Origin of the sequence: Klebsiella oxytoca (assembly GCF_009707385.1) — a bacterium.
Taxonomy (GTDB): domain Bacteria; phylum Pseudomonadota; class Gammaproteobacteria; order Enterobacterales; family Enterobacteriaceae; genus Klebsiella; species Klebsiella oxytoca_C.
The window spans coordinates 805248-920590 of record NZ_CP046115.1 but is presented as its reverse complement, the minus strand read 5'-3'; the positions used below and the strand labels follow the sequence as shown (position 1 = coordinate 920590).

At 54.2% G+C, this 115343-nt stretch carries 101 protein-coding genes, 1 pseudogene, 1 riboswitch and 1 other annotated feature (2 of these 104 cut by a window edge); of the genes and pseudogenes, 45 read left to right on the top strand and 57 right to left on the bottom strand.

Going from position 1 to position 115343, the window contains the following annotated elements; all coding sequences use genetic code 11:
• The 3 genes from ilvN to leuO form a co-directional block, all read right to left on the bottom strand.
• Nucleotides 1–478: the 5' portion of an acetolactate synthase small subunit gene (gene ilvN, locus GJ746_RS04325; protein ID WP_154679089.1), read on the bottom strand. The gene continues 14 nt to the left of window position 1, outside the view; the window shows 478 of its 492 coding nt (coding positions 1–478); its start codon is at nucleotides 476–478; the stop codon falls past the left edge of the window.
• Between the two features lie 2 nt (nucleotides 479–480).
• Complete coding sequence (gene ilvI, locus GJ746_RS04320) at nucleotides 481–2205, bottom strand: acetolactate synthase 3 large subunit (protein WP_154679088.1); 1725 nt, start codon at nucleotides 2203–2205, stop codon at nucleotides 481–483.
• 390 nt (nucleotides 2206–2595) lie between these two features.
• Nucleotides 2596–3564 carry a transcriptional regulator LeuO gene (gene leuO / locus GJ746_RS04315; protein WP_154679087.1) on the bottom strand — a complete coding sequence of 323 codons (969 nt, stop codon included), beginning with the start codon at nucleotides 3562–3564 and terminating at the stop codon, nucleotides 2596–2598.
• Between the two features lie 605 nt (nucleotides 3565–4169).
• On the opposite strand from leuO, the gene leuL reads away from it, so the two are divergent.
• The 9 genes from leuL to aroD all read left to right on the top strand — a co-directional run bounded on the left by leuL (nucleotide 4170) and on the right by aroD (nucleotide 14362).
• Complete coding sequence (gene leuL, locus GJ746_RS25600) at nucleotides 4170–4256, top strand: leu operon leader peptide (RefSeq protein WP_009654551.1); 87 nt, start codon at nucleotides 4170–4172, stop codon at nucleotides 4254–4256.
• 95 nt (nucleotides 4257–4351) lie between these two features.
• Complete coding sequence (gene leuA, locus GJ746_RS04305) at nucleotides 4352–5923, top strand: 2-isopropylmalate synthase (protein WP_154679086.1); 1572 nt, start codon at nucleotides 4352–4354, stop codon at nucleotides 5921–5923.
• Nucleotides 5923–7014 carry a 3-isopropylmalate dehydrogenase gene (leuB, locus tag GJ746_RS04300; RefSeq protein ID WP_154679085.1) on the top strand — a complete coding sequence of 364 codons (1092 nt, stop codon included), beginning with the start codon at nucleotides 5923–5925 and terminating at the stop codon, nucleotides 7012–7014. The genes leuA and leuB overlap by 1 nt, the downstream gene beginning before the upstream one ends.
• Before the next feature lie 2 nt (nucleotides 7015–7016).
• Entirely contained in the window at nucleotides 7017–8417 is a 1401-nt protein-coding gene (leuC, locus tag GJ746_RS04295) for a 3-isopropylmalate dehydratase large subunit (RefSeq protein WP_154679084.1), read from the top strand.
• A gap of 10 nt (nucleotides 8418–8427) precedes the next feature.
• Nucleotides 8428–9033, top strand: coding sequence for a 3-isopropylmalate dehydratase small subunit (gene leuD / locus GJ746_RS04290; RefSeq protein ID WP_154679083.1), 606 nt, complete (start codon nucleotides 8428–8430; stop codon nucleotides 9031–9033).
• Nucleotides 9034–9439: 406 nt separating this feature from the next.
• Nucleotides 9440–11473: an FAD-dependent oxidoreductase gene (locus GJ746_RS04285; protein ID WP_154679082.1), complete on the top strand. Its 2034-nt coding sequence runs from the start codon at nucleotides 9440–9442 to the stop codon at nucleotides 11471–11473.
• Between the two features lie 10 nt (nucleotides 11474–11483).
• Nucleotides 11484–12347: a shikimate dehydrogenase gene (locus tag GJ746_RS04280; RefSeq protein ID WP_154679081.1), complete on the top strand. Its 864-nt coding sequence runs from the start codon at nucleotides 11484–11486 to the stop codon at nucleotides 12345–12347.
• Nucleotides 12348–12358: 11 nt separating this feature from the next.
• Nucleotides 12359–13573: an MFS transporter gene (locus GJ746_RS04275; protein WP_154679080.1), complete on the top strand. Its 1215-nt coding sequence runs from the start codon at nucleotides 12359–12361 to the stop codon at nucleotides 13571–13573.
• 33 nt (nucleotides 13574–13606) lie between these two features.
• Nucleotides 13607–14362, top strand: coding sequence for a type I 3-dehydroquinate dehydratase (aroD, locus tag GJ746_RS04270; RefSeq protein ID WP_154679079.1), 756 nt, complete (start codon nucleotides 13607–13609; stop codon nucleotides 14360–14362).
• 38 nt (nucleotides 14363–14400) lie between these two features.
• On the opposite strand, the gene GJ746_RS04265 is transcribed toward aroD, so the two are convergent.
• Entirely contained in the window at nucleotides 14401–15297 is an 897-nt protein-coding gene (locus tag GJ746_RS04265) for a LysR family transcriptional regulator (protein ID WP_154679078.1), read from the bottom strand.
• Between the two features lie 232 nt (nucleotides 15298–15529).
• On the opposite strand from GJ746_RS04265, the gene GJ746_RS04260 reads away from it, so the two are divergent.
• A complete protein-coding gene (locus GJ746_RS04260; protein WP_154679077.1) occupies nucleotides 15530–16840 on the top strand; it encodes an MFS transporter in 1311 nt (436 codons plus the stop codon).
• Between the two features lie 47 nt (nucleotides 16841–16887).
• Here the strand turns inward: GJ746_RS04260 and GJ746_RS04255 are convergent, their stop codons facing one another.
• Together GJ746_RS04255 and sgrT are read right to left on the bottom strand one after the other, a co-directional pair.
• On the bottom strand, nucleotides 16888–18072 hold the full coding sequence (locus GJ746_RS04255; RefSeq protein ID WP_154679076.1) for a sugar efflux transporter: 1185 nt from the start codon (nucleotides 18070–18072) through the stop codon (nucleotides 16888–16890).
• Nucleotides 18073–18300: 228 nt separating this feature from the next.
• Nucleotides 18301–18453: a glucose uptake inhibitor SgrT gene (gene sgrT / locus GJ746_RS04250; protein WP_154679075.1), complete on the bottom strand. Its 153-nt coding sequence runs from the start codon at nucleotides 18451–18453 to the stop codon at nucleotides 18301–18303.
• An 87-nt stretch (nucleotides 18454–18540) separates the two neighbouring features.
• Here sgrT and sgrR point away from each other — a divergent pair, with 87 nt between their 5' ends.
• From sgrR to thiQ, 4 genes are all read left to right on the top strand, one after another.
• Nucleotides 18541–20196, top strand: a complete 1656-nt coding sequence (sgrR, locus tag GJ746_RS04245; RefSeq protein ID WP_154679074.1) for an HTH-type transcriptional regulator SgrR — start codon at nucleotides 18541–18543, stop codon at nucleotides 20194–20196.
• Between the two features lie 37 nt (nucleotides 20197–20233).
• A riboswitch (TPP riboswitch) is annotated at nucleotides 20234–20403 on the top strand.
• A 32-nt stretch (nucleotides 20404–20435) separates the two neighbouring features.
• Complete coding sequence (thiB, locus tag GJ746_RS04240) at nucleotides 20436–21419, top strand: thiamine ABC transporter substrate binding subunit (protein WP_154679073.1); 984 nt, start codon at nucleotides 20436–20438, stop codon at nucleotides 21417–21419.
• Nucleotides 21395–23005 carry a thiamine/thiamine pyrophosphate ABC transporter permease ThiP gene (gene thiP / locus GJ746_RS04235; protein ID WP_154679072.1) on the top strand — a complete coding sequence of 537 codons (1611 nt, stop codon included), beginning with the start codon at nucleotides 21395–21397 and terminating at the stop codon, nucleotides 23003–23005. The genes thiB and thiP overlap by 25 nt, the downstream gene beginning before the upstream one ends.
• On the top strand, nucleotides 22989–23690 hold the full coding sequence (thiQ, locus tag GJ746_RS04230; protein ID WP_154679071.1) for a thiamine ABC transporter ATP-binding protein ThiQ: 702 nt from the start codon (nucleotides 22989–22991) through the stop codon (nucleotides 23688–23690). The genes thiP and thiQ overlap by 17 nt, the downstream gene beginning before the upstream one ends.
• Here the strand turns inward: thiQ and GJ746_RS04225 are convergent.
• A complete protein-coding gene (locus GJ746_RS04225; RefSeq protein WP_154679070.1) occupies nucleotides 23677–24444 on the bottom strand; it encodes a DedA family protein in 768 nt (255 codons plus the stop codon). The genes thiQ and GJ746_RS04225 overlap by 14 nt on opposite strands.
• 250 nt (nucleotides 24445–24694) lie before the next feature.
• Nucleotides 24695–25540: an arabinose operon transcriptional regulator AraC gene (gene araC, locus GJ746_RS04220; protein ID WP_154679069.1), complete on the bottom strand. Its 846-nt coding sequence runs from the start codon at nucleotides 25538–25540 to the stop codon at nucleotides 24695–24697.
• 337 nt (nucleotides 25541–25877) lie between these two features.
• Here araC and araB point away from each other — a divergent pair, with 337 nt between their 5' ends.
• From araB to rluA, 6 genes are all read left to right on the top strand, one after another.
• The gene (gene araB, locus GJ746_RS04215) at nucleotides 25878–27587 is read left to right on the top strand and encodes a ribulokinase (protein ID WP_154679068.1); all 1710 of its coding nucleotides are present in this window, start codon (nucleotides 25878–25880) and stop codon (nucleotides 27585–27587) included.
• Between the two features lie 10 nt (nucleotides 27588–27597).
• A complete protein-coding gene (araA, locus tag GJ746_RS04210; RefSeq protein ID WP_154679067.1) occupies nucleotides 27598–29100 on the top strand; it encodes an L-arabinose isomerase in 1503 nt (500 codons plus the stop codon).
• A gap of 73 nt (nucleotides 29101–29173) precedes the next feature.
• Complete coding sequence (gene araD, locus GJ746_RS04205) at nucleotides 29174–29869, top strand: L-ribulose-5-phosphate 4-epimerase (RefSeq protein WP_154679066.1); 696 nt, start codon at nucleotides 29174–29176, stop codon at nucleotides 29867–29869.
• Between the two features lie 152 nt (nucleotides 29870–30021).
• Nucleotides 30022–32379, top strand: coding sequence for a DNA polymerase II (polB, locus tag GJ746_RS04200; protein WP_154679065.1), 2358 nt, complete (start codon nucleotides 30022–30024; stop codon nucleotides 32377–32379).
• Nucleotides 32380–32566: 187 nt separating this feature from the next.
• A complete protein-coding gene (gene rapA / locus GJ746_RS04195) occupies nucleotides 32567–35473 on the top strand; it encodes an RNA polymerase-associated protein RapA (RefSeq protein ID WP_154679064.1) in 2907 nt (968 codons plus the stop codon).
• Nucleotides 35474–35485: 12 nt separating this feature from the next.
• Nucleotides 35486–36145, top strand: coding sequence for a bifunctional tRNA pseudouridine(32) synthase/23S rRNA pseudouridine(746) synthase RluA (gene rluA / locus GJ746_RS04190; protein ID WP_154679063.1), 660 nt, complete (start codon nucleotides 35486–35488; stop codon nucleotides 36143–36145).
• Nucleotides 36146–36230: 85 nt separating this feature from the next.
• Here rluA and citX read toward each other — a convergent pair whose 3' ends face one another.
• Both citX and GJ746_RS04180 read right to left on the bottom strand, forming a co-directional pair.
• A complete protein-coding gene (gene citX / locus GJ746_RS04185; RefSeq protein ID WP_154679062.1) occupies nucleotides 36231–36770 on the bottom strand; it encodes a citrate lyase holo-[acyl-carrier protein] synthase in 540 nt (179 codons plus the stop codon).
• Between the two features lie 168 nt (nucleotides 36771–36938).
• Entirely contained in the window at nucleotides 36939–38294 is a 1356-nt protein-coding gene (locus GJ746_RS04180) for a 2-hydroxycarboxylate transporter family protein (protein ID WP_154679061.1), read from the bottom strand.
• Nucleotides 38295–38618: 324 nt separating this feature from the next.
• Here GJ746_RS04180 and GJ746_RS04175 point away from each other — a divergent pair, with 324 nt between their 5' ends.
• Both GJ746_RS04175 and GJ746_RS04170 read left to right on the top strand, forming a co-directional pair.
• Nucleotides 38619–40244 carry a sensor histidine kinase gene (locus GJ746_RS04175; RefSeq protein ID WP_154679060.1) on the top strand — a complete coding sequence of 542 codons (1626 nt, stop codon included), beginning with the start codon at nucleotides 38619–38621 and terminating at the stop codon, nucleotides 40242–40244.
• Nucleotides 40234–40971, top strand: coding sequence for a response regulator (locus GJ746_RS04170; RefSeq protein WP_227852749.1), 738 nt, complete (start codon nucleotides 40234–40236; stop codon nucleotides 40969–40971). The genes GJ746_RS04175 and GJ746_RS04170 overlap by 11 nt, the downstream gene beginning before the upstream one ends.
• Here the strand turns inward: GJ746_RS04170 and djlA are convergent.
• Nucleotides 40949–41776, bottom strand: a complete 828-nt coding sequence (gene djlA / locus GJ746_RS04165; RefSeq protein ID WP_154679059.1) for a co-chaperone DjlA — start codon at nucleotides 41774–41776, stop codon at nucleotides 40949–40951. The two genes, GJ746_RS04170 and djlA, sit on opposite strands and share 23 nt — an antisense overlap.
• Nucleotides 41777–42020: 244 nt before the next feature.
• On the opposite strand from djlA, the gene lptD reads away from it, so the two are divergent.
• From lptD to apaH, 6 genes are all read left to right on the top strand, one after another.
• A complete protein-coding gene (gene lptD, locus GJ746_RS04160) occupies nucleotides 42021–44363 on the top strand; it encodes an LPS assembly protein LptD (RefSeq protein WP_154679058.1) in 2343 nt (780 codons plus the stop codon).
• Nucleotides 44364–44417: 54 nt separating this feature from the next.
• Nucleotides 44418–45704, top strand: coding sequence for a peptidylprolyl isomerase SurA (gene surA / locus GJ746_RS04155; RefSeq protein WP_154679057.1), 1287 nt, complete (start codon nucleotides 44418–44420; stop codon nucleotides 45702–45704).
• A gap of 112 nt (nucleotides 45705–45816) precedes the next feature.
• Complete coding sequence (gene pdxA / locus GJ746_RS04150; RefSeq protein ID WP_195908796.1) at nucleotides 45817–46806, top strand: 4-hydroxythreonine-4-phosphate dehydrogenase PdxA; 990 nt, start codon at nucleotides 45817–45819, stop codon at nucleotides 46804–46806.
• Entirely contained in the window at nucleotides 46803–47624 is an 822-nt protein-coding gene (gene rsmA / locus GJ746_RS04145; protein ID WP_154679055.1) for a 16S rRNA (adenine(1518)-N(6)/adenine(1519)-N(6))-dimethyltransferase RsmA, read from the top strand. The genes pdxA and rsmA overlap by 4 nt, the downstream gene beginning before the upstream one ends.
• A gap of 2 nt (nucleotides 47625–47626) precedes the next feature.
• Complete coding sequence (gene apaG / locus GJ746_RS04140) at nucleotides 47627–48004, top strand: Co2+/Mg2+ efflux protein ApaG (RefSeq protein WP_154679054.1); 378 nt, start codon at nucleotides 47627–47629, stop codon at nucleotides 48002–48004.
• 4 nt (nucleotides 48005–48008) lie between these two features.
• Entirely contained in the window at nucleotides 48009–48857 is an 849-nt protein-coding gene (gene apaH / locus GJ746_RS04135) for a bis(5'-nucleosyl)-tetraphosphatase (symmetrical) ApaH (protein WP_154679053.1), read from the top strand.
• Between the two features lie 40 nt (nucleotides 48858–48897).
• Here apaH and folA read toward each other — a convergent pair whose 3' ends face one another.
• The 13 genes from folA to citC form a co-directional block, all read right to left on the bottom strand.
• Nucleotides 48898–49377 (bottom strand): type 3 dihydrofolate reductase, encoded by a 480-nt coding sequence (gene folA, locus GJ746_RS04130; RefSeq protein ID WP_154679052.1) that lies wholly within the window; start codon nucleotides 49375–49377, stop codon nucleotides 48898–48900.
• 196 nt (nucleotides 49378–49573) lie between these two features.
• Nucleotides 49574–51439 (bottom strand): glutathione-regulated potassium-efflux system protein KefC, encoded by a 1866-nt coding sequence (gene kefC / locus GJ746_RS04125; protein WP_154679051.1) that lies wholly within the window; start codon nucleotides 51437–51439, stop codon nucleotides 49574–49576.
• On the bottom strand, nucleotides 51432–51965 hold the full coding sequence (gene kefF, locus GJ746_RS04120; RefSeq protein ID WP_154679050.1) for a glutathione-regulated potassium-efflux system oxidoreductase KefF: 534 nt from the start codon (nucleotides 51963–51965) through the stop codon (nucleotides 51432–51434). Before kefF ends, kefC begins: the two co-directional genes overlap by 8 nt.
• A gap of 149 nt (nucleotides 51966–52114) precedes the next feature.
• Nucleotides 52115–52348 (bottom strand): YgdI/YgdR family lipoprotein, encoded by a 234-nt coding sequence (locus tag GJ746_RS04115; RefSeq protein WP_154679049.1) that lies wholly within the window; start codon nucleotides 52346–52348, stop codon nucleotides 52115–52117.
• A 103-nt stretch (nucleotides 52349–52451) separates the two neighbouring features.
• Nucleotides 52452–53336, bottom strand: coding sequence for an ROK family protein (locus GJ746_RS04110; RefSeq protein ID WP_154679048.1), 885 nt, complete (start codon nucleotides 53334–53336; stop codon nucleotides 52452–52454).
• Between the two features lie 142 nt (nucleotides 53337–53478).
• The gene (gene carB, locus GJ746_RS04105) at nucleotides 53479–56703 is read right to left on the bottom strand and encodes a carbamoyl-phosphate synthase large subunit (protein ID WP_154679047.1); all 3225 of its coding nucleotides are present in this window, start codon (nucleotides 56701–56703) and stop codon (nucleotides 53479–53481) included.
• A gap of 17 nt (nucleotides 56704–56720) precedes the next feature.
• On the bottom strand, nucleotides 56721–57869 hold the full coding sequence (carA, locus tag GJ746_RS04100; RefSeq protein ID WP_154679046.1) for a glutamine-hydrolyzing carbamoyl-phosphate synthase small subunit: 1149 nt from the start codon (nucleotides 57867–57869) through the stop codon (nucleotides 56721–56723).
• Between the two features lie 457 nt (nucleotides 57870–58326).
• Nucleotides 58327–59148 carry a 4-hydroxy-tetrahydrodipicolinate reductase gene (dapB, locus tag GJ746_RS04095; RefSeq protein WP_154679045.1) on the bottom strand — a complete coding sequence of 274 codons (822 nt, stop codon included), beginning with the start codon at nucleotides 59146–59148 and terminating at the stop codon, nucleotides 58327–58329.
• Between the two features lie 235 nt (nucleotides 59149–59383).
• A complete protein-coding gene (citG, locus tag GJ746_RS04090) occupies nucleotides 59384–60292 on the bottom strand; it encodes a triphosphoribosyl-dephospho-CoA synthase CitG (RefSeq protein WP_154679044.1) in 909 nt (302 codons plus the stop codon).
• A 19-nt stretch (nucleotides 60293–60311) separates the two neighbouring features.
• The gene (citF, locus tag GJ746_RS04085) at nucleotides 60312–61838 is read right to left on the bottom strand and encodes a citrate lyase subunit alpha (RefSeq protein ID WP_154679043.1); all 1527 of its coding nucleotides are present in this window, start codon (nucleotides 61836–61838) and stop codon (nucleotides 60312–60314) included.
• Between the two features lie 10 nt (nucleotides 61839–61848).
• Entirely contained in the window at nucleotides 61849–62718 is an 870-nt protein-coding gene (gene citE / locus GJ746_RS04080) for a citrate (pro-3S)-lyase subunit beta (RefSeq protein ID WP_154679042.1), read from the bottom strand.
• On the bottom strand, nucleotides 62715–63008 hold the full coding sequence (gene citD, locus GJ746_RS04075; protein WP_154679041.1) for a citrate lyase acyl carrier protein: 294 nt from the start codon (nucleotides 63006–63008) through the stop codon (nucleotides 62715–62717). Before citD ends, citE begins: the two co-directional genes overlap by 4 nt.
• Before the next feature lie 30 nt (nucleotides 63009–63038).
• Entirely contained in the window at nucleotides 63039–64067 is a 1029-nt protein-coding gene (citC, locus tag GJ746_RS04070) for a [citrate (pro-3S)-lyase] ligase (RefSeq protein ID WP_154679040.1), read from the bottom strand.
• Between the two features lie 459 nt (nucleotides 64068–64526).
• Here citC and citS point away from each other — a divergent pair, with 459 nt between their 5' ends.
• The 6 genes from citS (at nucleotide 64527) to GJ746_RS04040 (ending at nucleotide 72014) form a co-directional block, all read left to right on the top strand.
• Entirely contained in the window at nucleotides 64527–65867 is a 1341-nt protein-coding gene (gene citS, locus GJ746_RS04065; RefSeq protein ID WP_154679039.1) for a citrate/sodium symporter CitS, read from the top strand.
• Between the two features lie 160 nt (nucleotides 65868–66027).
• Nucleotides 66028–66276, top strand: a complete 249-nt coding sequence (locus tag GJ746_RS04060) for an oxaloacetate decarboxylase subunit gamma (protein WP_154679038.1) — start codon at nucleotides 66028–66030, stop codon at nucleotides 66274–66276.
• Nucleotides 66277–66291: 15 nt separating this feature from the next.
• Nucleotides 66292–68061: a sodium-extruding oxaloacetate decarboxylase subunit alpha gene (gene oadA, locus GJ746_RS04055; RefSeq protein ID WP_154679037.1), complete on the top strand. Its 1770-nt coding sequence runs from the start codon at nucleotides 66292–66294 to the stop codon at nucleotides 68059–68061.
• Nucleotides 68062–68076: 15 nt separating this feature from the next.
• Nucleotides 68077–69378 carry an oxalacetate decarboxylase subunit beta gene (locus GJ746_RS04050; RefSeq protein ID WP_154679036.1) on the top strand — a complete coding sequence of 434 codons (1302 nt, stop codon included), beginning with the start codon at nucleotides 68077–68079 and terminating at the stop codon, nucleotides 69376–69378.
• A 316-nt stretch (nucleotides 69379–69694) separates the two neighbouring features.
• Nucleotides 69695–71323 (top strand): sensor histidine kinase, encoded by a 1629-nt coding sequence (locus GJ746_RS04045; RefSeq protein WP_154682638.1) that lies wholly within the window; start codon nucleotides 69695–69697, stop codon nucleotides 71321–71323.
• Nucleotides 71316–72014: a response regulator gene (locus GJ746_RS04040; protein ID WP_154679035.1), complete on the top strand. Its 699-nt coding sequence runs from the start codon at nucleotides 71316–71318 to the stop codon at nucleotides 72012–72014. Before GJ746_RS04045 ends, GJ746_RS04040 begins: the two co-directional genes overlap by 8 nt.
• A gap of 45 nt (nucleotides 72015–72059) precedes the next feature.
• Here GJ746_RS04040 and GJ746_RS04035 read toward each other — a convergent pair whose 3' ends face one another.
• A complete protein-coding gene (locus GJ746_RS04035; protein ID WP_154679034.1) occupies nucleotides 72060–72689 on the bottom strand; it encodes an alanyl-tRNA editing protein in 630 nt (209 codons plus the stop codon).
• Nucleotides 72690–72781: 92 nt separating this feature from the next.
• Between GJ746_RS04035 and GJ746_RS04030 the strand changes: the two genes are divergently transcribed.
• Nucleotides 72782–73726 carry a LysR family transcriptional regulator gene (locus GJ746_RS04030; protein ID WP_154679033.1) on the top strand — a complete coding sequence of 315 codons (945 nt, stop codon included), beginning with the start codon at nucleotides 72782–72784 and terminating at the stop codon, nucleotides 73724–73726.
• On the opposite strand, the gene GJ746_RS04025 is transcribed toward GJ746_RS04030, so the two are convergent.
• The 7 genes from GJ746_RS04025 to ribF all read right to left on the bottom strand — a co-directional run bounded on the left by GJ746_RS04025 (nucleotide 73659) and on the right by ribF (nucleotide 80788).
• The gene (locus tag GJ746_RS04025; protein ID WP_154679032.1) at nucleotides 73659–74021 is read right to left on the bottom strand and encodes a DUF805 domain-containing protein; all 363 of its coding nucleotides are present in this window, start codon (nucleotides 74019–74021) and stop codon (nucleotides 73659–73661) included. The genes GJ746_RS04030 and GJ746_RS04025 overlap by 68 nt on opposite strands.
• 31 nt (nucleotides 74022–74052) lie before the next feature.
• Nucleotides 74053–74967 carry a ribonucleoside hydrolase RihC gene (rihC, locus tag GJ746_RS04020; protein WP_154679031.1) on the bottom strand — a complete coding sequence of 305 codons (915 nt, stop codon included), beginning with the start codon at nucleotides 74965–74967 and terminating at the stop codon, nucleotides 74053–74055.
• 65 nt (nucleotides 74968–75032) lie between these two features.
• The gene (gene ispH / locus GJ746_RS04015) at nucleotides 75033–75983 is read right to left on the bottom strand and encodes a 4-hydroxy-3-methylbut-2-enyl diphosphate reductase (RefSeq protein WP_154679030.1); all 951 of its coding nucleotides are present in this window, start codon (nucleotides 75981–75983) and stop codon (nucleotides 75033–75035) included.
• Nucleotide 75984: 1 nt separating this feature from the next.
• Nucleotides 75985–76434, bottom strand: a complete 450-nt coding sequence (gene fkpB / locus GJ746_RS04010) for an FKBP-type peptidyl-prolyl cis-trans isomerase (RefSeq protein ID WP_154679029.1) — start codon at nucleotides 76432–76434, stop codon at nucleotides 75985–75987.
• 54 nt (nucleotides 76435–76488) lie between these two features.
• On the bottom strand, nucleotides 76489–76989 hold the full coding sequence (gene lspA, locus GJ746_RS04005; RefSeq protein ID WP_024360376.1) for a signal peptidase II: 501 nt from the start codon (nucleotides 76987–76989) through the stop codon (nucleotides 76489–76491).
• Complete coding sequence (gene ileS / locus GJ746_RS04000; RefSeq protein ID WP_154679028.1) at nucleotides 76989–79805, bottom strand: isoleucine--tRNA ligase; 2817 nt, start codon at nucleotides 79803–79805, stop codon at nucleotides 76989–76991. Before ileS ends, lspA begins: the two co-directional genes overlap by 1 nt.
• 44 nt (nucleotides 79806–79849) lie before the next feature.
• Nucleotides 79850–80788, bottom strand: coding sequence for a bifunctional riboflavin kinase/FAD synthetase (gene ribF / locus GJ746_RS03995; protein WP_154679027.1), 939 nt, complete (start codon nucleotides 80786–80788; stop codon nucleotides 79850–79852).
• 330 nt (nucleotides 80789–81118) lie between these two features.
• Here ribF and rpsT point away from each other — a divergent pair, with 330 nt between their 5' ends.
• Nucleotides 81119–81382: a 30S ribosomal protein S20 gene (gene rpsT, locus GJ746_RS03985; RefSeq protein WP_003018940.1), complete on the top strand. Its 264-nt coding sequence runs from the start codon at nucleotides 81119–81121 to the stop codon at nucleotides 81380–81382.
• A 108-nt stretch (nucleotides 81383–81490) separates the two neighbouring features.
• Here rpsT and nhaR read toward each other — a convergent pair whose 3' ends face one another.
• From nhaR to GJ746_RS03965, 5 genes and pseudogenes are all read right to left on the bottom strand, one after another.
• Nucleotides 81491–82390 (bottom strand): transcriptional activator NhaR, encoded by a 900-nt coding sequence (gene nhaR / locus GJ746_RS03980; RefSeq protein WP_154679026.1) that lies wholly within the window; start codon nucleotides 82388–82390, stop codon nucleotides 81491–81493.
• A gap of 52 nt (nucleotides 82391–82442) precedes the next feature.
• A complete protein-coding gene (gene nhaA, locus GJ746_RS03975) occupies nucleotides 82443–83618 on the bottom strand; it encodes a Na+/H+ antiporter NhaA (RefSeq protein WP_154679025.1) in 1176 nt (391 codons plus the stop codon).
• A gap of 501 nt (nucleotides 83619–84119) precedes the next feature.
• On the bottom strand, nucleotides 84120–84812 hold the full coding sequence (locus GJ746_RS03970) for a winged helix-turn-helix transcriptional regulator (RefSeq protein WP_195908795.1): 693 nt from the start codon (nucleotides 84810–84812) through the stop codon (nucleotides 84120–84122).
• Nucleotides 84813–85171: 359 nt separating this feature from the next.
• Nucleotides 85172–85284: pseudogene (locus GJ746_RS25595) on the bottom strand (hypothetical protein); the annotation flags it as partial.
• 359 nt (nucleotides 85285–85643) lie between these two features.
• Nucleotides 85644–87746, bottom strand: coding sequence for a glycosyl hydrolase family 18 protein (locus tag GJ746_RS03965; RefSeq protein ID WP_154679023.1), 2103 nt, complete (start codon nucleotides 87744–87746; stop codon nucleotides 85644–85646).
• A 369-nt stretch (nucleotides 87747–88115) separates the two neighbouring features.
• Between GJ746_RS03965 and GJ746_RS03960 the strand changes: the two genes are divergently transcribed.
• Both GJ746_RS03960 and GJ746_RS03955 read left to right on the top strand, forming a co-directional pair.
• Nucleotides 88116–88559, top strand: a complete 444-nt coding sequence (locus GJ746_RS03960) for a winged helix-turn-helix domain-containing protein (protein WP_154679022.1) — start codon at nucleotides 88116–88118, stop codon at nucleotides 88557–88559.
• Nucleotides 88560–88575: 16 nt separating this feature from the next.
• Nucleotides 88576–89109 carry a glycoside hydrolase family 108 protein gene (locus GJ746_RS03955; protein WP_154679021.1) on the top strand — a complete coding sequence of 178 codons (534 nt, stop codon included), beginning with the start codon at nucleotides 88576–88578 and terminating at the stop codon, nucleotides 89107–89109.
• Between the two features lie 76 nt (nucleotides 89110–89185).
• Here GJ746_RS03955 and GJ746_RS03950 read toward each other — a convergent pair whose 3' ends face one another.
• The 4 genes from GJ746_RS03950 to dnaK all read right to left on the bottom strand — a co-directional run bounded on the left by GJ746_RS03950 (nucleotide 89186) and on the right by dnaK (nucleotide 93911).
• A complete protein-coding gene (locus GJ746_RS03950; protein WP_154679020.1) occupies nucleotides 89186–89533 on the bottom strand; it encodes a phage holin family protein in 348 nt (115 codons plus the stop codon).
• Nucleotides 89534–89657: 124 nt separating this feature from the next.
• Nucleotides 89658–90605: a LysR family transcriptional regulator gene (locus GJ746_RS03945; RefSeq protein ID WP_154679019.1), complete on the bottom strand. Its 948-nt coding sequence runs from the start codon at nucleotides 90603–90605 to the stop codon at nucleotides 89658–89660.
• 168 nt (nucleotides 90606–90773) lie between these two features.
• Complete coding sequence (gene dnaJ / locus GJ746_RS03940) at nucleotides 90774–91907, bottom strand: molecular chaperone DnaJ (protein ID WP_154679018.1); 1134 nt, start codon at nucleotides 91905–91907, stop codon at nucleotides 90774–90776.
• A gap of 87 nt (nucleotides 91908–91994) precedes the next feature.
• Nucleotides 91995–93911: a molecular chaperone DnaK gene (dnaK, locus tag GJ746_RS03935; protein ID WP_154679017.1), complete on the bottom strand. Its 1917-nt coding sequence runs from the start codon at nucleotides 93909–93911 to the stop codon at nucleotides 91995–91997.
• A 576-nt stretch (nucleotides 93912–94487) separates the two neighbouring features.
• Between dnaK and GJ746_RS25590 the strand changes: the two genes are divergently transcribed.
• Nucleotides 94488–94622 carry a DUF2541 family protein gene (locus GJ746_RS25590; RefSeq protein ID WP_227852788.1) on the top strand — a complete coding sequence of 45 codons (135 nt, stop codon included), beginning with the start codon at nucleotides 94488–94490 and terminating at the stop codon, nucleotides 94620–94622.
• A gap of 420 nt (nucleotides 94623–95042) precedes the next feature.
• Entirely contained in the window at nucleotides 95043–95609 is a 567-nt protein-coding gene (gene satP, locus GJ746_RS03925) for an acetate uptake transporter (protein WP_154679016.1), read from the top strand.
• A gap of 46 nt (nucleotides 95610–95655) precedes the next feature.
• On the opposite strand, the gene GJ746_RS03920 is transcribed toward satP, so the two are convergent.
• From GJ746_RS03920 to tal, 3 genes are all read right to left on the bottom strand, one after another.
• The gene (locus tag GJ746_RS03920; RefSeq protein WP_154679015.1) at nucleotides 95656–96966 is read right to left on the bottom strand and encodes an MFS transporter; all 1311 of its coding nucleotides are present in this window, start codon (nucleotides 96964–96966) and stop codon (nucleotides 95656–95658) included.
• A 120-nt stretch (nucleotides 96967–97086) separates the two neighbouring features.
• Entirely contained in the window at nucleotides 97087–97674 is a 588-nt protein-coding gene (gene mog / locus GJ746_RS03915; RefSeq protein ID WP_154679014.1) for a molybdopterin adenylyltransferase, read from the bottom strand.
• A gap of 99 nt (nucleotides 97675–97773) precedes the next feature.
• Nucleotides 97774–98727 carry a transaldolase gene (tal, locus tag GJ746_RS03910; protein WP_154679013.1) on the bottom strand — a complete coding sequence of 318 codons (954 nt, stop codon included), beginning with the start codon at nucleotides 98725–98727 and terminating at the stop codon, nucleotides 97774–97776.
• Nucleotides 98728–98930: 203 nt separating this feature from the next.
• Here tal and GJ746_RS03905 point away from each other — a divergent pair, with 203 nt between their 5' ends.
• On the top strand, nucleotides 98931–100361 hold the full coding sequence (locus GJ746_RS03905; RefSeq protein ID WP_154679012.1) for an alanine/glycine:cation symporter family protein: 1431 nt from the start codon (nucleotides 98931–98933) through the stop codon (nucleotides 100359–100361).
• Between the two features lie 77 nt (nucleotides 100362–100438).
• On the top strand, nucleotides 100439–101212 hold the full coding sequence (gene yaaA, locus GJ746_RS03900; protein ID WP_154679011.1) for a peroxide stress protein YaaA: 774 nt from the start codon (nucleotides 100439–100441) through the stop codon (nucleotides 101210–101212).
• A 52-nt stretch (nucleotides 101213–101264) separates the two neighbouring features.
• Here yaaA and thrC read toward each other — a convergent pair whose 3' ends face one another.
• The 6 genes from thrC to yjjY form a co-directional block, all read right to left on the bottom strand.
• Nucleotides 101265–102545, bottom strand: coding sequence for a threonine synthase (gene thrC / locus GJ746_RS03895; protein WP_154679010.1), 1281 nt, complete (start codon nucleotides 102543–102545; stop codon nucleotides 101265–101267).
• Between the two features lie 3 nt (nucleotides 102546–102548).
• The gene (gene thrB / locus GJ746_RS03890) at nucleotides 102549–103478 is read right to left on the bottom strand and encodes a homoserine kinase (protein ID WP_154679009.1); all 930 of its coding nucleotides are present in this window, start codon (nucleotides 103476–103478) and stop codon (nucleotides 102549–102551) included.
• 1 nt (nucleotide 103479) lies between these two features.
• Nucleotides 103480–105942, bottom strand: coding sequence for a bifunctional aspartate kinase/homoserine dehydrogenase I (gene thrA, locus GJ746_RS03885; protein ID WP_154679008.1), 2463 nt, complete (start codon nucleotides 105940–105942; stop codon nucleotides 103480–103482).
• Between the two features lie 25 nt (nucleotides 105943–105967).
• Nucleotides 105968–106088 (bottom strand) — a sequence feature (Thr leader region).
• A complete protein-coding gene (gene thrL, locus GJ746_RS03880; RefSeq protein WP_154682637.1) occupies nucleotides 106024–106095 on the bottom strand; it encodes a thr operon leader peptide in 72 nt (23 codons plus the stop codon). Its footprint overlaps the feature before it by 65 nt.
• Before the next feature lie 212 nt (nucleotides 106096–106307).
• On the bottom strand, nucleotides 106308–106994 hold the full coding sequence (locus tag GJ746_RS03875) for a tRNA/rRNA methyltransferase (protein ID WP_154679007.1): 687 nt from the start codon (nucleotides 106992–106994) through the stop codon (nucleotides 106308–106310).
• Between the two features lie 397 nt (nucleotides 106995–107391).
• Nucleotides 107392–107532 (bottom strand): protein YjjY, encoded by a 141-nt coding sequence (gene yjjY / locus GJ746_RS03870; protein WP_001622273.1) that lies wholly within the window; start codon nucleotides 107530–107532, stop codon nucleotides 107392–107394.
• A 95-nt stretch (nucleotides 107533–107627) separates the two neighbouring features.
• Here yjjY and arcA point away from each other — a divergent pair, with 95 nt between their 5' ends.
• A complete protein-coding gene (arcA, locus tag GJ746_RS03865) occupies nucleotides 107628–108344 on the top strand; it encodes a two-component system response regulator ArcA (protein ID WP_004132265.1) in 717 nt (238 codons plus the stop codon).
• A 53-nt stretch (nucleotides 108345–108397) separates the two neighbouring features.
• Here the strand turns inward: arcA and creD are convergent, their stop codons facing one another.
• From creD to creA, 4 genes are read right to left on the bottom strand one after another with little or no spacing between them, the layout of a single operon-like run.
• Nucleotides 108398–109756, bottom strand: coding sequence for a cell envelope integrity protein CreD (gene creD / locus GJ746_RS03860; protein ID WP_195908794.1), 1359 nt, complete (start codon nucleotides 109754–109756; stop codon nucleotides 108398–108400).
• A gap of 57 nt (nucleotides 109757–109813) precedes the next feature.
• Nucleotides 109814–111238: a two-component system sensor histidine kinase CreC gene (gene creC, locus GJ746_RS03855; protein ID WP_154679006.1), complete on the bottom strand. Its 1425-nt coding sequence runs from the start codon at nucleotides 111236–111238 to the stop codon at nucleotides 109814–109816.
• Nucleotides 111238–111927, bottom strand: coding sequence for a two-component system response regulator CreB (gene creB, locus GJ746_RS03850; RefSeq protein ID WP_154679005.1), 690 nt, complete (start codon nucleotides 111925–111927; stop codon nucleotides 111238–111240). Before creB ends, creC begins: the two co-directional genes overlap by 1 nt.
• 12 nt (nucleotides 111928–111939) lie before the next feature.
• Complete coding sequence (gene creA / locus GJ746_RS03845) at nucleotides 111940–112413, bottom strand: protein CreA (protein ID WP_154679004.1); 474 nt, start codon at nucleotides 112411–112413, stop codon at nucleotides 111940–111942.
• 210 nt (nucleotides 112414–112623) lie between these two features.
• Here creA and robA point away from each other — a divergent pair, with 210 nt between their 5' ends.
• Nucleotides 112624–113493, top strand: a complete 870-nt coding sequence (robA, locus tag GJ746_RS03840; protein WP_154679003.1) for an MDR efflux pump AcrAB transcriptional activator RobA — start codon at nucleotides 112624–112626, stop codon at nucleotides 113491–113493.
• Here robA and gpmB read toward each other — a convergent pair.
• Nucleotides 113490–114137: a 2,3-diphosphoglycerate-dependent phosphoglycerate mutase GpmB gene (gene gpmB, locus GJ746_RS03835; protein ID WP_154679002.1), complete on the bottom strand. Its 648-nt coding sequence runs from the start codon at nucleotides 114135–114137 to the stop codon at nucleotides 113490–113492. The genes robA and gpmB overlap by 4 nt on opposite strands.
• A 114-nt stretch (nucleotides 114138–114251) precedes the next feature.
• Here gpmB and yjjX point away from each other — a divergent pair, with 114 nt between their 5' ends.
• The gene (gene yjjX / locus GJ746_RS03830; RefSeq protein ID WP_154679001.1) at nucleotides 114252–114773 is read left to right on the top strand and encodes an inosine/xanthosine triphosphatase; all 522 of its coding nucleotides are present in this window, start codon (nucleotides 114252–114254) and stop codon (nucleotides 114771–114773) included.
• Here yjjX and trpR read toward each other — a convergent pair.
• A complete protein-coding gene (gene trpR / locus GJ746_RS03825) occupies nucleotides 114754–115086 on the bottom strand; it encodes a trp operon repressor (protein ID WP_154679000.1) in 333 nt (110 codons plus the stop codon). The two genes, yjjX and trpR, sit on opposite strands and share 20 nt — an antisense overlap.
• 117 nt (nucleotides 115087–115203) lie before the next feature.
• Nucleotides 115204–115343, bottom strand: the end of a protein-coding gene (sltY, locus tag GJ746_RS03820) for a murein transglycosylase (protein WP_154678999.1). 1798 nt of this gene lie beyond the right edge of the window; only the last 140 of its 1938 coding nucleotides appear in the window; the start codon falls outside the window, past its right edge; the stop codon is at nucleotides 115204–115206.

The following is a 115343-nucleotide window of genomic DNA, read 5'->3' as shown; positions in this document are numbered from 1 at the left end:
TGTCGCCACGCGACAATCCGACAACGCCTGAACGAGCGACTTCAACAATTCGTGCAACATCGCGCAGCGAAGCTAAAAACGCATCCAGCTTGTCGCTGGTACCCGCCAGCTGGACGGTATAGATAGACGGCGTGACATCGATAATCTGTCCGCGGAAAATCTCCGTATTGCGCTTTACCTCTTCGCGTCCATAGCCGCTGGCCTGAACTTTCACCAGCATAATTTCACGCTCCACGTGCGCGCCTTGCCCAAGCTCGTTAACGCGCAGGACGTCTACCAGCTTGTGCAGCTGCTTCTCTATCTGCTCAATCGCTTTTTCATCACCAACGGTTTGAATCGTCATTCTGGATAGCGTCGGATCGTCCGTCGGCGCTACCGTCAGGCTTTCAATATTATAACCACGCTGCGAAAAGAGGCCGATCACGCGGGATAATGCACCCGACTCGTTCTCCAGTAATACAGATAATATCCGGCGCATAATCAGGTCCTCTCCGTTTTGCTCAGCCACATCTCGTCCATACCGCCGCCGCGAATCTGCATGGGGTATACATGCTCACTGCCGTCGACCGTTACGTCGACAAATACCAGCCGATTATTACGCACCTGTTCCAGCGCCTCGGCCAGCTTCGCTTCCAGCTCCTGCGGGTCGCTGATACGAATTCCGACATGGCCGTAGGCTTCCGCTACGCGGGCAAAATCGGGTAATGACTCCATATAGGATTGCGAATGACGACCGGAATAGAGCATATCCTGCCACTGCTTAACCATCCCCAGATAGCGGTTATTCAGGTTAAGCACCAGCACCGGCAGCTCATATTGCAGCGCGGTGGAGAGCTCCTGAATATTCATCTGGATGCTGCCATCGCCGGTCACGCAAATGACCGTTTCTTCCGGCAGCGCCATCTTCACGCCAAGCGCTGCGGGAAGGCCGAATCCCATGGTTCCCAGACCACCGGAGTTAATCCAGCGCCGAGGTTTATTAAAAGGATAATAAAGCGCGGCAAACATCTGATGCTGACCAACATCGGACGTCACGTACGCATCGCCGTTAGTTAACCGCCAGATAGTCTCAATCACCGCCTGCGGTTTAATCTTGCCGCTTTGCGTATCGTATTGCAGGCAATGCCGCGCGCGCCACTGCTCAATCTGCTGCCACCAGTCGCGGATGTCATCGAGCGGCTGCTGAGCCTCCTCGTGTTCGAGCAGCTCCAGCATCTGTTCCAGCACCAGACGGGCATCGCCAACGATAGGCACGTCAGCAGCAACGGTTTTAGATATAGAAGTAGGATCGATATCGATATGCAGCACAGTCGCGTCAGGGCAGTACTTGGCCAGATTGTTCGTGGTACGATCGTCAAAACGCACGCCGACGGCGAAAATTACGTCGGAATTATGCATGGTCATGTTAGCTTCATAAGTCCCATGCATGCCCAGCATCCCTAATGCCTGCTGGTGCGAAGCCGGAAAAGCCCCCAGCCCCATCAGTGAAGAAACCACCGGCAGCTTCAGTTTCTCTACCAGCGCGTACAGCTGTCCTTCACATTTTGCGTTAATCGCCCCGCCGCCGACATAAACCACCGGCTTTTTAGCGGTCAGTAACGTTTGTAGAGCACGTTTAATCTGCCCTTTATGGCCCGTCGTAGTTGGGTTATATGAGCGCATGCTCACCGTATCCGGCCAAACGTATGGCAGCTTTTTCGCCGGATTCAAAATATCTTTTGGTAAATCCACTACTACCGGACCGGGACGTCCGCTGGACGCCAGCCAAAACGCTTTTTTCAGCACGCCGGGAATATCTTCAGTTTGCTTGACCAGAAAGCTGTGTTTCACCACCGGTCGGGAGATCCCAACCATGTCGCATTCCTGAAACGCATCATAACCGATTAAGGACGTTGCGACCTGGCCGGAAAGAATCACCAGCGGAATAGAATCCATATAAGCCGTCGCAATACCGGTAATCGCGTTGGTGGCTCCCGGCCCCGAAGTTACCAGCACCACCCCGACTTCGCCGGTTGCGCGAGCAAGACCGTCCGCCATGTGCACGGCAGCCTGCTCATGACGGACCAGAACGTGATCGATCCCGCCAAGAGTATGTAACGCATCATAGATATCGAGGACTGCGCCCCCTGGATAACCGAACACTTGCTTGACGCCCTGATCGACCAGCGACTGGACGACCATTTCGGCTCCTGACAACATCTCCATGGTTTGCCTCCCGGCTTATTGTTTTTAACGACAGCGGAATCCGATTTCCGCGCGCTCGCACAAGACAAAGCGCAATAGCTTCGCATTGAGGTGAATAGACTGCATGTTGTTACCATAACTGCTCGCTAACGGGCAGGCAATTAGCGACCGTCAGCGCCTGAACGGCATTAAAAGAATAAAAAAGAGATTCGATGATGAAATGCGGTGAATAACTTCAGAGATAAGAAAATAAGATTGGCAATATTCGGTGAAAACTAGAAACCGCAGTAAATCATCCATTTTTTATCTGCCTGCACGGGTAACCGATAAACCCAAACAGAATAAAATTCTGCATTTGGTGATTTTTGTCACACAAGCAGGAGCCGAAGCTCCTGTTTGTATTGCGGCAGTTTAACGTTGGCAAATACTCGCCAGTAATTCCTCCATCCACTGATGGCCTTTATCGCGGCCCGCAGCTTCATGCCAGGAAAGATAACAGGTACGACTATTTACCTTCAGAGGCAAAGGTAATATTTGCAGATCCAGTTTATCGGCAAACTCACTGGCTAACCAACGCGGTGCGATAGCAACCATGTTGGTCTGGGAAACGACATTTAATACGCTAATCATCGCGTTCCCTTGATAGGCAATCCGCGATTGTTTATCCGCGCTGTCATACCATGGCTGGCTAAATGATGCATAACGGTCGAGTGCGACAACGGCGTGCTCTTCCTGATAAATATCATTTTCCATCAGCGGCCCGGAAATACGCGGGTGTTTTCGGCTAGTGACCAGAACCATTTCATCTTTGAATAACGGTACGCAGGCAAACTCCGGACGACGGAACTCTTCATAACCGATCACGAACTCAATTTCCTGATAACGTAATTGATGTTCAGTATTTTTATTCAGCGCCGATTTAAAGACTAAATGAATGTTCGGCGCAATCTCACTCACTTTATTAAAAATGACCGAAGTTAAAGCGTTATCCAGCGGGCTGCAAACGCATAAATTAAAGATTCGCTCGCTGCTGAGCGGCTCAAATCCCGAGCCCGGCAGTTCGTTCTGTACTAATTGCAATGCCTGGCGTACAGAACCAAATAGCTGATAAGCGCGCGCAGTTGGCTGGATACCGCGGCCATAACGAACAAACAACTCATCATTGAACATCACCTTCAGGCGCGATACGGCATTGCTGACCGCTGGCTGCGACATTCCCAGGGAGTGGGCCGCGCGGGTGATATTTTGCTCCTGCATTACCGCATCAAATACGGTTAACAGATTGAGATCGACCATCCGTAGCTGAGGTTTAGTATTTTCGACCTCAGTGGTCGACTTATATTCAATACCTTCATTTAACATATTTAACTCCACTGTCACGCTAAATTCCCTTTGCCAAAGTGCAGTAATTAATTCTGGGAATATCATTTATCATGCATATGACATTTACAGAAGAGCAAAGATGAATTTTAGGAATATATCAAGGTTATGAGTGATGACGAAAATCTGCTGGTCTTAAACCACTCGTATTCACTTAAACCATATCGTTTACTTGATAGAATTAAGTGTACCCATAAATATTAAAAATAAACAATAACAGCAGCAGTTAACTATCATTTAAGCATCATTACATCATTAGATTAAGCCTCACTTAAAATTCACAATTCATTATCATTGATAATTTACTTTTATAATTGTGAATATATTCACTAGAAAAATAATACTATATTTTTCATTTAGATATCATGTTGACCGGGGGCGGCATCAATAAATACGGAACTGAAAAGAAAAATGATCAAATGGTGAAAATACCTCAACATGCAGCGATGTCCTAAAAAGGATCATCGGTAAAAAAGCGCGATCGTCAGCACAATTAGCTAATTCCCCCCTTAGATAAAAAGACGTTTTCCCCCCCCAGGGGTTGACATCAAAACCCATATCCAGTAACTCTAAGTGCATAACGAATTCATCTGGAGCATGACGTAATGATTCGCAGCATTCGCTTTCTCAGCCTACTACTACTAAACGCATCCATTTTGCGCGGTAGGCTGTTGGGCGACGTTCATCGTTAAGTCATCTTCCAGCAAGACTATAAAACCCGCGCCAATGCGCGGGTTTTTTTATGCTCGCTAGCAAGGCGCCAGGACACAGACGAAGGATCTAAACCATGAGCCAGCAAGTCATTATTTTCGATACAACCTTACGCGACGGTGAACAAGCGTTACAAGCCAGCCTGAGTGTGAAAGAGAAACTGCAGATTGCCATGGCCCTGGAAAGAATGGGCGTTGACGTAATGGAAGTGGGCTTTCCAGTCTCATCGCCGGGCGACTTTGAGTCAGTTCAAACCATTGCGCGCACTATCAAAAACAGCCGCGTTTGCGCACTGGCTCGCTGCGTAGAAAAAGATATCGACGTGGCGGCAGAGTCACTGAAGGTCGCTGAAGCGTTCCGTATCCACACCTTTATCGCCACCTCGCCGATGCATATCGCCACCAAACTGCGCAGTAACCTGGATGAAGTTATTGAACGTGCCATCTATATGGTGAAACGCGCACGTAATTATACTGACGATGTCGAGTTTTCCTGTGAAGACGCTGGCCGTACGCCGATTGCCGATCTGGCTCGCGTCGTTGAAGCTGCGATTAATGCTGGCGCCAGAACCATCAATATTCCGGATACCGTCGGCTACACCATGCCGTTCGAGTTCGCCAACATTATCACCGGCCTCTACGAACACGTACCTAATATCGACAAAGCCATTATCTCCGTCCATACCCATGACGATTTGGGTATCGCGGTGGGTAACGCCCTTGCCGCGGTCCACGCCGGCGCTCGCCAGGTTGAAGGCGCAATGAACGGCATCGGCGAGCGCGCGGGCAACTGCTCGCTGGAAGAAGTCATTATGGCGATTAAAGTGCGCAAAGACATTATGAATGTGCACACCCGCATTAATCACCAGGAAATCTGGCGCACCAGCCAGACCGTCAGCCAGATCTGTAATATGCCGATTCCTGCCAACAAAGCGATCGTCGGTACCGGCGCCTTCGCCCACTCTTCCGGTATTCACCAGGACGGCGTGCTGAAGAATCGCGAAAACTACGAAATCATGACGCCAGAATCTATCGGGCTGAACCAGGTACAGCTGAACCTGACTTCCCGCTCCGGCCGCGCAGCGGTGAAACACCGTATGGAAGAGATGGGCTATAAAGACACCGACTACAACATGGATCATCTGTATGAAGCGTTCCTGAAGCTGGCGGATAAAAAAGGCCAGGTATTCGACTATGACCTGGAAGCTTTAGCCTTTATTAACAAACAGCAGGAAGAGCCGGAGCATTTCCGTCTGGATTACTTCAGCGTGCAGTCTGGTTCCAGCGATATCGCTACCGCCTCGGTAAAACTGGCCTGCGGTGAAGAAACAAAAGCAGAAGCCGCCAACGGCAACGGCCCGGTTGACGCAGTTTATCAGGCCATTAACCGTATCACTGGCTATGACATCGAGCTGGTTAAATATGACCTGAACGCGAAAGGCCAGGGTAAAGATGCGCTGGGTCAGGTTGACATCGTGGTTAACTATAACGGTCGCCGCTTCCACGGCGTTGGTCTGGCGACAGATATCGTGGAATCTTCCGCAAAAGCTATGGTTCACGTCCTGAACAATATCTGGCGCGCCGCTGAAGTCGAAAAAGAATTGCAACGCAAAGCTCAGAATAAAGAGAACAATAAGGAAACCGTGTAATGTCGAAGAATTACCATATTGCTGTTTTACCAGGTGATGGTATTGGCCCGGAAGTCATGAACCAGGCGCTGAAAGTACTGGAAGCCGTTCGCAACCGTTTTGATATGCGTATTACCACCAGCCAGCATGACGTAGGCGGCATCGCCATTGACCGTCAGGGCACTCCGCTGCCTCAGAGCACCGTTGAAGGCTGTGAGCAGGCCGACGCAATCCTCTTCGGCTCCGTCGGTGGACCGAAATGGGAGCATCTGCCTCCTGCGGAACAGCCAGAACGCGGAGCGCTGCTTCCTCTGCGTAAACACTTCAAATTATTCAGCAACCTGCGTCCGGCTAAGCTGTACCAGGGGCTGGAAGAGTTTTGTCCGCTGCGTGCAGATATCGCCGCCAACGGTTTCGACATTTTATGCGTACGTGAGCTGACCGGCGGCATTTATTTCGGCCAGCCGAAGGGGCGTGAAGGCAGCGGTCAGCACGAGAAAGCCTTTGATACCGAGGTGTATCACCGCTTCGAAATCGAGCGTATCGCTCATATCGCTTTCGAGTCCGCCCGTAAGCGTCGCCACAAAGTGACCTCGATTGATAAAGCCAACGTGCTGCAGTCTTCAATTTTGTGGCGTGAAATCGTGGGCGAAATCAGCAAACAGTATCCTGACGTTGAGCTGTCGCACATGTACATCGACAACGCGACCATGCAGCTGATTAAAGATCCGTCCCAGTTCGACGTTCTGCTGTGTTCCAACCTTTTCGGCGACATTCTGTCTGACGAATGCGCCATGATTACTGGTTCAATGGGCATGCTGCCGTCCGCCAGTCTCAACGAGCAGGGCTTTGGTTTATATGAACCTGCAGGCGGCTCCGCACCGGATATCGCCGGTAAAAACATCGCTAACCCGATCGCGCAGATCCTCTCCCTGGCGCTGCTGCTGCGCTACAGCCTGGATGCCGATAACGCGGCAACAGCGATTGAGAATGCGATCAACCGCGCTTTAGAAGAAGGCGTTCGTACCGGCGATTTAGCGCGCGGTGCGGCGGCGGTGAGTACCGATGAAATGGGCGACATCATTGCCCGCTATGTCGCTGAAGGGGTGTAATCATGGCGAAGACGTTATACGAAAAATTGTTTGATGCTCACGTGGTATATGAAGCGCAAAACGAAACCCCGCTGCTGTATATCGATCGTCATCTGGTTCATGAGGTGACCTCGCCGCAGGCGTTTGACGGCCTGCGCGCTCATAAACGCCCGGTACGCCAGCCGGGTAAAACCTTCGCCACGATGGATCACAACGTTTCAACGCAGACGAAAGACATTAACGCGTCCGGCGAAATGGCGCGTATCCAGATGCAGGAATTGATTAAAAACTGCAAAGAGTTCGGCGTCGAACTGTATGACCTGAACCACCCTTATCAGGGCATCGTCCACGTCATGGGGCCGGAACAGGGAGTGACCTTACCGGGCATGACCATCGTCTGCGGCGATTCCCATACGGCAACCCATGGCGCATTCGGCGCGCTGGCTTTTGGTATCGGTACTTCCGAGGTTGAGCACGTTCTGGCAACGCAGACGCTGAAGCAGGGTCGGGCCAAAACCATGAAGATCGAAGTCAAAGGTAAAGCTGCCCCGGGCATCACCGCCAAAGACATTGTTCTGGCTATCATCGGCAAAACCGGCAGCGCTGGCGGTACCGGTCACGTAGTAGAATTCTGCGGCGAAGCCATCCGTGATTTAAGCATGGAAGGACGTATGACTCTGTGCAATATGGCTATCGAAATGGGCGCAAAAGCGGGCCTGGTGGCCCCAGACCAAACCACATTTGATTACGTTAAGGGCCGCCTGCACGCGCCGAAAGGCCAGGATTTTGACGATGCAGTTGCCTGGTGGAAGACGCTGACCACCGACGAGGGTGCGACTTTTGACAGCGTTGTCACCCTGCAGGCAGAAGATATTGCCCCGCAGGTCACCTGGGGTACTAATCCAGGTCAGGTGATTTCCGTTACCGATATCATCCCGGACCCGGCATCATTCGCTGACCCGGTAGAACGCGCAAGCGCGGAAAAAGCGCTGGCCTATATGGGCCTCAAATCCGGCGTGCCGTTAACCGAAGTGGCGATTGATAAAGTCTTTATCGGTTCCTGTACCAACTCACGTATCGAAGACTTACGCGCGGCGGCAGAGATCGCTAAAGGCCGCAAAGTGGCGCCCGGCGTTCAGGCGCTGGTGGTGCCCGGCTCAGGTCCGGTGAAAGCGCAGGCCGAAGCGGAAGGCCTGGATAAAATCTTTATTGAAGCCGGCTTTGAGTGGCGTTTACCCGGCTGCTCTATGTGCCTGGCGATGAACAATGACCGCCTGAATCCGGGCGAGCGCTGCGCTTCCACCAGCAACCGTAACTTTGAAGGCCGTCAGGGCCGCGGCGGGCGCACTCATCTGGTCAGCCCGGCAATGGCAGCAGCGGCGGCCGTTACCGGTCATTTCGCCGATATCCGTAGCTTGAAATAAGGAAACCATCATGGCAGAGAAATTTACCCAACATACCGGCCTGGTGGTTCCGCTGGACGCCGCGAACGTCGATACCGATGCAATCATTCCAAAGCAGTTTCTGCAGAAAGTCACGCGTACCGGTTTCGGCGCGCATCTGTTTAATGACTGGCGCTTTCTGGACGACAAAGGCGAACAGCCTAACCCGGAATTCGTGCTGAACTTCCCGGAATATAAAGGCGCCTCTATCCTGCTGGCGCGGGAAAACTTCGGCTGCGGCTCCTCTCGCGAGCACGCGCCGTGGGCGCTGACCGATTACGGTTTTAAAGTTGTTATCGCACCCAGCTTCGCCGATATCTTCTATGGCAACAGCTTTAACAATCAGCTGCTGCCGGTCACGCTGAGCGAAGAGCAGGTTGATGAGCTGTTTAAGCTGGTCCAGTCTCAGCCTGGCATTAAGTTTGAAGTCGATCTGGAAGCCGAAGTCGTTAAAGCTGGCGATAAATCCTATCGATTTAAAATTGACGCTTTCCGCCGTCACTGCATGCTTAACGGCCTGGACAGCATCGGCCTGACTCTGCAGCACGAAGATGCAATCTCGGCCTACGAGAAAAAACAGCCGGCATTTATGCATTAAGTCGGCAAGTAGTTTATATCTCAGCCCGGACCGCGTTCCGGGCTTTTTTTCCTCGCGACAAAATGAGATCCAGCGCACAAATTATTAATATTGGTCGATTCAATAGATAGAATTTTTGGCAGTTAAAAAAATAAATCTTTCCCGATTGGGCATCTATTCAATCATTCCCACGCTTATTTTGTGTCATTCCACAAGTACAAGTAAAAAATCGATTGAAATATTTAAGATAAAAACATGAACATGTAAAACGATTGTTAATCCCATAGAATCCCGCTATAGCTCCACGCAAAAAAAAGCATTATTTTTCTATTTGACGCCTCGTTATCTTTCCCCACAGAGAAATATTAACTTTGGACAGGCTAGGATCGCCGTATCGCGGCCATCGGGCATCCAGTGGAGAGAGCATATGAGCCACTACCCCCATCTTTTTTCCCCGTTGACCATTAACGGAATGACCCTAAAAAACCGCATCATCATGCCGCCAATGGGGACTAACCTGGCGAGTCTGAACGGTGAGGTCACGCAGGAACAGATTGACTACTATGAGCTACGCGCGCGGGGCGGCACAGGTCTCATCACCATCGAGAATATTTGTATCGATTTTCCTTTCGCTTCTAACGGCACAACGCAGCTGCGGATCGATAACGATCAATATATTCCACGCCTGTTCAAATTAACCGAAACCTTACATAAACACGGTGCCTGCGTCGGTATTCAATTAAACCACGCCGGGGCTTCAGCTTATGCATATCGCCTGAATGGTGAAATGCCGCTTTCTTCTTCAAGCACGCCATCGAAAAAGAACGGTAATATTCCGCGCCCGATGACGCACGACGAAATTTATCATGCCGTCGATAAATTTGGTGATGCTGCGGAACGCGTGCGCCGCGCAGGATTCGACTGCGTGGAAATTCATGCTGGCCACTCTTATTTAATTAGCCAGTTTTTATCACCGCTGTTTAATAAACGTACCGATGAATTTGGCGGCTGCGTTGAGAATCGCGCCAGAATATTAACCTTAATTGTCGATAAGGTTCGCGCCTGCGTAGGCCCGCGTTTCCCGGTCAGCCTGCGTATCAGTGCCGATGATTTTCTGGAGGGCGGTAACACCCTGGAAGACTCGCTGCGGATCCTCGAACTGTGCCAGGAGAAAGTGGATATTATCAACGTCTCCGCCGCACAGAACGACAACCTGAATTTCCAGATTGACCAGATGTCTCTGGAAGATGGCTGGAAGCGCTACCTCTCCCGCGCAGTGCGCGATAAATTCCACAAGCCAACGGTTATCGCCGGCAACATTCGTTCGCCAAAAGTCGCTGAAGACATCATCGCCAGCGGCGATGCCGACCTGATCGCTATTGGTCGTGGTCTCATCGCCGAGCCTGAGTGGGTACATAAAGTCCAGAGCGGTAACGAACGTATGATGCGTAAATGCATCTCCTGCAATATTGGCTGTGCGGATCACCGTATTGCCCGCTCCCGCCCTCTGCGCTGCTCGATCAACCCGGATATCATCCACGGCGATGCTTACAAACAGCAGCGCGTTATCCGTGATACCAACGTCGTGGTTATCGGCGCGGGTACGGCGGGAATGGAAGCGGCCTGCACCGCGGCTGAAGTCGGCTGCCATACCTGGCTACTGGAAGAGAAACACAGCCTCGGCGGACTGGCCAGCGAGATCTCGCTGCTGCCGGAGAAAAAGCGTATCGCCGATTTCCCTCTGTTTATGAAAAATCGTATCGCCTCGCTCGATAATCTGATGCTGCAGGTGGGTAAGCGTGCCACCGTCGACGCCGTTTCCGCTCTGCGCCCGGATTTAATCGTCAACGCCACCGGCTCAGTTCCCCTGTTGCCGCCCATTGAAGGGCTACGCGAGAATATTGATGTCGAAGGCGGCAACGTCTTCTCAATTACCAATATGATTCATCATCTGGATCGGTTTGCCGACGCAACGGGTAAACGCATCGCCGTCGTCGGCGCGGGCGCCGTGGGTCTGGACGTCATTGAATACTTCTCCGCGCGCGGTGCCAGCGCCGTACTTATCGAGATGCAGGACGCGCCGGGACGCGACCTCGACATCATTACCAAAAACGCCATGTTGACCATGCTTGATGAACATCACGTGGAGCAGCACATGCGCACACAGCTGGTTGCCGTCACCCCAACGCATTTCACCGTTAAAAACGCCGACGGCACCTTCGACATTCCTTTCGATTACGGCTTCGTCTGCCTGGGAATGCGCGCCAACACCGCCGGTCTCAATGAGATTGAACAATGGGCCAGAGCCAATAACGTAAAAATAATGAACATCGGCGACAGCCTGATGGCCCGGCGAATCATTGATGGCGTGCGCGAAGGGCGCAACGTGCTGGACACCCTCGAAGATATGGGCGCTCTCGGCAACCGCGAATCGACAAAAATTCCATTTCTAACATATTGAGGACTTTATCATGGCAGAACGTATTACCGGACACACCGAGCTGATCGGCCTGATTGCGACGCCGATTCGTCACAGCATGTCGCCGACCATGCACAACGAAGCTTTTGCCCACCTTGGCCTGGACTATGTTTATCTGGCGTTCGAAGTCGGTAATGAAGAGCTGAAAGATGTCGTACAGGGCTTTCGTGCGTTAAAGCTGCGCGGCTGCAACGTCTCCATGCCGAACAAAACGGAGATTTGCCAGTACCTTGACAAACTCTCTCCGGCTGCAGAGCTGGTTGGCGCGGTGAATACCGTGGTAAACGACAATGGCGTACTGACCGGCCACATTACTGACGGCACTGGATATATGCGCGCGCTCAAAGAAGCGGGCATCGACATCATCGGTAAAAAAATGACCGTTCTGGGCGCCGGCGGCGCGGCTACCGCAATCTGCGTACAGGCCGCTCTGGATGGCGTCAAAGAGATCTCTATCTTCAACCAGAAAGATAAGTTCTTCCCTAACGCCGAGCAGACCGTCGCCAAGATCCGCAACAATACCAACTGCGAAATCCACCTGTTCGACATTGCCGATCACGATAAGCTGCGTGCCGAGATCGACAGCAGCGTCATTCTCACTAACGCTACCGGCGTTGGCATGAAACCGTTTGAAGGCCAGATGCTGCTGCCTGACGACAGCTTCCTGCGTGCGGATCTTATCGTGTCCGACGTGGTCTATAACCCGCGTAAAACCTATCTGCTGGAAGTGGCCGAGAAAAAAGGCTGCCGCACCATCAACGGTCTGGGAATGATGCTCTGGCAGGGAGCGCGCGCTTTTGAAATCTGGACAGGCAAAGAAATGCCGGTTGAACACGTCAAAAGTATCCTGTTCTAAGGATGGGCGCGATGAAAAATCAATATGTCCCAACGGCAGCTGGGCTATATCTTAACTATCTGATCCACGGCATGGGGGTATTGCTGATTACCCTCAACATGGCGAATTTACAGGAACAATGGGGAACCGACGCTGCCGGCGTCTCCATCGTTATTTCGTCGCTCGGGATTGGTAAGCTTGCCACGCTGGTGACGGGGTTCCTGTCCGATCGCTTTGGCCGTAAGCCTTTTATCTATCTCGGGATTGCCAGCTATATCGTGTTCTTCCTCGGCATTTTGCTGACGAAAAACATCTACCTGGCTTACTGCTGCGGCATTATGGCGGGCCTGGCGAACAGCTTCCTCGACTCCGGTACCTATCCGGCGCTGATGGAATCTTTCCCTAACTCAGCCAGCCGCGCAAACGTGCTGATCAAAGCGTTTGTCTCAGCCGGTCAGTTCCTGCTGCCGTTCATCATCGGTGCGCTGATCTGGGCGAATATGTGGTACGGCTGGTCGTTTATCATCGCCGCTGTCTTGATGATCCTGAGCTCCATCTATCTGATAAAAATGCCTTTCCCGGACCATCGGGCGAAAAAGGAAAGCGCAGAAAAATCAGCGACTGCCGCCGCCGCTCCGCAAGCGGACTCCGGCAAACTGGATATGGTCATCTTCACCCTGTACGGCTACATCGGTATGGCGACCTTTTATCTGGTCAGCCAGTGGTTAGCGCAGTACGGCGAATTCACTGCCGGGCTCCCTCATGAGTCGGCGATTAAGCTGTTAAGCGTCTATACTGCGGGTTCCCTGACATGCGTATTCGTCACTGCGGCCTTTGTGAAAGAGGTATTTAGTTCAGCCGTCGCCATGATCGTTTACACCTTTCTGTCGATGATCTCCCTGCTGATCGTTTGCCTGTTCCCGACGCCAATGGTGGTTACCGGCTTCGCCTTTATCATTGGCTTCTCCGCCGCGGGCGGCGTGCTGCAGATAGGCGCGACGATTATGGCAATGAGCTTCCCGAACGGCAAAGGTAAAGCCACCGGGATCTTTTATACCGCAGGGAGTCTGGCCAGCTTTACGATCCCGCTAATCACGGCAAAGCTGTCGAAAATTAGCATCGCCAGCATAATGTGGTTCGATCTTCTGATCGCTATCGTCGGCTTTGTGATCGCCCTGTACATCGGTTATCGTCAGCTTCAGGTTCGCGCCGCTGCTAAAACATCTCATGTTGCAGCAACCGCCTGATGGTCAATGACAAAAAGAATAATGGATACCAACATGACTAAAGCAGTAACAGTAAAAAACATCACCTTCCAGGAAGGGGAAACGTTGATTTGCGTGCCGCTGATCGGCAAAACGCTTGCCGAGCTACAGACTAACGCGCGTGCGCTGGCCACCGCCGGAGCTGATATTATCGAATGGCGCGTGGATCACTTCACCCAGGTCAGAGAGATCGAGCAGGTTCTGCTGGCGCTGGCTGAAATTCGTCAGCTGCTGAAAGATATCCCGCTGCTGTTCACCTTCCGCAGCAAAAAAGAGGGTGGCGAAACGGAAATCAGCGATGAAGCTTACTTTGAGCTGAATCGCCAGGCGGCCGTTAGCGGTCTCGCGGATGTGATTGATATCGAGCTGTTCAACGATGAAGCGCAGATCCGTTCGCTGGTGAACGATGCCCACGCTGCGGGCGTCAAAGTTATCATGAGCAATCACGATTTCCATAAAACCCCGGCTCAGGAAGATATCATCTACCGTCTGCGCCGCATGCAGGATCTTGGCGCTGACTTGCCGAAGATCGCGGTTATGCCGCAGTCGCCGCAGGATGTACTGACTCTGCTCTCGGCAACCCTGACCATGAAAGAGAAGTACGCCACTCGCCCATTAATTACCATGTCGATGGGTAAATCCGGCGGAGTTAGCCGGGTCACCGGCCGTTTGTTCGGTTCAGCAATGACCTTCGGTACCGTGGGACAGGCTTCAGCGCCAGGACAAATTGCTATTACCCAACTGCGTGAGCTAATGGATATTCTTTCCTGATGAAACCGACGCCCGGAGGTCACCCTCCGGGCATCTTGTTACCTGATTTTTTGGCTGTCATTAATAATGACATCTTTAAACGACTGAATAGCTGGAGAAAGCACCCGCTCTTTCATTGTTGCCAGATAGATATAACGCGGAGGAATTGCATTTTTTATCGTCATAATATGCACGTTGTAATACGAGAGTGCGGAAATTCGCGGCATGATCGCAATCCCATAATCAATACTGACCAGCCCCGCCATCGCCGTATCCTCATCAACGTAGCAGGCTATATCCGGCACCAGCTTTTGCTGCATAAATACGTTATCAATAAAAGGGCGAAGTCCGCTATTTTCTGAAAAATAGATATAGGGGTAGTGAATAGTCTCCACCAGGTCGACTTCATTTTCATAAAGCCGGGCCAGGGGATGATCTTTCGCCGTCACTACTACCAGTTCTTGCTGAATAATAGGAATGAAGTCGATATCTGATTCATCTGCAATGTAGGAACAAATAGCCAGATCGCTTTTCCCGGCCTTCAGCTCCTGCAAAAGCGTTAACGATGTTCCCTGAGTAAAAGAGAATGTCACATTGTGACGAGAAGGTGAAAGCGAATATTTATTAATTAACTGCGGTACAACATACTCGCCCATAGTATAAATAAACGCAATGCGAATATTCTCCTTATTCTCTGCGCTATTCTTTTGCAACGTCATGCGGCCGTTTTCTAATGAGGCCAGCGCATCTTCCACATAGGGCAGGAAGCGCTTACCGTTCTGCGTAATCTTAACGTTGCGACCTTTCCTGGCAAACAGTGCCACGCCGAGCTCTTTCTCCAGCTCAGATATAGCATGGCTCAGGGAGGGCTGGGTGATAAAAAGGCTGGAGGCTGCTTCAGTGTAATGCTCAGTTTCTGCCAGTCGCTTAAAATAATAAAGTTGCTTTAGGTTCATTATTTTTGCTCGTATAATATAAGAATAAAACTAATGAAGCTAATATACCATACAAGCTATCTATGATGAGCCGGAAAGGAGAAATATTCGAGTCAAATCAAATATTGTTTTTACCCGTTTATACCGTACGTAAAAAAGCATTACTAATCATCAATAGAGTCAATACCTGGATAGAGTATTTCTGCATGCATAAATACATGCAAAAATATTTTAAACTTTAAAGGAAATCATTATGAGGACGATTGATGCTCAGGAAAGGACGATTTTGCCGTCGGCCACGCAAAAACGGACCAGAACGCGAATTGTAATTTTAATGTTACTATCGATAGGTACGATGATAAATTATCTCGATCGTACCATTTTAGGCGTTGTGGCTCCCAAATTAACGAGTGAAATACATATTGACCCTGCCATGATGGGGATCGTGTTTTCTGCTTTTGCCTGGACCTATGCGCTGGCACAAATTCCCGGAGGGATGTTTTTAGATCGCTTCGGTAATAAAATCACCTACGCTCTATCTATTTTCTTCTGGTCAACCTTTACATTATTACAAAGCTTTTCCGTGGGCTTAAAATCTTTGCTGCTTCTTCGATTAGGCTTAGGGATCAGCGAAGCCCCCTGCTTCCCGGTGAATAGCCGGGTAGTCAGTAAATGGTTTCCCCAGCATGAACGAGCCAGAGCCACGGCAACTTATACCGTTGGCGAATATATCGGGCTGGCCGCTTTTTCTCCTCTTCTTTTTTTAATCCTGGAGCATCATGGCTGGAGAACGCTATTTTTCCTCACCGGAGGATTAGGTATTGCGTTTACTTTTGTGTGGTGGAAGTTTTATCATGAACCACACGAATCAAAAACAGCAAATAAAGCAGAGCTGGAATATATCGGCGTAGAAAATACGGCTAAAGCAGATGAAAACATCCCATTTAACTGGCCCGATGCAAAACGTTTATTGTGCTGCAGACAAATTATTGGCGCCAGTCTTGGGCAGTTTGCCGGTAATACAACGCTGGTTTTCTTTCTGACATGGTTCCCTACTTACCTGGCCAACGAGCGCCATTTACCGTGGCTACACGTGGGATTCTTCGCATCCTGGCCCTTCCTGGCCGCGGCTATCGGTATTTTTTTCGGCGGCTGGGCTTCTGATAAAATATTAAAGAAAACCAGTTCCGTTAATATCAGCAGAAAGCTCCCGATTATTTCCGGGTTACTGCTTTCAAGCTGCATCATTATTGCTAACTGGGTGGATAGCAACACTGCGGTGATTATTATCATGTCGATTGCATTTTTTGGCCAGGGTATGGTTGGTCTCGGCTGGACGCTTATTTCAGACATTGCACCTAAAAACATGGGCGGACTCACCGGGGGGATTTTCAACTTCTGCGCCAATATGGCGTCAATCATTACCCCGTTAATTATTGGGGTCATCATATCCATGACCGGTAATTTTTTCTACGCGCTGATTTATATCGGTTTAACCGCTCTGATTGGCGTCATCGCCTACATCTTTATTATCGGCGATATTAAAAGGATTGAATTGAAATAACCCGCAACTAACGCTGCCCCAACGAAACGTCGGGGCAGTAAAAACATTTAGATATCTTTAACTCTGCTGGTCATAAACAGCGTCACCAGGGAAATCCCGGCAATTGTCCAGTAGACGCTGGCATGCCCATAGCTTTGCGACAGCGCGCCCTGAATAACCCCAGCCAGAATCACCCCAGTGGAAATACTATTGGTAAACAGCGTGGTTGCGGCTCCCGCTCGCCCGGGCATCAGATCCTGAAACCACAGCATACCTATGCCGGCAACAATCCCGATAAATACGGCGTTAAACAGCTGTAACACCAGCAGCGCGATACGGTCGTGAAACAGAATCAGGCCAATATAAAACAGCACGCCAGCCGCCACTGCCGTCACCATCATATTACGCTTACCCCAGCGCTTAACGTAGTAGCCAGCCAGAATCATGGCCGGAATCTCCAGCCCGGCAGCGGTGCCCATTAATATCCCCGCGAGGCTATCGGGCAGACCAAGATCGCTACTGATCCACAAAGGCATATCAATAATATACATAGTGTTACAGGTCCACATCAGGGTGGAGGCGATAAACAGCGTCCGTACGTTTTTATCGTGCCATCCCCCGGCCTGTACCAGAACGTCATCTCCTTCCGAAGGCTGCTCCACGCGGGCGACAGAAGGTAGCTTAAAAGCGATCAGCACCAGACTAATCACAAAGATCCCGGCAGCAATCGAAAACATCGTGGTGAAGCCGTAGTTCAGCGCCAGCATAAAAGCCAGCGGCGGGCCAATCACCCACGCCAGAGAAAGCTGCGCACGCATTATCGAACTGAACATCACTACTTCACGCGCCGAGCTATCGGCATATTCCCGCGCCAGGGCAAATAGCTGCGGCATCGCGGCATTCGCTACGGAAGCCAGCATCACTCCGCAGGTAATCAGCGTCAGGTAGTGACGATTAAAAGCAAACAGCAGCGCATTTCCCACCGCCATCAGGCAGCAAAACATAATCAGCCGACGACGATCGCCCCGGCTATCGGAGCGTTTAGCCAGCGCCAGGCTGACCAGGATACCGGCAATCGCGTTAACCGTATAAAACAGGCCCACCCAGAACGGCTGCGCCCCTACTTCGCGGCTGAGAAATAAGCTGAGCGTTGGCGCCTGCAGCGCGCCAGCGATTCCCATCATGAAAGCGACCAGCATAAAAGCGGCGTAAACGCCGTTGAGACGACGCCCCATCGTCATTAACCACAGCATGAAATATCCTTAAGCACGCGAAGCAAACGAAAAAAGCCAGCAGAAGTATTCTGCTGGCGGGTGATTCTATACTCAATAGGTTTCGAGTTGCGGGCAGGCGGCCAGGACGTAGGTCCCTGGGAACATAGATAGCTATGTGACCTGGGCGAGCGGGCGCAGCCAACGCACCTGCAGCTTGAAAGACGACGAGTATAACACCAATACTCAGTCACACATGATGTCTGCAAGTCAATGATCAGAGGTCTGCGACGTAACTCCCCACTGCATCAGCTCTCCGAGAATTTCCTGCCGTCTTCCTGCCATCAGGCGGGCCAGCCAGGACGCATCCTGCGTCGCAGAAAAGTAGCCTTGATAGAACTGTTTAATGGTTGACCTCATCATATTCACCTCCTCGCTTCATCGACGTTGATTATTGACTTAATATAGGGAGTAATAAATTGCTGAGTTTTTATCAGGAGTTCCCCTTTTATGCCTTCCGGTCGTTTACAACAGCAGTTCATTCGCCTGTGGCAGTGCTGCGACGGCAAGTCTCAGGAGACAACGCTTAACGAGCTGGCACATATGCTGAGCTGTTCGCGCCGCCATATGCGTACCTTATTGAACATGATGGAAGAACGCGGCTGGCTCACCTGGGAGGCGGAGGCGGGACGTGGCAAACGCTCACGCCTCTCTTTTCTCTATACCGGTCTCGCGCTGCAACAGCAGCGAGCGGAAGATTTGCTGGAACAGGACCGAATCGATCAGCTGGTACAGCTGGTTGGCGATAAAGCCGCCGTCAGGCAAATGCTGGTTTCCCATTTAGGCCGCAGCTTTCGTCAGGGGCGGCATATCCTGCGCGTGCTCTACTATCGGCCAATGAAAAATCTGCTGCCCGGCAGCGCGCTTCGCCGCTCGGAAACGCATATCGCCCGACAGATTTTTAGCGCGTTGACGCGGGTAAATGAGGAAAATGGGGAACTGGAAGCCGATATTGCTCACCATTGGCAGCAGATCACCCCAACCCACTGGCGTTTTTTTCTGCGTCCAGGTATTCATTTTCATCATGGCCGGGAGCTGGAAATGGCGGATGTCATCAGCTCCCTGCAGCGCAGCAACGCGCTGCCGCTGTTTTCCCATATTGAGCGTATCGACTCCCCTACCGCGTGGACCCTCGATATCCATCTCAGTCAACCCGACCGCTGGCTGCCCTGGCTATTAAGCCAGGTCCCGGCCATGATCCTGCCGCACGAATGGCGGTCGATGGAGAACTACTCCAGTATCCCCGTTGGCACGGGCCCCTATTCGGTTGTGCGCAATAACCAGAATCAGCTCAAAATTCGTGCTTTCGACGACTATTTCGGCTATCGGGCGCTGATCGATGAAGTAAACGTCTGGGTGCTGCCGGAAATCAGCGAAGAACCTAACGGCGGCTTAACGTTACAGGGCACCACGCAAAGCGAGAAAGCGGTGGAAAGCCGCCTGGAAGAGGGTTGTTATTATCTGCTGTTCGACGCCCGCAGCCCGCTCGGCGCGAACGCGGCGGTACGCCAGTGGTTAAGCTATCTGTTCCAGCCCGCCAGACTGCTCTATCACGCAGGCGATCACTATCAGGACAACTGGTTCCCGGCCTATGGCCTGCTACCCCGCTGGCACCATGCACGCAGCCACGCTTGTGAAAAACCGCCGGGTCTGGAGACGGTCACGCTGACCTACTATCAGGACCACGTTGAGCACCGCGTGCTCGGCGGGATCATGGCGAAGCTGCTTGCCGAGCATCAGGTCAAACTGGAAATACAGGAGCTGGAGTATCAGGAGTGGCACCGCGGCGAAGCGGTCAGCGACGTCTGGCTCAACAGCGCTAACTTTACGCTGCCGATCGATTTCTCCCTGTTTGCCTGGCTATATGAAGTCCCGCTGGTTCGCAACTGTATTCCCATCGACTGGGAACAGGATGCCAGCCGGTGGCGTGCGGGAGAGCTTAATCCAGCGACATGGAGCCAACAGCTGCTGACCAATCAAACGATTGTTCCACTGATTCACCACTGGCTAATGATCCAGGGACAGCGCAGCATGCGCGGCGTACGCATGAACACTCTTGGCTGGTTTGACTTTAAATCCGCGTGGTTCGCGCCGCCAGAGCCGTAATGCTTTCAGTCAGCTGACAAAATCATTACACTAACTGCCGTTCTCAACGGGGTGCTAATAAACATACGTACCATCATTCAAGAAGCATCACAAAACGCTATGGCGTTTTGAAGATGCGGCTTGAAGGATGAAACGTATGGGCTGAGAAAATACCCGTCGAACCTGATCCGGATAACGCCGGCGAAGGGATTTGGGGCCCACTCAAAATCCTTTGCCACCCCTTTTTTCTGAGGTGCAAAGTGTTGAAAAAATTACTCCCGCTGCTGGCGCTGGCCGCCGCGCCCGTTTTTGCCAAACCGCTGCTCACCGTTTATACCTACGACTCGTTCTCCGCCGACTGGGGCCCTGGTCCCGCGGTTAAAAAAGCCTTTGAAGCTGACTGCGGCTGCGAACTGAAGTTCGTGGCGCTCGAAGATGGCGTCTCGCTGCTCAACCGGCTGCGGATGGAGGGCAAAAACAGCAAAGCGGATGTGGTGCTTGGCCTGGATAACAACCTGCTGGAAGCCGCCTCGCAAAGCAAACTGTTCGCCAAAAGCGGCGTTCCGGCCAGCGCGGTCAGCGTGCCCGGCGGCTGGGACAACGATACCTTCGTCCCGTTTGATTACGGCTATTTCGCTTTCGTTTACGATAAAAACAAGCTGAAGAATCCGCCGAAAAGCCTGAAAGAGCTGGTTGAAAGCGAGGAAAAATGGCGGGTGATCTATGAAGATCCGCGCACCAGCACGCCGGGTCTGGGCCTGCTGCTATGGATGCAAAAGGTGTACGGCGATAAGGCGCCGGATGCCTGGCAGAAGCTGGCGGCAAAAACCGTCACCGTCACCAAAGGCTGGAGCGAAGCCTATGGCCTGTTCCTGAAAGGCGAAAGCGATCTGGTGCTGAGCTATACCACTTCTCCGGCTTACCACATCATTGAAGAGAAGAAAGATAACTACGCTGCGGCAAACTTCGCTGAAGGCCACTATCTACAGGTTGAAGTTGCCGCCCGTACCGCAGCCAGCAAACAGCCGGAGCTGGCGGAAAAATTCCTCAAATTTATGGTTTCTCCAGGCTTCCAGAACGCGATCCCGACCGGCAACTGGATGTATCCGGTTACCCAGGTTGCGCTTCCGGCGGGCTTTGATGCGCTTGTGAAACCGCAAACGACGCTCGAATTTACCCCGCAGCAGGTCGCGACCGACCGCCAGAATTGGATTAGCGCATGGCAACGCGCCGTCAGCCGCTAACTTTCGGCTGGCTCCTTCCGGGACTGACGGCGGCCATCGTCCTGGTCGCCGTAGCGCTGGCCGCTTTCCTGGCGCTGTGGTTTAGCGCCCCGCAAGCGGCCTGGGGCGTGCTGGTCAGCGACAGCTATCTCTGGCACGTCGTGCGCTTCTCTTTCTGGCAGGCCTTCCTTTCCGCGCTTTTTTCGGTGATCCCGGCAATCTTCCTCGCCCGCGCCCTTTACCGGCGCCGATTCCCCGGGCGCACGCTGCTGTTGCGTCTTTGCGCGATGACCTTAATTCTGCCGGTACTGGTGGCGGTGTTCGGTATTCTGAGCGTCTACGGTCGTCAGGGATGGTTGGCTGAATTATGCAACGCGTTCGGCTGGCAGTGGGAATTCTCACCCTACGGGCTACAGGGGATCCTGCTGGCGCACGTGTTCTTTAATATGCCGATGGCTACGCGCCTGCTGCTGCAGACGCTGGAGAATATCCCCGGCGAGCAGCGGCAAATCGCCGCCCAGCTTGGGATGCGCGGCTACGTCTTTTTCCGGCTGGTTGAGTGGCCGTGGCTGCGGCGGCAAATTCTCCCGGTTGCGGCGCTGATCTTTATGCTCTGTTTCGCCAGCTTTGCGACCGTGCTGTCGCTGGGCGGCGGCCCGCGGGCAACGACGATCGAACTGGCAATTTACCAGGCGCTTAATTTCGACTACGACCCGGCGCGCGCGGCGATGCTGGCGCTTATCCAGATGATCTGCTGTCTCGGGCTGGTGTTGCTTAGCCAACGCCTGAGTAAAGCTCTCGCCATCGGCGCCAGCCATATCCGCGGCTGGCGCGATCCCGACGACCGGCTATCGAGCCGGCTGTGTGACATAACGTTGATTGGCGTGGCGCTTTTACTGCTGTTACCGCCGCTGCTGGCGGTGATAGTCGATGGTCTGAACAGCAATCTGTTTCACGTGCTGCATCAGCCTGCGCTGTGGCAGGCGCTGTGGACATCGCTGCGTATCGCTCTTGCCGCCGGGCTCTTAAGCGTCATTCTGACCATGATGCTGCTGTGGAGCAGCCGTGAACTGCGCGCTCGCAACCGCCCGCTGGCCGGACAGGCCCTTGAGCTGAGCGGCATGCTGATCCTCGCCATGCCGGGCATCGTGCTGGCCACCGGTTTCTTCCTGCTGCTCAATAATAGCGTGGGCCTGCCGGAGTCCGCCGACGGTATCGTCATTTTTACTAATGCGCTGATGGCAATTCCCTACGCGCTCAAGGTGCTGGAAAACCCGATGCGCGATATCGCCGCCCGCTACGGCCCCCTCTGCCAGTCGCTGGGGATGCAGGGCTTTACGCGCCTTCGGGTGGTTGAGCTTCGCGCTTTAAAACGCCCGCTTGCCCAGGCGCTGGCCTTTGCCTGTGTACTATCGATTGGCGATTTCGGCGTCGTGGCGCTATTCGGTAACGAAGATTTTCGTACTCTGCCGTTTTACCTGTATCAGCAAATTGGCTCTTATCGAAGCCAGGACGGGGCCGTGACCGCCCTTTTGCTCCTGCTGCTGTGCTTTTTACTCTTTAGCGTTATTGAAAAACTTCCGGGGCGCGATGCTAAAACTGAATGATGTAACCTGGCTTTATCAGCATCTGCCCATGCGTTTTACGCTTGCCGCCGAACGCGGGGAGCGCATTGCGGTTCTTGGCCCCAGCGGGGCCGGGAAAAGCACGCTGTTGAACCTGATTGCCGGTTTTTTACCGCCCGCCAGCGGTAGCATTGAGATCGACGGCCAGCGTCATACCCACACGCCTCCGTCGCGCCGTCCGGTATCGATGCTGTTTCAGGAAAATAACCTGTTTAACCATCTCACCATCCGCCAGAACATTGCCCTGGGCATGCATCCCGGGCTGCGGCTGAACGCGGAACAGAGCGCCCGATTGCAAACCATTGCCGGACAAATGGGAATTGACGCGATGTTAGAGCGTCTGCCGGAAGAGCTTTCCGGCGGGCAGCGTCAGCGTGCGGCGCTGGCGCGCTGTCTGGTACGCAAACAGCCGGTGCTGCTGCTGGACGAGCCCTTCTCGGCGCTCGATCCCGCGCTGCGTCAGGAGATGCTGACGCTGGTTGCCGATGTCTGCCAGCAGCAGCGCCTGACGCTCTTGATGGTCTCGCATAGCGTCGAAGATGCGGCGCGCATCGCGCCGCGGTCGGTGGTGGTAGCCGAGGGGCGAATTGCCTGGGACGGCGAGACCACCGCGCTGCTCAGCGGCAACAGCAGCGCCTCAGCGCTACTGGGAATTAGCGCAAAATAACCTTATGCAGGATGTCGAGATAGATAGGCATCAGAGGATGGCGGAAGGCGAAAACCAGCGCAACCCCGGCGGCGCAGACCATTAGCGGTGCCAGCCACAAGAGGCGCGAGCGCGGCAGGAAGCGGGTTAGACGATCGCCGGAACTTTTAGCGCTGCGCCATAGTCGCCAGCACAGCCACGCCGCCAGCCACGCCAGCAGCGCCGCCCCCAGCAGCAGCCACTTAAAGCTGGCGCTATTGTCATCTGCCGGAATATCAATTGCCGCCCCGGCAAGGATCCCCGGTAAGAAGTAGAGCGGCGGCCATAGCAGGCAGCCTATGATATTGGGCGGAATAAATTTCGCGACCGGCAGGTCAAGCATTCCCGCGACCATCGGCACCAGCGGGCGCGTAGGCCCGACAAATCGGCCAACCAAAATGGTAAACATGCTGTGCTGATGCAGAGCATGTTCGGTTTTATCCAGCAGCGCTTTGTTTTTCTTCAAAAAAGACCAACGATGCAGCGGTTTTTTAAACCGCCAGCCAAGCCAGAATGAAATCCAGTCGCCGAGCAAACAGCCGATAATTCCCGCCAGCCACGCTTGCCAGAAGCTAACCTCGCCGCTGCCGATCAGCGCGCCCAATCCGGCCATCATCACCGTTCCCGGTAAGATAAGCCCCACCAGCGCCAGCGATTCAAGGAAGGCAACCAGCAGAACGGCTATCAGGGAATAGACCGTCGATTGAGTAATAAAGTGTTCCAGCAATGCTTGCATAATGTACCCGGATTAAAAACGAAGCACGGATTCTCTGGAGCCGCGAGTACTTCGTCAAGCCATCAATTGTTTCTACCCGTCATACTTCGGGCTGCAGATGCGTTGGCTGCGGATGACTCGCCCTGGCGGGTAGCCGCAAGCGCGATGCACAACGACCAACCGCTTTGCTCTGCAACTCGAGTTAATTAGGGTATATCTAGTTTACTGGCTGTGTTAACAATCTGGGCCATCATTTCACTTTCTTTACTTTTTATTCACACCCAGCGCGAAACTCGCTCGGACTGGCGCCGGTGCATTTCTTAAACACGCGCGAAAAGTAGAGCTGATCTTCAAAACCGACGTTACGGCCCACGCTGGCGATCGGCATTCGCGTGGTGCTCAGCAGCAGTTTGGCCTGGCTAATTCGCTGATCCTCCCGCCATCCCAGCACACTGATCCCCAGCTGTTGGCGGAACAGATGCGACAGGCGCGACGGCGACAGGCATACGTGCTGAGCAACGCTGGCAATATCGAAATGGCTGTCCGCCAGATGATCGCTGATGTACTGGCAGGCATCGCGCACCCGGTTATCCAGCGGCGGATGCAGCGATTCATTGATGGCTTCCATACGCCTAAGCAGCAGCTGCTCCATCAGGTTTATTGCCAGCAGCTCGGAATAACGCCCCGCGCCCTGTCCGGCCTCCACAATCTGCCCGAACAGTTCGCCAAAGCGCGCCTGCCACTGCTCATCCGGACGGAAAAAACCGGTCTGGGCGAAAATGGTCGGCCAGTTCAGCCACTCATGCCAGTAGGCGCGCGGACGGAAATAGACCCACTGGTGATACCATTCGCGAGCATCGGGGTGGCGGCCATAATGGTGAATCTCTCCCGGCGGGAACAGCAGCATGTCGCCGGGGCGGCAGATAAACTGCTCTCCGTGATTGTTGATCACCCCTTCGCCGCGAATCGTCAGGTTAAGGATATAGCCCTTCATGCCCAGCGGACGGTCAATAAAGAAATCCAGATAGCCATCGGCCTCAATTGGCGTCAGGCCCGTCACCAGGTGGGCGTTAAAAGAGTAACCCGGCAACAAAGGATCGTTTTGTGTTTCGGCCATAAACGCTGCTCTCCCGGAGACATTAAGGACACCAATTGTCCATACCTTGCATTTTATCTTCTGACTGACGGCCCGTACTGCGACGCGGGTTAGAAATCGAATTAAAACCCGCCTTATCTCGGTAAAAACTGAGCATAGCGCACAGTTCAGGCGCTTTTCGCGCATAACTGAAGTGTCTATAAAGATGGCAGGAAAGTCCACATTGAATATTTGCACGGCGTCACACTTTGCGGCGTAACAGCAATATAGTCCATAAGATTAGCGAATACGGCCTGACGGTTTTCAGCCCAGATATCTACTGTTGCACCATGAATGATTTTTAGCATGGAGTAACAGTATGGCAATTGCGATTGGCCTCGATTTTGGCAGTGATTCAGTACGCGCCCTGGCGGTAGAGTGCGCGACCGGCGAAGAGCTCGCCACAAGCGTCGAGTGGTATCCGCGCTGGCAGGAGGGGCTATTCTGCGATGGCCCAAACAACCGGTTCCGCCATCATCCACGCGACTATATCGAGTCGATGGAAGCCGCGCTAAAAAGCGTTCTTGCCGCACTTAGCGCCGAACAACGCGCGACCGTCGTCGGCATCGGCGTTGATAGCACCGGCTCAACTCCAGCCCCCATCGACGCCGACGGTAATGTCCTGGCGCTGCGCGAAGAGTTCGCCGACAACCCTAACGCCATGTTTGTACTGTGGAAAGACCACACTTCCGTGGAGGAAGCAGAGGAGATCACCCGCCTGTGCCACCAGCCGGATAAAGAAGATTACTCTCGCTATATCGGCGGTATCTACTCCAGCGAATGGTTCTGGGCCAAGATCCTCCACGTCACCCGCCAGGACCGCGCCGTCGCCGAGGCCGCCGCGTCGTGGATTGAGCTCTGCGACTGGGTGCCGGCCCTGCTTTCCGGTACAACTCGCCCGCAGGATATTCGCCGCGGACGCTGTAGCGCCGGACATAAATCGCTGTGGCACGAAAGCTGGGGCGGTCTGCCGCCAGCCGCTTTCTTCGATGAACTCGACCCGATTATCAACCAGAGCCTGACGTACCCAATGTTCAGCGAGACCTGGACGGCGGACCTGCCGGTCGGCACGCTGACCCGCGAATGGGCCGAGCGCCTGGGCCTGCCGCAAACCGTCGCTATATCCGGCGGCGCTTTCGACTGCCATATGGGCGCGGTCGGCGCCGGGGCGCAGCCAAACGCGCTGGTCAAAGTTATCGGCACCTCCACCTGCGATATCCTGATCGCTGATAAACAAAGCGTTGGCGAACGCACGGTGAAGGGGATTTGCGGCCAGGTCGACGGCAGCGTCGTGCCTGACTTTATCGGGATGGAAGCCGGTCAATCCGCTTTTGGCGATATCTATGCCTGGTTTGGCCGTATTCTCGGCTGGCCGCTGGAGCAGCTGGCGCAGGCCCATCCGGAACTTAAAGAGCAGATCAAAGCCAGTCAGAAGCAGCTACTGCCCGCGCTCACTGAAGCCTGGGCAAAAAATCCGTCTCTCGATCACCTGCCGGTGGTGCTGGACTGGTTTAACGGTCGCCGCACGCCGAATGCAAACCAGCGCCTGAAAGGGGTGATCACCGATCTTAACCTTGCCACCGACGCTCCCGCGCTGTTCGGCGGGCTGATTGCCGCGACCGCTTTCGGCGCCCGCGCCATTATGGAGTGCTTCACCGAGCAGGGGATTCCGGTCAACAACGTGATGGCGCTTGGCGGTATCGCGCGGAAAAACCCGGTGATCATGCAGGCCTGCTGCGATGTGCTGAATCGCCCGTTGCAGATCGTCGCTTCCGATCAGTGCTGCGCGCTGGGTGCGGCTATCTTCGCCGCCGTTGCCGCCGGCGTGTACCGCGATATTCCTGCCGCGCAGGAAAATATGGCCAGTCAGGTGGAAAGCACCCTGCATCCGCGTCCTCAGCAGGCGCAGCGTTTCGAACAACTCTATCAGCGCTACCAGCAGTGGTCGGTCAGCGCGGAACAACGTTATCTCCCTTCGACTGCACAGGCGGAAACCGCACCGCAATCCCAGGCAGCCCTCACCCATTAAGGACATGAAAATGACTATTTTTAATAATTATGAAGTGTGGTTCGTCATCGGTAGCCAGCATCTGTATGGCCCTGAAGCGCTACGTCAGGTTACGCAGCATGCAGAACATGTGGTGAACAGCCTCAATGCGGAAGCCAAACTGCCGTGCAAACTGGTGCTTAAACCGCTGGGCACCACGCCGGATGAGATAACCCATATCTGCCGCGACGCAAACTACGATGACAAGTGCGCCGGGATGGTGGTGTGGCTGCACACCTTCTCACCGGCGAAAATGTGGATTAACGGCCTCACGATCCTCAATAAGCCGCTGATGCAGTTCCATACCCAGTTCAACGCGGCGCTGCCGTGGGACAGCATTGATATGGACTTTATGAACCTGAACCAGACCGCGCACGGCGGCCGCGAGTTCGGCTTCATCGGCGCGCGGATGCGTCAGCAGCACAGCGTGGTAACCGGCCACTGGCAGGATAAAGAAGCCCATCAGCGCATCGGCGCGTGGATGCGTCAGGCGGTATCAAAACAGGATACCCGCCATCTGAAAGTGTGCCGTTTCGGCGATAACATGCGCGAAGTGGCGGTCACCGACGGGGATAAAGTCGCCGCGCAGATTAAGTTTGGCTTCTCGGTTAACACCTGGGCGGTGGGCGATCTGGTACAGGTGGTCAACGCGGTCACCGACGGAGAAATCAGCGCGCTGGTTGATGAGTACGAAAGCAGCTATCGTCTGACGCCCGCGGTGCAAATCCACGGCGATAAGCGGCAGAACATCCTTGATGCGGCGCGCATTGAGCTGGGGATGAAACGCTTCCTGGAACAGGGCGGCTTCCACGCCTTCACCACCACCTTTGAAGATTTGCACGGCCTGAAACAGCTTCCGGGTCTGGCCGTACAGCGTCTGATGCAGCAGGGCTACGGCTTTGCGGGCGAGGGCGACTGGAAAACCGCCGCCCTGCTTCGCATCATGAAGGTGATGGCAACCGGTCTGCAGGGCGGCACCTCCTTTATGGAGGATTACACCTACCACTTCGAGAAAGGCAACGATCTGGCGCTGGGCTCGCACATGCTGGAAGTCTGTCCGACCATCGCCACCGCGGAGAAACCGATTCTCGACGTGCAGCCGCTGGGCATCGGTGGTAAAGCCGATCCGGCGCGCATCATCTTCAACACCCGGACCGGCCCGGCGATCGTTGCCAGCCTGATAGATCTCGGCGATCGCTATCGTCTGCTGGTTAACACCATTGAAACGGTGAAAACGCCGCACGACCTGCCGAAATTACCGGTGGCTAACGCCCTGTGGAAAGCCCATCCGGACCTGCGCACCGCGTCCGAGGCCTGGATTATCGCCGGTGGCGCACACCATACCGTCTTCAGCCATGCGCTGACTCTCGACGATATGCGCCAGTTTGCCGAGCTGCAGGATATCGAGCTGACCGTAATTGATAACGAAACCTGCCTGCCGTCCTTCAAGGATGCCCTGCGCTGGAACGAAGTTTATTACGGTTCAAAACGCTAAACGGTTGTCCCCTCACCCTCTCCCCTGAGGAGGAGGTGAGGGGAACTGGCTCGCCAGCTATTCGGAGCACACTATGTTAGAAGATCTCAAACGCCAGGTCCTTGAAGCCAACCTGGCCCTGCCAAAGCACAATCTGGTCACCCTCACCTGGGGCAACGTCAGCGCCGTTGACCGAGAGCGCGGTGTACTGGTGATCAAACCCTCCGGCGTCGACTACAGCGTGATGAGCGCCGAGGATATGGTAGTGGTCAGCCTGGAGACCGGCGAAGTGGTTGAAGGCCAGAAAAAACCTTCTTCAGATACGCCAACCCACCGCCTGCTGTATCAGGCTTTCCCGACGCTGGGCGGCATTGTTCATACCCATTCGCGTCACGCCACCATCTGGGCGCAGGCAGGACAGTCAATTCCAGCCACCGGCACCACTCACGCCGACTATTTCTACGGCGCGGTTCCCTGCACCCGACTGATGACCGACGACGAGATCAACGGCGAGTACGAGTGGCAAACCGGCGAAGTGATCGTCGAAACCTTTCGTGAAAAAGGCATCGATCCGGCGCAAATGCCCGGCGTGCTGGTGCACTCCCACGGCCCGTTTGCCTGGGGTAAAGACGCCGAAGACGCGGTACATAACGCCATTGTGCTTGAGGAGATCGCCTATATGGGCATCTTCTGCCGCCAGCTGGCGCCGCAGCTGCCGGATATGCAGCAGACGCTGCTGGATAAACACTATCTGCGCAAGCACGGCGCGAAAGCCTATTACGGGCAATAAACCCGCGCTCTCCCCGGCTCGCGCTGCGCTTAGCCGGGCTACAGGTGCACAGCCTCCGGGAGATAGCGCACACCACACCTGTATAAAATCCCAGCATCATTCAGTGAACCAGGCTATAATCAGGCCTGGTTTTTACTAATTGAGAACACGGCGTGACGCAGCCACGAGAAGGTTTTTTACTCACCCGTCACTGGCGGGATACCCCGCAGGGCACCGAACTGACTTTCTGGCTGGCAACCAATGACGGCCCGCTTGAGATCACGCTGCCGCCGCAGGAGTCCGTGGCTTTCATCCCCGAGTCCCAGCGCCCGCAGGTTGAACGCCTGCTGCAGGGAGAAAACGGCCATCGCCTTGCTACGCTAAAGCTGCAAGATTTTCATCGCCAGCCGGTGTTTGGCCTCTACTGTCGCGCTCACCGCCAGCTGATGCGGCTGGAAAAAAAGCTGCGCGAAAACGGCGTCACGGTTTATGAAGGCGACGTTCGTCCGCCGGAACGCTATTTGATGGAGCGCTTTATCACCGCCCCGGTGTGGGTTGAAGGCGAGACGCGCGGCCAGCGGTTGGTTAACGCGCGCCTGAAGCCCAATCCCCACTATCGCCCGCCGCTGAAATGGGTTTCTCTGGATATCGAAACCAGCCGCCACGGCGAGCTCTACTGCATCGGTCTCGAAGGCTGCGGCCAGCGCGTCGTCTATATGCTCGGCCCGGCGCCCGCTTCCCCGCCCGCCGTCGACTTCGAACTGGAGTACGTCGCCAGCCGCCCGCTGCTGCTGGAAAAGCTTAACGCCTGGTTTGCCGACCACGATCCGGACGTACTGATCGGCTGGAACGTGGTGCAGTTTGATTTGCGCGTTCTGCAAAAGCACGCCGAGCGCTATCGTATCCCGCTGATGCTCGGGCGCGGCCACAGCGAGCTGGAGTGGCGCGAGCACGGTTTTAAAAATGGCGTTTTCTTTGCTCAGGCCAACGGCCGCCTGATTATCGACGGCATTGAGGCGCTGAAATCCGCCTTCTGGAATTTCTCCTCTTTTGCCCTGGAATCGGTCGCCCGCGAGCTGCTCGGCGAGGGCAAAGCTATTGATAACCCGTGGGATCGAATGGATGAAATCGACCGCCGCTTTCACCACGATAAACCGGCGCTGGCCACCTATAACCTGCAGGACTGCGAGCTGGTCACGCGCATCTTTCATAAAACCGAGATCATGCCGTTTTTGCTGGAGCGCGCGACGGTCAACGGTCTGCCTGCGGATCGTCACGGCGGTTCGGTAGCCGCCTTTAGCCATCTCTATTTCCCACGGATGCACCGTCTCGGCTACGTCGCGCCAAACCTCGGCGAAGTGCCGCCGCAGGCCAGCCCCGGCGGCTACGTGATGGACTCACGCCCCGGTCTGTACGACTCGGTACTGGTGCTGGACTATAAAAGCCTGTACCCGTCGATTATCCGTACCTTTCTGATCGACCCGGTGGGGCTGGTCGAAGGTCTGGCGCAGCCCGATGACGCTCACAGTACCGAAGGCTTTCTCGGCGCGCGTTTCTCGCGAGAAAAGCACTGCCTGCCGGGAATTGTCGGGCAGATCTGGCACGGGCGCGACGAAGCAAAACTGCATAAAAACAAACCGCTGTCGCAGGCGCTGAAGATCATTATGAACGCCTTTTACGGCGTGCTCGGCACCAGCGCCTGCCGCTTTTTCGATCCGCGTCTGGCCTCATCCATTACCATGCGCGGCCACGCAATAATGCGCCAGACTAAAGCGCTGATTGAGTCCCGGGGCTATGACGTTATCTACGGCGATACCGATTCCACCTTCGTGTGGCTCAAACAGGCCCACAGCGAAGAGGAAGCAGCTAAAATTGGCCGTTCGCTGGTGACCTTTGTTAACGAGTGGTGGGCGACGGAGCTTGCTAAAGACGGGCTCGTCAGCACCCTGGAGCTGGAGTTCGAAACCCACTTCTGCCGCTTTTTAATGCCGACTATTCGCGGCGCGGATACCGGCAGTAAAAAGCGCTACGCCGGGATGATTCAGGAAGCTGACGAGCAGCGCATGGTGTTTAAAGGGCTGGAGACGGTACGCACCGACTGGACGCCGCTGGCCCAGCAGTTTCAGCAGGAGCTCTATCTGCTTATCTTCCGCAATCAGCCCTATCGCGAGTACGTGCGCGAAACCATTGATAAGCTGATGAACGGCGAGCTCGACGATCGGCTGGTCTACCGTAAACGCCTGCGTCGTCCGCTGGCGGAGTATCAACGTAACGTGCCGCCGCACGTGCGCGCGGCAAGGCTCGCTGACGAACAAAACGTCAGGCTGGGCAGGCCGCAGCAGTATCAACAGCGCGGCAGCATTAAATATGTCTGGACCACTGGCGGACCGGAGCCGGTGGACTATCAGCAATCGCCGCTGGACTATGAGCACTATCTCTCTAAGCAATTAGAGCCGGTCGCCGAAGGAATTCTTCCCTTTGTCGATGACGATTTTGCTACAATAGCGACGGGGCAACTGGGGCTATTTTGAGCTTTTCTTATCCCTTCTTTTGGCACAAAAGCCGCAAAATGAAGGGTGAGGAGGACGTGACGAATGTTCCGCCATCCAGTAATATAGCGCCCTTTCCATTCCTGGACCCAATTTTGACGTATCTCCGATTCTCCCTGGAGATGCTCAACTATTGCCTGCAATCAAAGAACTAAAGAGCCGAACATATATGCCTTTTACACTTGGTCAACGCTGGATTAGCGACACAGAGAGCGAACTGGGATTAGGGACGGTCGTTGCGCTGGACGCACGCATGGTTACCCTGCTTTTCCCCGCCATCGGCGAAAACCGTCTGTACGCACGCAACGACTCCCCTATCACCCGCGTGATGTTTAACCCGGGCGATACCATCACCAGCCATGAAGGCTGGCAACTCCAGGTTGACGAAGTTAAAGAAGAGAACGGCCTGCTGGCCTACGTTGGCACCCGCCTTGATACCCAGGAAGCTAACGTCATCCTGCGTGAAGTGCTGCTAGACAGCAAGCTGGTGTTCAGCAAACCGCAGGACCGCCTGTTCGCCGGGCAGATCGATCGCATGGACCGTTTCGCCCTGCGCTATCGCGCGCGCAAATTTCAGAGCGAACAGTACCGCATGCCCTGGAGCGGTCTGCGCGGCCAGCGCACCAGCCTGATCCCGCATCAGCTGAATATCGCTCACGATGTTGGTCGTCGCCACGCGCCGCGCGTCCTGCTGGCTGACGAAGTCGGTTTAGGTAAAACCATTGAAGCCGGGATGATCCTGCATCAGCAGCTGCTCTCCGGCGCTGCCGAACGCGTCCTGATTGTCGTCCCGGAAACCCTGCAGCACCAGTGGCTGGTGGAAATGCTGCGCCGCTTTAACCTGCGCTTCTCGCTGTTTGACGACGAGCGCTACGCCGAAGCGCAGCACGATGCCGTTAACCCCTTCGAAACCGAACAGCTGGTTATCTGCTCGCTGGATTTCGTCCGCCGCAGCAAACAGCGTCTGGAACATCTGTGCGATGCCGAGTGGGACCTGATGGTCGTCGATGAAGCGCATCATCTGGTGTGGAGCGAAGATGCCCCAAGCCGCGAATACCAGGCTATTGAGCAGCTTGCCGAACGCGTGCCGGGTATTCTGCTGCTCACCGCAACGCCGGAACAGCTGGGCATGGAGAGCCACTTCGCTCGTCTGCGCCTGCTCGATCCTAACCGTTTCCACGATTTCGCCCAGTTTGTTGCAGAGCAGCAGAACTACCGGCCGGTCGCTGATGCCGTCGCCCTGCTGCTCGCCGGTAATAAGCTAAACGATACCGAGCTGAACGCGCTTAGCGATCTGATCGGCGAACAGGATATTGAACCGTTATTGCAGGCCGCCAACAGCGATCGCGATGATGCCCAGGTTGCTCGTCAGGAGCTGGTATCGATGCTGATGGACCGCCACGGCACCAGCCGCGTGCTGTTCCGTAACACCCGTAACGGCGTAAAAGGCTTCCCGAAACGCGAGCTGCACACGATTCGTCTGCCGCTGCCGACCCAGTACCAGACGGCCATTAAGGTTTCCGGGATTATGGGCACGCGTAAAAACGCCGAAGAGCGCGCCCGCGATATGCTCTATCCGGAACAGATTTATCAGGAGTTTGAAGGCGATACCGGTACCTGGTGGAACTTCGACCCGCGTGTCGAATGGTTGATGGGCTATCTTACCAGCCATCGCTCGCAGAAAGTGCTGGTGATCTGCGCCAAAGCGACCACTGCGCTGCAGCTTGAACAGGTCCTGCGCGAGCGCGAGGGCATTCGTGCGGCAGTATTCCATGAAGGCATGTCGATTATTGAACGCGACCGCGCCGCCGCCTGGTTTGCCGAAGAAGACACCGGCGCTCAGGTACTGCTGTGTTCTGAAATCGGCTCCGAAGGCCGCAACTTTCAGTTCGCCAGCAACCTGGTAATGTTCGACCTGCCGTTTAACCCGGATCTGCTGGAGCAGCGCATCGGCCGTCTCGACCGTATCGGTCAGGCCCACGATATTCAGATCCACGTGCCGTATCTGGAAAAAACCGCTCAGTCGGTGCTGGTGCGCTGGTATCACGAAGGTCTCGACGCGTTCGAGCATACCTGCCCGACCGGCCGTACCGTCTACGATAGCGTGCATGATGAACTGATTAACTATCTCGCGACGCCGGAAAACACCGACGGCTTCGACGATCTGATCAAAGCCTGCCGCCAGCAGCACGAAGCGCTGAAGACGCAGCTGGAACAGGGTCGCGACCGTCTGCTGGAGATCCACTCCAACGGCGGAGAAAAAGCCCAGCAGCTGGCGGAAAGCATTGAAGAACAGGATGACGACACCAGCCTGATCGCTTTCTCGATGAACCTGTTTGATATCGTCGGCATCAACCAGGACGATCGCGGAGAGAATCTGATTGTCCTGACCCCGTCTGACCATATGCTGGTCCCGGATTTCCCGGGCCTGCCGGAAGATGGCTGTACCATCACCTTCGAACGCGATGTCGCCCTGTCCCGCGAAGATGCCCAGTTCATCACCTGGGAGCACCCGCTGATCATCAACGGTCTGGATCTGATCCTTTCCGGCGATACCGGCAGCAGCACCATCTCGCTGTTGAAGAACAAGGCCCTGCCGGTGGGAACCCTGCTGCTGGAGCTGATTTACGTCGTTGAAGCGCAGGCGCCGAAGCAATTGCAGCTCAACCGCTTCCTGCCGCCGACGCCGGTGCGCATGCTGCTCGATAAAAACGGTAACAACCTCGCCGGTCAGGTAGAGTTCGAAAGCTTTAACCGCCAGCTGAGCGCGGTTAACCGCCACACCGGCAGCAAGCTGGTCAACGCCGTCCAGCAGGACGTGCACGCCATACTGCAACAGGGTGAAGGCCAGGCGGCAAAAGCGGCCCAGGCGCTGATCGACGCCGCGCGTCAAGAAGCCGATGATAAGCTGACCGCCGAGCTGTCGCGCCTTGAAGCGCTGCGCGCCGTGAACCCGAACATCCGCGACGATGAACTGGCGGCTATCGAGAGTAACCGTCAGCAGGTTATGGACGCTCTGGCGCAGGCGGGCTGGCGCCTGGATGCGCTGCGCTTAATCGTGGTCACTCACCAGTAACGGAACGCGAATATGGCGATGGAAAACTACAATCCGCCGCAGGATCCCTGGCTGATTATTCTCTACCAGGACGAGCACATTATGGTGGTCAACAAGCCGAGCGGCCTGTTGTCCGTGCCAGGCCGGCTTGCTGAGCACAAAGACAGCGTGATGACGCGCATTCAGCGCGACTTCCCGCAGGCAGAATCAGTGCACCGGCTGGATATGGCGACCAGCGGCGTGATTGTGGTGGCCCTGACCAAAGCGGCAGAGCGCGAGCTAAAACGTCAGTTCCGCGAACGTGAGCCGAAAAAGCAGTACGTCGCCCGCGTCTGGGGGCATCCGGAAAAAGCCGAAGGTCTGGTGGATTTACCGCTGATTTGCGACTGGCCGAACCGGCCAAAGCAGAAAGTCTGTTACGAAACCGGCAAAGCGGCGCAAACCGAGTATGAAGTGCTGGAGTTTGCGGAAGATAATACCGCCCGCGTGCGCCTGAAGCCGATTACCGGGCGCTCGCATCAGCTGCGCGTGCATATGCTGGCCCTGGGCCATCCGATTCTTGGCGATCGCTTTTATGCATCGCCAGAAGCGCTGGCCATGGCCCCGCGTCTGCTGCTGCACGCCGAAACCCTGACCATCACTCACCCCGCTTTCGGCAATACGATGACGTTCCGCGCGCCGATTGACTTCTGAACCTTCTGACCCGTGTCCCGGGTCATGCCGCCAGCGGCTCATCCGGGCTATTTTTCGCTGGTCATACCCGCGAGGAAACAGGGCGTTAGTCGCGGGCAAACCACGTATCAATCATCTGCTCAACGCGGGCCACCACCTGCCCGGTGTCATGGCGGCGGCTGCGGGCGCAGGCGTGCGCGGGTTCGTCACACAGCAGACAACGGCGCTGGTTTTCCCCCATTGACTGACGGCCCACCTGGCCATTTTGCGGGCAAATCACGTCGATATCCCACAGGCGGCCCAGCGGATGTGTATGCTCGAGGTCGGTACAGAAGGCTTTGATTTCGCTGGCCGCGTGATCGACGCACCACAGCGCCTCCGGCCCGGTTGGTAGCCACAGCACCTGGCGATCCAGGGTCTGCCAGCGGTGTTTCCACAGCATCTGATCGCAGGCCTGCAGCGCCACGCCCATCATATTACGGTAGCGAATACTGTCTTTCACCGCGCCCGGCGTCACCAGGGTCAGCGAAATTACCGGGCGTTGATAATGGGCCAGCCAGTCGGCCTGGCGAGCCGCACGCTGCTCTTTCGCCGCCAGCAGGGCTTCCATGCTTACGCCCTCACGGGCGAGAGTATCCACTGACATTTGTTTCTCTCCTCACTTAATAACAGGCGGCGGACAAGCTGCCGTCACAGTCGCGAATAATGGCGCTGATTGTATCGCTAAACGATCCCTGTTTTGGAGATGGGGCGCAGAAATTTTCTGCGCCATTTAAGCGGAAAGAGCAGACTTAACTGTTATAAAAAAGTTAAATTATGCCAAAAAGTGACTGAGGAACAGCAATCCCAGCGAAACATTAATTGCACCGCCGATTCTGGTTGCGATCTGCGCGAACGGCATCAGGTTCATGCGGTTTCCGGAAGTCAGGATTGCCACGTCGCCAGTGCCGCCCTGGCCGCTCTGACAGCAGGAGACAATCGCCACGTCGATAGGGTACATACCAATCTTTTTGCCCACCAGGAAACCGGTCGCCACCAGCGCCGATACGGTGCTGATAATCACCAGCAGATTGCTCACGGTAAACGCGTTGACCAGCTCCTGCCACGGGGTAATCGCCACGCCGACGGCAAACAGAATCGGATAGGTCACCGCCGTGCGGAAGAACTTATACACCATCTGTGAGCCTTCCTGCAGACGTGGAGAGACGCCGTTTACCAGTTTGAGCAGCACCGCAAGGAACAGCATTCCTACCGGCGCAGGCAGGCCGATGGTCTTCTGGCCCAGCATGCCCAGCATATAGAGCAGCACCGCCAGCAGCGCGCCGGAGGCCAGCGTCGTGACATCCATTTTGCCCTCGACGGGCGTTTCAGCGTGCGTCTCGTTGCGACGGTTCGGCATCAGCTGACCCTCGCCGGTCAAATGCGGAAATCGCTTGCCAAGCTGATTCAAACAGCCGGAGATAACAATCGCCGTCAGGCTACCCAGCATCACCATCGGCAGCACGCGCCCAAGCGCAACGCCCTGATCCATATGCATCAACGCAGCGTAGCCAATCGACAGCGGAATGGCCCCCTCACCTACGCCACCGGCCATGATCGGCAGGACAATAAAGAAGAACACCTGAAACGGCTCCAGTCCCAGAGCGGTACCAACGCCGACGCCAACCACCATACCGACGATTTCTCCGCACAGCATCGGGAAGAAAATCCGCAGAAAGCCCTGAATCAGCGTAGTGCGGTTCATGCTCATAATGCTGCCGACGATAATACAGCAGATATACAAATAAAGAATGTTGGTCGATTTATAGAATTTGGTGGTCGACTCCACCACCACATCCGGCAGCAGGCCGTAATGCACCAGTGCAGAAGGTATAAATGTCGCACAAATAGCCGCGGCGCCAAGCTTGCCCAGTACCGGCAGACGTTTACCGAATTCGCCGCAGGCAAAGCCAAAAAAGGCCAGCGTCGCCACCATAACGACGATATCGCTCGGCAGCTTGCCGCCCAGGCAGTCCAGGGCTATCAGGCCGCCAGCCAGCAGAAAGAGCGGCAGCGGGATAATACCCACTTTCCAGTTGTCGAGAATATGCCACCAGCGCTGCTTCAACGGCGCTTTCGGGGTATTAATAGGGTCGATGGATACAGAGAATGCATTGTCTGTGGTGCTCATGTTTAAGCCCTCTGGTTATTATTACTTTTCAGGTTAGAGGGCCTGGCGCAGACTTAATGTGAGATTCACCAGATTAAAAACGAAGTTTTAATGGTCACTATGGTTTTTATGGTTTCTATTATTTATGTGATATTTATCTGATTTATTACCGTGGTTTTTAAGGTTTTTAAATTCATTGGCTAATTGGCCTTGATAAATTCATCGCCAGCGGATAATTGTGGTTTCCTGACGCCCGCGTGGGCGCTCACAGGTTTCCCTCCGCCACGATGCCGGCGTCGTAAAAGATGATACAGTGCCGCATCACTGATACTGTGCATCATACTTATGAAGGTTTCATTTCAATTTAAGCTGTTTATTGCGCTGGTTGCCTTTTTCTCAGTTCTGTTCTCATTACTGGGCGTTTATTACTATTTTGACGCCAGCCATCAGCTTTATCAGGAAATGAGCGCCCGGGCGAAAATACAGGCGGAAGAAATCGCCCTGATGCCGGACTTACGTCAGCAGGTCGCACGGGAAGATGCGTCGGCGATAAAACCGTTTATGCAAAATATTGCCGCCCACAGCGACGCCAGCTTTATTGTCATTGGCGACAAGCATGGCGTACACCTGTTTCATTCGGTCCATCCGCAGTGGGTTGGCACGCGGCTGGTTGGCGGCGATAACCAGCCGGTGCTGGAGGGGAAAAGCACCACCACCATCCGTCAGGGAGGGCTCGGTATTTCCCTGCGCAGCAAAGCGCCGATTTTCGATGACGAGGGCCGGGTGGTTGGCATTGTCTCCGTCGGCTACCTCACCAGCTACCTCGATAGCATTACGCTGGAAAAAGTGGTCAATATATTCGTCGCCGCGGTGCTGCTGCTTATCGCGCTGTTTATCTTCTCCTGGTATTTTACCCGCAGCATTAAGAAACAAATTTTCTCGCTGGAGCCGCGCGAAATTGGCCTGCTGGTGCGTCAGCAAAAAGCAATGATGGAGTCGATATACGAAGGGGTGATCGTAATTGACCATAACCGACGTATTGAAGTGATAAATCACGCCGCCCGCCGCCTGCTCGGACTGAGCCAGCCTGCGCACCAGCTACGGGGCCAGTCAATCGATAGCGTCATTACGCCGCAGCCGTTTTTCGCCAGCGGAGAGATGCTCGAAAACGATACCCACGATGAGCTGTGCCGTTTTAACCAGTTAACCGTACTCGCCAGCCGGGTGCGTATCATGCTGGAGAATTCGCTCCAGGGCTGGGTAATTACCTTTCGCGATCGCGACGAAATAAACTCCCTTGGCGCCCAGCTCAGCCAGGTGAAACGCTACGTAGATAATCTGCGCATTATGCGTCACGAGCAGCTCAATCGTATGACCACTCTTTCCGGCCTGCTGCATATGGGGCACTACGATGAGGCGATTCGCTATATTCAGGCGCAGTCGGAACATGCCCAGGAGCTGCTGGACTTTATTTCATCGCACTTTAATTCACCAACGCTGTGCGGCCTGCTGCTGGGTAAAGCCGCCCGCGCGCGGGAAAAAGGGGTTGAGCTGAGCTTTGACCCGGCCTGTCGTATCGATCGCCCGCTGCCGTCGTTAATGGAATCGGAACTTATCTCTATCATCGGTAATCTGCTGGATAACGCCATCGAAGCCACCCAGCGTGCCGAACTGCCGCACGAGCCGGTCGAGATCCTGATTCAGCTCAATGCCCGGGAATTGATGATTGAAGTCGCCGACCGCGGCGTAGGTATTCGCCCGGAGATCCGCGAACATATTTTTGAACGCGGCGTCACCACCAAAACCCGTGGCGATCACGGTATTGGCCTGTACCTTATCGAGCGTTATGTCACCCAGGCCGGTGGTACGATAGAAGTAGCCGACAACGCGCCGCGCGGCGCGATTTTTACGCTGTTTATTCCCGCCAACGGGCCAGCTCAACCGCAAGAAGAGACGCAACATGCATCATGACCTGATCGATGTTCTGATCATCGAAGATGAAAGCGAACTGGCGCGGCTGCACGCCGAGCTAATCCAGAAACACCCGCGCATGCGGCTGGCCGGCATGGCGGCATCGCTCGGCCAGGCGCGGCATATGCTCAACGCCAGACCGCCGCAGCTGGTTTTGCTTGATAACTATCTGCCGGACGGCAAAGGGGTGACGCTGATGAATGACCCCATTATGGCCCACGCGAACTGCTCGGTAATATTTATCACCGCTGCCAGCGACATGGAAACCTGTAGCCAGGCTATCCGTAACGGCGCTTTCGACTACATTCTCAAGCCGGTCTCGTGGAAGCGCCTGAGCCAGTCTCTTGAACGGTTTGTGCAGTTTTACGATCAGCAGCGTGAATGGAAGATCGTCGACCAGCAGAACGTCGATTCGCTGTATCAACTACAGGCCAAAAACTATCGTGCCGACAGCGGCAGTAAAGGCATTGAGGAAAAAACGCTGGCGCTGGTGCAAAATCTGTTTACCGGCGAAGAAGAACGCTGCTTTTCGGTTGATGACGTGGTGAGCGAAGCGGGTTTGAGCAAAACCACCGCCCGGCGCTATCTGGAGCACTGCGTGGAAATCGGTTTTCTGGAAGTGGAAATGCTGTACGGCAAGATAGGCCATCCGCGCCGCGAACGTATCGTGACGCCTCTCCCATCGGCCGGGAGAGGCCGGAGGTTTAGAAACCGCGCTGCTCTTTAATCAGCTCCCAGGCTTTCTGGATCTCCTGCGCTTTCTGCTTAGCCATCTCCATCATCTCCGGCGGTAAACCTTTCGCCACCAGTTTATCCGGGTGATGTTCGCTCATCAGCTTACGGTAAGCGCGCTTGACGGTGGCGGCATCGTCGGTCGGTTTTACCCCCAGTACGTTGCAGGCATCTTCGAGGGTTGGCCCGCGCTGCGCCTGCTGCCAGCCTGCGTTACCACCGCGCTGGCCGTAAGATTGCTGCTGGGACCCGCCGCCAAACTGCGCCCCTCCCTGCATCATGCGCAAGAATTGCTCGAACTGAGCGCGGGAAATACCCAGCTCATCGGCAATCACAAACAGCACGTCACGCTCGTTAGGATGCAGGTCGCCATCGGCGAAAGCCGCCTGCAGCTGAATTTCCAGAAACATCCGAATTAAATCAAACCGTCCGAAACAGACGCTGCGCAGCTGGCGCATTTTTTCGCGCAGAGGATAATTGTCTGATTTTCCGACCCGAAACGCATGCTGTGCGGCGGTACGCGCTTCACCGTGAAGATTCATCCGATCCATCAGCAAATTGGCGACATGAATATCGGCCTCGGTGACGCGCCCTTTAGATTTGGTCAGATGCCCCATCACTTCAAAAGTGGTGGAGAAAAACAGCGATTGACGCTCCTGCTGGTTGGCAAAAACATTCAGCCGGCGACTACGTGCGCGGTCAAACATATGCCCGACTAAGAAGCCCAGCACCACGCCCCAGAAGCCTCCCCCCATCATCAACGCAACCGCAACGCCAATTATTTTACCCAAATACTGCATAGACTCCCCAATCTCTCTGCCGCCAGTTAAGCTATATCTGACCGCACGTTACAAAGCGTTTACGCCTCGGTCAATTGTGGGACATAGCCTATAATTTGCTTTATCATACTCGTCATTCTACACGGTGCCTAACGCTCGGGATCGAAACGGGCAGGATTAACACTAGCGCGATTAAGATGAGTAAGTTAGGCTCTGACCGTTTGCAAGCCGCTGCCACACGATGACGGAACAACAAATACAACGTATGAAAAAACGTATTCCCAGCCTCCTGGCCACCATGATTGCCAGCGCCTTGTATAGCCAGCAAGGCCTTGCTGCCGATCTCGCCACTCAGTGTATGCTTGGCGTCCCAAGCTACAATCGTCCTTTGGTTGAGGGGAAACCCAACGACCTGCCGGTGACGATCGATGCCGATCATGCAAAAGGCAACTACCCTGACAACGCCGTCTTTACCGGCAACGTTGATATCAATCAGGGGAACAGCCGACTGCAGGCCGACGAGGTGCAGCTTCACCAGCAGCAGGCCGCAGGCCAGCCGCAGCCGGTGCGCACGGTTGATGCCCTCGGCAACGTGCACTATGACGACAATCAGGTGATCCTCAAAGGGCCAAAAGCCTGGACCAATCTGAACACCAAAGACACCAACGTCTGGCAGGGCGATTATCAAATGGTTGGCCGTCAGGGACGCGGTACCGCGGATCTGATGAAACAGCGCGGCGAAAATCGCTATACCATTCTGGAAAACGGTACCTTTACCTCCTGTCTGCCTGGCTCTGATACCTGGAGCGTGGTCGGCAGCGAAGTTATCCACGACCGCGAAGAACAGGTCGCCGAAATCTGGAACGCGCGCTTCAAGCTCGGCTCCGTACCGATTTTTTATAGTCCCTACCTGCAACTGCCGGTGGGCGACAAGCGTCGTTCAGGCTTCCTGATCCCGAATGCGAAGTACAGCACCAAAAACGGCGCAGAATTCTATCTTCCTTATTACTGGAATATCGCGCCTAACTTTGATGCCACTATCACCCCGCACTATATGAGCAAGCGCGGCGGCGTGATGTGGGAAAATGAATTCCGCTATCTGACCCGAGCCGGAGCCGGCTTATTCGAGTTCGATTACCTGCCGTCGGATAAAATTTATCAGGACGATCACTCCGGCGACAGCAACAGCCGCCGCTGGCTGTTCTACTGGAACCATTCCGGCGTCATCGATCAGGTATGGCGCCTGAGCGCCGACTACACCAAAGTCAGCGACCCGGATTACTTTAACGATTTCAGTTCCAAATACGGTTCCAGTACCGACGGCTACGCCACGCAGAAACTCAGCGCGGGCTATGCGAATCAGAACTTTGACGCCACCGTATCGACTAAGCAGTTCCAGGTCTTTAACCGCGACTCAAGCAACGCCTATTCCGCCGAGCCGCAGCTGGACGTGAACTACTACCAGAACGATGTCGGCCCGTTCGATACCCATTTTTATGGCCAGGCGGTGCATTTTGTTAACTCGAACAGCAGAATGCCGGAAGCGACCCGTCTTCATTTCGAGCCGACTATCAACCTGCCGCTGTCTAACGGCTGGGGAAGCATCAATACCGAGGCAAAACTGCTGGCAACCCATTACCAGCAAAGCAACCTTGATAACTACAACGCGGCTAACAGTACCGACTATAAAGACTCGGTTAACCGCGTAATGCCGCAGTTTAAAGTCGATGGCAAAATGGTTTTCGAGCGCGATATGCAGGAGAACTTTACCCAGACGCTTGAACCGCGTATGCAGTATCTGTATATCCCGTATCGTGACCAGAGCAAAATCGGCAGCTACGACTCAACGCTGCTGCAGTCGGACTACAGCGGCCTGTTCCGCGATCGTGCCTACAGCGGCCTCGACCGCATTGCCTCTGCCAACCAGGTATCTACCGGCGTCACATCTCGTGTTTATGATGCCGCCGCCGTTGAACGTTTTAATATTTCCGTTGGTCAAATCTACTATTTCACCGAGTCGCGTACCGGTGACGACAACATCAACTGGGAGAACAACGACACGCGGGGCTCGCTGGTATGGGCTGGCGATACCTACTGGCGAATCACCGATAACTGGGGTTTACGCGGGGGAATTCAGTACGATACGCGTCTGGATAACGTTGCAACCAGCAGCGGAACCGTGGAATATCGTCGCGATGAAAACCGTTTAGTACAGCTTAACTACCGCTATGCGAGCCCGGAATACATTCAGGCAACTCTGCCGTCTTATTCCAACGCTAAGCAGTATAAAGATGGTATTTCGCAGGTAGGGATGACTGCCAGCTGGCCAATCGTCGATCGTTGGGCAGTCGTCGGGGCATATTACTACGACACGAATACCAGAAAGTCAGCGAACCAGATGTTAGGGGTGCAGTATAGCTCCTGCTGTTACGCCATCCGCGTCGGCTATGAACGTAAGATCAACGGCTGGGATAACGGCAACAGCGAAAGCAAATACGACAACACCTTCGGCTTTAACATTGAGCTGCGCGGCCTGAGCTCCAATTACGGTCTCGGCACCCAGCAGATGCTGCGTTCGAACATTTTACCGTACCAGAGCTCCCTGTGATGTGGCTGGTTTAAAACGTAATCCGCAATTGCGGTTAATTGAAATGGAAAAAGTATGAAGAACTGGAAAACGCTGCTTCTCGGTATCGCCATGATCGCGAATACCAGTTTCGCTGCCCCACAGGTTGTCGATAAAGTAGCGGCTGTCGTCAATAATGGCGTTGTTCTGGAAAGCGACGTCAATGGCTTGATGCAATCGGTAAAACTTAACGCCGGCCAGGCCGGGCAGCAGCTGCCGGATGACGCAACTCTGCGTCATCAGATCCTTGAGCGTCTGATCATGGATCAGATAGTCCTGCAGATGGGCCAGAAAATGGGCGTGAAGATCTCCGACGATCAGCTCGACCAGGCTATTGCCAATATCGCCAGACAAAACAACATGACCATGGATCAGATGCGCAGCCGTCTGGCCTATGACGGTATTAACTACAACACCTACCGCAATCAGATCCGCAAAGAGATGCTGATTTCGGAAGTGCGTAATAATGAAGTTCGTCGCCGTATCACCGTTCTGCCGCAGGAAGTTGAAACGCTGGCAAAACAGATTGGCGATCAGAACGACGCCAGCACCGAGCTAAACCTCAGCCATATTCTGATCCCGCTGCCGGAAAACCCAACTTCAGAGCAAGTTGCCGAAGCTCAGGACCAGGCGAACTCTGTGGTTGAGCAGGCGCGCAGCGGCGCGGACTTCGGCAAACTGGCGATTACCTACTCTGCCGACCAGCAGGCGCTGAAAGGCGGCCAGATGGGCTGGGGCCGAATTCAGGAACTGCCGGGTATTTTCGCCCAGGCGCTGAGCACGGCGAAAAAAGGCGATGTGGTGGGACCGATTCGTTCCGGCGTTGGCTTCCATATCCTGAAAATTAACGATATGCGCGGCGGCAGTCAGAATATCTCCGTAACCGAAGTTCACGCTCGCCACATCCTGCTGAAACCGTCGCCGATTATGAACGACGCGCAGGCTCGGGCGAAGCTGGAGCAGATCGCGGCTGACATTAAGAGCGGCAAAACCACCTTCGCTAAAGCGGCGAAAGAGTTCTCTGAAGATCCGGGCTCTGCTAACCAGGGCGGCGATTTAGGCTGGGCGACGCCGGATATCTTCGATCCGGCATTCCGCGACGCGATCCTGCGCCTTAACAAAGGCCAGACCAGCGCCCCGGTTCACTCATCCTTCGGCTGGCACCTGATTGAACTGCTGGATACCCGCAACGTCGACAGAACCGACGCGGCGCAGAAAGATCGCGCTTACCGCATGCTGATGAACCGTAAATTCTCTGAAGAAACGGCGGTCTGGATGCAGGAGCAGCGCGCCAGCGCCTACGTTAAGGTGCTGAGCAACTAATCGCATAAGCCTCATACACAACATCACTCAGGGTGTATCGAGGCGGCTTAGCGAATCGCCCCGGTCTGTGACTGGGGCGACGAAGCGCAGCCAGTAAGAGAGCGCCTGAAGGATGAAGTGTATGAATCGCGTTGTTATCACTCCCGGTGAACCCGCCGGGATTGGCCCCGACCTCGTGGTGCAGCTTGCGCAGCGCGACTGGCCGGTAGAGCTGGTCATTTGCGCCGATGGCGCTCTGTTAACCGACCGGGCAAAGCTGCTCGGTCTTCCTTTATCGCTTCTGCCTTACGATCCTACCGGTCCCGCTACCCCGCAGCGCGCAGGCACCCTGACGCTTCTTCCCGTCGCTCTCAATGCGCCGGTTGAGCCAGGCGTGCTCAACGTCAGCAACGGCGGCTACGTGGTGGAGACGCTGGCCCGCGCCTGCGATGGCTGTCTGAACGGCGAATTCGCCGCCCTCATTACCGGGCCGGTGCACAAGGGTATTATCAACGACGCCGGGATTGCCTTTACCGGCCATACCGAGTTTTTCGAAGAGCGTTCGCAGGCCAGTAAAGTCGTTATGATGCTGGCGACTGAAGAGCTGCGCGTGGCGCTGGTAACGACCCACCTGCCATTAAAAGCGATAAGCGATGCGATTACGCCCGAGCTGCTGCGGGAAATCATCACCATCCTGCACCATGACCTTCGCACCAAATTTGGTATCAATGACCCGCACGTACTGGTTTGCGGCCTGAATCCGCACGCGGGTGAAGGCGGCCATATGGGTACCGAAGAGATCGATACCATTATTCCGGTACTGGAAGAGATGCGCGCAAAGGGCATGAATCTTAGCGGCCCGCTTCCGGCAGACACCCTGTTTCAGCCAAAATATCTCGACCATGCCGACGCCGTGCTCGCGATGTATCACGATCAGGGCCTGCCCGTGCTAAAATACCAGGGCTTTGGCCGCGGCGTGAATATTACGCTCGGTTTACCATTTATTCGCACTTCCGTTGACCACGGTACCGCGCTTGAACTTGCGGGCCAGGGGAAAGCGGAAGTCGGCAGTTTTATCACGGCGCTTAATCTCGCCATCAAAATGATTGTTAATACTCAATGAATAATAGAGTCCATCAGGGCCACTTAGCCCGTAAACGTTTCGGGCAAAACTTTCTTAACGATCGGTTTGTGATCGACAGCATTGTCTCGGCCATCAATCCACAAAAAGGCCAGGCGATGGTTGAAATCGGCCCGGGCCTCGCCGCGCTGACCGAACCGGTTGGTGAACGCCTCGACCAGCTGACGGTTATCGAGCTGGATCGTGACCTGGCCGCCCGTCTGCAAACGCATCCGTTCCTCGGACCTAAGCTGACGATTTATCAGCAGGATGCGATGACCATGAATTTCGGCGAGCTGTCGCAGAATCTGGGTCAGCCGCTGCGCGTGTTCGGCAACCTGCCGTACAACATCTCGACCCCGCTGATGTTCCATCTGTTCAGCTATACTGATGCCATTGCCGACATGCACTTCATGCTGCAGAAAGAGGTGGTCAATCGTCTGGTTGCCGGGCCGAACAGTAAGGCGTATGGTCGACTAAGCGTAATGGCGCAGTACTACTGCCAGATTATCCCGGTACTTGAAGTCCCGCCGAGCGCCTTTACGCCACCACCTAAAGTTGATTCCGCCGTCGTGCGCCTGGTGCCTCACCGCACGCTGCCGCATCCGGTAAAAGAAGTGCGCGTACTGAGCCGGATCACCACCGAAGCGTTTAACCAGCGTCGGAAAACAATCCGCAATAGTCTCGGCAATCTGTTCAGCGTTGAGGTGTTGACCGAACTGGGTATCGACCCGGCAAAACGCGCAGAGAATATTTCCGTGGCGCAATACTGTCAGCTAGCTAACTGGTTATCTGAGAACGCGCCCACCAAGGAGAGCTAACCATGATTAATTCGCCCCGAGTTTGTGTACAGGTGCAAAGCGTCTATATCGAATCGCAATCTTCTCCGGAAGAGGAGCGCTACGTCTTCGCTTATACCGTCACTATTCGCAATCTGGGGCGGATTCAGGTTCAGCTTCTTGGTCGCTACTGGCTTATCACCAACGGTCACGGTCGTGAGACCGAAGTTCAGGGTGAAGGCGTGGTCGGCGAGCAGCCGCATATTCCAGCCGGCGGCGAATATCAATATACCAGCGGCGCGGTGATTGAAACGCCGCTGGGCACCATGCAGGGTCATTATGAAATGATCGATGTGAACGGCGTGCCGTTCTCCATCGAAATCCCTGTTTTCCGTCTCGCAGTACCAACTCTCATCCATTAAAACAATGTCTACATACCTTATTGGCGATGTTCACGGTTGCTACGATGAACTGATCGCATTATTAGAACAGGTGGAGTTTAACCCTGAGGTTGATACGCTGTGGTTAACGGGCGATCTGGTCGCACGCGGGCCCGGTTCGCTCGAAGTACTGCGTTTCGTGAAACAGCTTGGCGATAGCGTACGTATCGTGCTGGGCAATCACGACTTACACCTGCTGGCGGTGTTTGCGGGCATTAGCCGCAACAAACCAAAAGATCGTCTGAAATCGCTGCTTGAAGCGTCGGATGCCGACGATCTGCTCAACTGGCTGCGTCGTCAGCCCTTGATGCAAGTTGATGAAGAGAAGAAGCTGGTCATGGCCCATGCCGGGATTACCCCGCAGTGGGATCTGGAAACCGCTAAACAGTGCGCCCGCGACGTTGAAGCCGTACTCGCCAGCGATTCCTACCCGTTCTTCCTCGACGCAATGTATGGCGATATGCCGAACAACTGGAGCAATGAGCTCAGCGGCCTGGCGCGCCTGCGCTTTATCTCCAACGCCTTTACCCGCATGCGCTACTGTTTCCCGAACGGGCAGCTGGATATGTATGCCAAAGAGTCGCCGGAAAACGCGCCCGCGCCGCTCAAGCCGTGGTTCGCCATTCCCGGCCCGGTGGCCAGCGAGTACAGTATTGCCTTTGGTCATTGGGCTTCACTGGAAGGAAAAGGTACGCCAGAAGGCATTTACGCGCTGGATACCGGCTGCTGCTGGGGCGGCGATCTCACCTGTCTGCGCTGGGAAGATAAAACCTGGTTTACGCAGCCGTCAAACCGGCAGGCAAATCTTGATGAAGGCGAGGCGACCGCCTCCTGAGAAAAGTAGCCCCGGTGAGTATCAGCCACCGGGGAATATCTTAGCGGCGCTCCAGAATCTCAAAGCAGTAGCTATGGGAATTCTGCGCATCGGCGTCGTGAAACTCGCTGAATACCGACTCCCACTCATCCGGATCGTAATCCGGGAAATGAGTATCGCCCTCCACTTCCGCATCAATATGCGTCAGATAGAGCTTATGCGCTTTCGGCAGGAACTGTTCATATACGCGACCGCCGCCGATCACCATCATCTCTTCCACGTCGCCGCAGGCGGCAATGGCTTCATCGACGGATTTGACCCACTGCACGCGATCGTCAGTCCCGGGCTGGCTGCTAATAACGATATTTTTACGTCCCGGTAACGGACGACCGATGGACTCCCAGGTAAGGCGGCCCATCACTACCGGTTTGTTTAAGGTATTGCGCTTAAACCAGGCGAGATCGGCAGGCAGGCTCCATGGCATGGCGTTTTCCATACCAATGACGCGATCTACCGCTAACGCCGCAATCAGACTGATCATTGAATAATTCCCAAATGCAAAAATTGCCGCCACTATACGGAAAGCGTAATACTTCGTCGACTGGGCGAAGAGTAAAGAATCGGAAAATTTTAAGATCTGCTGACGGGCCCACGTAAGCTCCGTGAGCCGCCAGCAGAGGATTTAAATTGAAAACAAAATGTTACTTGTAAACCTAACTTAACACTCTGAGTTTACCTCATGCCGAGGGTTTATTTTGCGGCTCATCGGCCAGGTCGCCGGTATGCCTTCCCTCTTCCGTTCCTTGCCAGCCGTGACGCTGAACCAACGACAGATGATTGCGGTCTTCATTGATAATGCCGGTCAGCATATCGCTGGTGCGTTTGAATACCGCCACCCGGGAAGCCGCGTCGTTTTCCACCATCGCCACCATCTCTTCGACCATTTGCAGGTTGAAGCGACGGAACAGATCAGCACGCTCGCGCGCTTCGTACGCTCCCAGCCCCAGCGCCTCCAGCGTCATACGCCCGGACTTCAGCGCCGCTTCAAAGGTTTCACGCTCCGGCGCGTCTACCCCGGCCTGGCGCAGCTTGATGTAATGATCGACATCGCGAGCGCGGGAGATGATCTGCAGATGCGGGAAATGCTCTTTCGCCAGTTCCGCCAGCTGCAGGTTAGTCTGCGGATCGTCGATAGCGTTAATCAACACTTCCGCTTTTTCCGCCCCCGCCGACTCAAGCAGGTCCACCCGCGTCGCATCGCCGTAGAACACCTTCATATCAAACTTACGCAGGGTATCGACGTGGTCCGGATCGTGATCGAGAATCACCATCTTCACGCCGCTGGAGAGCAGTACGCGGCCGGCAATCTGCCCATAACGACCGAAGCCGGCGATAATCACCCGCGGCTGCTCTTCATCAATTTCATCCGCTTCGCGTTCCTGACCGCTGGCGGATTTCTCCAGGCGGGTCAGCAGCACCAGCAGGATTGGCGTTGCCGCCATCGATAGGGCCACCGCCAGGGTCAACGCCTTCGCCCACTCGCTATCCAGGACATCGGCCATCTGTGCCGCGCCGAAGACCACAAAGGCAAATTCACTCCCCTGCCCCAGCAGCACCGCAAACCAGCGGCGCTGGGCGCGCGGCACGCCCAAAGGTCTGGCGATCAGCCACAGCATCAGGGATTTAATCACCAGGAATCCCACCAGCAAAATCAGGATCCGCAGCGGATGGGTCACCAGGGTACCGAAGTCGATAGACATCCCGACGCCGATAAAAAACAGCCCCAACAACAACCCCTTAAACGGTTCAATATCGCTTTCCAGCGCGTGACGGTACTCCGAGCTCGCCAGCAGCACCCCGGCCAGGAATGCTCCCATCGCCATCGATAGCCCCACCTCTTCCAGCAGCAGTCCGAAGCCAAATACCAGGAACAGGGCCACGGCGCTGAACACTTCGCGCAGGCCAGAGCGCGCGACAAAACGCAGCATTGGTCGGGTCAGATAGCGTCCGAGAGCCACCACCAGCGCCAGCGCGCCGGCGACTTTCAGCGCCGAGAGCGCAAACGCCCCCAGCGTCGTCGATCCGCCGCTCGCCGCCAGCAGCGGGATCATCGCCACCAGTGGAATCGCCGCGATATCCTGAAACAGCAGCACCGCAAAGGCGCTTCGGCCCAACTGGGTTACCGTCAGGTTACGCTCGTTCATCGCCTGCATGGCAATCGCCGTTGAGGAGAGCGCCAGCGTCATGCCAATTAACTCAGCAACCTGCCAGCGCAGGCCAAGCAACATGCAGAACAGGCCGATCAGCACGCCGCAGACCACCATCTGCAGCGCTCCGCCGCCGAACACCGAGGCGCGCAGTTTCCACAGACGCTGGGGATCCAGCTCGAGGCCGATAACAAAAAGCATCAGCACCACGCCAATTTCCGCAAAGTGCAAAATTGCTTCGGCGTCGGTGACCAACCTCAGCCCCCACGGGCCAATAATACAGCCGGCAATTAAATAGCCGAGCACCGACCCCAGGCCAAGACGCACGGCAATCGGCACGATCAGCGCGGCTGATCCTAAATAAATGAGCGCCTGTATCAGCGTATGACTATCCATTATTGTGCGCCTCCTGCCATTCAATTAAGCGTTGCCGGTAGCGGCGCGCCTGCGCCTGAAGGGTTTCGTCATCGCAAATAAAGGTGCAATGCATCGCGAACGGCGGCAGCCATTTCATGCCGCAGTACAGGCCGGTCGCCTGCAGCGGCTGTGCCAGAACGTCAAAGCCGGGGAAAGAACCAATATCAAAGTGGCTTTCTCCACCGCCGGTGGTCACCGCCCACATCAGCGATTTACCGCGTAGCGCGATACCGTTATGCCCGTACGCCCAACCGTGCGAAAGCACCTTATCCATCCATAGCTTCAGCAACGGCGGCACGCTGTACCACTGCATCGGATGCTGCCAGATAACCAGATCGGCACGGGCCAGCGCAGCCTGCTCGGCGGCGATATCAATATTAAAATCGGGGTAAAGTTGATAGAGGGAGCGTATCTCTACGCCATCAAGCGTCCCTGCCTGCTCAAGCATCCGCTTATTCGCATGCGAGTGCTGCGGATAAGGGTGCGCATAAATTATGAGGATCATTGATTAGCCTGCGTTAGCTCTTGTTGTAATCAGCAAGAGTGTAGACAGTTAATTGAATCGCTTACAATGATATGTGTGATTTATCTCTCATTCAGGGTGTGGATCGGCAAGACAGGCGTGACCCCGCGGTACGGGGCCATGAATAACGCTTAGTTATCCAGCTCGTCCATAGACTTCACCTGATCACGATTGATCTGCTCGGTACGGCCGGTTTCCGCGTTTTTGTAGGACACCAGACCGGTGTCGTCATCCACCTGCGGTTTGCCATCGGTGACAATAGTTTTGCCGTCGGTCGTTTTTAGCGACTGATTAGATGAACAGCCGGCCACGGTGAAAAGTGCGGCAGCGGCAAAAATAGCAGCGGTGAGTGGCTTATAGTGCATGATGTTTCTCTCCCGTTATTCAGTCATATTCATTATCACCCTAACCACTTTAGGCTAGCTGACTGACTGGGGAGAGAAAACCAGAACTCTCTGAAGTGGTCTGTTAGCGCCGAGCCCCCTGTTTTTGTTCGAAGTTCACCGCCGCGCCGATCAGGTTAGCCTCGTTGCGGTACTGGCAGAACACCACGTGCGGTAGAAATTCCGTTAACGCTTTTTCATTTGCCAGTTCAGCCAGGCGTTGCTTAATGCCGCTTAAAATCTTATCGCTGGCGGAGATGCCGCCGCCGATAATCAGACAGTCAGGGTCGTAGCACACCTGCAAATTGAGTAAGCCTACCGCCATCCAGTGATAAAACAGCGCCACTTCCTGACGGGCAATATCGTCGCCTTCCTCCGCCAGGCGAAAAACGTCCGCGCCCGAGACCGAATCTGCTGCCAGAGACATTCGCCGCGCATAGCGTCGCGCCATCGCCACGGCGGTCGCCAGCTCGCTAAAGGTTTGTCCGTCGTGAAGCGTCATCAGACCAAACTCCCCGGCATAGCGGTGGCTGCCACGTCGCAGGACTTTGTTTTCAACAATGGCGCCACCCACGCCGGAACCAACGATCACAAACAGCACATGTTGATAGTCGCGGCCTGCGCCCAGCGCCGCTTCAGCGATGCCGGCGGAATTGGCGTCGTTCTCAATGCATACCGGGAGCGCGAACAATGCCGTCAGCTCATCGACAATGGCAAAGTGATGGATATAAGGAATAGCGCTCAGTCCGCCAATAATCCCGCGCCGATCATCAACGCTTCCCGGCGCGCTGACGGAGACCCCCTCAATATCATAGCGCTGCTGAAACTGCTGGCAGATGTTCAGCAGCAACGTCTTCATTTCGGGCCAGCTGGCTGGCGTCTTGATGGCCGCAGTATCGGTTAACGCGCCCTGCTGCCAGATACCGTACTTAATCGCGCTGCCGCCCCAGTCAAATAACAGAATTGCCATACATCCATCCCTGATTGCATTTGTGAAAGTGAGAGATTAATGCCAGCAAGCATAGTCACTTTTATTCAGCCAAAAATTATCGCAACGCAAAAAAAAGCGCCGCCGGTGCTGAACACCGGAGGCGCTTTATCCGCAGATGAAATTACTTTTTAATCTGCGCGTGCATTTCCTGCACCGACGTCACTTTCTCCATCGCGTTGGCATTCAGCGCCATTGCGGTAGCGAAACCGCCGTTCAGCGTGGTGTCGTAGTGCACCTTATACTGCAGGGCGCTACGGCGAATCAGCTTGGAGTCTTCAATCGCCTGACGGCCTGCGGTAGTGTTGATGATGTAGGTATATTCACCATTCTTGATACGATCCTGAATGTGCGGACGGCCTTCATGCACTTTGTTCACCAGACGCGGATTGATACCGGCTTCGCCCAGCACAATCGCGGTACCGTGGGTGGCATCCAGCTCGAAGCCGAACTTCAGCAGTTTTGCCGCCAGATCCACCACGCGCTCTTTGTCGCCTTCGCGTACGGAGAGCAGCGCGCGTCCCTGTTTCTTCATCGTCGAGTTGCTGCCCAGCTGCGCCTTGGCGAACGCCTCCGCGAAGGTGCGGCCCACGCCCATGACTTCACCGGTAGAGCGCATTTCTGGCCCTAACAGCGGGTCAACGCCCGGGAATTTGTTAAACGGCAGCACCACCTCTTTCACCGAGTAGTACGGCGGGATGATCTCTTTAGTGACGCCCTGCTGAGCCAGCGTTTTGCCTGCCATCACGCGCGCCGCGACTTTCGCCAGCGGTACGCCGGTGGCTTTCGACACGAACGGTACGGTACGCGCCGCGCGCGGGTTAACTTCAATCAGGTAGACTTCGTTGTTTTTGACCGCGAACTGCACGTTCATCAGGCCGCGTACCTGCAGCTCAAAGGCCAGCTTCTGCACCTGCTCACGCATCACATCCTGAATTTCCTGGCTCAGGGTGTAGGCCGGCAGCGAACACGCGGAGTCACCTGAGTGCACGCCCGCCTGCTCAATGTGCTCCATAATGCCGCCAATCAGCACCATTTCACCGTCGCAGATGGCATCGACGTCGACTTCAACCGCATCGTCAAGGAAGCGGTCCAGCAGCACCGGCGCATCGTTGGAGACGCTGACAGCGGTCTGGAAGTAGCGACGCAGGTCGATTTCGTCGTAGACGATTTCCATCGCCCGGCCGCCGAGAACGTAGGACGGGCGCACCACCAGCGGGTAGCCAATCTCTTTCGCCTTCTCCACCGCTTGTTCAATGGCGGTGACGGTGGCGTTTGCAGGCTGCTTCAGCTTCAGGCGGTCAACCGCGTGCTGGAAGCGCTCACGGTCTTCCGCGCGGTCGATAGCGTCCGGGCTGGTACCGATAACCGGTACGCCTGCCGCTTCCAGCGCGCGCGCCAGCTTCAGCGGCGTCTGGCCGCCGTACTGCACGATAACGCCTTTCGGCTTCTCGATGCGCACGATTTCCAGCACGTCTTCCAGGGTCACCGGCTCGAAATAGAGACGGTCGGAGGTGTCGTAGTCAGTAGAGACGGTTTCCGGGTTACAGTTGACCATAATGGTCTCGTAGCCGTCTTCGCGCAGCGCCAGGGAGGCGTGTACGCAGCAGTAGTCGAATTCGATGCCCTGGCCGATACGGTTCGGGCCGCCGCCGAGCACCATGATTTTGTCGCGGTCAACGGACGGATTGGCTTCGCACTCATCTTCATATGTGGAGTACATATAGGCGGTGTCGGTAGCAAATTCCGCCGCGCAGGTATCCACGCGCTTGTAGACCGGGTGCAGGTCATACTGGTCGCGCAGCTTGCGGATTTCCGCTTCGCGGACGCCCGCCAGCTTCGCCAGACGCGCATCGGCAAAGCCTTTACGCTTGAGCTGACGCAGGAAGTCGGCATCGAGGCCGGTAATTCCCACTTCGGTCACTTTCTCTTCCAGACGCACCAGCTCTTCAATCTGTACCAGGAACCAGCGGTCGATATTGGTCAGGTTGAAGACGCCGTCAACGGACAGACCGGCGCGGAAAGCGTCAGCGATGTACCAGATACGCTCCGCGCCAGCGTCTTTAAGCTCGCGGCGGATTTTAGTCAGCGCTTCCGGGTCATCCAGGCTCACTTTCGGGTCGAAACCGGTGGCGCCCACTTCCAGGCCGCGCAGGGCTTTCTGCAGGGACTCCTGCTGGGTACGACCAATCGCCATCACTTCACCCACTGATTTCATCTGGGTGGTCAGGCGGTCGTTAGCGCCAACGAATTTCTCGAAGTTAAAGCGTGGAATTTTGGTGACTACGTAGTCGATGGACGGCTCGAACGACGCCGGAGTACGGCCGCCGGTGATATCGTTCATCAGCTCGTCGAGGGTGTAGCCTACCGCCAGCTTGGCGGCAACTTTGGCGATCGGGAAGCCGGTGGCTTTCGAGGCCAGCGCCGATGAACGCGATACGCGTGGGTTCATTTCGATAACGATCAGGCGACCATCTTTCGGGTTCACCGAGAACTGGACGTTGGAACCGCCGGTTTCCACACCGATTTCACGCAGTACCGCCATCGAGGCGTTACGCATGATTTGGTACTCTTTATCGGTCAGGGTCTGCGCCGGCGCGACGGTGATAGAGTCGCCGGTATGAATGCCCATGGCGTCGAAGTTTTCGATAGAGCAGACGATGATGCAGTTGTCGTTTTTATCACGCACCACTTCCATCTCGTACTCTTTCCAGCCGATCAGTGATTCATCAATCAGCAGTTCGTTGGTTGGCGACAGATCCAGGCCGCGCTCGCAGATTTCTTCAAACTCTTCGCGGTTGTAGGCGATACCGCCGCCGGTGCCGCCCATGGTAAAGGATGGACGGATGATGCACGGGAAGCCAACTTCAGCGGCAACCGCCAGCGCTTCTTCCATGGTATGTGCGATCCCGGAGCGCGCGGTATCGAGGCCGATTTTCTTCATCGCCACATCGAAGCGACGACGGTCTTCCGCTTTATCAATCGCATCGGCGGTGGCGCCAATCATGGTCACGCCGAATTCGGCCAGCACGCCCTGACGCTCCAGCTCCAGCGCGCAGTTCAGCGCCGTCTGGCCGCCCATGGTCGGCAGAACCGCATCCGGGCGCTCTTTCTCAATGATCTTGCGCACCACTTCCCAGTGAATCGGCTCGATGTAGGTGGCATCGGCCATTTCCGGGTCGGTCATGATAGTGGCCGGGTTGGAGTTCACCAGAATGACGCGGTAGCCCTCTTCACGCAGCGCTTTACACGCCTGAGCGCCAGAGTAGTCAAACTCGCACGCCTGACCGATAACAATCGGGCCCGCGCCCAGAATCAGGATACTTTTTATATCTGTACGTTTTGGCATTGCTCTTTTACTCCTGATTATTTCGCGGACTGACGGTAGAACTCAATTAACTCGATAAAATGATCGAACAGCGGCGCGGCATCGTGCGGGCCGGGGCTCGCCTCCGGGTGTCCCTGGAAGCTGAATGCCGGTTTGTCGGTACGATGAATCCCCTGCAGGGTGCCGTCGAACAGCGACTTGTGGGTCACGCGCAGGTTGGCTGGCATAGAGGCTTCATCAACTGCAAAACCGTGGTTCTGCGCGGTGATCATCACCACGTTATTATCAATATCTTTTACCGGATGGTTGCCGCCGTGGTGGCCAAACTTCATCTTCACGGTTTTCGCGCCGCTCGCCAGCGCCAGCAGCTGATGGCCGAGGCAGATGCCGAATACCGGAATATCGGTTTGCAGAAACTTCGTAATCGCATCGATAGCGTAATCACAAGGCGCCGGATCGCCTGGGCCGTTGGACAGGAAGATACCGTCCGGATTCATTTTCAGCACATCTTCGGCAGAGGTCTGCGCCGGCACCACCGTCAAACGGCAGCCGCGGTCCACCAGCATGCGCAGAATGTTGCGCTTGGCGCCGAAATCGTATGCCACCACGTGGAACGGCAGCTCGCTTTCCGCTTTCGCTTCCGGCAGGTCGCCCGCCAGAGTCCAGCTACCCTGCGTCCAGCTGTAGGTTTCTGCGGTAGTCACTTCCTTCGCCAGATCCATACCGTTGAGGCCCGGGAACGCTTTCGCTTTTTCCAGCGCCAGCTGCGCGTCCGGGCTGTCGCCGGCAATGATGCAGCCGTTCTGCGCGCCTTTTTCACGCAGCAGACGGGTCAGCTTACGGGTATCGATATCAGCAATTGCCACGATGTTATGGCGCTTCAGATAAGAAGAGAGGTCTTCAGTATTGCGGAAGTTGCTGGCAATCAGCGGCAGATCGCGAATAACCAGACCCTGTGCATGTACCTGAGAAGACTCTTCATCGGCGGCATTGGTGCCGACGTTGCCGATATGGGGATAAGTTAAAGTGACGATTTGGCGGGAATAGGAAGGATCAGTGAGGATTTCTTGATAACCGGTCATTGAAGTATTGAAAACGACTTCCCCAACCGCCGTGCCGGTAGCCCCTATGGCCCGACCGTGAAACTGGGTTCCGTCTTCCAGAACCAATAGCGCTGACTTAATCAAAACACCCTCCAGAGAATATCCACTCACTTTATTTGCATATTAATTCATAATATAGATCTGAATCAATGCAAATCTGTTGCCCGCAGAATTTTGGCAAACGGCGGCATTCTGGAGAGATGGTCGGTAAAAGTCAACTTAAAGCGGATATTTTTAATCATCTTTCAGGCGACTATTCAGTAATACCCGTCTTAATGGGCAAAAAGATCAACTAACTAGCCTGGGAAAACGCTTGCGGAGGCGGATGATTGTAAAATCAGCGCACCGGGAAGAAGAAAGTAGACCGGATGGTCAAAATTTACAATAAAACAACAAAAACCAGGTAGATAACATATAATTTTGATGACTTAACAATAAAAATGACATCAAAATGGAAAAATAAAAAAGGGCAATAAATCATTGCCCCTTGCAATCAATTACTTATTGAATGCAATAACCACATCACGATGGGTAATAATCATTATAAAGAGTTCAGTTCAAGCACATCACGCATATCAAAAAGACCACTTTTCTTGCCTTTCAGCCATAAAGCTGAGCGAACAGCGCCGTTAGCAAAAGTCATCCGGCTGGAAGCCTTGTGGGTGATTTCCACGCGCTCTCCGATATCAGCAAACATCGCCGTATGTTCACCGACGATATCCCCGGCGCGCACGGTCGCAAAACCAATAGTGCCGGGTACGCGTTCTCCGGTATGGCCTTCACGACTGTAGACCGCGCACTCCTTCAAATCTTTATCCAGCGCGCCGGCAATCGCCTCGCCCATCGCCAGCGCCGTACCTGATGGCGCATCCACTTTGTGACGATGATGCGCTTCGATAATTTCAATATCGGTATAGTCGCCCATCACCTTTGCCGCCTTCTCCAGCAGCTTAAGCATCACGTTAACGCCAACGCTGAAGTTAGCGGCAAACACGATAGCGATATCCTGCGAAGCGTCGCGAATCGCCTGTTTTCCGGCGTCATCAAAACCGGTGGTGCCAATCACCATTCCTTTACCGTGTTGACGGCAAAATGCGAGATGGTTGAGCGTGCCTTCCGGGCGGGTGAAATCGATGAACACGTCAAAATCGTCTTTTACCGCTTCAAGGCTGCTTTGCACCACGACGCCTGACTTGCCTGTACCCGCCAGCTCGCCCGCATCGCTACCGAGCAGTGAGGAGCCTTCTCGCTCCAGGGCCGCGCCAAGGGCCGCGCCTTCCATTTGCTGTACCGCCTGAATTAACTGTCGTCCCATCCGACCGCCCGCGCCCGCGATGGCCACGCGGATTAGTGCATCATGCATAGCTATTCTCTTTTGTTAACACTACGTAAATTGTTTTCAGAGTAACCAGCCCGTCGATGAGCCGCTACTCAAAAACACCGATAATTAGAAATTTATGACAAACGGCCGCCGATATCAGTAAAAACTATAAGATTGTGCCGGGAATTTGCCGTTGAGTAGCGAGAAGAGAGAGTTGAAAGCCCGGAGCAGCCATTTACGGCCAATCCGGGACGATTCATTGAGGTCAAACGGGTGATTAATGCAGAAATAGCTCCCCGGCCGGGAAACCACACAGGAACCAGGTGACCGCCAGCAGATCGGCGCTGCCGCCGGGACTAAGATGGCGAATAATCAATTCATCATCCAGCCGACGCAGCGCTTCCAGCCCGCCGTCGACCAGAACTCCCCCTTCCCACAGCAGCTTCTGCGCCTGCTGCTGAACAAAGTTCAGTCCTTCCAGCCCACCGCGTGAAACCAGATTGGTATCGTCATTCCAGGCCATCAGGTGCAGCAGGGTCTGTAATAACGCCAGGTTGGTATCACCGGTATCCTCCATCACCCGGTTGAATACCGGCATCGCCTGAGTGCGCACGGTGCGAAAACCGCTTTCAGCTTCACCTCTGGCGCCGGAGAGCCCGTAGAGCAGGAAATGCGCTTCCCCTTTACTCACCTTGTTTCCCTGGGAGACGGAAAGCTCTCGCCCGACCAGACCACGGCAGAAACGGGCCACCTGATCGCATACCCGATGCTGTTCAACCGGTTCTCCGCGCGCAACCAGCCTTCCCGCCGCCGCGCTAAGCAGGCCAAAAGCGAAGATCGCGCCGCGGTGCGTATTCACTCCTCCGGTCACCTCCAGCATATCCGTCTCGCAGGCCATACCCACCGGACGCAGCATGGACAGTACCTGCTCCGGCGTAAAGTTGGCCGTGTCGTGACCCATAATGAAAAACTTCTCCATCCACGGGGCGACAACCGCCGTACTGGCCTCGAAGGCAGCCAGATCCATATCCTGATGCGCGCCGGTATTACGGATATCCACCAGGCCCGGCTTTGGCGTTAAGCGGACCTCCGTCAGCAACGCCCTCTCCACGCGAGAAACAATATCCTCCGCCGCAACCGTTTGACGACTCAACTGGCGACGCTGGCTTACGATCGCTTCGCTCATGCCTTCCTCCTCAACGCGTTTAGCCGGTGGTTTTAACCTGATGAATAACATCGATAACCGAACCGTCGCGATAGCGCACCACGGCCACAACCCGATCGGTAAATTCGATCGGTTCGGGTTTCCCGGTTAAAAGCTCGGCGCGCTGCTGTAGCGCTTCAATAGTCATCAATGGGATACCGGCATTACGCAGGTTATCTATCAGGTCCTGGCGCGCCGGGTTGACGGCGATACCGTGGTCGGTCACCAGCACGTCCACGCTGGCGCCAGGCGTCACGCGAGTCAGCACCTTCTCCACCACGCACGGAATGCGCCCACGCACCAGCGGCGCAGTGATAATGGTTAAATCAGCCCCCGCCGCCGTATCGCTGTGGCCGCCGGACGCCCCGCGCAGCACGCCGTTAGAGCCGGTCATCACGTTAACGTTGTATTCGGTGTCGATTTCCAGCGCGCTGAGCATCACCACGTTCAGGCGTTCACAGGAGATACCTTTGGAGCCTGGATTGGCGTACTGATTTGCGGAAATTTCTATATGGTTGGGGTTAGTGGCCAGCGAACGCGCGGCATCGCCGTCGAAGGACTGAGTATCCAGCAGCGCTTTAATCAGCCCTTTTTCGTGCAGATCGACCATCGTGCCGGTGATCCCGCCGAGACCAAAGCTGGCGATAATATTGTTACGCCGCATTTTATCTTCAAGGAAACGAGTCACCGCCAGCGATGCGCCGCCGGTACCGGTTTGCAAAGAGAAACCGTCTTTGAAGTAGCCGGAGTGTTCGATCACTTTGGCTGCCTGGCGGGCGATCAGCAGCTCGCGCGGGTTGCTGGTCAGACGGATCGCGCCGGCGGTAATTTTCGCCGGATCGCCGACCTCATCGACCTGTACGATCAGATCGACCTGATCCTGAGCGATACTGGCCGGATAGTTCGGATAATCCACCCACTCTTCGGTCAGCAGCACCACGCACCTGGCGGCTTCTGCATCGACTTTGGCGTAGCCCAGCGAGCCGCAGCGGGATTTACCGCTAAAACCGTTGGCGTTACCGTATTCATCGCAGCACGGCACGCCAAGGAACGCCACATCAATATTTAACTCGCCGCTTTGTACTAAATATGCCCGACCGCCGTGGGAGTGGATTTGTACCGGATTTTCCATCAGGCCGGCGGAGATCTCTTCTCCAAGCTTACCGCGCAGGCCGGAGGTATAAATCTGCCGGATCACACCATTTTTAATATGCTCAATCAGCGGCCAGTGGGCGTCGATGAGCGAACTTGAGGCCAGCGTCAGATCGCGAAAACCCATTTCAGCCAGCTTCGCCACCACCATATTGACTACCTTGTCGCCGCCGCGAAACGCGTGGTGAAAAGAGATGGTCATACCGTTTTGCAGCCCGGAGCGGCGAATCGCTTCCTCCAGCGAAGCGCAGATTTTACGTTGGCGCTTTTCGCTTTCGCTGGCCAGCCACGGGCTCTTCGCGGTCACGCCCGCATAGGGCTCCAGTCCTTCCGGCATGACGTACTGTTGATTAAGCATTGCCACGGTCTCTTTCATTATTTTCCCCTTAATCACGAATGCCGGAAGCCGAGAGCGCCACAACTTTGCGCGCATATTCGATAATCGGTCCATCTATCATCTTGCCGTTCAGCGATACCACGCCCAGACCGCGCTCCTCCGCCTCTTCCGCCGCCGCAATCACCTCCCGCGCGTGCTCGACCTCTTTTAGCGTGGGGGCATAGACCTGATGCAGCAGCTCAATCTGCCGCGGGTTGACCAGCGATTTACCGTTAAAGCCAAGATTTTTCGCCAGATTCGCTTCCGCGAGGAACCCCTCTTCATTGTTAATATCCGACCACACCACGTCATAGGCCGCGATCCCGGCGACGCGGGCCGCGTGCAGCACCGCACAGCGGGCATAAAACAGCTCGGTACCGTCGCCGCGGCAGGTGCCCATATCCATGACGTAGTCGAAGGCCGCCAGCGCAATGGCCGACAGACGCGGGCTGGAGCGGGCAATCTCAACGGCGTTCACCACGCCAAGCGCTGACTCTATCGCCGCCATTAACTTCGTGCTGCCCACTTCCCGCCCGCACTCACGTTCAATCCGCTCGACGTGAGCTTCCAGCTCATGAATATCTTCTTTGCTATCGGTTTTCGGCAGACGCACCATATCCACGCCCGCACGCACCACCGCTTCAAGGTCGGCAAGGCCAAACGGCGTGCTGAGCGGGTTAATACGCACCACGGTTTCCACATCCCGGTACAGCGGATGCTGTAGCGCATGGTGCACCAGCAGGCGGGCGGTATCTTTTTCACGCAGCGAGACGGCATCTTCGAGGTCAAACATCACCGCGTCGGCGCCGTAAACAAAAGAAGTGCTTAACATTGCGGCGTTGGCGCCGGGGATAAACAGCATACTGCGACGAGGTTTCATAGCTGGCTCCATTGCAGTTGAGATTGTTTGGCCGCGCGCAGCGCCGCAGCCTGAACGCGAGCCTTCAGCACGCATTCCAGCGCGCCTTTATCATCGACGACGACATTCGCACGGGTAACACCAAGCTGCGTCAGCGTCTCTCTGACCACCCGCTCAATCGCTGCGCCAAACTGCTGCTTCACAATACTGTCGATTTCAAGCTGAATACCAGGCTCATTCGCAGGCCCGATCCTGACCATCACATCGCTGGATTCCAGCGTGCCGGCCAGGGCGTCAATCATCATTTCCATAGAGGCTGATCCTTAGTTATGGAGGTAAAATCAGGCGGTTTGATGTTCGCTTTCCGCCAGATGCATCAGAAAAGAGAGCGTGCCCGGCGGTACCAGCGGCTCAATCGCTGCCCACTGACGCTGCTGATAGAGCCTGCGCACGCGGGAAGCGGAAACAGGGCCGCCGTCTTTCTCAACCCGCACCAGCTCAACCACCTGAATCGTCGGCGCGTCCCCGGGCGCCTCCAGCAGCTGGTGCATGCGCAGGTTGTAATGACGGGTTAATTCACACAGCGGTTCGCTACCGACAAAACGGTGAGTAATCCGTAACGCCGGCGCTAAATGTTCGCGGAAAAGCTGGAGATCGATCTGACAGTGGCAATCGTCCACCACGCCTTTATCTTTTAGAAAATAACCGGGAAAAGTCGCTCTGGAGATCAGATAAGCCGATCCTGGGTGCAGGGTTACGTTGTCGATCCCGGCAATGCCCTGTTCGATCAGGGCTACGCGATCCTGATAGCTGAAAAATGAAGCGTCTTCCTTTACTACAAACAGATGCAGCCAGTCGCACTGGCGCGCGGCCTGCTCCACCAGCCAACGGTGTCCCAGCGTAAAGGGGTTGGCGTTCATGACGATGGCGCCGATTTTTTCCCCTGGCTGACGGTACATCGTGAGCTGGCGGCAATAGCGGGCCAGACGCTCGCGGCTATTTTCCATTAATACGGCCTGGTCACCCGCGCGGGCGATTGGCCAGAATCCGGCACAGGAAAATAGTGCTGCGTTATAAGGTTTGGTGAACAGAAACAGCTCGCTGCGGCCCAGTTCATACGCCTGGGTCATCAGTTCCGTCAGCAGCTTCAGGCTGAGTCCTTCTCCCTGTAGCGACGGGTCCACGGCAATACACTTCAGTACGCATCCGGCAATCCCGCCGCAGCCAACAATGCGCTGCTGGTGCTCGGCGACAATGACGATTTCGCAATCTGCCTCCAGCGAGAGCTGATGCTGGTGAAGAAAGAGATCGACGGCCTCTCGCCGCCGGGGATCTTTTTGCACGGCGACGCGTTTTAATATCAGATTCATTTTTTAGCGCTTCATTGACCAAAAACGGACTGTATTTCGCCACCGTTCCCGTAGCGGTTCTTTTATTTCAATCACACTTTTCCTTGTACCTTAATTTGCTTTATGGTTTTTATGTTGTTAATTAATTCAGAAAAATAAAAACAATTAAATTAATTAAAAACACGACCAATCAGTGAAGATAATCACATATCGTTGTGGAGCAATTTTATTATTATGCCGCCGTCTTATTATTGCTTTTCCAACGGAATTACAGCCTGAATAACTCAAGTTTCAGGACAAACGGCTGGCTGTGTTGAACAATGCTTGCGCTGCCCCGAAGGGGTGAGCCGGAATCACGCGCCAGGAGAGTGGGTCCCTAATCGCTGCTCTGGTAAGTGATGCGGATAAACAAGCGTAGCTAACGTCCATGCAGCTTGAAGTATGACAGGCATATTCCTTTTTTTAACAGGGTGACGTCTTATGACTAATATGAGCCAGGCTCCGTCCGCGGAGAAAAAAGGCGTTAGCGATATTCTGGGGTTTAAAATCTTCGGCATGCCGCTACCGCTTTACACCTTTGCGTTAATCACTTTACTACTTTCACATTTCTATGATGCCCTGCCGACCGACATTGTTGGCGGCTTCGCGATCATGTTTATAATTGGCGCTATTTTTGGCGAAATCGGTAAACGCTTGCCGCTTTTCAATAAATATATCGGCGGCGCACCGGTGATGATCTTCCTGGTCGCTGCATATTTTGTATATGCCGGTATTTTTACCCAGAAAGAAATTGATGCTATCACCAATGTGATGGATAAAAGTAATTTCCTGAACTTATTCATCGCCGTGTTGATTACCGGTGCAATTCTGTCAGTTAACCGTAAACTGCTGCTGAAATCCCTGCTTGGCTATATTCCAACCATCTTAATGGGGATTCTCGGCGCCTCCGTCTTTGGAATTTTCATCGGCCTGTGCTTCGGTATTTCCGTAGACCGCATCATGATGCTGTACGTGCTGCCGATTATGGGCGGCGGCAACGGCGCAGGCGCGGTTCCGCTGTCTGAAATTTACCACTCCGTTACCGGGCGCTCCCGCGAAGAGTACTACTCAACGGCGATTGCTATTCTGACTATCGCCAACATCTTTGCCATCGTTTTTGCCGCGCTGCTCGATATCATCGGCAAAAAACACACATGGCTGAGCGGTGAAGGCGAACTGGTACGTAAAGCCTCCTTTAAAGTAGAAGATGATGAAAAAGCAGGGCAGATCACTCACCGTGAAACCGCCGTCGGCCTGGTGCTCTCCACCACCTGTTTTCTGCTGGCCTACGTTATCGCTAAGAAAATTCTGCCAAGCATTGGCGGCGTCTCTATCCACTATTTCGCCTGGATGGTGCTGATTGTCGCGGCGCTAAACGCTTCCGGCCTCTGTTCACCGGAAATCAAAGCCGGCGCTAAACGCCTGTCCGACTTCTTCTCTAAGCAGCTGCTGTGGGTGCTGATGGTTGGCGTCGGCGTGTGCTACACCGACCTGCAAGAGATCATCGACGCGATTACTTTCGCTAACGTGGTGATTGCCGCCGTGATCGTCGTGGGTGCCGTGGTCGGTGCCGCTATCGGCGGCTGGTTGATTGGCTTCTTCCCGATTGAATCTGCGATTACCGCTGGACTGTGCATGGCTAACCGCGGCGGCTCCGGTGACCTGGAAGTACTCTCAGCCTGTAATCGTATGAATCTTATCTCTTACGCACAAATCTCCTCCCGTTTAGGCGGCGGAATTGTGCTGGTCATCGCCAGCATTGTGTTCGGCATGATGATGTAACCAACACGCACGATGGCGATGTTTGAGCGTAAACCACAACGGTACAACTTAGGGTCCAGAGCCGGGGGCGGCTTCGGGAAATCCACCCTACTCCTTAGCCGGAAGCATCGGAAGGTTAACCTTCAAACACGCCATCGTGCCCTTACTTTTGGGTCTTTTCATGAGTGATGCAGTACTGCTGGGTGAAGGCTTCACCCTGATGTTTCTCGGCATGGGATTCGTGCTGGCGTTTCTGCTCCTGCTGATTTTCGCCATCCGCGGCATGTCCGCCGCTGTTAACCGCTTCTTCCCCGAACCGGCCCCGACGCCAAAACCGGCTTCCGCACCTGTCGCGCCCGCCGACGACTTCGCCCGCTTAAAGCCGGTGATTGTCGCCGCCATTCATCACCATCGCCGCCTTAACCCTTAATTCACGGAGGAATCCATGACCGTTGCCATTACCGATGTCGTCCTGCGCGACGCCCACCAGTCCCTGTTCGCCACCCGCCTGCGCCTCGACGATATGCTCCCCGTTGCGGCCGCCCTCGATGACGCGGGCTACTGGTCCCTTGAATGCTGGGGCGGCGCCACCTTTGACGCCTGCATCCGCTTCCTCGGCGAAGACCCCTGGGTCCGCCTGCGCGAGCTGAAAAAGGCCATGCCGAAGACCCCGCTGCAGATGCTGCTCCGCGGCCAGAATCTGCTGGGCTACCGCCACTACGCCGATGACGTGGTGGAGCGCTTCGTTGAGCGCGCCGTCAAAAACGGCATGGACGTGTTTCGCGTCTTCGACGCCATGAATGACCCGCGCAATATGAAAGCGGCGCTTCAGGCGGTGCGCAGCCACGGCGCCCACGCTCAGGGAACCCTCTCCTACACCACCAGTCCGGCCCACAGCCTGCAGACCTGGCTGGATTTAACCGAACAGCTGCTGGAGACCGGGGTGGATTCCATCGCCATCAAGGATATGTCCGGCATTCTCACCCCGATGGCCGCCTGTGAGCTGGTCAGCGAAATCAAGAAGCGCTACGACGTCCGGCTGCACCTGCACTGTCACGCCACCACCGGCATGGCGGAGATGGCCCTGCTGAAAGCCATCGAGGCGGGCGTCGACGGCGTCGATACCGCGATTTCCTCCATGAGCGCCACCTACGGCCATCCGGCCACCGAGGCGCTGGTCGCCACCCTGGCAGGTACAAAATATGACACCGGGCTGGATATCCTGAAGCTGGAGAGCATCGCGGCGTACTTCCGCGAGGTGCGCAAAAAATATCATCAGTTTGAAGGCCAGCTGAAGGGCACCGACAGCCGTATTCTCGTGGCCCAGGTGCCGGGCGGCATGCTCACCAACCTTGAGGGCCAGCTGAAGCAGCAGAACGCCGCCCACCGTCTGGATGAGGTGCTGGCGGAAATCCCCCGGGTGCGCGAGGACCTCGGTTTTATCCCGCTGGTGACGCCGACCTCGCAGATTGTCGGCACCCAGGCGGTGCTCAATGTCCTCACCGGCGAGCGCTATAAAACCATTGCCAGGGAAACGGCGGGCATTCTGAAGGGGGAATACGGCCACACGCCGGTGCCGGTCAACGCGGCGTTACAGGCGAGAGTGCTGGAAGGCGCCGCCCCGGTAACCTGCCGCCCGGCGGACCTGCTGAAACCGGAGCTTTCTGTGCTGGAAACCGATGTGAAGCGCCAGGCGCAGGAAAAGGGCATCACCCTTGCCGAAAACGCCATCGACGACGTGCTCACCGTGGCCCTGTTCCCGCAGGTCGGCCTGACGTTCCTTGAGAATCGCCATAATCCGGCGGCGTTCGAACCGGCACCGCAGGTGGAAGAAATGAAACCCGCCGCACAGGCAGATAAACCGGCGGCCTCCGGCGTCTACACCGTGGAAGTGGAAGGCAAAGCCTTTGTGGTGAAGGTCAGCGACGGCGGCGATATCAGCCAGCTGACGGCGGCCGCTCCGACCGCTGCACCAGCCGCTGCTGCGGCTCCGGCAGGCGCAGGTACCCCGGTAACCGCCCCGCTGGCGGGCACTATCTGGAAGGTGATTGCCACTGAGGGCCAGAGCGTGGCCGAAGGCGAGGTGCTGCTGATTCTGGAAGCCATGAAGATGGAAACCGAAATCCGCGCCGCGCAGGCCGGGACCGTGCGCGGTATCACGGTGAAATCCGGCGATGCGGTCTCGGTGGGCGACGCCCTGATGACCCTGGCGTAAGGACAAGGAGCGGAAATGGAAAGTCTGAACGCCCTGATTCAGGGGATGGGGCTGATGCACCTCGGCGCCGGCCAGGCCATCATGCTGCTGGTGAGCCTGCTGCTGCTGTGGCTGGCCATCGCGAAGAAGTTCGAGCCGCTGCTGCTGCTGCCGATTGGCTTCGGCGGTCTGCTGTCAAATATTCCGGAGGCCGGGCTGGCATTGACCGCGCTGGAGAGCCTGCTGGCCCACCACGACGCCGGACAGCTGGCGGTGATTGCCGCGAAGCTCAACTGCGCGCCGGACGTTCATGCCATCAAAGAGGCATTAGCCCTGGCCCTGCCGTCGGTGCAGGGGCAGATGGAGGACCTGGCGGTGGATATGGGCTACTCCGCCGGGGTGCTGGCGATTTTTTATAAGGTTGCCATCGGCTCAGGCATCGCCCCGCTGGTGATATTTATGGGCGTGGGGGCGATGACCGACTTCGGCCCTCTGCTGGCCAACCCCCGCACCCTGCTGCTGGGGGCGGCGGCGCAGTTCGGCATCTTCGCCACGGTGCTCGGGGCGCTGACGCTGAACTACTTCGGCATTATCAGCTTCACCCTGCCGCAGGCGGCGGCCATCGGCATCATCGGTGGGGCAGACGGTCCGACGGCGATTTACCTGTCGGGCAAGCTGGCGCCGGAGCTGCTGGGGGCCATCGCGGTGGCGGCGTACTCGTATATGGCGCTGGTACCGTTGATTCAGCCGCCAATTATGAAAGCGCTGACCACGGAGAAGGAGCGAAAAATCCGCATGGTGCAGCTGCGCACGGTGAGTAAGCGGGAAAAAATCCTCTTCCCGGCGGTGCTGTTGCTGCTGGTGGCGCTGCTGCTGCCGGACGCGGCGCCGCTGCTGGGGATGTTCTGCTTCGGTAACCTGATGCGCGAGAGCGGGGTGGTGGAGCGCCTGAGCGACACGGTGCAGAACGGGCTGATAAATATCGTGACCATTTTCCTGGGGCTGTCGGTGGGGGCGAAGCTGGTGGCGGACAAGTTCCTGCAGCCGCAGACGCTGGGCATTCTGGTGCTGGGGGTGATTGCGTTCTGCGTGGGTACGGCGGCGGGGGTGCTGATGGCGAAGCTGCTGAACCTGTGTAGCCGGAACAAAATCAACCCGCTGATTGGCTCTGCCGGGGTGTCGGCGGTGCCGATGGCGGCGCGGGTGTCGAACAAGGTGGGGCTGGAGTCGGACGCGCAAAACTTCCTGCTGATGCACGCAATGGGCCCGAACGTGGCCGGGGTGATTGGCTCGGCGATCGCCGCCGGAGTGATGCTCAAGTACGTGCTGGCGATGTAAAAGCGCATTATTCCCGGCTTGCGCTGCGCTTAGCCGGGCTACCCAGACCCCCAGACCGCGTGGGCCTGTAGCCCGGATAAGGCGTCAGCCGCAACCCGGGGATTCTCCCGGAGGCGGCGCTTAACGCGCCTTGTCCGGGCTACCAAACCTCAGGCAGCGCCGGTCCGTAGCCCAATAAGGCGTCAGCCGCGCCCCTGGGATACGTAAAACTTCGTATTCCATCAGGATGTGTTCTGAAATCAATAAAACTGTGGGCCGATTCAGCGCGGTCGGCCGTCAGAAAAGAGAAAATGACCTTTTAATGTCAATTCACCCAATGTTTACCCGAAAAATCACGCACTGGTTTGCCCGGCGTTCGTTCCAGAACCGCATCTTCCTGTTGATCCTGTTTACGTCAACAATCGTGATGCTCGCCATGTCATGGTATATCACCAGCATCACGGAAGAACGACTGCATTACCAGGTCGGCCAGCGCGCGCTAATTCAGGCCATGCAGATCTCCGCCATGCCTGAGCTGGTTGAGGCGGTAGAAAAGCACGATTTACTGCGGATAAAAGCGCTTATCGACCCAATGCGCTCGTTTTCCGATGCCACCTATATCACCGTCGGCGACGCGAAAGGTCAGCGTCTCTATCACGTGAATCCTGACGAGATCGGTAAATATATGGAGGGAGGAGACAGCGATGAGGCGCTGTACAACGCCAAAAGCTATGTGTCGGTACGTAAGGGATCGCTCGGCTCTTCATTACGCGGCAAGTCGCCGATCCAGGACAGCAGCGGGAAAGTGCTCGGTATCGTCTCTGTGGGATATACCATTGAACAGTTAGAGAACTGGCTGAGTTTACAGATCGGATCGCTGATGATCCCGATGGTAATTATGTTGCTCCTGCTCCTCTACTGCGCGCGTCGCTTCTCGCTGCATATTAAAAAACAGATGCTGAATATGGAACCACAGCAGCTATCGCAGCTGCTTATTCAGCAAAGCGTCCTGTTTGAATCGGTCTTTGAGGGACTGATAGCCATCGACTCTCATTACAGAATTACCGCCATCAACCAGACCGCAAGGAGATTATTAAACCTGAGCCAGCCGGAAACTTTCCTGATTGGCAAAAGCATCAGCAGCGTGATCTCTCAGGAAGCATTCTTCTACGATGCGCCGCAGACCAATAAAAAAGACGAAATCGTCACTTTTAACCAGATAAAAGTGATTGCCAGCCGCATGGCCGTAACGCTTAATAGCGAGCCTCAGGGCTGGGTCATTAGCTTTCGCAGTAAAGATGATATCAACACTCTGAGTCTGCAGCTCAGCCAGGTTCAGCAATACGCGGATAATCTTCGCGCCGTACAGCACGAGCATCGTAATCTGATCTCCACTATCGCCGGACTGCTGTTTTTAAAACGCTACGATAACGCGTTGGATCTCATTCAACAGCAGTCAGAAAGCCACCAAAAAGTGCTCGATTTTATTGCCCGTAATTTTAAAGTAAATCATCTTGCCGGGCTGCTGATTGGTAAATACTACCGCGCCAAGGAGCTTGGCTTAGAACTGATATTCGATCCCGGATGTTATGTCGATACGTTACCCTCCTCCCTTTCGCACAATGAATGGATCTCGATCGTCGGAAACCTTCTGGATAACGCCTACAATGCCACCCTACGCCAGACGCAAGGTTCAAGACAGATCGAATGCCTGATCAACAGTGAAGGCGACGAAGTGATAGTCGAGATCGCCGATCAGGGCTGCGGGATAGATGAGTCGATGCGCGATCGTATCTTTGAACGCGGCGTCACCAGCAGCGGCAGCGGCGATCATGGCATCGGACTATGGCTGGTACGCAGCTACGTTGAGCAGGCGGGCGGCAATATTGTCATCGATGACAACATCCCTTTTGGCACTATTTTTACCCTTTATATCCCCCTGACCCGAGATGAACATCATGGATAGCATCACAACCCTGATCGTTGAAGACGAACCTATGCTGGCGGAAATCCTGGTGGATACCATCAAACAATTTCCCCAGTTCGCAGTCATTGGTATTGCGGATAAACTGGAAAGCGCGAAAAAGATGCTTCGCCTCTATCAGCCCCAGCTGATTCTTCTGGATAACTTCTTACCCGATGGCAAAGGCCTCGATTTGATTCGTCATGCCGTGAACACTAACTATAAAGGACGCATCATCTTCATCACCGCTGATAACCATATGGATACCATCAGCGAAGCACTGCGGATGGGCGTTTTTGATTACCTGATTAAACCGGTTCACTATCAACGATTGCAGCACACGCTTGAGCGTTTTGCCCGCTACCGCAGCTCCCTGCGCTCAAGCGAGCAGGCCAGCCAAACGCACGTTGACGCTCTTTTCAATATTCAGGCCAAAGAACATACGGAATCCGCCGGTTCATCGCTGCGTGGAATTGATGAAAGCACCTTTAACCGGGTGTTACAGCTCTTTTCCGACCCGGAGATAGTCCATACCGCAGACTCCCTTGCGCGCATTCTCGGCAGCAGTAAAACCACCGCCCGCCGCTACTTAGAACAAGGAGTAAAAAAAGACTTGCTGGAGGCTGAAATCAGCTATGGCAAGGTCGGCAGGCCGGAACGGATTTACCACGGTAAACATTCTGAGCATATTTAGGCCCCTGGAGATGCTCTGTAAACTGTGGCATCTCCTGTGACTAGCCTATTCGACGATGTAACTCACAATCATCTGGCCTTTTTTCATCTTCACTTGGGTAATGACGACCTTTCCCAGTTCGGACAGGCTGGTCACGTGCGTGCCGCCGCAGGCATAGCCCGGCATATCGCCAAACCCGACCTTACGTCGCCTCCCGGCAAAAGAAACCTGACGCCTTAAATTCTCTGCCTGCCAGACTTCTACCTGCCTTAACAGCGCGCTGGCTTCTGGAAGCGAAGCATTCGCCCCGGCGGCAAAAGTAATGCGCCCCTCTCCCGGCCAATGATGAGCCTTGACCGGCTGCCAACCGGAACGTTCACCGGCCTGGCCAAGCAGGTGTCCGGCGGTGTGTAGCCGGGCGTGCAGCTGTCTTGCGTCAGCATCCACCCGGATCGCCACCTCGCCGGGCGGTAGCGGCTGCGAAACTATATGCATAATACTCTCGCCGCGTGCGACAACGCTCTCGACGGTCAGTTCGTCGATCCAGCCGCGATCCGCAGGCTGCCCTCCGCCCTGCGGATGGAATAGCGTACGATCCAGTTCAATGGCATAGCGGCCATCCGCTTCGCCTGAGCAATTGACGACTCGCGCCAGGCATTCAGTCGCATCGCTGGTGTAATAAAGTCGTTCAGTCATGGTTGCTCTCCTCTTTGTCAGGACAGTATATTGATATTCCTGAAAGGGATAATCCCGCATAACATCAATGCAGTTTTGCTCTGGAAGCACAAATGAATCTGAGCCTGCTACCCGACCTCGCTCTGTTTGTACAGATTGTTGAACAGGGCAGCTTTTCCGCCGTCGCGCGGCAGACAGGCGCCACGCCCTCCGCCATCAGCCGCAGCGTCTCGCGCCTGGAACAGGAGATGGGCTGCAAACTGCTGCACCGAACTACGCGTAAGCTGCGCCTTAGCGACGCCGGGAAGACGGTATATGAGCATGCGCAGGGGATGGTGGAGTCGGCGCGCCTGGCTATGGATTCCGCCAGCAGTACCCAGGCAATAGCGCAGGGAAAGCTCACGCTAAGCGTGCCGAAAGCTGTGGGGCGGTTTGTCATTCACCCGCTTATGCTGGAGTTTTTTACCCGCTATCCGCAGATCGACGTCTGCCTGCGGCTTGAAGACCGGGTTCTCGATTTTATTGATGATGGCATCGATCTGGCGCTGCGTATCACCCATACGCCATCGCCAGGACTGCACGGGAAGCCGCTGATGCCAATCAGCCACGTGGTGTGCGCGACGCCAGGCTACCTTGAACAATATGGAAAGCCGCGCACGCCGCAGGATCTGCGTGAACATAGCTGTATCAGCCTTGGCGAAACGCCCGCTGATTCGCGCTGGAAGTTTCGTCGCGAGGGTACGACAGAAACTATCCAGACCCATGGCCGTTACGCCGCCAACCACACCGCCGTGCGCCTTGATGCCGTGAAGCAGAATCTGGGCATCGGTAGCCTGCCGTTGTTTACCGCACGTGAGGCGCTGGCCCGCGGCGAGATTGTGCAGGTCTTAGAGGAATGGGAGTTTATCAGCAGCTATTCCGGCCAGCTGTGGTTACTGTGGTCGGGCAGCAAGCATATGCCCGCCAGAATGCGGGCGATGATTGATTATCTTAGCGAGAAGATGGGGCCGACCTCAGGCAGCACAGCCACAGCGCGACGATCAAAAACCAGGGAATAATCAGGCACAGGGCAAACCACCAGCCGGAACGACCGATATCGTGCATCCTGCGGCAGCCAACGGCCAGCACGGGGACGATCATCACCAACAGCAGGATAAAACTGAGCGGCACGGCGTAAAAAAGCAAAACCCCGTACTGATAACGGTACTGCATCGCCAGTAGACAGGCCGCAAGCGGTAGAGCCAGAACCAGCAGATTGGTGATAAAAAAAGACCAAAACTCCAGCCTGCTGGCCACGCCGGAAAAATTAAACGCGTTTTTCCAGCCTTTTAGATAAGCTTCTCCATAAGCCATGATGTACATCTCCCTGATGTTTATCCTATTTTTAAGGCGCCAGCGCAATTACCTCGGCCGCCCAGCGCTGGAATCCTTCGACATCCAGCCCCAAAGCCACCCGGGCGTTTGCCGGTTGGCCCAGTTTACCTTCGATATCGACCACCGTCGTCCCGGAGGTCCACGTTCCCTGGGTTTCTACCGTCACAAAGCATGGTTCCAGGGTGAAAAGTTGAGGACGAACCAGCCAGGCGATCGCGCACAGATCATGCATGCGCAAACCGCTGCTCATACTGCCGCTACGATAGTGGCTAAACAGCGCGTGGAGCATTTTACCGGTCTGATTAAGCGTTGGTAGCGTGGAGAGATACTCCGGGGACAGCATCGCCTGGTTGGTCACGTCCAACCCGCACATGACGATTTCCAGCCCGCTGTTGAACACCTTAGCCGCCGCTTCCGGATCGATGGCGATGTTAAATTCCGCATTCGGGGTAAAGTTACCGCGCCCGGCGGAGCCGCCCATAATCACCAGGCGACGGATGTTAAAGCGGCATTCGGGATACTGGGTCAGCAGTAGCGCGATGTTGGTCAACGGGCCAATCGCCACCAGAGTCAGCGGTTCCGATGCATGCATCAACGCATCGCGGATCGCCTGGAAAGCGGGCTTTGCCAGCGGCTGGCGGTTATGTTCAACGAAATCATACCCCTCCATCCCTGACTCACCGTGTACGGAGGCTGCGTCGCGCAGCGGACGCACCAGCGGCATCGATGCGCCCTGGGCTAACGGGATATCGGCGTTCCAGAAATGCAGAAGCTGCAGGGCATTACGGGTGGTTTTCTCCACCGACACATTGCCCGCCACCGTGGTGATCAGCTGTAGATCCAGCTCGGGGGCGAACAGCGCGGCGGCAATCGCCGCGGCATCATCAATGCCGGGATCGGTATCCAGAATGATGGGTAAGCGCATAGTTTCTCCATAAAAAATGCCAGACGTCAGGTCTGGCATCTTCTCACACTCCGGCGGGAAAGAACTTACTCTACTTCACGGACGTCTACGCGCAGCTCTTTCGGCACTTCAAAAACAATATTCTCTTCGCGGCCTTCCAGCGGCACCGCTTCGCCGCCGCCCAGCTCCTGCAGACGCGAAATCACGTTCTGCACCAGAATATCCGGAGCCGATGCGCCTGCGGTCACGCCGACGCACTGTGCTTCTTTCACCCATACTTCCTGGATATCGGTCGCATCGTCGATCAGATACGCCGCTTTCCCCATTCGCTGGGCCAGCTCGGCCAGGCGGTTTGAGTTCGAGGAGTTTTTCGAACCTACCACCAGCACTACGTCGGCCTGCCCGGCCAGAGCGCGGACGGCTTCCTGTCGGTTGGTCGTCGCATAACAGATATCATCTTTGCGCGGCCCGACGATTTTCGGAAAGCGTTCGCGCAGAGCGTCAATCACGTCAGAGGTATCGTCGACCGAGAGCGTCGTCTGGGTCATAAACGATAGCTTAGCGTCGTTTTTCACATTCAGCGTCCAGACATCATCCGGTGATTCCACCAGGTACATCCCCCCCTGCGGGTTGCTGTACTGGCCCATGGTGCCTTCGACTTCCGGATGACCGGCGTGACCAATCAAAATGGATTCTTCACCCCGACGGCTGGCGCGGGCAACTTCCATATGCACCTTGGTCACCAGCGGACAGGTAGCATCAAAAACCGTCAGATCGCGGCCTTTCGCCTCGTTGCGCACGGCCTGAGAGACGCCGTGAGCGGAAAAAATAAGGATTGCACCGTCCGGCACTTCGCTAATCTGCTCGATAAAAATAGCGCCGCGCTGCCGCAGGCTATCGACAACATAGCGGTTGTGCACAACCTCATGACGCACGTAGATCGGCGCGCCGTATAGCGTCAGCGCGTTTTCAACAATGCTGATAGCGCGGTCAACGCCTGCGCAGAAGCCGCGCGGGTTAGCCAACAGAATCTGCATCTTACCCCTCCAGCGCCGGATCGATCTCCAGCACTTCAACATCAAAATGAACGGTACGCCCGGCCAGCGGATGGTTGAAATCAACGGTGATCGAATCACCGTTCACTTCGCGGATCACGCCGGGCATTTCGCTGCCATCCATTGCGGTAAAGAGCATAATCGCGCCGACTTCCGGCTCGCCCGCGTCGATAAATTCCCGGCGCGAGAAATATTGGATCAGGTCCGGGCTTGGTACGCCAAAGGCAGCGTCCGGCTCCAGCGAAAAGGTGGTTTTATCCCCTTCTTTCAGCCCCAGCAGGTGCTGTTCCAGGCCTTCCGAAAGTGAAGTATCGCCCAGGCGAAACAGCGCCGGCTTACCGTTACTGCGGGTTGACTCTGCGGTGGAGCCATCGTCGAGCTTTAAGGTGAAGTGCACCAGCACCGCACTGTTGCTCTGTACTGATTTAGACATGCAGGTTGCTCACTTGTTTTGCCCGATGGCGCGAGGGCCAACGGGCGAGTTTTGTTACGCCTGTTTCTTCGCAGCCGCGTTCGGTAAGAAGCCTTCCAGCACAATCAGAGCTGCGCCGATACAAATGGCGGTATCGGCCAGGTTGAAGGTGGCGAAATGCCAGTCCCCGACGTAGAAATCGATCATGTCGACGACAAAACCATGCCAGAGCCTGTCGAATAAATTGCCCAGCGCGCCGCCAATGATCAGCGCATAGGCAATGTTATTCAGCTTTTGCGTCGCCTTAGAACGATACATCAGCACCGCGAGGATCACGCAGATACCAATAGCGATACCGGCGAAGAACCAGCGCTGCCAGCCGCCGCTGTCGGCGAGGAAGCTAAAGGCCGCGCCATAGTTACGCGCATAGTGCAGATTAAGCGATGGGAACAGCGAAACCGTATCCCCCAGAGCAAAGTTCTGGAGGATCAGGAATTTACTGCCTAAATCGATAATCAGCACGGCTACGACGACCCACAGCCAGCGTAGCCCCGTTGAACAAATCGGTTTACTCATCAGGCAAACTTACGTTTTTCGCCGTCACCGGCGATGTTGCTGACACAGCGTCCGCAGATATCCGCGTGTTCCGCCACCTTGCCGATATCCGTAGTGTAATGCCAGCAGCGCGGGCACTTATCACCTTCGGCTTTGCTCAGCACGACTTTCAGGCCTTTCAGCAGCTCGCTTTGCCAGGCGTCGGCTGGAGCCTGCGCATAATCGGCAACTTTCGCCCCTGAGGTCAACAGGACAAATCGTAATTCATCGCCCAGCGCGTTCAGCTTCGCCGCGAGATCGGCATCGGCATACAGCGTCACCGCCGCTTCCAGGGAGCCGCCCACCTGCTTGTCAGCGCGCGCCTGTTCGATAACCTTGTTGACTTCGCCGCGCACTTTCAGCAGCTCGTCCCAGAAGCCGTCGTTCATCGCTTCGTCAGCATCCAGGCCGAACAGACCGGTGTACCATTCGCCGGTAAAGACGTATTTCTCGCGATCGCCCGGCAGGTAACCCCAAATTTCGTCAGCGGTGAAGGACATGATCGGCGCCATCCAGCGCACCAGCGCTTCGGCAATGTGGTACAGCGCGGTCTGGCAGCTACGACGCGCAATGCTGTCCGCCTTGGTGGTGTACTGACGGTCTTTGATGATATCAAGCCAGAACGAACCCATTTCGATGGAGCAGAAGCGCATCAGGCGCTGCACCACTTCGTGGAAATCGTAAGATTCATAGGCTTTAACGATATCGTCCTGCGCCGCTTGCGCGCAGCCAACCGCCCAACGGTCCAGCACGACCATTTCTTCCGGTTTCACCATGTCTTTTGCCGGATCGAAACCGTTGAGGTTCGCCAGCAGGAAGCGCGCGGTGTTACGGATACGACGATAGCTGTCGGCGGCACGTTTGAGGATTTCGTCGGAGACCGCCATTTCGCCGGTGTAGTCGGTGGAGGCCACCCACAGGCGCAGAATATCCGCACCCAGCTTGTTCATGACATCCTGTGGAGAGACGGTGTTGCCGATAGACTTGGACATCTTGCGGCCCTGACCATCCACGGTAAAGCCGTGGGTCAGTACCTGGCGGTAAGGCGCTTTGCCCTTCATCGCGGTAGAAATCATCAGGGATGACATAAACCAGCCGCGGTGCTGGTCGGAACCTTCCAGATACATATCGGCGGCGTGGCCGGCGAATTCCGGACGCACGTCAACGACGGAGGAGTGGGTCGACCCGGAGTCAAACCAGACGTCCAGCGTATCCGGCACCTTCTCATAGCTATCGGCGTCGGCGCCGAGGATGTCGCGGGAATCGAGATCCCACCACGCCTGAATGCCGTCAACTTCGACGCGTTTCGCCACTTCTTCCATCAGTTCGAGAGTCCGCGGGTGCAGCTCTTGCGTCTCTTTGTGGACGAACAGCGACATCGGAACGCCCCAGGTACGCTGACGAGAGATACACCAGTCAGGACGGTTGGCGACCATCGATTCGATACGCGCCTGGCCCCAGTCCGGGATCCACTGCACGCCTTTGATTTCGGAAAGCGACTGCGCGCGCAGGCCTTTCTGGTCCATGCTCACGAACCACTGCGGCGTGGCGCGGAAGATGATTGGCGACTTGTGGCGCCAGCAGCATGGGTAGCTGTGCTGCATTTTCTCAACGTGCAGCAGCGCGCCGCTGTCGCGCAGCATCTCAACGATGATGTCGTTGGCTTTAAAGACGTTAATGCCGTCCAGAGACGGATAGGTCCCCGGCAGATAGGAACCATCCGGGCCAACCGGGTTAGCGATTTCAAGGCCGTATTTTTGGCTGATGGTGTAGTCATCCGGGCCGTGGCCACCGGCGGTATGCACCGCTCCGGTACCTGCGTCCAGCGTAACGTGATCGCCAAGGATCGCCGGTACGTCAAAATCCAGGAACGGGTGCTTAAAGCGCATCAGCTCCAGCTCGGCGCCATTGGTCGCCGCCAGAATGCGGTAATCAGCGATGCCTGCGCGCTTCATCACGCTTTCAACCAGATCTTTCGCCAGGATCAGCGCCTGACCGTCGACCTGCACCAGCGCATAGTCAAACTCCGGCGACAGGGAGATGGCGCGGTTTGCCGGCAGAGTCCACGGGGTGGTGGTCCAGATAACCAGAGAAACCGGGCCGGTAACGTCGGTCACGCCAAACTTCGCCAGCACCGCCGCTTTATCGATCGCGTGAAACGCCACGTCGATGGACGGAGAGGTTTTGTCGTAATACTCAACTTCCGCTTCCGCCAGCGCAGAACGGCAGTCTACGCACCAGTGCACCGGCTTCGCGCCTTTGTGCAGGTGGCCGTTGCCGATGATTTTACCCAGCGCACGAATGATATTGGCTTCAGTTTTGAAGTCCATGGTCAGGTACGGATGCGACCAGTCGCCGAGCACGCCAAGGCGGATAAAGTCTTTACGCTGCCCGTCAATCTGCAGAGCGGCATATTCGCGGCACTTGGCGCGGAACTCGGCGGCGGTGAATTTCTCACCCGGCTTACCGTATTCCTGCTCCACTTTCAGCTCGATCGGCAGACCATGGCAGTCCCAGCCCGGTACGTACGGAGAGTCATAGCCCGCCAGCCCTTTGGACTTAACGATAATGTCTTTCAGAATCTTGTTAACCGAGTGACCAATATGAATGCTGCCATTCGCATATGGAGGGCCATCATGCAGAATGAAGGTTTTTTTGCCTTTTTTGGCTGCACGAATGACGCCGTACAGGTCATCATCGGTCCAACGCGCCAGCATTCCCGGTTCGCGTTTGGCGAGATCGCCACGCATCGGGAACCCTGTTTCAGGCAAATTCAGGGTCGATTTATAGTCACTCATCAGATTCTCGGTTCCGTATTTCGGTTTGATAAACACCGTCAGGCTTAAACCTGCCCGGTTAGCCCAAAGAAGTCGCGGGCCGTTAACTCATCACGTGCGATTTGCGCTTTCAGCTCATCAAGCGACGCAAATCGCTGCTCGTTACGTATTTTTTTACGCAGTATTACATCTATATGGCGACCATAGAGGTCCATTACAACATCCAGCAGATGGACTTCCAGCTGCTGACGCACGCCGGATACCGTTGGACGAGTACCAATGTTGGCGACGCCCATAAACGTTTTGTCGCCAAGCCCTTTTACTTCTACCGCATAGACCCCTTTTACCGGGGAAACCTGACGACGCAGCGGTAAATTCGCCGTCGGGAAACCTATTGTGCGACCGAGTTCATCGCCGTGCACCACGCGACCAGAGATGGTAAACGGATGCCCCAGCAGCGTCTCCGCCAGCGCCAGATCGTCATCAGCCAGCGCCTGACGTACCGCCGTGCTGCTAATGCGCACGCCCCCTTCGCAGAAGGTTTGGGTGCTGGTGACGTCAAAGCCGTATTCCACACCGGCCTTTTGTAATAACAAGAAATCACCCTGACGACCAGCGCCAAAGCGGAAATCATCGCCGACCGCGAGAAACTGGACACCTAACTGACGGACCAGCAGTTCGCTGATAAAGTCCTGGGCGGTCAACGCCGCAAAGCGCCGATCGAAGCGCACGCACAGAACGTAATCGACGCCGCTTTCGGCCAGATAGTTCAGCTTCTCACGCAGACGCGTTAAACGCGCCGGCGCTTTATCGGCGGCAAAAAGCTCAAGCGGCTGTGGCTCAAAAATCATCACGACTACCGGTAAGCCAAGCTGGCGACCTTCCGCGCGCAAACGCTGCAATAATGCCTGGTGCCCGCGATGCACGCCGTCAAAATTTCCAATGGTCAGCACGCACCCGTGCGGGGCCTGACTGAGATTATGTATGCCGCGTATCAGCTTCATGTCTGGCTCAAAACAGTGAAAATCGTCCGAGTATACCTTGTACAACTGGCGACGTTAACCAGCGATTGCACCTCTTCACCGAAAGATCCCGGTAATTCATTCACTCAGCGTGAGATTGCAGGAAAAACTCTCCGGCATCGTCGATTTTTATGGTCGAAAGGCTGTATTCGCCCGCAACAAGCTGGTAGAATCTTGCGCCATCACTACGTAATGAAGCGTTGTTGGTTTAAGCGACGTTTATTTGCACAAATCCATTGACAAAAGAAGGCTAAACGGGCATTCTCCTCGGCCTTTGAATTGTCCATATAGAACACATTTGGGAGTTGGACCTTGGCTAATATCAAATCAGCTAAGAAGCGCGCCGTTCAGTCTGAAAAGGCCCGCAAGCACAACGCTAGCCGTCGCTCTATGATGCGTACTTTCATCAAGAAAGTATACGCAGCTATCGAAGCTGGCGACAAAGCTACTGCACTGAAAGCATTTAACGAAATGCAACCAATCGTGGACCGTCAGGCTGCTAAAGGTCTGATCCACAAAAACAAAGCAGCGCGTCATAAAGCAAACCTGACCGCTCAGATCAACAAACTGGCTTAATCTCCGGCTTGTTGTCGCTTTGTAAAAAAACCCGCGAAAGCGGGTTTTTTTATGCCTGTCGATTCAACCCGGTTACGGCATGTCCCCGTAACCAGAAGCCGTCTTTGCTTATGCCTGCGGCGACATAAAAAGCGACGAATAGTCGCGATTACAAATACGCTGAACCGCCGGATGCTGAATCATTCGTTCGGCGAAGATAGCGTGATACTCTTCCATGACGCTATCCATCCGCCCGATCTCCACTATGGACTCATCGCTATAGAAATCATGTGCATACAGCGTCGGTGCAACGAATATCGCATTGTGCGCCGCGCCAAAAGCCTTCATCAACGCCGCGTCATCAAACTCGCCGAGAATCTCCACCTGCAACCCCTGCGAGTTAAACCAGTTAAGCAGCTTGCGCCCTAACATGGAACGACGTCCGGGAACCAGTAAACGGCGCTCTTCCAGACAGGCCGGGAACGGCTTTTTCGGCGGCGGATTCATACACCAGAAGCTGACGCTGCATTCACCTATTTTCACCGAAAACAGTCCTTCCTGCTGGGTGGAATCAATGGGGCAGTCGGAGATAATCATATCGAGTTTATGCTGGCTTAGCTGCTCCAGCAGCATTTCGTGGGTCGACTCAAAACAGCGCAAATGGATCTGTTCGTTATCAACAACGGCGGCATCCAGTACCCCGCTCACTAACCTTTTCGATAGCGCGTCCGCGACGCCAACATCAAATAACAAATTCGATTCTTTACGGTAGTTAACAATATCGAGCATTTCCTGGCTCAGGGTAAACATCCGGTCCGCATAGCGGAATACGAGTTCCCCCAGTTCGCTGGGCTCGAGCCCTCTTCCTTTGCGCTTAAATAATTTTCCCTGCAGGCGCTCTTCCAGCGCTTTAATCTGCCCGGTAATCGTTTGCGGCGTCAGAAACAACGCTTCCGCCGCGCCAACGACGGAACCTTCTTTATAGACATGCCAGAAGTAGTAAAGATGGTTGTAGTTGATATGAGACATGCTTCTCTCCCTGCTAATGTCCGGGAGAGCCTTAACGGCTCTCCGCGAGATGTTAAGCCGCGTAGTCCGAATCCGTTACGCGCTTACGCAAGATGATGTATCCCGTTACCGCCGATAATATCGAACCGATCAGGATGCCCAGTTTGGCCCAGTTGATTAATCCAGGATCAACGCTGCTGAACGCCAGAGTGGCGATAAAAATCGACATGGTAAAACCAATGCCACACAAAATGCCGACGGCCATAATCTGCTTACAGGTAGTGCCTTCCGGCAGCGAGGCCCATTTCAGCTTCAGCGCCAGCCAGCAAAATGCGCTAATCCCCAGCGGCTTACCGATAAACAGCCCGGCGATAATACCTAACGGCAGCAACGAGGTTAGTCCTTCTACCGTCACGCCCTGTAAAGAAACGCCGGCATTAGCAAAGGCGAACAGCGGTAGGATCAGGAATGCCACCCACGGGTGCAGGACATGTTCAAGCTGCTTCGCCGGGGATTTACCGTTTTGCTCTTTAAGCGGGATCATAAAGCCGACAATAACGCCGGCCAGCGTCGCGTGAACTCCCGACTTCAGAACCGCGGTCCACAGCACAGCACCGACCAGAATATAGATACCAGTACGCCGTACGCCGCACAGATTTAACGCCGCCAGAACCAGGATCGCCCCCGCAGCAACCACCAACGACAGCACGGAAAGATCGTTGGTATAGAATAAGGCAATAATAATAATCGCCCCCAGATCGTCGATAATAGCCAGCGCCATCAGGAAAATCTTCAACGCGGCGGGAACCCGATTGCCCAGCAAGGCCAGTACTCCCAGCGCAAAGGCAATATCGGTTGCAGCCGGAATCGCCCAGCCCTCTCTGGCAACAGCATCCTGACCGTTAAACGCCAGGTAGACCAGCGCCGGAACCACCATTCCGCCCAGCGCGGCGATGACAGGAAACACCGCCTGACGGCGGCTGGCCAGCGCTCCCTGCTTCATTTCGCGCTTCACTTCCAGGCCTATAAGCAGGAAAAAGACCGCCATCAGCGCGTCGTTAATCCACAACAACATATTTTTGTTGATCTCTAACGCACCGACGCGCAGTTGAACGGGCGTTTCCAGAAAAGAGCGATAAAGTTCACTGGCTACGCCGGTATTGGCGAGTAACATAGCCAGCGCGGCGGCAAAGATTAAGATAATGCCTCCGGAAGCATCGCTATGAAAAAAACGCTGCAGATGTTTCACTTTTACTCTCACTTTTTCGGCAAATAACTCGATAAAAGTATAATACAGACGCTGAAACATCGAAAAAATCAGTTTTAAATTGCCATTAAGCTCGGCTTTACCGATCAATAGATCCGTTTTATCAAAGCCGTTTATATGAGGAAAAAACGCTGACTAACGCCAGAGTCATCAGTACCGGTTTCTTACAGACGCTGACATCGCATGCTATGAATGGTTCGGACAGGGTTGTTCAGGCGTTGTCGCGCTGACAGCTATAACATTTCCTCCACGCGATCTGCGATAGGCGCAGCGGGAGACAATCATCAGTACACCATGCTAACAGCACGTGACCATCACAACGGCGCCAGTCGCAGCTCAGAAGCACCACAGTTTCACTGCCAATATGCCGTAAGTATTATTGTTATGATAACTAACGTATGCAGCATTAATTTATAGAATTAAATTGAGCATATTATTAAAAGAGTGTTTAGTTAATGTGAAAAAGCCTTCAGTTAAGTGAAGCTAATAAGCCATTGGCAACTTTTTCATATCTAACAGCCGCCCACCATCAATACTGATATAGCCGCCTTTCTTGAGTTCGGACAGAAGCTGCATCGTACGGCTACGGGATATTCCCGTTCTGCGTTGAATAAAATTAAGCACGTTAATGCTTAGCCGATATTCACTGGCATAGGCCCACAGCTCTATTAACAATGACCTCACCTTCAGATAAGAGTCCACCCCCACCAGCTCGCGATCGCGGACGCACATTACCATTAAGCGATAGGCAAGTATGCGCGCGACATCGTGCCACAGATCGCACTCATCCGCCGTCTTGATAAAGTCGGGCATAGAGACGGCGCGCCCGCGGCACTCCGTTTCTGCTATCAGAAAATGCTCCGGGCGGGTAGAAACATCGTAGGTCATCCCGTAGCTATCGACTAACCCGATAATTGAGGGAGCAAAAGCAGAAGTAACATGAAGCCCGCTGCCACAACGGCAAAAGGAAAAAATCCCGGACTCAAGAAGGACTATTTTATTCTCTTCAGCAGAATTAAGGTAAAACTCATCTCCGGGCTGTAAATTAAAAGGCTTACCAAAGGACCATAATGCAGAGAAGAGTGCATCAAGCGCTGCATACGGTTTAGCCTGTTGGGAAAATAGATATGAGTGCAATGCATTCTCATTATCGTTTTCAGCAACTTCCGAATTCATTTTTATTAAAAGCCATAATCATAAGTCAAACCAAGATATACGCATAAATGCCCCACTTCAATTAATAATAAATTAAAAGTACTGGTAGAATATCTGTATTACATTAGCACAAAAAAGCAATACTTAGCACAATGGGTAAATTTTATATAAAAACACCAACATGGATATATAAAACATCACACAGAGCATTAACAGGAAAATAAAATCACCAAGAAAACTATTCCCTTATGAATTAAAACAGCAGAAAAAAAGTCATTCACAATAATAAACTGGCTGAATTACCGTGAGTAAGCTGCTGCTGTTCGGGTTATCTGAAAAGAAAAATCTGGATGTTAGCTAAAATATGCTGGCGCGGCATACTACTCGCTCATGTCGTCGGCCAGCCAGCCGCCATCTTCACTATTAGAATGGATGTGGTAATACTTACCGTTGAACCTCTGCCGCAAAGTATCGAAAAAACAGTAGAGTCAGGTTTCACCCGGCAGTGGTAAAAACGCGTTCCTATTATTAATAATGATTTCATTAACTTCGAGCCCCTTCAGCCTTACCAGGCAACGTTAGCGGCATATCGCCTTTAAGCATGCCGCCGAATCTCCCGATGGGTCCCATGGCCCAATCAGGTAAAAGCAATTACCGCATGCTTTATATCTACGGTGTGACACTTCTCATTGGTGATGATTAACCTGACTTTTTGATACCAACGATTAACCTCGGTCTGGCTATTTTTAATCGAGACAGTTGTTAATAAAGTTCCTCATTCCCTGATGCAAAAAGCCCCGAATTTCCGGGGCTTGCATTGTTGAATCGACTAATTTCGTTTAACGAAAAGTATTAGTAGGCCCCAAGGTCAGTCCATGCCTGGCCTGCGGCGCAGTTCAGGTCAGGCTGGTCCCCCATAGACCACCATTTCACCTGGTAGTTATGGCCTTTCCAGCTCACCGTTTCGAAAGTCCCCCAGATCCCGCCATAAACGGTATTTGCATCCCACAGTGGATAAGGCGTAGTCGCGTCATCTGCTGCAGTTTCGTCTTCAGCCGGGACGGTATCGTCATTTGGCTCTACCGGTTCTACAGGAACAACGGTATCTTCTTCATCCGGTTCAGGTTGAACCTGAGACGCAGCCGGAACAACAACCAACACGAAACGCTGCTGTGTAGAAGGCTCACCCCAGCTATCGCGGACAAAGAGTGTGAACTGGAAGTTGGTTTTTACGGAAACTTCCGGAACGACAAACTCAATTATGGCAACAGTTTTATCAACTACGGAGATTTCAGAAGGAACGCCCCAGCTATAGGTAATTTCGTCTTTATCTTCGTCAGAAGAGTCTTCGCCAGATAGCTGTACGGTAGAGCCGCCGACAACGCGCAGCTCAATCGCGGCTTTCGGTGCATGGTTCACATCCGTTGCGGGTTCTTCTTTTTCATCCGCCGGTTCGACGTTGATACCTTCAAAATAGAACGGATCCATATCGACCACTTCAGAAGCGATTTCATAACCCAGGCCTTCACGCGCGGCGTTAACCAGCACTCCGTTGTCCTGATCGATAGTCCAGGTGAAAAGGCCGCCCAGGCCCAGCTTCGCTGCGTATTCGCCTTTTGCTTTTACGGAACGCGGGGTATCAAGGGACATGAACAGTTTGGTTTCCGGGTTGTACAAATAGTCTGCGTCAGCAACCTGGTCGGTATAAACGTTAAAACCGTTACGACCTTTCTGATTTTCCAGATCCAGATAGTTGTAAATCACGTCATACCATTCGTTGGTGCCGGATTCAAAGGTACCGGTAGTATCGCCGATCCCGGCGCTGTATGAACCTTTTAGCGGAGACAGCGATTCGAGCTCCGCGTTACGGCCGTTACGGGTATAACCTGCGTAACCAATATTAATGCGGTCCGCCGGGAAACCTTCTGACAGCAGGTGTTCAACAATCGTGTTGACCGCCCAACCGCCCTCTTCCACGGCGTTGAGATTGCTATGATGCGCAATGCTTTCGGCCCACGGGGTGCCAAAGAAGTCATAAGTCATGACGTTAATGGCATACAGACCCGCGTTCAGCAGCGCTTTCACATTGGAGTAACCGATCGTAGCCACCACCGCAGAGCTGGCAATAGAGATTTTGACATTGCTCAGACCCGCAGAATCCAGCTGTTTACGTAGTTCAGCAATCAGCAGCGCATAATTTTCGCCATCCTCCGGACCGCAAGGGTTACCCGCGCCTTCATTGTTTGGATATTCCCAGTCAATATCGACTTCGCTGAACATCGGGAACTGCTTGAATAGCTTCACAACGCCTTTAGCAAAAGTTTTACGCGCAGATTCAGAAGCCGCCGTTTCGTGGAAACCATTACTCATGGTCCAGCCGCCAATGCTCATGGAAAGCACCAGGTCGTGGCCCTGCTGTTTCGCTTTTGCCTGCAAATCGCGCAGACCGCCGAGCAGCCCCTTTGTATTTTCCTGGGTAACGGTTTTCGGATCGACATCCCAGCCGCTGACTGAGTGGCCAACGTTAACGTAAGACTGGAAGTCACCCCACACATCGAGGAAGGTTGGCTCGTATTTCACTTTCCCACACTGCTCGGCTCCTTCGGCAACCACATCGCGGTACTGACCGTCAATTTTGTGGAAACCGGTCACCCCAACGAAACCAACAATGATTTTGTCATAGGCTGTAGGTGCCACATTGGTTAAATCATAGCCACGACCGCGGTTATCTTTTGAATCATCCCCCTGCAGACGGCCATCGTACTGTGACCAGTCGGTGTAGTAACCGAATACCTTGGGTTTAGTTGTGGAAGACTTGTACTGGTTATAAACCGGCTTTGCGACACGAGCAGAAGTATAGCTATATGCGCTCACTTCTTTCGCTGGGTTAAAACCGTCTGCCGCGTTGCTGGTTTCAGTAAGGGTATCGCCTTGAATCAATTTGCTAGTAGCCATCTTTAATTTCCTTTTAAGTTTGAAAAATTGTCGCAGTTCGTTCTGCCGGACCAATAATCCAATGCTCATCGGGCGCTGGCTAATCACATAACATCACGTTTTCAACACTCGTATCGGGCTATTTTTATGAGAGATAAATGATGTTAATAATCGCGAACTCATCTCTATGGCGACTAAACTATCGACAGCATATTAAATATCATTTACTAGTCAGTTAAATATCATTTAATTTACATGAGATTATGTGATTAAACTCTCACCATCGGATGATATTACAATAATACAGATGACTAATAATAGATTAAGCCATTTCTCGTACAATATATTTAGCGCAAGCAAACAGGATCTATATATCTAAAGGATAACGGTATGAAAACTTATCTCATCAATGGTAATTGCGTTTATAACGAAGGAAAGTATGAACTGAGAACGACATCAAACTCACAGGTCATCAAGATGACTGCGATGAGGGCGAAGTGTCTCAGCTTCATCATCGAAAACGCGAATATAGATATTATTGAACGGCAAAAAATAACCGCTGAGCTATGGGGAAGTCGTAGTCACTTTGTTAATGATGCAAACTTAACGCAAATACTCTACCTAATCAGACGAGACCTGAAGTCTCTTGGAGTCAACGAACTGTTCATTACCATTCCCAGACAAGGCATTCAGTTTAATAAAGAAATTTCTGTGAAAGCAATAGAGAGCAAAAACAAAGAAACCAAAAGACAGGTTATCAGAAAGACTCTGGCGGCATTAACCACCGTATTTTCTGTTACCTTAGGGACAGTAATGTACCTACATATTCATTAATTCAAGGAAATGAAAAATGAACCCTATCATTGATGGCATTTTAGTAATGGAAGGCGGCTACACTCTGAATCCTAAAGATAAAGGTGGCGAAACTAACTGGGGAATTACTGAGGCAACGGCCCGCGCCCATGGTTATACCGGAGAGATGATTAACCTGACTCGCTCAGAAGCATTTTCTATCCTCGAGGAAGACTACTGGATTAAGCCCGGATTTGATAAGATATCCACACTATCTTATCCCATCGCCTTCGAACTCTGCGATGCCGCGGTTAATATTGGTCCTCATTATCCTTGCATGTGGCTACAGCGCTGGCTAAATGCGCTAAACCGCGAAGAGAAAAGCTATCAGGATATCAAAACTGATGGCAAGATTGGCCCGCAAACGCTCGCAGCGCTCAATCATTTCCTGACCTTAAGAGGTAATCAGGGCGAGGCAGTGCTGGTGAGAGCGCTCAACTGCAGCCAGGGGGCCTATTACCTGGATATCACTGAAAAGAATAAACAAAATGAAGAGTTTATTTATGGCTGGATGAACGCCAGAGTTACATAACATCATCAATTAATAACAGCTAATAAAAGACTCAAGGATGAGCCTTTTATCAGGATAAATATTCATTAGATATTAATTAATGAATTGTTGTATTTTGCAGCGCCTTTTTAATCTTCTCACCAAGAATTTTCAAAATTGGCCCAGCGAAAACGCCACCAAGACCGGCCGCAAGCAACACCATATTAAAGCTAAACTCTTTTTCAATAGCAACAGCGCTGAGCAAAAAGCTGGTAAAACAGGAAATCACTACCTGAGTTAAACAATGCATAATTCCCTTATGGGAATTGTCATCCCCCTCTTGCTTATCACGGCGGACAAGATAGCTGACAAATCCGCCCCAGGCACCGGTAGCAATAATGGTGATAAGAATTTCAACTTCCAGTAAAACGACTTCCGTTGTCGCCAGATGGTTTGGAATAGACATAAAACACTCCTTGGTTAATTCATATGAACAAGCACCTCAAGAGTGTAAATTGGTTGACGATTTAAAAATAATCAAAGAGCATCAAATCAAACCATATTTTATCTATCATTTGGTATGATACTCTTTAACGACGAAATGATGACAGAGTATGTAACAGAGAAACCACTTCATTAATAACGGGTAGATTTTTACTATTCCTGTCCCAGGAGGCATAAACCTGAATAGACTTAAACGTGAGTTCAGGTGGCGGTTGTACAAACTTCACATCATATTTACGCTGATTTTTATAAAAAAGTGCCAATTTTAAAGGCATTAGGGCAATTAATGAGGTACGCTCAATCATGCTCATGATGCCATTAAGTGAGTCGCTACGATAGCCAATAATGCGGGAGCCTTTATAGTAAAGTTCATCTTTAAAGAGCCCCCTCTCATTAATAATCATAGGTGAATACATACCCGGTTGATACATCGCATGGCGAGAGGAATAAAAATGATGTAAAGAAATATCGGGTAAGGTGCTCAAAATATGATTACTGGCGAAAATGCACACGAAACTTTTGAAGCTGTCGATAAGCTGATTATCAATCCCCGGCATGTTCAATGGCTCTGAACTAATCAGCACATCACATTCGGCAGTAAGCAGTAACTCAGCCATCATCTCACGGGTGAGATTTCTTGATGAATAATGATTGAGTAATACTCTGTCAAATATATCTCCCGAATAAAGCTGGGAGAGATAGTACGCTTCAACAATATCTCCCCCCAAAATAGTCATTCTGGCATCATCATTCGCTTTATTTTCTGCAACAAAGGTACTGTTTATCAACTCCATAACCTGGCGAAAATTTTGATGAATCTCTATCGCCCTGGCCGTGGGTAACAGCCCATCCCTTCCGCGGATAAACAACTCTTCCTGGTAATACCCCTGTAAACGTCGTAGCGCTAATGAAACAGCGGCGGGAGTAATTCCGAGTTTCCTGGCTGCCTTAGCAGCATTTCCAGCCGAAACAACAGCATCAAGGGTCTTGATTAAGTTATAATCAAAATCCTTGTTGGCACCTTTCGATCCCATCCGCTGTCAGCCTCTAAAAACGAAAAAAGCAATATAGATAATACTCAAGATAAATCAATTCTTAGCCCCTTTAAATAATAGGTCAATTCAAAGAGATGTGGGGCCAGGATACAAAAAAGCCTGAGCATGAAGGCCCAGGCTTGCGGAAAGTCAGGAAATGAATAGTCGTTAACGCGTCAAATCATCGAAAAACTTCTTCACGCCATCGAAGAAACTTTTAGAGCGCGGACTATTTTTCTCACCCGTTGGTCCACCGAAGCTCTCCTGAAGATCTTTCAGCAGCTGCTTTTGTTTATCGTTAAGACCAACCGGTGTTTCAACCACCACGCGGCACAGCAGATCGCCCTGCGCGCCGCCGCGTACCGACTTCACGCCTTTGCCGCGCATGCGGAACAGCTTACCTGTCTGCGTCTCGCCCGGGATCTTCAGATTGACGCGACCGTCCAGCGTCGGAACTTCAATCTCGCCGCCAAGCGCAGCCATAGTGAAATTAATCGGTACTTCGCAGTACAGGTTATTCCCTTCACGTTCGAAAATTGCGTGCTGTTTAACCTGAACCTGAACATACAGATCGCCTGCCGGTGCGCCATGCTCGCCGGCTTCACCTTCGCCTGCCAGGCGAATACGGTCACCGGTATCAACGCCCGCCGGGATTTTGACCGACAGCGTTTTAGTTTTCTCAACGCGACCATGGCCGTGGCATTTATTGCACGGATCCTTAATCAGCGTACCGCGTCCCTGACAATGCGGACAGGTCTGCTGAACGGCGAAGAAGCCCTGACGCATCTGTACCTGACCCGCACCGTGACAGGTTGGACAGGTCTGCGGCTGGCTACCTGCTTTCGCACCGCTACCGTGACAAACGTCGCACTCTTCCAGCGTCGGGATGCGGATCTCTTTCGTTACACCACGGACGGCTTCTTCTAACGTAAGATCCATGTTGTAGCGCAGATCCGAGCCGCGCGCGGCGCGCTGGCGACCGCGTCCGCCGCCAAAAATATCGCCAAATACATCACCAAAGATATCGCTGAAATCAGCGCCGCCGCCAAAACCGCCGCCGCCGCCCATGCCGCCCTGCTCAAATGCGGCGTGACCGTACTGATCGTAGGCAGCACGCTTCTGGGCATCGGTCAGGACTTCATACGCTTCTTTGATTTCCTTGAATTTTGCTTCAGCCTCTTTATCGCCCTGGTTACGGTCCGGGTGATACTTCATGGCCAGGCGTTTATACGCCTTTTTGATTTCACGCTCTTCCGCTGTTCTGGAAACGCCTAAAATCTCGTAATAGTCTTGCTTTGCCATTGGTGTTTTTCAGCCCCTTAACATGCGTGCACGGGCGGAGAGGAAACCTCTTCGCCCGTGCCAGTGTTTTACCCGTTCAAAGGGCGATTATTTTTTGTCTTTCACTTCTTCGAACTCAGCGTCAACAACGTCGTCGTCCTTCGCGTTGCTCTCTTGAGCGTCAGCGCCGCCGGCCTGCTGCTGAGCGTGCTGCTGCTGAGCGATTTCCATCAGCTTCTGGGAAGCCTGGGCCAGCGCCTGCATTTTCGCTTCAATATCGGCTTTATCTTCACCTTTCAGCGAAGTTTCCAGCGCGGTCAGCGCGGACTCGATAGCGGTTTTATCATCAGCCGGCAGTTTGTCGCCTGCTTCTTCAACCTGCTTACGCGTGCTGTGCAGCAGATGGTCGCCCTGGTTGCGGGTCTGAACCAGCTCTTCAAACTTACGGTCTGATTCGGCGTTAGCTTCTGCTTCGCGAACCATTTTCTGGATCTCTTCTTCGTTCAGACCAGAAGAGGCCTTGATAGTGATCTTCTGCTCTTTACCGCTGTTTTTGTCTTTCGCGGAAACGTGCAGGATACCGTCGGCGTCAATGTCGAAAGTGACTTCGATCTGCGGCATGCCGCGCGGCGCCGGGTTAATCCCATCCAGGTTGAACTGACCCAGAGATTTGTTATCAGATGCGCGTTTACGCTCACCCTGCAGCACATGGATAGTTACCGCAGACTGGTTGTCTTCCGCAGTAGAGAACACCTGGCTGTGCTTAGTCGGGATAGTGGTGTTCTTGTTGATCAGCGCAGTCATCACGCCGCCCATGGTTTCGATACCCAGAGAAAGCGGGGTAACGTCCAGCAGCAGTACGTCTTTTACTTCACCGGTCAGAACACCGCCCTGAACAGCTGCGCCAATGGCCACGGCTTCGTCAGGGTTAACGTCTTTACGCGGCTCTTTACCAAAGAACTCAGCCACTTTCTTCTGCACCATTGGCATACGAGTCTGGCCGCCAACGAGAATAACGTCGTTGATGTCAGACACGGACAGGCCAGCATCCTGCAGAGCAACTTTCAGCGGCTCGATGGAACGGTTAACCAGGTCTTCGACCAGGCTTTCCAGTTTCGCACGAGTCACTTTGATGTTCATGTGTTTCGGACCGGTGGCATCTGCGGTGATGTACGGCAGATTCACGTCGGTCTGCTGAGCGGAAGACAGTTCGATCTTCGCTTTCTCAGCGGCTTCTTTCAGACGCTGCATCGCCAGCGGGTCGTTACGCAGGTCGATGCCCTGATCTTTCTTAAACTCGTCAACGAGATAGTTGATCAGACGAGTATCGAAGTCTTCACCGCCCAGGTGGGTGTCACCGTTGGTCGCCAGAACTTCAAAGGTTTTTTCGCCATCAACTTCGTCGATTTCGATAATAGAGATATCGAAGGTACCACCACCGAGGTCGTATACCGCGATAGTACGGTTGCCAACTTCTTTATCCAGACCGTAAGCCAGCGCAGCGGCGGTCGGTTCGTTGATGATACGTTTAACTTCCAGACCTGCGATACGGCCGGCGTCTTTCGTTGCCTGACGCTGAGCATCGTTGAAGTAAGCAGGAACGGTGATAACCGCTTCAGTTACCGGCTCACCCAGGTAATCTTCAGCCGTTTTCTTCATTTTTTTCAGCACTTCGGCAGAGATCTGCGGCGGTGCGGTTTTGGTGCCTTTCACATCAAGCCATGCGTCGCCATTGTCTGCGGCAACGATTTTGTAAGGCATGATAGAAACATCACGCTGGACTTCTTCGTCCTGGAAGCGGCGGCCAATCAGGCGTTTAATCGCAAACAGGGTGTTTTGCGGGTTTGTCACTGCCTGACGTTTAGCCGGCTGACCAACCAGAGTTTCACCATCCTGGGTATAGGCAATGATAGAAGGCGTGGTGCGATCGCCTTCGGCGTTCTCCAGCACGCGTGCAGTAGTGCCATCCATAATCGCTACACAAGAGTTGGTAGTACCCAGGTCGATACCAATAATTTTACCCATCTAAACGTCTCCACTAAAAATTCAGTCAACATGTGGTTGTGAACCTGTAATAAGGGCGAAACGTGCGGTTTCAACTGCCCAGACATCTTTTTTTTCAGGTTCATTCACTGCGGTTGACTACAAGATGGGGTCACCCATCGCTTCCTCAAGGGGGGGTGACAAAAAAATTTTGCCTTACCCGCGCCCTCGGAGGGGGTCAGACCTCCCCGGAAGCAGAGCAAAGAGGAATTAAAAACGCACAAAACATAAAAAATAAGAATGATTAAATAAAATATATCCACTATACAATTGGCATAGCCCACAATAATTTCGCGATAAGGTACCACCTACCGCCGAATGAATTTAATAGTCAGAAAATGCTCATACCGCCATTAATCTATATATGAGCAGCATTTTTTTAAACACAACGCTAATAATATTCACATCGGCTAACAATCATAAAAATTTAGCCGTTCCCGGGATGCGGTGTTATCAAGCATCCAGCTCTGCGCCAATCGCAGCGCTGCTCTGCTCGCTGGCGCAACGGTGCGCTTTAAAGCCAGCATTCCGTCAGCGATAAAGTAAGGGACAACCAGCATATGGATTTATAGCGACAATGAAAACAAACGCAGTGTTAAAAAAATCGCTTTTTCTGACAATATCATTAACTCTTCTCACATCGCCTCGCGAAAAATATCGGGGATGATTAATTCAACTAATTATAATTTCTGAACGCCGATAAGAATTAATTCCCTGAATGCTAAAGCCCCCTCTTTTTGTCATTGCTGTCACAAATCTCCCATCGAAACATTCACCCAAATAATGTCTTGCGAAGAGATAGACGCTGGCGTGACAACAGGCAGTAAATCGCCGGAGCTAAACTGCCTCCGCATTCATGCCGTAGCCCACGTCACGGCGGCTTCTCTCATGTCACAACGTTTACGGATATCGCAACGTTTAGCGAGAGGTTTTTTCGGCGATATTCATAGCGTGTTTAGGGCAAATCACCATACTTCATCGGCTAAAAAATGAAATTGCTGAAAAATACCCCGCCAGATCATAGACAGCATCGCAGCGCCTAATTATTATGCCGCGCCCCGTCGCTGAGTGACGGGGAAATGCTTCCCTTTCTAATCATTATTTTGAGGAATTATGGGCAACACTAAGTTGGCTAATCCGGCACCGCTGGGCCTAATGGGCTTCGGCATGACCACTATTCTGCTTAACCTGGCGAATAGCGGCCTGTTCGCGTTTGATGTAGCTATCCTGGCGATGGGCATTTTTTACGGCGGCATTGCGCAGATTTTTGCCGGCCTGTTGGAATTTAAAAAAGGTAACACCTTTGGTTTAACCGCATTTACGTCTTACGGCGCGTTTTGGCTGACGCTGGTTGCTATTCTCCTGATGCCGAAAATGGGCCTTGCTGAAGCATCTGATGCGCACTTCCTCGGTATGTACCTTGGTCTATGGGGTATTTTTACCCTGTTTATGTTCTTTGGTACCCTGAAGGCCGCGCGCATGCTGCAGTTTGTGTTTCTCAGTCTGACCGTGCTGTTCGCGCTGCTGGCGATTGGTCACCTGGCCGATAACGAAGGCATCGTTAAGATTGCTGGCTGGATAGGTCTGATCTGCGGCGGTAGCGCCATCTATCTGGCGATGGGTGAAGTGCTGAATGAGCAGTTTGGCCGCACCGTTCTGCCAATCGGCGAAAAGCATTAATCAACTTCGCCGCCCGTTCGCGAGCGGCAAAGTCAGCTATATCGATTTAAGGCAGGCGCTGCAGTTCACCTTTCGGTGCAGCGACCTGTTGATCCAGCCCCTGGCGCAGCCAAATCCCCAGCCCTAATCCCATAAATGACAGAGCCAGTACGTACCACGCAGGCGCCATCGGCGAAACACCCATCAGCATAGTCACCGCTATCGGCGTCAGGCCGCCAAAAATCGCGTAAGAGAGGTTATAAGAGAATGAAATACCGGTAAAACGGACTTCCGCCGGGAACGCGCGCACCATCACATAAGGGACCGCGCCTACCACACCAACGCACAGCCCCACCGTACCGTAAAGCAGGAAAAGGCGCTGCGGGCTATCACCGGAAAGATGATAGAAAGCCCAGCTTGCCGCAGCGAGGAATAAGCTGCCGACAATAAACGTGCGGCTGGCGCCAAAGCGGTCGGCGGCCAGACCTGCCAGCAGGCAGCCGATACACAGCATAATGGTGGCAATACTGTTTGCCTGCAGAGTAATGGCGGGAGCGAAGCCGTAGTGTTTTTGTAGCCAGACCGGCGACATCAGGATTACCACCACCACGCCAGCGGATAAAAGCCAGGTCAGCAGCATTGAGACCACCACGGCTTTCTGATGCTTCAGCGCGACGGCCTTCACCGGCAGCTCCTGCGCTAATGCCTTACGCTGCTGCATTTCGAGGAAAATGGGCGTCTCCTGCAGCCAACGGCGCAAATACATAGCGACGAGGCCAAACGCGCCGCCTAACAGAAACGGAATGCGCCAGCCGCCATCATGGATACCCTGCGGTGTCAGATGAGTGTTAATCAGCGTCGCGACTACCGACCCCAGTAAAATTCCCACCGTCAGGCCAGCGGTCAACGTACCGCAGGCAATACCGATTCTTTTTTCCGGGACATGCTCAGCAACAAAGACCCAGGCTCCGGGAACTTCACCGCCAATAGCCGCCCCCTGAAGAATACGCATCAACAACAGCAAAAGCGGCGCCACGATGCCCATCGACTCATAGGTCGGCAGCAGGCCAATCGCCAGCGTCGGCAGCGCCATCAGTAAAATGCTTAGGGTAAACATTTTCTTACGCCCGACCAGATCGCCGAAGTGGGCCATAATGATGCCGCCAAGAGGACGAGCCAGGTAGCCCGCAGCAAAAATGCCGAAGGTTTGTACCTGGCGCAGCCACTCCGGAATATCGGCCGGGAAAAACAGCTCACCGACAACGGCGGCGAAGAAGACAAAGATGATGAAATCATAAAACTCCAGCGCCCCGCCCAGCGCGGCCAGCGTCAGAGTTTTATAGTCCTGTCGATTCAGAGGTCGAGTGTGTTGTGACATAACGGGCAATCATCCAGAGGTATGAAGATGTTCTACGTATTGTGTAAAGTAAAAAACACTATATCGTAAATAAAACACCACACCACAGGTGATGCAGGTTATATCATGAATGCACTAAATTCAGGATAAAGTTTCACGCCTGGCGCTTTTAGGGCGAAAAGCTGCTACAACATTGGGGTTGGTTTCAACGTATGGCCCCTCAAGCAACTGTACACAATACGGTACACTTGCAAATACCCCATGCACCAGCACCTTCCCTTCTGCGTCTTTGACCCCTTCCAGCGTTTCTTCAATCGCTTTTGGCTGGCCAGGGAGGTTCAGGATTAGCGCCTGCTTGCGAATAACGCCAACCTGACGAGAAAGAATGGCCGTAGGCACAAAGTGCAGGCTCACCTGGCGCATTTGCTCGCCAAAACCAGGCATAACCCGATCGGCAATCGCCAGCGTCGCATCCGGGGTAACGTCACGGCGGGCCGGGCCGGTACCCCCGGTGGTGAGAACCAGATGACAGCCCATTTCATCAACCAGTTCACACAGCGTTTGCTCAATAATAACCTGTTCATCCGGGATCAAGCGGGTTTGCAGTTCGAAAGGCGTGGAAAGCGCGCGAGCCAGCCACTCTTCAAGCGCCGGGATGCCTTTATCCTGATAGACGCCGCTGGAGGCGCGATCGGAAATGGAAACTAAGCCGATTCGTAAGGTGTTCATGATTATTCCGTTCAAACAGTATTAATAGCCAGAATAATACACCGAGGGGAGCAAGGCAGACAGTTTAATGTGGCCGACGGGCGTCGGCCACATGCGGGATTACAGCAGATCGCCGATCATTTTTTCCAGTTTTTCCTGGTCGATAGCAAACTTACGGATACCTTCCGCCAGTTTGTCTACCGCCATCGGATCCTGGTTGTGCTGCCACAGGAACTCGGATTCAGTGATACGAGCCGGACGCGCTTTAACTTCACCGCTGAACGCCAGTTTACGTTCAACAGCGCCTTCGCTTTCAGCCAGCTCTTTCAGCAGAGCCGGAGCGATGGTCAGGCGGTCACAGCCAGCCAGTTCCAGAATCTCGCCGAGGTTACGGAAGCTCGCGCCCATAACCACAGTCTCGTAACCGTGCTGTTTGTAGTATTCGTAGATTTCGCTCACAGAAACCACGCCCGGATCTTCTGCCGGTGCATATTCTTTCTTATCGGTATTGGCTTTGTACCAGTCGAGGATACGGCCAACGAACGGGGAAATCAGGAATACGCCTGCTTCTGCGCAAGCACGAGCCTGAGCGAAGGAGAACAGCAGAGTCAGGTTACAGTTGATGCCTTCTTTTTCCAGCTGCTCTGCGGCACGGATACCCTGCCAGGTAGAGGCCAGTTTGATCAGAATGCGATCGTTGCTGATGCCCGCATCGTTGTACAGCTTGATGATGCGCTTAGCTTTGGTAATAGATGCATCGGTGTCATAAGACAGACGAGCATCAACTTCGGTGGAAATACGGCCAGGGATCAGCTTAAGGATTTCGAGACCAATGTTCACCGCCAGCTTATCGGAAGCATCGATAATCTGCTGCGCGCGATCGCTGCTCTGGCTGCGAGCCCAGGCAACGGCGTCATCAATTAGCTTGCGGTACTCAGGGATCTGAGCCGCGCCGAGAATCAAAGAAGGGTTAGTCGTGGCATCCTGAGGCTGATACAGCTTCATTGCCGCGATATCTCCGGTATCAGCTACGACAGTGGTGTACTGACGCAGAGAGGTCAATTTATCCGTCATGATAGTGTTTCTCTTAAACAGCAGTTAAGGGGATGTAACCGGTCTGCCAAGATGATAACACGCTGCCGGGTCAGCGCAACCGCCTACAATGCGAGAGCGCAGAGTGTGATAAACTGGGCTAATTAATTACCTGAACACTAAAGGATTGTCACTGAATTGGTAGCGTTTACACTTGCGCGCCGGCATGGGCAAGAGGATGTTTAATGCCTGATTTTCTTTCTTTTATCAATGAAGTACTCTGGGGCTCAGTAATGATTTATCTGCTGCTGGGCGCTGGCGTATGGTTTACCTGGCGAACAAAATATATTCAGTTCCGCTATATCCGTCAGTTTAGTAAAAATCTGAAAAAGAGCCTTCAGCCGGAGCCTGGCGGGTTAACGACTTTGCAGGCGCTGTGCCTGAGCCTCGCGGCGCGCGTTGGCAGCGGTAACATGGCTGGGGTGGCGCTGGCTATCTCCGCCGGTGGCCCTGGCGCCGTTTTTTGGATGTGGGTTTCGGCGCTACTCGGCATGGCCAGCAGCTTCGCCGAGTGTTCTCTCGCTCAGCTCTATAAAGAGCGCGACTGCCGCGGTCAGTTTCGCGGTGGCCCTGCCTGGTATATGGCCCGGGGATTAGGCATGCGCTGGATGGGCGTACTGTTCTCCGTTTTTCTCCTGCTGGCCTACGGCGTCATTTTTAATACCGTCCAGGCTAATTCCGTTGCTCATGCCATGGAGTACGTATTCCATTTACCGGAAATTATCACCGGCGGCGCAATGGCGGTCCTCACCCTGCTGGTTATCGTTCGCGGCATTCGCGGCGTAGCGCAATTGATGCAATGGTTTGTACCAGTCATGGCCCTGCTTTGGGTAATGATGAGCCTGGCTATCGGTCTCTGGAATGTCACCTCCCTGCCGGCGATTTTTGAAACCATTTTCCGCTGCGCTTTCGGCTGGCAAGAGGCTGCTGCGGGCGCAGTCGGGTATACCATCAGCCAGGCGCTCACCAGCGGCTTTCAGCGCGGAATGTTCTCCAATGAAGCGGGAATGGGCTCAACGCCTAATTCCGCCGCTGCCGCTGCTTCCTGGCCGCCTCATCCGGCAGCGCAGGGGATCGTCCAGATGATTGGCGTCTTCATCGATACCATCGTAATCTGTACCGCCAGCGCAGTCATCGTCATGCTGGCGCCAAGAGACACTACGGGGCGAGCGGCAAATGGCATTCAGGCTATCCAGCACTCTATGAATAATCTCGTCGGCGACTGGGGCTCCAGCTTTGTCGCTTTTATCGTGCTGCTTTTCGCTTTCACCTCGATCGTCGCAAACTATATCTATGCCGAAAATAACCTTATTTTTCTCCGCATGGACAGCGCTCGTAATATCTGGCTGCTACGTCTACTCACGCTGTGCATGGTAGTTACCGGCGCGATGGTCAGCCTTCCGGTTGTCTGGCAGATGGCGGATATCATCATGGCGCTAATGGCGATAACTAACCTGACGGCTATCCTGCTGCTCTCGCCAACGGTGCGTATCATTGCCAGTGACTATCTGCGGCAGCGGCGACTGGGCCAGCGACCGGAATTTGACGTCACCCGCTACCCTGAGATTCATCAGCAGCTTACTCCTGGAATCTGGGACAATCTGCCGCGCGAATAGCGCGGCAATCGCAGCTATCGATCCTCTGATGGCTTTTTTTTGATAGAGTCATCAAAAATTTCCTGCAAGGACTGGATATGCTCATTCTGATTTCACCTGCAAAAACGCTCGATTACCAAAGCCCGCTGGCAACAACTCGTTTTACCCAACCTGAACTGCTGGAATACTCTCAGGAGCTTATCGGTATCGCCCGCCAGCTGTCAGCACCGCAGATTGGTAAACTGATGGGCATCAGCGACAAGCTGGCCGATCTGAACGCCACCCGCTTCCACGACTGGCAACCGGACTTCACTCCGGAAAACGCTCGCCAGGCGATCCTGGCTTTTAAGGGCGATGTCTATACCGGGCTTCAGGCAGAGACCTTTAGCGAAGCCGATTTCGATTTTGCCCAGCAGCATCTGCGGATGCTTTCCGGCCTTTATGGCGTTCTGCGCCCGCTGGATCTGATGCAGCCGTATCGGCTGGAGATGGGAATTAAGCTCGAGAACGCGAAAGGCAAAGACCTGTATCACTATTGGGGAGACGTGATTACCGATAAGCTAAATCAGGCGCTGAAAGCCCAGGGCGACGATATTGTGGTTAATCTGGCCTCAGATGAATACTTCAAATCGGTCAAGCCCAAACGGCTTGAGGGGCAGCTGATTAAGCCGGTGTTCCTTGATGAGAAAAACGGTAAGTTTAAAGTGATCAGCTTCTACGCTAAAAAAGCCCGCGGCTTAATGAGCCGTTACATCATTGAAAATCGACTGACCAGACCAGAGCAGCTGACCCGCTTTGATAGTGAAGGTTATTTCTTTGACGCAGATGCTTCGGACAAAGGTGAACTGGTCTTTAAACGCCACGAGCAGTAAAAGATCCACTCCCCTGCTGCGAACAACGTAACAGGGGAGTAATGAGCAAAACTTAACCCATCATCAGCTTACGCAGCGCGGCAAAATCCGCCGGCAGGTTATGCGACAGCAGCGGCAGATCTGCGCGATCGGCCAGCTCTTTCGGCAGCGGCAGCGTCTCCTGCAGTATATCTTCCACGCTCTCTTTAAATTTCGCCGGATGCGCCGTACCAAGGAACAAACCGTACTCACCCGGCTGTAGCTGGTCGCGCAGCGCGCGATAAGCAATCGCCGCATGCGGCTCTGAGGTATAGCCAATGGCTTTCAGCTCACGCATGGTCTCTTTGGTGGTTTCATCATCCACCGCCGCATAGCCGAGCTCGCTCAGACGCCAGATTTTACGACGGAACAGCTCTTCCACGCGCGGCCAGTTGTTCGGCTGGCTGACGTCCATGGCGTTGGACAGCGTGGCCTGAGTCGCTTTCGGAGACCAGTTGCCGTCCTGCAGGAACCGCGGCACGGTATCATTGGCGTTAGTCGCCGCGATAAAGCGTTTGATTGGCAGACCCAGAGATTTCGCCAGCAGACCAGCCGTCAGATCGCCAAAGTTACCGCTTGGTACAGATACCACCAGCTGATTACGGGCTTCCTGAGGCAGCTGCGCGACGGCTTCAAAGTAGTAGCAAATCTGCGCCAGCAAACGACTAATATTGATTGAGTTAGCGGAGTTTAGACCCAGAGCAGTTTTCAGCTCCTGGTCATCAAAGGCCTGTTTAACCAGCGCCTGGCAGGCATCAAAATCACCGTCGATAGCAACGGTTTCAATATTGCCGCCAAGGGTACAGAAAAGCTTTTCCTGCAGCGGGCTGATTTTCCCACGCGGATAGAGAATGACGACTTTAACGTTAGGCAGGCCATAGAACGCATGCGCAACCGCCGCGCCGGTATCGCCAGAGGTCGCCGTCAGAATCGTCACCGGTTTGTCGCCCGCAATATGGGTCAGCATCTGCGCCATAAAGCGGCCGCCGAAATCTTTAAACGCCAGCGTCGGGCCATGGAACAGCTCCAGGCAGCCGATATCGTCCTGCACTTTGCTAACCGGAGCCGGGAAGGTAAATGCGTTGCCGATGCGCTCCTGCAGTTTATCCTGCGGGATCTCGTCGCCGATAAATGCGGAGAGGATTTTGGCGCTACGCGACACAAAATCCTGCTGCAGCATTTCGTCGATTTCAGTCAGGCTGAATTCAGGCAGATCGTGCGGAAAGAACAGCCCCTGATGCTTGCCAAGCCCCTGCGTGACGGCCTGCGCAAAGCTGACCTGTTCGTTATGATCTTTTAAGTTATAGAGTTTCATTGGTTATCCCACTACTCGAGCGCCCGCCGTGTCCAGCCGGCAAATATGAACGAAGCCTTCCTGATTTTGCAGATAGTGCGTAGCCAGCCAGTCGGCGACGCGCTGCGCGGTTTCCGGTTTATCGCATAGTGCGAACAGCGTTGGACCGGAACCGGAAATGCCGCACGCCTGCGCGCCAATTTCCATTGCTGCCTGACGCGCTTCGCTGAAGCCCGGCAGTAGTTTGGTACGATACGGTTCGGCAATCACATCTTTCATCAATTTCGCCGCCAGCTGAGGCTGACGGGAATAGCAGGCATGAATGAAGCCCGCCAGATGGCGACCGTGGGCAATACAATCCTGACGACGATACTGCGCCGGGAGGATTGCCCGCGCTTCCGCTGTTGAGACTTTAATCCCCGGATAGGCCAGCACCCACAACCACTCGTCGAAGGCCGGAATCTGCTGGCTAATGATGCCATTTTCCTCAAGCATCAGCTGTATGCCGCCCAGATAGCACGGAGCGACGTTATCGTAATGGATACTGCCGGAAATTCGCCCTTCCATCTCGCCCATCAGCGCCAGCATGCGGCCCTCATTGAGCGGCTTACCGCAGAACTCGTTCATCGCCACCAGCGCGGCGACCACGGAACAGGCGCTGGAGCCGAGGCCTGAGCCAATCGGCATGTTTTTTTCCAGCGTCATCGCCACCGGGACTTTTTTGCCAATTTCCTGGCAAAAACGCTCCCAGCATTGGTAGACGATATTTTCCTGTGGAGCCGTCGGCAGCTTGCTGGCGAAACGCCCCACGTTTTGCAGACTAAAGCTCTCCGCCGCTTCAACGGAGACGTTGTCCCCCAGCAATGTGCCGTCAACCGGCGTTACCGCTGCGCCCAGCACATCAAACCCGACGCTCATATTGGCACTGGAAGCCGGGGCATATACTTTGACCATCTTAAACTCCTAACTTCCATGACAGGGTACGCAGCAGGTCGGCGAAAACGCCGGCCGCCGTCACATCGTTCCCTGCGCCATAACCGCGCAGCACCAGCGGCAGCGGCTGATAATAGTGGCTGTAGAAAGCCAGCGCATTCTCGCCATTTTTCACTTTGAACAGCGGATCGTTTCCATCAACCGCAGCAATTTTTACGCGGCAGGTGCCATCCTCATCGATGTTACCAACATAACGCAACACTTTACCTTCATCGCGCGCTTTAGCGACCCGCGAGGCGAACTCATTATCCAGCGCAGGCAGGCGCGCCATGAAGCTGTCGACATCGCCGCTGGCATCAAAACCCGCCGGCAGCACCGGTTCGACGATGATGTCAGAAAGCTCCAGTTCACTTCCGGTTTCACGAGCCAGTATCAGCAGTTTACGGGCGACATCAACACCAGAAAGATCGTCGCGCGGATCCGGTTCGGTATAACCCATCTCTCGCGCCAGCTTCGTGGCGTCGGAGAAGCTCATCCCCTCATCAAGCTTGCCGAAAATAAAGGACAGCGAGCCGGAAAGAATTCCGGAGAAGTGCAGCAGTTCATCGCCCGCGTTCAGCAGATTTTGCAGGTTTTCGATAACCGGCAAGCCTGCGCCAACGTTGGTATCGTATAAAAACTTACGCCGTGAGCTGCTCGCGGCATGACGCAGCTGATGATAGTAATCCAGCGATGAGGTGTTAGCCTTTTTGTTCGGCGTCACCACGTGGAAGCCTTCGCGCAGGAAATCAGCATACTGATCGGCCACCGCCTGACTGGAAGTACAGTCGACAATCACCGGGTTCAGCAAATGGTACTCTTTCACCAGACGAATGAGTCTTCCCAGATTAAACGCCTCTTTGGCCTCAGCCAGCTCGTCGCGCCAGTTTTCGAGGTTCAGACCGTGTACGTTAGTAAGCAAAGCGCGAGAGTTAGCTACGCCGCAGACGCGCAGATCGATATGTTTACTCTTCAGCCAGCTCTGCTGGCGCTTGATCTGCTCAATCAGTGCGCCACCGACGCCACCGATGCCGATGACGAACACTTCAATTACCTGATCGGTATTAAACAGCATCTGGTGAGTCACGCGAACGCCAGTGGTTGCATCATCGTTGCTAACGACAACGGAGATAGAGCGCTCGGAAGAGCCCTGAGCAATAGCGACAATGTTAATATTGGCGCGCGCCAGCGCAGCGAAGAACTTGGCGGAAATCCCGCGCAGAGTCCGCATACCATCGCCGACGACGGAAATTATCGCCAGACGTTCCATTATCGACAGCGGCTCAAGCAGCCCCTCTTTCAGCTCCAGATAGAATTCATCTTCCATCACCCGCTTCGCCCGCGCGCAGTCGCTCTGCGGAACGCAGAAGCTGATGCTATATTCGGAAGAGGACTGGGTGATCAGCACTACAGAAATTCCCGCGCGCGACATGGTGGCAAATACGCGCGCCGCCATGCCAACCATCCCCTTCATCCCCGGCCCGGAGACGTTGAACATCGCCATATTATTAAGGTTAGAGATCCCCTTAACCGGCAGGTCGTCTTCATCGCGACTGGCGCCGATAAGCGTACCCGGAGCCTGCGGATTACCGGTATTCTTAATTAAACAGGGGATCTGGAACTGGGCGATTGGGGCGATAGTGCGCGGATGTAAAACTTTGGCGCCAAAGTAGGAAAGCTCCATTGCTTCCTGATAGGACATCGACTTCAACAGGCGGGCATCCGGCACCTGACGCGGATCGCAGGTGTAAACACCGTCAACGTCGGTCCAGATCTCACAGCAGTCGGCGCGCAGGCAGGCGGCCAGCACCGCTGCGGAGTAATCAGAACCGTTACGGCCCAGTACCACCAGTTCACCTTTTTCGTTACCGGCAGTGAAGCCCGCCATCAGCACCATATGATCGGCCGGGATCTGGCTGGCGGCGATGCGACGAGTCGATTCAGCGATATCCACGGTGGATTCAAGGTAATGGCCTACAGCGAGCAGCTTTTCCACCGGATTAATGACCGTAACGTTATGACCGCGCGCTTCCAGTAATCCAGCCATGATGGCGATAGAGAGTTTTTCTCCCCGGCAAATAAGCGAAGCGTTAACGCTATCCGGACACTGTCCAAGCAGGCTAATGCCGTGCAGGACGTGTTTAATTTGGGCAAATTCCTGCTCAACAAAAACTTTCAGCTGAGCGTGCGGAAAGCCCGGCTGTGCATCGGCGAGGCCTTGCAGAAGTTCGGCAAAAATGCGTTCAGCGTCGGTGATATTAGTCAGCGCATCCTGCCCGCCAATGGTTTTTTCGATCATGGCAACCAGGTGGTTAGTGATCTTCGCTGGGGCAGACAGTACGGTCGCTACCTGCCCCTGCCTGGCATTACTCTCCAGAATATCGGCAACTCGCAGAAAACGTTCTGCATTTGCCACTGATGTACCGCCGAACTTCAACACACGCATGGTTATGACCCCTTGATTTTTTATCGAAAAAAAAGCCCGCACTGTTCAGGTGCGGGCTTTTTTCTGTGTTTCCTGTACGCGTCAGCCCGCACCGTTACCTGTGGTAATAGTGGTGGTGGTGATAATCGTGGTGATCATGCCGATGCGATTCATGGATGTTGTGTACTCTGTAATTTTTATCTGTCTGTGTCCTGTGCCTATATTGGTTAAAGTATCTGTCGACTTAAGTCAACGAATTTCTACTTTTAGCCCGTATTTACGCACCTGGCTAATACGCCGTAGCAACCTGACAATCCATCGCCAACTTCGCAATTTAGCGCTATTTTTCAGTACATAAATCTATCTGATAAAAATATGCCAGGATTTTAATCTGGAAGGTTTTTTTCAATATCGTGCAGTAAACGATGCAGCATCGCAGTGTCCCGCTGCTGTAATAACCCAATTCTTTGCTGGAGCCAGTCGGTTAGTTTGCTATCGTCACCAACGCCAAGATGGTTAAGTAGAGCGACGGTTCGCTGGCGTAACGCCTGCAGCTGATTGTCATCCACCCCGGCGGATATTGCCGAAGTTTGCTGTAGCAGCGCTGACAGCTGATAACAGTACACCATCACCGACTGTCCCAGGTTCAGGGAGGGATAGTCAGCGACCATTTGCACGCCGCTCAGCACATCGGCAAGAGCCAGTTCTTCATTAGTCAGACCAGAATCCTCACGGCCAAACACCAGCGCGGCATGATTCATCCACTGCGCTTTTTCCTCCAGCAGCGGCAAAAGCTGCTGCGGCGTTGCGTAGTAGTGGAAACGCGCCCGGCTGCGGGCGGTTGTGGCAACGGTAAAATCTACGTCGTGCAGCGCCTGTTCTAACGTGGCATAGGTCTTAATATTATCGAGAATATCTCCAGAACCGTGCGCTACCCAGCGCGCAGCAGGCTGCAAATGAGCATCGCTATCGACGATACGCATATCGCTAAACCCCATGGTTTTCATGGCCCTGGCTGCCGCACCAACGTTTTCTGCCCGCGCAGGTGACACTAATACAATTGATAAACGCATTCGGCTTCTCTTCACTTTTCAGGCGGCGAAAATGACAACTGCCGCCATCATTTTACGCGTCGTAAATTTACAAATTTGCAACAAAAATCACTAAATTTGAGCTTTATCACCCATAAAAAAAACTAAACTATTCCCAAGGCACCATGACACAGAGTATGTTAACAGAACAGCTTTATCCGTATGTTTGGCAATGAGATTTAGGCTAGAGTCCGTTTTAAAGCTTTGGATTCACCAAATTTATTATTTTCTCAGTGCAACTAATTGAGCGATGTATGAATTGTGACGATGAATCCCGTGTAGATGCAATGATTTCACATGACTGTTAACGTGCTACAATTGAACTTGATATATGTCAACGAAGCGTAGTTTTATTGGGTGTCATGCCTCACTTAGCCTGTTATGTTGCTGTTAAAATGGTTAGGATGACAACCGTTTTTGACACCGTCGGGTCCAGAGGGAAAGTACCCACGACCAAGCTAATGATGTTGTTGACGTTGATGGAAAGTGCATCAAGAACGCAATTACGTACTTTAGTCATGTTACGCCGGGCATGTTAATTTGCGACATGCATCAGGCAGGTCAGGGACTTTGGTACTTCCTGTTTCGATTTAGTTGGCAATTTAGGTAGCAAACATGCAGACCCCGCACATTCTTATCGTTGAAGACGAGTTGGTAACACGCAACACGTTAAAAAGTATTTTCGAAGCAGAAGGTTATGATGTATTCGAAGCGACCGATGGCGCGGAAATGCATCAGATCCTGTCTGAAAATGATATCAACCTGGTAATCATGGATATCAACCTGCCAGGTAAAAATGGTCTCCTGCTGGCACGCGAACTGCGTGAGCAGGCGGACGTCGCGCTAATGTTCCTCACCGGCCGCGATAACGAAGTGGATAAGATCCTCGGCCTCGAAATCGGCGCCGATGACTATATCACTAAACCGTTCAACCCACGTGAACTGACGATTCGCGCACGCAACCTGCTCTCTCGTACCATGAATTTGGGTACCCCGAGTGAAGAGCGCCGCAGCGTAGAAAGCTATAAGTTCAACGGCTGGGAGCTGGATATCAATAGCCGTTCGCTGGTAAGCCCAAATGGTGAGCAGTACAAGCTGCCGCGCAGTGAATTTCGCGCCATGCTGCACTTCTGCGAAAACCCGGGCAAAATCCAGTCACGTGCAGAATTGCTGAAGAAAATGACCGGCCGTGAGCTTAAGCCGCACGACCGTACCGTGGACGTAACCATTCGTCGCATTCGTAAGCATTTTGAGTCCACGCCGGATACCCCGGAAATTATCGCCACTATCCATGGCGAGGGGTACCGCTTCTGTGGCGATCTGCAGGAATAACCCCGTTTTTCCTGTAGTCATAACGTAAAAACGGCGCTATACGCGCCGTTTTTTTATTTCCAGATTCGCAGCTTATCGCCATCATCGTCGCCATCGGGCTGCTTCTCTTTTGGCTTCGGGAGAGATATCGCGTACCAGTCAACGCGACGCGTCAGGAACATCAGCGCGCTGAGCGCCAACAGCAGCACTCCGGTTCCCAGGAGCAGCGCGCTATCTTCCGAACGTAATAGCATCCACATAACGCCATCCAGCAGCAGCAATGCGCAGACAAAAAGGAAACTGTTACGCCATCCCTTCAGCACCGCGTGCAGATAAACGCCGTTGATCAGCGCTCCTATCAGGCTGGCAACAATCCAGGATGGCGTAAAGCCAATATGCTCGGACAGGGCCAGTAATATCAGATAGAACATCACCAGCGATAAACCAACCAGCAGATACTGCATCGGGTGTAAACGGCATTGAGTCAGACTTTCGAAAACGAAAAATGCCATAAACGTAAGAGAGATCAATAGAATGGCATACTTTGTCGCACGATCGGTCAACTGATACTGATCGGCAGGAGTCGTGACGTTAACGTTGAAAGCAGGCAGCTGACGCCACTCAATTTCGCGAGCGTCCATAAAAAACCGGGCCATATTGTTCGCAAACCAGCTACTCTGCCAGTGGGCACTATAACCTGATGGGGAAACTTCACGCTTAACCGGAAGAAAATCCCCCAGAAAACCAGGATGCGCCCAGTTGCTTACCAGCTGTAATTCACTATTGCGTCCGAGCGGCACAACTGAGAAGCTCCCGGTTCCGTTCAGGTTGAGTGTGAATTCAACATCCAGCGTCTTTTGTTGAGGCGTTAACAACGGCATTGGCATATGAATTCCCTCTCCGCTGCCGCTGATACCGATCCCGGGCTCCACTGGCAGTGACTCACCGGCAATTTTAGGTGCAATAATAGTACCAATCCCTCGTGCATCGCTAACGCCGACCACCATAACCGGCTTACCTAACGTAATATTATTTTTTTTGAGATCAGCCAGACGGGAAACATCAAATTGCGCCTTAATCTCAAGATCGTTGTGCCAGATTTGGCCTTCATAAATGCCTATTTTTCTGGATTCAACGTTCTGTTTTCCGGTTACCACCAGCGATTCAGGTAACCAGTAATGCAACCAGTGACGTTCATATGTCACCTCTTTTTTATCCTCAATGCGGGTCAATACCTCGGTCACCGGAATCGCAATCAGCGGTCCGGTCAATTTCTGCGATCCGCTGGTGCTGCTCTCCAGCGCATCAACAACATCGCTGCGATAATCAGCGCGTTCAACGATCAGCTGGCGAACAATCATCAGCGGGATAGACAACAATAAAATGCATCCCAGCAGGGTGAACATTTTCCAGAATAGTGGTGATTTCAACATAGCCCTCTCCTTAGTGATGCGTTCACCTTAGAGAGGCTATGTGGGGAGAGTTTGAAGCTATGTGAAGTGAGCGTGAAGTATCAGCAAAGCGCTGGCACCCCCTGCTGAACGATTAATCAGCTGGATATCCCCCTGATGCAGGCGCGCAACTTCACGTACAAAAGCCAGCCCGAGACCGCTGCTTTTATGGCCATTTTCACGCGGCAGAGAATAGAAACGCTCGAAAATACGCCCCAGAGCATAATCGGGAATCCCGCTTCCCGTATCGCTGACGGTTAACAGCACGCCACCATTGTGTTCTTCCGCTGCAAGCTGGATCTCTCCTCCTGAAGGAGTGAAATCGATAGCATTATCCAGAAGATTACCCAGCGCCTGCGCCAGAAGTTCACGATCGCCCTCCACCTTCAGAGACGTTTCTTGATAACGCAGAGTGAGAGCTTTTGCCGCCAGAGCTATCTCACGCTCTTCGGCCAGACGGTGAAAAAGTTCAGCGACAGAAACCGGATGCCAGGCGATCTCCAGCCGATTCTCCAGGCGGGCCTGCTGAAGTAAATTTTCCACCACTGACTGCATCCGCGCGTTCTGCGCCAGAATATTCCGGGTAAAACGCGCAGCAACCTCAGGCGGAGGAGATTCCTGAAGAATTTCTGCCGCGCCGCGAACCGCCGCCAGCGGACTTTTTAGTTCATGGGTCAGCGCATAAACATAGTTTTCAATCGCATTTTTACCTTCGAGCTTGAGACGCATGCTCTCCAGCGCTAACGCCAGCTTGCTCAGTTCGCTGCTGCCAACACTCGGCAACGGGACCGGGCGGTCTGCGGTCACGGAGTCGGCGTAGCGAACCAGCTTGCCGATAGAGAAATTAATCCACCACACCATTCCAGCGCCGATCAAGAGCGCGATTCCCAGCAGCGCCCCGCCAGCCCACAGGATACGCCGCTCGCTGCGCTTGATTACCGGCGCCATGGCCAGATTGGGTTTTCCAACGCTTAACACGCCAATAATCCGACCGTTGTCGGTCACCGGCGCGGCTATATACATAACCGAGCTATTATCGTCGTTCGGATCGCTACGCGTACTGCGCGCCCCGTATTGCCCGCGCAGAGTAAGCCAGACATCATTCCAGCGCGAGTAGTCCTTGCCCAGCGCTTTGCCGGAAGAATCAAACACCACCCTGCCCTGCGCATCGGTCATGTAGACGTGATATTCATTGCGCACTTTATTAATTCCGGCAATGTTGGCGTTGATCGGCTGATGATGCAGCGTTTGAAAGGCCTGGGCCAGGCGTCCATGCTGCGGGTCGACGGAAAGCAAATCCTCGCGGGCCAGTTCGGCAAGCAGGGTGGCGGTATCAATCAGCGTACCTTCCGTCGCGCGCCGCACGCCGGGTTTGATCTCCTGAACGAAGATAGAAAGCACAAACCAGGCGGCTATTGCCACAATCAAAAAGTAGCCCAGCAGCAGCCGCATACCGATGCGCATCAGAAGCCTCCGAGGCTGTATCCCATTCCGCGATGCGTATTGATGGGAGAGATGTCAGGATTCACCTCTCGCAGCTTGGCGCGCAGGGTTTTGATATGAGTATCGACGGTGCGATCGTAACTCTCGTTCGCGTCGCCCCATACCTGCTCCATAAGCTGCTGACGGGAAAAAATGCGGCCGGGTGAGTGAATGAGCGTTTTTAATAATAAAAACTCATAGCGGGTCAGATTCAGGGGCTGGCCGCACCACGTTACCTGAGCCGCAGCATCATTCAACGTAAACTCCCCCACGCGCAGCAGCGTTGAAGGAGCGGCAAATTTCTGCAGCCGTCGCAGAACGGTACGAACCCTGGCGCAGACTTCCCGGGGAGAAAATGGCTTGGCAATATAATCATCAGCGCCGATTTCCAGGCCCAGCAGCTTGTCCACCTCTTCGCTGCGGGCCGTCAGGAACAGCACCGGCAGTGCCGGATAGCGCGCCAGCAGCCGACGACATAGCTCAAAACCGCTGATATCCGGCAACCCGACGTCGAGAATCGCCAGGTCGGGGACCTGATGATGGGCGGCGTCCAGCGCGGGAAGCCCACGCTCAAACGCCGTAACGATAAATCCTTCCTGTTGCAGCATATAGACGAGCGTGTCCGCAATGCTCAACTCATCTTCCACCAACCAGATCCGCGGTTGTTGCATCGGCGTTCCCTGTTATTTATTCCATGGCATAATCGGCACGGCGCTAATCGCATTTTTCGGCGAACCATCGACGATTTTATCCGAATAGGTGAGATAGACCAGAGCATTACGTTTTGCATCATAGAAACGCACGACCTGCAGCTTTTTAAATACCAGAGAGGTACGCTTCTGGAATACTACATCGCCCTGAGCTTTACCCTTTTTAATTTTGTCCGACAGCTCAATAGGCCCCACCTGCTGGCAGGAAATAGCGGCATCGGAGGTGTCTTCCGCCAGACCCAGGCCGCCTTTAATTCCCCCGGTTTTCGCCCGACTGATGTAGCAGGTGACGTTCTGGACATCCGGATCGTCAAAAGCCTCTACGACGATTTTATGATCCGGCCCAAGAAACTTGAACACGGTATCCACCGAGCCGATTTGTTCCGCCTGGGCCATCTGACAGCCGGCCATTAACAGTACTCCTGCCACTAACTTCTTGTATTTCATATTGTTACCATTATTAAAAATTTAGCTGAGTGATTATCACTTATTAAGAAGAAAAGTTTTATAGATCACCGATTTACAAAATTTCCACTGATATCTCCGGATATAATCGCATTTAAAGGCAAAAAAAACACTGAATGCTAAAACATCAAAAAATGCTATTATCCGCTACCTTTAGTATCAGGCACCTGAGTTTAAGGATGGGGATATTTTATGGATCAAGCAGGGATTATTCGCGATCTCCTTAGCTGGCTGGAAGGTCACCTGGATCAACCACTCTCACTGGATAATGTGGCCGCGAAGGCTGGCTATTCCAAGTGGCATCTGCAAAGAATGTTTAAGGACGTGACCGGCCATGCTATTGGTGCTTATATTCGCGCCCGTCGCTTGTCTAAGTCGGCAGTCGCCCTTCGCCTGACCGCACGTCCAATTCTCGATATTGCGCTGCAGTATCGCTTTGACTCTCAGCAGACTTTTACTCGCGCATTTAAAAAGCAGTTCTCGCTGACGCCGGCCCTTTACCGACGCTCTCCCGACTGGAGCTCTTACGGTATGCGCCCTCCGCTGCGTCTGGGCGAGTTCACCATGCCGCAGTATGAATTTGTCACCCTGGAGACCACTCAGCTGGTCGGCGTAACCCAGAGCTACAGCTGTAAGCTGGAGGAGATCTCCGATTTCCGTACTCAGATGCGTATGCAGTTCTGGCGTGACTTCCTCGCCAATACGCCATCGCTTCCTCCGACGCTGTACGGGCTGCATGAGCCGCGTCCAAGCCAGGATAAAGACGATGAGCAAGAAGTGTTCTACACCACTGCGCTGACGCCTGAGCTGGCTAACGGTCACCTGCACAACTCCCATCCAGTTATTCTGGAAGGCGGCGAGTACGTGATGTTTACCTACGAAGGTTTAGGTACGGGTTTACAGGAATTTATCCTGACGGTTTACGGCACCTGCATGCCGATGCTCAACCTCACCCGCCGTAAGGGTCTGGATATTGAGCGTTTCTTTCCGGAAGATGAAAGCCGGAATCAGGAACCGCCAATTCAGCTACGCTGTGAGTACCTGATCCCGATTCGTCGTTAACGCTGTAGTTCATCCATCGCGGGGGCATCAAGATGCGACACATCCCCCGCGGTTTCTACGACCCAACCTGATGCCAGCCACGGGCTTTGCTGATAATCAACGCGGGAAATGGAACAGTTGCGCAGACGCAAGCGGCGCTCCGCCCAGGCTGGCAAACCAAGAATCGTGCTCACCAGACATCCCAGCGCCATCCCGTGGCTTACCAGCAGCGGTCGGCTCCCTGCGGGCAGCTCAAGACAGGACGTCAGCGCCGCGTGCATCCGCTCGCTCAGCTCCTGCATTGACTCCCCCTGCGGGATGCGCCCATCGGGCGTGCCGTTAACCAGCTGCCGACGCCAGCCCTCTTCTTCTTCGCTCAGCGAATCGATATGGCGCTTCTCCAGCACGCCCATATCCAGCTCACGCAAGCGTGAATCGGTCTGAACGCTGCACCCGCAGGCTTCAGCGATGATTTCCGCGGTACGGCGCGTGCGGCCTAAATCGCTGGAGATAATATGCGTAATCCCCAACGTTCTCGCGCGCTCGCCAACCTGCCAGGCCTGGCGCTCACCGTGAGCGGTAAGCGGGCTATCGGACTGGCCCTGAATACGTCGCTCGGCGTTCCACTGCGTTTCACCGTGGCGAACAAGGTATACCTGTAACATGCTTTATTATCCGTTCTGAGCTCTTAACCATCCGGTTACAAGCATAGCAGCCTGCAACCACAATGATTTGGAGTATACTGCGATGATGTTTAGTAATTCTGAGTTGTTTTGATTATGCACCATGTTGTCTCAGCTACCACTAATCCCGCTAAAATTCAGGCAATTCTGCAGGCTTTTAACGAGATCTTCGGCGAAGGATCCTGCCACATTGAGTCCGTCGCCGTCGAGAGCGGCGTACCAGAACAGCCTTTCGGCAGCGACGAAACGCGCGCTGGCGCACGAAATCGCGTCGCAAACGCACGCCTCGCGCAGCCAAATGCGGACTTCTGGGTCGCTATTGAGGCCGGTATTGACGAAGGCAGCACTTTTAGCTGGGTAGTGATTGACGACGGTAGCCTGCGCGGCGAAGCGCGCTCGGCGACCCTGCCGCTACCGCCGGTTATTCTGGAAAAAGTCCAGGCTGGCGAAGCGCTGGGACCGGTGATGTCTCAGCATACCGGCATCGATGAAATTGGCCGCAAAGAGGGCGCCATCGGCGTATTCACCGGCGGAAAACTCACGCGCAGCAGCGTTTACCATCAGGCGGTTGTGCTGGCGCTAAGCCCGTTTCACAACGCTATTTATCGCCAGCGTTAAATAACGCCTGCTCCAGCCATAAACGCAGCTCCGGCGGCGCTGACTTCAGGCTATTCGAGCCGCGCGTAATCGTAGCAATTCCGGCGCCGAGTTCATTTTTCAGCTCGCGCTGGCTCATCTCACCGCGCAGCAGCTCTTCAATAATACGCACCCGCGTACCCAACGCCTCGCGCTCATCGGGCGTTAGCATCAGTTGTAAAAGCGGCAGATGTAAATCGTCGGCGTACGCCTGCTGCAAGAGCGCGACAAAACGCAGCCACTCCTGATGACGCTGTTCGGCTACCGCCGCTGAATAGGGGGATTGTTGGGTCATGTTACGCCACCTGTCGAATGTACTCACTAACGAGTACAAAGCATAACATACTTCTGTGCGGACTCTATGCATTTCGGGCAGCCTGGCGAAACGCCATGCTGCCCAATGACTAACGTATCAGTAGCGCAGCTTCCACTCCGCATCGCTGAGCAGCGTATCTTTCTGGCCCATAAAATAGCGATAGTAGGCATCATAGGATAAAACGTTTTTCACGTAGCCGCGCGTTTCAGAGAACGGAATGCTCTCGACGAACGCCA

Coding starts and splice junctions, on each gene's coding strand:
- GJ746_RS04275 (WP_154679080.1), top strand. CDS start 12,359: ATGAAAAATCAATATGTCCCAACGGCAGCTGGGCTATATCTTAACTAT.
- djlA (WP_154679059.1), bottom strand. CDS start 41,776: ATGCAGTATTTGGGTAAAATAATTGGCGTTGCGGTTGCGTTGATGATG.
- leuB (WP_154679085.1), top strand. CDS start 5,923: ATGTCGAAGAATTACCATATTGCTGTTTTACCAGGTGATGGTATTGGC.
- GJ746_RS04060 (WP_154679038.1), top strand. CDS start 66,028: ATGAGTGATGCAGTACTGCTGGGTGAAGGCTTCACCCTGATGTTTCTC.
- creA (WP_154679004.1), bottom strand. CDS start 112,413: ATGAAATACAAGAAGTTAGTGGCAGGAGTACTGTTAATGGCCGGCTGT.
- GJ746_RS04280 (WP_154679081.1), top strand. CDS start 11,484: ATGGCAGAACGTATTACCGGACACACCGAGCTGATCGGCCTGATTGCG.
- thrC (WP_154679010.1), bottom strand. CDS start 102,545: ATGAAACTCTATAACTTAAAAGATCATAACGAACAGGTCAGCTTTGCG.
- citE (WP_154679042.1), bottom strand. CDS start 62,718: ATGAAACCTCGTCGCAGTATGCTGTTTATCCCCGGCGCCAACGCCGCA.
- leuA (WP_154679086.1), top strand. CDS start 4,352: ATGAGCCAGCAAGTCATTATTTTCGATACAACCTTACGCGACGGTGAA.
- thrB (WP_154679009.1), bottom strand. CDS start 103,478: ATGGTCAAAGTATATGCCCCGGCTTCCAGTGCCAATATGAGCGTCGGG.
- citG (WP_154679044.1), bottom strand. CDS start 60,292: ATGAGCGAAGCGATCGTAAGCCAGCGTCGCCAGTTGAGTCGTCAAACG.
- leuL (WP_009654551.1), top strand. CDS start 4,170: ATGATTCGCAGCATTCGCTTTCTCAGCCTACTACTACTAAACGCATCC.
- creC (WP_154679006.1), bottom strand. CDS start 111,238: ATGCGCATCGGTATGCGGCTGCTGCTGGGCTACTTTTTGATTGTGGCA.
- sgrT (WP_154679075.1), bottom strand. CDS start 18,453: ATGATGAGGTCAACCATTAAACAGTTCTATCAAGGCTACTTTTCTGCG.
- GJ746_RS04255 (WP_154679076.1), bottom strand. CDS start 18,072: ATGCTGTGGTTAATGACGATGGGGCGTCGTCTCAACGGCGTTTACGCC.
- araB (WP_154679068.1), top strand. CDS start 25,878: ATGGCAATTGCGATTGGCCTCGATTTTGGCAGTGATTCAGTACGCGCC.
- GJ746_RS03950 (WP_154679020.1), bottom strand. CDS start 89,533: ATGTCTATTCCAAACCATCTGGCGACAACGGAAGTCGTTTTACTGGAA.
- gpmB (WP_154679002.1), bottom strand. CDS start 114,137: ATGTTACAGGTATACCTTGTTCGCCACGGTGAAACGCAGTGGAACGCC.
- GJ746_RS04225 (WP_154679070.1), bottom strand. CDS start 24,444: ATGCAAGCATTGCTGGAACACTTTATTACTCAATCGACGGTCTATTCC.
- leuD (WP_154679083.1), top strand. CDS start 8,428: ATGGCAGAGAAATTTACCCAACATACCGGCCTGGTGGTTCCGCTGGAC.
- citF (WP_154679043.1), bottom strand. CDS start 61,838: ATGAAAGAGACCGTGGCAATGCTTAATCAACAGTACGTCATGCCGGAA.
- satP (WP_154679016.1), top strand. CDS start 95,043: ATGGGCAACACTAAGTTGGCTAATCCGGCACCGCTGGGCCTAATGGGC.
- oadA (WP_154679037.1), top strand. CDS start 66,292: ATGACCGTTGCCATTACCGATGTCGTCCTGCGCGACGCCCACCAGTCC.
- GJ746_RS04265 (WP_154679078.1), bottom strand. CDS start 15,297: ATGAACCTAAAGCAACTTTATTATTTTAAGCGACTGGCAGAAACTGAG.
- leuC (WP_154679084.1), top strand. CDS start 7,017: ATGGCGAAGACGTTATACGAAAAATTGTTTGATGCTCACGTGGTATAT.
- tal (WP_154679013.1), bottom strand. CDS start 98,727: ATGACGGATAAATTGACCTCTCTGCGTCAGTACACCACTGTCGTAGCT.
- lspA (WP_024360376.1), bottom strand. CDS start 76,989: ATGAGTAAACCGATTTGTTCAACGGGGCTACGCTGGCTGTGGGTCGTC.
- apaH (WP_154679053.1), top strand. CDS start 48,009: ATGTCTACATACCTTATTGGCGATGTTCACGGTTGCTACGATGAACTG.
- GJ746_RS04035 (WP_154679034.1), bottom strand. CDS start 72,689: ATGACTGAACGACTTTATTACACCAGCGATGCGACTGAATGCCTGGCG.
- GJ746_RS04180 (WP_154679061.1), bottom strand. CDS start 38,294: ATGAGCACCACAGACAATGCATTCTCTGTATCCATCGACCCTATTAAT.
- thiQ (WP_154679071.1), top strand. CDS start 22,989: ATGCTAAAACTGAATGATGTAACCTGGCTTTATCAGCATCTGCCCATG.
- GJ746_RS03905 (WP_154679012.1), top strand. CDS start 98,931: ATGCCTGATTTTCTTTCTTTTATCAATGAAGTACTCTGGGGCTCAGTA.
- thrA (WP_154679008.1), bottom strand. CDS start 105,942: ATGCGTGTGTTGAAGTTCGGCGGTACATCAGTGGCAAATGCAGAACGT.
- ileS (WP_154679028.1), bottom strand. CDS start 79,805: ATGAGTGACTATAAATCGACCCTGAATTTGCCTGAAACAGGGTTCCCG.
- yjjX (WP_154679001.1), top strand. CDS start 114,252: ATGCACCATGTTGTCTCAGCTACCACTAATCCCGCTAAAATTCAGGCA.
- GJ746_RS04045 (WP_154682638.1), top strand. CDS start 69,695: ATGTTTACCCGAAAAATCACGCACTGGTTTGCCCGGCGTTCGTTCCAG.
- GJ746_RS04260 (WP_154679077.1), top strand. CDS start 15,530: ATGAGGACGATTGATGCTCAGGAAAGGACGATTTTGCCGTCGGCCACG.
- rihC (WP_154679031.1), bottom strand. CDS start 74,967: ATGCGCTTACCCATCATTCTGGATACCGATCCCGGCATTGATGATGCC.
- kefF (WP_154679050.1), bottom strand. CDS start 51,965: ATGATCCTCATAATTTATGCGCACCCTTATCCGCAGCACTCGCATGCG.
- rapA (WP_154679064.1), top strand. CDS start 32,567: ATGCCTTTTACACTTGGTCAACGCTGGATTAGCGACACAGAGAGCGAA.
- GJ746_RS04040 (WP_154679035.1), top strand. CDS start 71,316: ATGGATAGCATCACAACCCTGATCGTTGAAGACGAACCTATGCTGGCG.
- araA (WP_154679067.1), top strand. CDS start 27,598: ATGACTATTTTTAATAATTATGAAGTGTGGTTCGTCATCGGTAGCCAG.
- apaG (WP_154679054.1), top strand. CDS start 47,627: ATGATTAATTCGCCCCGAGTTTGTGTACAGGTGCAAAGCGTCTATATC.
- GJ746_RS04285 (WP_154679082.1), top strand. CDS start 9,440: ATGAGCCACTACCCCCATCTTTTTTCCCCGTTGACCATTAACGGAATG.
- dapB (WP_154679045.1), bottom strand. CDS start 59,148: ATGCATGATGCACTAATCCGCGTGGCCATCGCGGGCGCGGGCGGTCGG.
- GJ746_RS04115 (WP_154679049.1), bottom strand. CDS start 52,348: ATGCACTATAAGCCACTCACCGCTGCTATTTTTGCCGCTGCCGCACTT.
- ilvI (WP_154679088.1), bottom strand. CDS start 2,205: ATGGAGATGTTGTCAGGAGCCGAAATGGTCGTCCAGTCGCTGGTCGAT.
- kefC (WP_154679051.1), bottom strand. CDS start 51,439: ATGGATAGTCATACGCTGATACAGGCGCTCATTTATTTAGGATCAGCC.
- arcA (WP_004132265.1), top strand. CDS start 107,628: ATGCAGACCCCGCACATTCTTATCGTTGAAGACGAGTTGGTAACACGC.
- pdxA (WP_195908796.1), top strand. CDS start 45,817: ATGAAGTGTATGAATCGCGTTGTTATCACTCCCGGTGAACCCGCCGGG.
- GJ746_RS04175 (WP_154679060.1), top strand. CDS start 38,619: ATGAAGGTTTCATTTCAATTTAAGCTGTTTATTGCGCTGGTTGCCTTT.
- GJ746_RS03875 (WP_154679007.1), bottom strand. CDS start 106,994: ATGCGTTTATCAATTGTATTAGTGTCACCTGCGCGGGCAGAAAACGTT.
- GJ746_RS03970 (WP_195908795.1), bottom strand. CDS start 84,812: ATGAATTCGGAAGTTGCTGAAAACGATAATGAGAATGCATTGCACTCA.
- GJ746_RS03920 (WP_154679015.1), bottom strand. CDS start 96,966: ATGTCACAACACACTCGACCTCTGAATCGACAGGACTATAAAACTCTG.
- sgrR (WP_154679074.1), top strand. CDS start 18,541: ATGCCTTCCGGTCGTTTACAACAGCAGTTCATTCGCCTGTGGCAGTGC.
- dnaJ (WP_154679018.1), bottom strand. CDS start 91,907: ATGGCAAAGCAAGACTATTACGAGATTTTAGGCGTTTCCAGAACAGCG.
- ispH (WP_154679030.1), bottom strand. CDS start 75,983: ATGCAGATTCTGTTGGCTAACCCGCGCGGCTTCTGCGCAGGCGTTGAC.
- GJ746_RS04030 (WP_154679033.1), top strand. CDS start 72,782: ATGAATCTGAGCCTGCTACCCGACCTCGCTCTGTTTGTACAGATTGTT.
- citC (WP_154679040.1), bottom strand. CDS start 64,067: ATGAATCTGATATTAAAACGCGTCGCCGTGCAAAAAGATCCCCGGCGG.
- citD (WP_154679041.1), bottom strand. CDS start 63,008: ATGGAAATGATGATTGACGCCCTGGCCGGCACGCTGGAATCCAGCGAT.
- creB (WP_154679005.1), bottom strand. CDS start 111,927: ATGCAACAACCGCGGATCTGGTTGGTGGAAGATGAGTTGAGCATTGCG.
- lptD (WP_154679058.1), top strand. CDS start 42,021: ATGAAAAAACGTATTCCCAGCCTCCTGGCCACCATGATTGCCAGCGCC.
- yaaA (WP_154679011.1), top strand. CDS start 100,439: ATGCTCATTCTGATTTCACCTGCAAAAACGCTCGATTACCAAAGCCCG.
- ribF (WP_154679027.1), bottom strand. CDS start 80,788: ATGAAGCTGATACGCGGCATACATAATCTCAGTCAGGCCCCGCACGGG.
- araD (WP_154679066.1), top strand. CDS start 29,174: ATGTTAGAAGATCTCAAACGCCAGGTCCTTGAAGCCAACCTGGCCCTG.
- robA (WP_154679003.1), top strand. CDS start 112,624: ATGGATCAAGCAGGGATTATTCGCGATCTCCTTAGCTGGCTGGAAGGT.
- folA (WP_154679052.1), bottom strand. CDS start 49,377: ATGATCAGTCTGATTGCGGCGTTAGCGGTAGATCGCGTCATTGGTATG.
- GJ746_RS04025 (WP_154679032.1), bottom strand. CDS start 74,021: ATGGCTTATGGAGAAGCTTATCTAAAAGGCTGGAAAAACGCGTTTAAT.
- rluA (WP_154679063.1), top strand. CDS start 35,486: ATGGCGATGGAAAACTACAATCCGCCGCAGGATCCCTGGCTGATTATT.
- rsmA (WP_154679055.1), top strand. CDS start 46,803: ATGAATAATAGAGTCCATCAGGGCCACTTAGCCCGTAAACGTTTCGGG.
- GJ746_RS03945 (WP_154679019.1), bottom strand. CDS start 90,605: ATGGGATCGAAAGGTGCCAACAAGGATTTTGATTATAACTTAATCAAG.
- carB (WP_154679047.1), bottom strand. CDS start 56,703: ATGCCAAAACGTACAGATATAAAAAGTATCCTGATTCTGGGCGCGGGC.
- citS (WP_154679039.1), top strand. CDS start 64,527: ATGACTAATATGAGCCAGGCTCCGTCCGCGGAGAAAAAAGGCGTTAGC.
- aroD (WP_154679079.1), top strand. CDS start 13,607: ATGACTAAAGCAGTAACAGTAAAAAACATCACCTTCCAGGAAGGGGAA.
- trpR (WP_154679000.1), bottom strand. CDS start 115,086: ATGACCCAACAATCCCCCTATTCAGCGGCGGTAGCCGAACAGCGTCAT.
- fkpB (WP_154679029.1), bottom strand. CDS start 76,434: ATGTCTAAATCAGTACAGAGCAACAGTGCGGTGCTGGTGCACTTCACC.
- GJ746_RS03955 (WP_154679021.1), top strand. CDS start 88,576: ATGAACCCTATCATTGATGGCATTTTAGTAATGGAAGGCGGCTACACT.
- citX (WP_154679062.1), bottom strand. CDS start 36,770: ATGTCAGTGGATACTCTCGCCCGTGAGGGCGTAAGCATGGAAGCCCTG.
- surA (WP_154679057.1), top strand. CDS start 44,418: ATGAAGAACTGGAAAACGCTGCTTCTCGGTATCGCCATGATCGCGAAT.
- GJ746_RS04110 (WP_154679048.1), bottom strand. CDS start 53,336: ATGGCAATTCTGTTATTTGACTGGGGCGGCAGCGCGATTAAGTACGGT.
- GJ746_RS04050 (WP_154679036.1), top strand. CDS start 68,077: ATGGAAAGTCTGAACGCCCTGATTCAGGGGATGGGGCTGATGCACCTC.
- mog (WP_154679014.1), bottom strand. CDS start 97,674: ATGAACACCTTACGAATCGGCTTAGTTTCCATTTCCGATCGCGCCTCC.
- GJ746_RS03965 (WP_154679023.1), bottom strand. CDS start 87,746: ATGGCTACTAGCAAATTGATTCAAGGCGATACCCTTACTGAAACCAGC.
- araC (WP_154679069.1), bottom strand. CDS start 25,540: ATGGCCGAAACACAAAACGATCCTTTGTTGCCGGGTTACTCTTTTAAC.
- thiP (WP_154679072.1), top strand. CDS start 21,395: ATGGCAACGCGCCGTCAGCCGCTAACTTTCGGCTGGCTCCTTCCGGGA.
- nhaR (WP_154679026.1), bottom strand. CDS start 82,390: ATGTCTCATATCAACTACAACCATCTTTACTACTTCTGGCATGTCTAT.
- creD (WP_195908794.1), bottom strand. CDS start 109,756: ATGTTGAAATCACCACTATTCTGGAAAATGTTCACCCTGCTGGGATGC.
- yjjY (WP_001622273.1), bottom strand. CDS start 107,532: ATGACTAAAGTACGTAATTGCGTTCTTGATGCACTTTCCATCAACGTC.
- GJ746_RS03960 (WP_154679022.1), top strand. CDS start 88,116: ATGAAAACTTATCTCATCAATGGTAATTGCGTTTATAACGAAGGAAAG.
- dnaK (WP_154679017.1), bottom strand. CDS start 93,911: ATGGGTAAAATTATTGGTATCGACCTGGGTACTACCAACTCTTGTGTA.
- GJ746_RS04170 (WP_227852749.1), top strand. CDS start 40,234: ATGCATCATGACCTGATCGATGTTCTGATCATCGAAGATGAAAGCGAA.